At 68.7% G+C, this 109,117-nt stretch carries 116 protein-coding genes (1 of these 116 cut by a window edge); 69 read left to right on the top strand and 47 right to left on the bottom strand.

Annotated features, from left to right (window positions below; genetic code table 11):
* From DT074_RS09745 to DT074_RS09725, 5 genes are all read right to left on the bottom strand, one after another.
* On the bottom strand, nucleotides 1-188 hold the 5' portion of the coding sequence (locus tag DT074_RS09745) for a hypothetical protein (protein ID WP_119419641.1). It extends 79 nt beyond the left edge of the window; only the first 188 of its 267 coding nucleotides appear in the window; the start codon lies at nucleotides 186-188; its stop codon lies beyond the left edge, outside the window.
* A 203-nt stretch (nucleotides 189-391) separates the two neighbouring features.
* Entirely contained in the window at nucleotides 392-1,381 is a 990-nt protein-coding gene (acuI, locus tag DT074_RS09740; protein WP_119419640.1) for an acrylyl-CoA reductase (NADPH), read from the bottom strand.
* Between the two features lie 23 nt (nucleotides 1,382-1,404).
* A complete protein-coding gene (locus DT074_RS09735; RefSeq protein WP_119419639.1) occupies nucleotides 1,405-2,208 on the bottom strand; it encodes an SDR family NAD(P)-dependent oxidoreductase in 804 nt (267 codons plus the stop codon).
* 162 nt (nucleotides 2,209-2,370) lie between these two features.
* Entirely contained in the window at nucleotides 2,371-3,537 is a 1,167-nt protein-coding gene (locus DT074_RS09730) for an acetyl-CoA acetyltransferase (RefSeq protein WP_119419638.1), read from the bottom strand.
* 105 nt (nucleotides 3,538-3,642) lie between these two features.
* Nucleotides 3,643-4,929 carry an NAD(P)/FAD-dependent oxidoreductase gene (locus DT074_RS09725; protein ID WP_119419637.1) on the bottom strand — a complete coding sequence of 429 codons (1,287 nt, stop codon included), beginning with the start codon at nucleotides 4,927-4,929 and terminating at the stop codon, nucleotides 3,643-3,645.
* Nucleotides 4,930-5,104: 175 nt separating this feature from the next.
* On the opposite strand from DT074_RS09725, the gene DT074_RS09720 reads away from it, so the two are divergent.
* On the top strand, nucleotides 5,105-5,452 hold the full coding sequence (locus DT074_RS09720) for a DUF4870 family protein (RefSeq protein WP_119419636.1): 348 nt from the start codon (nucleotides 5,105-5,107) through the stop codon (nucleotides 5,450-5,452).
* Between the two features lie 16 nt (nucleotides 5,453-5,468).
* Here the strand turns inward: DT074_RS09720 and DT074_RS09715 are convergent, their stop codons facing one another.
* From DT074_RS09715 to DT074_RS09705, 3 genes are all read right to left on the bottom strand, one after another.
* Nucleotides 5,469-6,308 carry an amidohydrolase family protein gene (locus DT074_RS09715; protein ID WP_119419635.1) on the bottom strand — a complete coding sequence of 280 codons (840 nt, stop codon included), beginning with the start codon at nucleotides 6,306-6,308 and terminating at the stop codon, nucleotides 5,469-5,471.
* Between the two features lie 10 nt (nucleotides 6,309-6,318).
* Nucleotides 6,319-7,317: an NAD(P)-dependent oxidoreductase gene (locus tag DT074_RS09710; protein WP_119419634.1), complete on the bottom strand. Its 999-nt coding sequence runs from the start codon at nucleotides 7,315-7,317 to the stop codon at nucleotides 6,319-6,321.
* Nucleotides 7,318-7,422: 105 nt separating this feature from the next.
* The gene (locus tag DT074_RS09705) at nucleotides 7,423-7,626 is read right to left on the bottom strand and encodes a cold-shock protein (protein ID WP_119419633.1); all 204 of its coding nucleotides are present in this window, start codon (nucleotides 7,624-7,626) and stop codon (nucleotides 7,423-7,425) included.
* A 214-nt stretch (nucleotides 7,627-7,840) separates the two neighbouring features.
* Here DT074_RS09705 and DT074_RS09700 point away from each other — a divergent pair, with 214 nt between their 5' ends.
* The gene (locus DT074_RS09700; protein ID WP_119419632.1) at nucleotides 7,841-8,191 is read left to right on the top strand and encodes a hypothetical protein; all 351 of its coding nucleotides are present in this window, start codon (nucleotides 7,841-7,843) and stop codon (nucleotides 8,189-8,191) included.
* Here DT074_RS09700 and DT074_RS09695 read toward each other — a convergent pair.
* Both DT074_RS09695 and DT074_RS09690 read right to left on the bottom strand, forming a co-directional pair.
* Complete coding sequence (locus tag DT074_RS09695; protein ID WP_119419631.1) at nucleotides 8,158-8,757, bottom strand: alpha-ketoglutarate-dependent dioxygenase AlkB family protein; 600 nt, start codon at nucleotides 8,755-8,757, stop codon at nucleotides 8,158-8,160. The genes DT074_RS09700 and DT074_RS09695 overlap by 34 nt on opposite strands.
* Nucleotides 8,758-8,828: 71 nt before the next feature.
* Nucleotides 8,829-9,473, bottom strand: a complete 645-nt coding sequence (locus DT074_RS09690) for a hypothetical protein (protein ID WP_119419630.1) — start codon at nucleotides 9,471-9,473, stop codon at nucleotides 8,829-8,831.
* 173 nt (nucleotides 9,474-9,646) lie between these two features.
* Here DT074_RS09690 and DT074_RS09685 point away from each other — a divergent pair, with 173 nt between their 5' ends.
* From DT074_RS09685 to DT074_RS09675, 3 genes are all read left to right on the top strand, one after another.
* Complete coding sequence (locus DT074_RS09685) at nucleotides 9,647-9,925, top strand: DUF4212 domain-containing protein (RefSeq protein ID WP_119419629.1); 279 nt, start codon at nucleotides 9,647-9,649, stop codon at nucleotides 9,923-9,925.
* Between the two features lie 21 nt (nucleotides 9,926-9,946).
* Nucleotides 9,947-11,845 carry a sodium:solute symporter family protein gene (locus DT074_RS09680; protein ID WP_162914767.1) on the top strand — a complete coding sequence of 633 codons (1,899 nt, stop codon included), beginning with the start codon at nucleotides 9,947-9,949 and terminating at the stop codon, nucleotides 11,843-11,845.
* 160 nt (nucleotides 11,846-12,005) lie between these two features.
* Nucleotides 12,006-13,748, top strand: a complete 1,743-nt coding sequence (locus DT074_RS09675) for a sodium:solute symporter family transporter (RefSeq protein WP_119419628.1) — start codon at nucleotides 12,006-12,008, stop codon at nucleotides 13,746-13,748.
* Between the two features lie 3 nt (nucleotides 13,749-13,751).
* Here DT074_RS09675 and DT074_RS09670 read toward each other — a convergent pair whose 3' ends face one another.
* The 3 genes from DT074_RS09670 to DT074_RS09660 form a co-directional block, all read right to left on the bottom strand.
* Nucleotides 13,752-14,666, bottom strand: coding sequence for an NAD-dependent epimerase/dehydratase family protein (locus DT074_RS09670; RefSeq protein ID WP_119419627.1), 915 nt, complete (start codon nucleotides 14,664-14,666; stop codon nucleotides 13,752-13,754).
* A 35-nt stretch (nucleotides 14,667-14,701) separates the two neighbouring features.
* The gene (locus DT074_RS09665; protein ID WP_119419626.1) at nucleotides 14,702-16,345 is read right to left on the bottom strand and encodes a patatin-like phospholipase family protein; all 1,644 of its coding nucleotides are present in this window, start codon (nucleotides 16,343-16,345) and stop codon (nucleotides 14,702-14,704) included.
* 201 nt (nucleotides 16,346-16,546) lie between these two features.
* Entirely contained in the window at nucleotides 16,547-16,927 is a 381-nt protein-coding gene (locus DT074_RS09660) for a DUF1499 domain-containing protein (protein ID WP_119419625.1), read from the bottom strand.
* 439 nt (nucleotides 16,928-17,366) lie between these two features.
* Between DT074_RS09660 and DT074_RS09655 the strand changes: the two genes are divergently transcribed.
* Complete coding sequence (locus tag DT074_RS09655) at nucleotides 17,367-18,092, top strand: YcbK family protein (RefSeq protein ID WP_119419624.1); 726 nt, start codon at nucleotides 17,367-17,369, stop codon at nucleotides 18,090-18,092.
* Here DT074_RS09655 and DT074_RS09650 read toward each other — a convergent pair.
* On the bottom strand, nucleotides 18,052-19,179 hold the full coding sequence (locus DT074_RS09650; RefSeq protein ID WP_119419623.1) for a CobW family GTP-binding protein: 1,128 nt from the start codon (nucleotides 19,177-19,179) through the stop codon (nucleotides 18,052-18,054). The genes DT074_RS09655 and DT074_RS09650 overlap by 41 nt on opposite strands.
* A gap of 124 nt (nucleotides 19,180-19,303) precedes the next feature.
* Between DT074_RS09650 and DT074_RS09645 the strand changes: the two genes are divergently transcribed.
* Entirely contained in the window at nucleotides 19,304-20,233 is a 930-nt protein-coding gene (locus tag DT074_RS09645) for a diacylglycerol/lipid kinase family protein (protein ID WP_119419622.1), read from the top strand.
* On the opposite strand, the gene DT074_RS09640 is transcribed toward DT074_RS09645, so the two are convergent.
* The 7 genes from DT074_RS09640 to DT074_RS09615 all read right to left on the bottom strand — a co-directional run bounded on the left by DT074_RS09640 (nucleotide 20,230) and on the right by DT074_RS09615 (nucleotide 26,718).
* Nucleotides 20,230-20,778, bottom strand: coding sequence for a tetratricopeptide repeat protein (locus DT074_RS09640; protein WP_119419621.1), 549 nt, complete (start codon nucleotides 20,776-20,778; stop codon nucleotides 20,230-20,232). The genes DT074_RS09645 and DT074_RS09640 overlap by 4 nt on opposite strands.
* A gap of 69 nt (nucleotides 20,779-20,847) precedes the next feature.
* Entirely contained in the window at nucleotides 20,848-22,164 is a 1,317-nt protein-coding gene (glcF, locus tag DT074_RS09635) for a glycolate oxidase subunit GlcF (protein ID WP_119419657.1), read from the bottom strand.
* The gene (glcE, locus tag DT074_RS09630) at nucleotides 22,164-23,375 is read right to left on the bottom strand and encodes a glycolate oxidase subunit GlcE (RefSeq protein WP_119419620.1); all 1,212 of its coding nucleotides are present in this window, start codon (nucleotides 23,373-23,375) and stop codon (nucleotides 22,164-22,166) included. Before glcE ends, glcF begins: the two co-directional genes overlap by 1 nt.
* A 4-nt stretch (nucleotides 23,376-23,379) precedes the next feature.
* Nucleotides 23,380-24,873 (bottom strand): FAD-linked oxidase C-terminal domain-containing protein, encoded by a 1,494-nt coding sequence (locus DT074_RS09625; RefSeq protein ID WP_119419619.1) that lies wholly within the window; start codon nucleotides 24,871-24,873, stop codon nucleotides 23,380-23,382.
* Between the two features lie 26 nt (nucleotides 24,874-24,899).
* Nucleotides 24,900-25,430 carry a CC0125/CC1285 family lipoprotein gene (locus DT074_RS27980; protein WP_162914766.1) on the bottom strand — a complete coding sequence of 177 codons (531 nt, stop codon included), beginning with the start codon at nucleotides 25,428-25,430 and terminating at the stop codon, nucleotides 24,900-24,902.
* A gap of 154 nt (nucleotides 25,431-25,584) precedes the next feature.
* Complete coding sequence (ykgO, locus tag DT074_RS09620) at nucleotides 25,585-25,710, bottom strand: type B 50S ribosomal protein L36 (protein ID WP_119419656.1); 126 nt, start codon at nucleotides 25,708-25,710, stop codon at nucleotides 25,585-25,587.
* Nucleotides 25,711-25,794: 84 nt separating this feature from the next.
* Nucleotides 25,795-26,718, bottom strand: a complete 924-nt coding sequence (locus DT074_RS09615) for a methyltransferase domain-containing protein (protein WP_119419618.1) — start codon at nucleotides 26,716-26,718, stop codon at nucleotides 25,795-25,797.
* Between the two features lie 207 nt (nucleotides 26,719-26,925).
* On the opposite strand from DT074_RS09615, the gene DT074_RS09610 reads away from it, so the two are divergent.
* The 6 genes from DT074_RS09610 (at nucleotide 26,926) to DT074_RS09585 (ending at nucleotide 32,706) form a co-directional block, all read left to right on the top strand.
* Nucleotides 26,926-27,699: an SDR family NAD(P)-dependent oxidoreductase gene (locus tag DT074_RS09610; RefSeq protein ID WP_119419617.1), complete on the top strand. Its 774-nt coding sequence runs from the start codon at nucleotides 26,926-26,928 to the stop codon at nucleotides 27,697-27,699.
* Between the two features lie 13 nt (nucleotides 27,700-27,712).
* On the top strand, nucleotides 27,713-28,567 hold the full coding sequence (locus tag DT074_RS09605; RefSeq protein ID WP_119419616.1) for a TauD/TfdA dioxygenase family protein: 855 nt from the start codon (nucleotides 27,713-27,715) through the stop codon (nucleotides 28,565-28,567).
* Nucleotides 28,568-28,636: 69 nt separating this feature from the next.
* Nucleotides 28,637-29,611, top strand: a complete 975-nt coding sequence (locus DT074_RS09600; RefSeq protein WP_119419615.1) for an ABC transporter substrate-binding protein — start codon at nucleotides 28,637-28,639, stop codon at nucleotides 29,609-29,611.
* Complete coding sequence (locus DT074_RS09595) at nucleotides 29,608-30,378, top strand: ABC transporter ATP-binding protein (protein ID WP_119419614.1); 771 nt, start codon at nucleotides 29,608-29,610, stop codon at nucleotides 30,376-30,378. Before DT074_RS09600 ends, DT074_RS09595 begins: the two co-directional genes overlap by 4 nt.
* 4 nt (nucleotides 30,379-30,382) lie before the next feature.
* Entirely contained in the window at nucleotides 30,383-31,174 is a 792-nt protein-coding gene (locus tag DT074_RS09590) for an ABC transporter permease (protein ID WP_119419613.1), read from the top strand.
* A gap of 14 nt (nucleotides 31,175-31,188) precedes the next feature.
* On the top strand, nucleotides 31,189-32,706 hold the full coding sequence (locus DT074_RS09585; protein WP_119419612.1) for an amidohydrolase family protein: 1,518 nt from the start codon (nucleotides 31,189-31,191) through the stop codon (nucleotides 32,704-32,706).
* A 9-nt stretch (nucleotides 32,707-32,715) separates the two neighbouring features.
* On the opposite strand, the gene DT074_RS27975 is transcribed toward DT074_RS09585, so the two are convergent.
* The 3 genes from DT074_RS27975 to DT074_RS09575 form a co-directional block, all read right to left on the bottom strand.
* Nucleotides 32,716-33,273, bottom strand: a complete 558-nt coding sequence (locus tag DT074_RS27975; protein WP_162914765.1) for a GNAT family N-acetyltransferase — start codon at nucleotides 33,271-33,273, stop codon at nucleotides 32,716-32,718.
* The gene (locus DT074_RS27970) at nucleotides 33,255-34,016 is read right to left on the bottom strand and encodes a hypothetical protein (protein WP_162914764.1); all 762 of its coding nucleotides are present in this window, start codon (nucleotides 34,014-34,016) and stop codon (nucleotides 33,255-33,257) included. Before DT074_RS27970 ends, DT074_RS27975 begins: the two co-directional genes overlap by 19 nt.
* A gap of 68 nt (nucleotides 34,017-34,084) precedes the next feature.
* Entirely contained in the window at nucleotides 34,085-35,008 is a 924-nt protein-coding gene (locus tag DT074_RS09575; RefSeq protein ID WP_119419611.1) for a LysR family transcriptional regulator, read from the bottom strand.
* A gap of 174 nt (nucleotides 35,009-35,182) precedes the next feature.
* Here DT074_RS09575 and DT074_RS09570 point away from each other — a divergent pair, with 174 nt between their 5' ends.
* From DT074_RS09570 to DT074_RS09555, 4 genes are read left to right on the top strand one after another with little or no spacing between them, the layout of a single operon-like run.
* A complete protein-coding gene (locus DT074_RS09570; protein WP_119419610.1) occupies nucleotides 35,183-36,409 on the top strand; it encodes a hypothetical protein in 1,227 nt (408 codons plus the stop codon).
* Nucleotides 36,402-36,983: a GNAT family N-acetyltransferase gene (locus DT074_RS09565; protein WP_119419609.1), complete on the top strand. Its 582-nt coding sequence runs from the start codon at nucleotides 36,402-36,404 to the stop codon at nucleotides 36,981-36,983. The genes DT074_RS09570 and DT074_RS09565 overlap by 8 nt, the downstream gene beginning before the upstream one ends.
* A gap of 3 nt (nucleotides 36,984-36,986) precedes the next feature.
* On the top strand, nucleotides 36,987-37,574 hold the full coding sequence (locus DT074_RS09560; RefSeq protein WP_119419608.1) for an isochorismatase family protein: 588 nt from the start codon (nucleotides 36,987-36,989) through the stop codon (nucleotides 37,572-37,574).
* Nucleotides 37,540-38,370: a DUF6671 family protein gene (locus DT074_RS09555; RefSeq protein ID WP_162914763.1), complete on the top strand. Its 831-nt coding sequence runs from the start codon at nucleotides 37,540-37,542 to the stop codon at nucleotides 38,368-38,370. The genes DT074_RS09560 and DT074_RS09555 overlap by 35 nt, the downstream gene beginning before the upstream one ends.
* Nucleotides 38,371-38,391: 21 nt before the next feature.
* Here DT074_RS09555 and DT074_RS09550 read toward each other — a convergent pair whose 3' ends face one another.
* The gene (locus DT074_RS09550; protein WP_368744567.1) at nucleotides 38,392-39,054 is read right to left on the bottom strand and encodes an SH3 domain-containing protein; all 663 of its coding nucleotides are present in this window, start codon (nucleotides 39,052-39,054) and stop codon (nucleotides 38,392-38,394) included.
* Between the two features lie 159 nt (nucleotides 39,055-39,213).
* On the opposite strand from DT074_RS09550, the gene DT074_RS09545 reads away from it, so the two are divergent.
* From DT074_RS09545 to DT074_RS09525, 5 genes are all read left to right on the top strand, one after another.
* Nucleotides 39,214-40,116 carry an EamA family transporter gene (locus DT074_RS09545; protein WP_162914762.1) on the top strand — a complete coding sequence of 301 codons (903 nt, stop codon included), beginning with the start codon at nucleotides 39,214-39,216 and terminating at the stop codon, nucleotides 40,114-40,116.
* Between the two features lie 107 nt (nucleotides 40,117-40,223).
* On the top strand, nucleotides 40,224-40,907 hold the full coding sequence (locus DT074_RS09540; RefSeq protein WP_119419605.1) for a hypothetical protein: 684 nt from the start codon (nucleotides 40,224-40,226) through the stop codon (nucleotides 40,905-40,907).
* 24 nt (nucleotides 40,908-40,931) lie between these two features.
* Nucleotides 40,932-41,327 (top strand): Rid family detoxifying hydrolase, encoded by a 396-nt coding sequence (locus tag DT074_RS09535; protein ID WP_119419604.1) that lies wholly within the window; start codon nucleotides 40,932-40,934, stop codon nucleotides 41,325-41,327.
* Between the two features lie 124 nt (nucleotides 41,328-41,451).
* Nucleotides 41,452-42,459, top strand: a complete 1,008-nt coding sequence (locus DT074_RS09530) for a TRAP transporter substrate-binding protein (RefSeq protein ID WP_119419603.1) — start codon at nucleotides 41,452-41,454, stop codon at nucleotides 42,457-42,459.
* Between the two features lie 18 nt (nucleotides 42,460-42,477).
* On the top strand, nucleotides 42,478-44,778 hold the full coding sequence (locus tag DT074_RS09525) for a methyl-accepting chemotaxis protein (RefSeq protein WP_119419602.1): 2,301 nt from the start codon (nucleotides 42,478-42,480) through the stop codon (nucleotides 44,776-44,778).
* Nucleotides 44,779-44,793: 15 nt separating this feature from the next.
* On the opposite strand, the gene DT074_RS09520 is transcribed toward DT074_RS09525, so the two are convergent.
* Nucleotides 44,794-45,351 (bottom strand): carboxymuconolactone decarboxylase family protein, encoded by a 558-nt coding sequence (locus tag DT074_RS09520; protein ID WP_119419601.1) that lies wholly within the window; start codon nucleotides 45,349-45,351, stop codon nucleotides 44,794-44,796.
* Between the two features lie 133 nt (nucleotides 45,352-45,484).
* Here DT074_RS09520 and DT074_RS09515 point away from each other — a divergent pair, with 133 nt between their 5' ends.
* Together DT074_RS09515 and DT074_RS09510 are read left to right on the top strand one after the other, a co-directional pair.
* On the top strand, nucleotides 45,485-46,336 hold the full coding sequence (locus tag DT074_RS09515) for an MBL fold metallo-hydrolase (protein ID WP_162914761.1): 852 nt from the start codon (nucleotides 45,485-45,487) through the stop codon (nucleotides 46,334-46,336).
* Nucleotides 46,337-46,518: 182 nt separating this feature from the next.
* A complete protein-coding gene (locus DT074_RS09510; protein ID WP_368744566.1) occupies nucleotides 46,519-47,199 on the top strand; it encodes a response regulator in 681 nt (226 codons plus the stop codon).
* A gap of 24 nt (nucleotides 47,200-47,223) precedes the next feature.
* Here DT074_RS09510 and DT074_RS09505 read toward each other — a convergent pair whose 3' ends face one another.
* Nucleotides 47,224-48,960 carry an ATP-binding protein gene (locus tag DT074_RS09505; RefSeq protein WP_162914760.1) on the bottom strand — a complete coding sequence of 579 codons (1,737 nt, stop codon included), beginning with the start codon at nucleotides 48,958-48,960 and terminating at the stop codon, nucleotides 47,224-47,226.
* Nucleotides 48,961-49,194: 234 nt separating this feature from the next.
* Between DT074_RS09505 and DT074_RS09500 the strand changes: the two genes are divergently transcribed.
* On the top strand, nucleotides 49,195-49,710 hold the full coding sequence (locus DT074_RS09500) for a hypothetical protein (RefSeq protein ID WP_162914759.1): 516 nt from the start codon (nucleotides 49,195-49,197) through the stop codon (nucleotides 49,708-49,710).
* On the opposite strand, the gene DT074_RS09495 is transcribed toward DT074_RS09500, so the two are convergent.
* Nucleotides 49,707-50,609: a class I SAM-dependent DNA methyltransferase gene (locus tag DT074_RS09495; RefSeq protein ID WP_162914758.1), complete on the bottom strand. Its 903-nt coding sequence runs from the start codon at nucleotides 50,607-50,609 to the stop codon at nucleotides 49,707-49,709. The two genes, DT074_RS09500 and DT074_RS09495, sit on opposite strands and share 4 nt — an antisense overlap.
* A gap of 263 nt (nucleotides 50,610-50,872) precedes the next feature.
* Here DT074_RS09495 and ahcY point away from each other — a divergent pair, with 263 nt between their 5' ends.
* Nucleotides 50,873-52,165: an adenosylhomocysteinase gene (gene ahcY / locus DT074_RS09490; protein ID WP_119419652.1), complete on the top strand. Its 1,293-nt coding sequence runs from the start codon at nucleotides 50,873-50,875 to the stop codon at nucleotides 52,163-52,165.
* A 25-nt stretch (nucleotides 52,166-52,190) separates the two neighbouring features.
* Nucleotides 52,191-52,466, top strand: coding sequence for an MliC family protein (locus DT074_RS09485; protein WP_162914757.1), 276 nt, complete (start codon nucleotides 52,191-52,193; stop codon nucleotides 52,464-52,466).
* 25 nt (nucleotides 52,467-52,491) lie between these two features.
* On the opposite strand, the gene DT074_RS09480 is transcribed toward DT074_RS09485, so the two are convergent.
* A complete protein-coding gene (locus DT074_RS09480; protein WP_368744565.1) occupies nucleotides 52,492-53,109 on the bottom strand; it encodes a TetR/AcrR family transcriptional regulator in 618 nt (205 codons plus the stop codon).
* A gap of 91 nt (nucleotides 53,110-53,200) precedes the next feature.
* Here DT074_RS09480 and DT074_RS09475 point away from each other — a divergent pair, with 91 nt between their 5' ends.
* The gene (locus tag DT074_RS09475) at nucleotides 53,201-53,605 is read left to right on the top strand and encodes a DUF2306 domain-containing protein (protein ID WP_119419595.1); all 405 of its coding nucleotides are present in this window, start codon (nucleotides 53,201-53,203) and stop codon (nucleotides 53,603-53,605) included.
* 2 nt (nucleotides 53,606-53,607) lie between these two features.
* On the opposite strand, the gene urtE is transcribed toward DT074_RS09475, so the two are convergent.
* The 6 genes from urtE to nth form a co-directional block, all read right to left on the bottom strand.
* A complete protein-coding gene (gene urtE / locus DT074_RS09470) occupies nucleotides 53,608-54,303 on the bottom strand; it encodes an urea ABC transporter ATP-binding subunit UrtE (RefSeq protein ID WP_119419594.1) in 696 nt (231 codons plus the stop codon).
* Nucleotides 54,304-54,306: 3 nt separating this feature from the next.
* Complete coding sequence (gene urtD / locus DT074_RS09465; RefSeq protein ID WP_368744564.1) at nucleotides 54,307-55,083, bottom strand: urea ABC transporter ATP-binding protein UrtD; 777 nt, start codon at nucleotides 55,081-55,083, stop codon at nucleotides 54,307-54,309.
* Between the two features lies 1 nt (nucleotide 55,084).
* Nucleotides 55,085-56,218 (bottom strand): urea ABC transporter permease subunit UrtC, encoded by a 1,134-nt coding sequence (gene urtC / locus DT074_RS09460; protein WP_119419649.1) that lies wholly within the window; start codon nucleotides 56,216-56,218, stop codon nucleotides 55,085-55,087.
* Nucleotides 56,211-58,136, bottom strand: a complete 1,926-nt coding sequence (gene urtB, locus DT074_RS09455; RefSeq protein ID WP_368744563.1) for an urea ABC transporter permease subunit UrtB — start codon at nucleotides 58,134-58,136, stop codon at nucleotides 56,211-56,213. Before urtB ends, urtC begins: the two co-directional genes overlap by 8 nt.
* 96 nt (nucleotides 58,137-58,232) lie before the next feature.
* Nucleotides 58,233-59,525 (bottom strand): urea ABC transporter substrate-binding protein, encoded by a 1,293-nt coding sequence (gene urtA, locus DT074_RS09450; RefSeq protein WP_119419592.1) that lies wholly within the window; start codon nucleotides 59,523-59,525, stop codon nucleotides 58,233-58,235.
* A gap of 206 nt (nucleotides 59,526-59,731) precedes the next feature.
* The gene (gene nth / locus DT074_RS09445; RefSeq protein WP_119419591.1) at nucleotides 59,732-60,370 is read right to left on the bottom strand and encodes an endonuclease III; all 639 of its coding nucleotides are present in this window, start codon (nucleotides 60,368-60,370) and stop codon (nucleotides 59,732-59,734) included.
* Nucleotides 60,371-60,453: 83 nt separating this feature from the next.
* Here nth and DT074_RS09440 point away from each other — a divergent pair, with 83 nt between their 5' ends.
* The gene (locus tag DT074_RS09440; RefSeq protein ID WP_162914756.1) at nucleotides 60,454-60,948 is read left to right on the top strand and encodes a DUF2244 domain-containing protein; all 495 of its coding nucleotides are present in this window, start codon (nucleotides 60,454-60,456) and stop codon (nucleotides 60,946-60,948) included.
* A gap of 2 nt (nucleotides 60,949-60,950) precedes the next feature.
* On the opposite strand, the gene dapB is transcribed toward DT074_RS09440, so the two are convergent.
* On the bottom strand, nucleotides 60,951-61,766 hold the full coding sequence (dapB, locus tag DT074_RS09435) for a 4-hydroxy-tetrahydrodipicolinate reductase (protein WP_119419589.1): 816 nt from the start codon (nucleotides 61,764-61,766) through the stop codon (nucleotides 60,951-60,953).
* A 98-nt stretch (nucleotides 61,767-61,864) separates the two neighbouring features.
* Between dapB and DT074_RS09430 the strand changes: the two genes are divergently transcribed.
* From DT074_RS09430 to DT074_RS09410, 5 genes are read left to right on the top strand one after another with little or no spacing between them, the layout of a single operon-like run.
* Nucleotides 61,865-62,662 (top strand): enoyl-CoA hydratase/isomerase family protein, encoded by a 798-nt coding sequence (locus DT074_RS09430; RefSeq protein ID WP_119419588.1) that lies wholly within the window; start codon nucleotides 61,865-61,867, stop codon nucleotides 62,660-62,662.
* A complete protein-coding gene (locus DT074_RS09425) occupies nucleotides 62,662-63,675 on the top strand; it encodes a S1C family serine protease (RefSeq protein ID WP_119419587.1) in 1,014 nt (337 codons plus the stop codon). The genes DT074_RS09430 and DT074_RS09425 overlap by 1 nt, the downstream gene beginning before the upstream one ends.
* 20 nt (nucleotides 63,676-63,695) lie before the next feature.
* Complete coding sequence (locus DT074_RS09420; protein ID WP_119419586.1) at nucleotides 63,696-64,730, top strand: NAD-dependent epimerase/dehydratase family protein; 1,035 nt, start codon at nucleotides 63,696-63,698, stop codon at nucleotides 64,728-64,730.
* Nucleotides 64,730-65,557 carry a GNAT family N-acetyltransferase gene (locus tag DT074_RS09415; protein ID WP_119419585.1) on the top strand — a complete coding sequence of 276 codons (828 nt, stop codon included), beginning with the start codon at nucleotides 64,730-64,732 and terminating at the stop codon, nucleotides 65,555-65,557. The genes DT074_RS09420 and DT074_RS09415 overlap by 1 nt, the downstream gene beginning before the upstream one ends.
* Nucleotides 65,558-65,567: 10 nt before the next feature.
* A complete protein-coding gene (locus DT074_RS09410) occupies nucleotides 65,568-66,629 on the top strand; it encodes a dihydrodipicolinate synthase family protein (protein WP_119419584.1) in 1,062 nt (353 codons plus the stop codon).
* Between the two features lie 108 nt (nucleotides 66,630-66,737).
* Here the strand turns inward: DT074_RS09410 and DT074_RS09405 are convergent, their stop codons facing one another.
* Both DT074_RS09405 and DT074_RS09400 read right to left on the bottom strand, forming a co-directional pair.
* On the bottom strand, nucleotides 66,738-67,775 hold the full coding sequence (locus tag DT074_RS09405) for a cobalamin-independent methionine synthase II family protein (protein WP_119419583.1): 1,038 nt from the start codon (nucleotides 67,773-67,775) through the stop codon (nucleotides 66,738-66,740).
* A gap of 8 nt (nucleotides 67,776-67,783) precedes the next feature.
* Nucleotides 67,784-68,764: an ABC transporter substrate-binding protein gene (locus DT074_RS09400; protein WP_368744562.1), complete on the bottom strand. Its 981-nt coding sequence runs from the start codon at nucleotides 68,762-68,764 to the stop codon at nucleotides 67,784-67,786.
* 111 nt (nucleotides 68,765-68,875) lie between these two features.
* Between DT074_RS09400 and DT074_RS09395 the strand changes: the two genes are divergently transcribed.
* The 7 genes from DT074_RS09395 (at nucleotide 68,876) to DT074_RS09365 (ending at nucleotide 75,099) form a co-directional block, all read left to right on the top strand.
* Nucleotides 68,876-69,553, top strand: a complete 678-nt coding sequence (locus tag DT074_RS09395) for a TetR family transcriptional regulator (protein ID WP_119419581.1) — start codon at nucleotides 68,876-68,878, stop codon at nucleotides 69,551-69,553.
* A gap of 88 nt (nucleotides 69,554-69,641) precedes the next feature.
* Nucleotides 69,642-70,385 (top strand): phytanoyl-CoA dioxygenase family protein, encoded by a 744-nt coding sequence (locus DT074_RS09390; protein ID WP_162914755.1) that lies wholly within the window; start codon nucleotides 69,642-69,644, stop codon nucleotides 70,383-70,385.
* Nucleotides 70,386-70,449: 64 nt separating this feature from the next.
* Complete coding sequence (locus DT074_RS09385) at nucleotides 70,450-71,169, top strand: ABC transporter permease (RefSeq protein ID WP_119419648.1); 720 nt, start codon at nucleotides 70,450-70,452, stop codon at nucleotides 71,167-71,169.
* Complete coding sequence (locus DT074_RS09380; RefSeq protein ID WP_119419579.1) at nucleotides 71,153-71,935, top strand: ABC transporter ATP-binding protein; 783 nt, start codon at nucleotides 71,153-71,155, stop codon at nucleotides 71,933-71,935. Before DT074_RS09385 ends, DT074_RS09380 begins: the two co-directional genes overlap by 17 nt.
* A gap of 17 nt (nucleotides 71,936-71,952) precedes the next feature.
* Nucleotides 71,953-73,107 carry a Gfo/Idh/MocA family protein gene (locus DT074_RS09375; protein ID WP_119419578.1) on the top strand — a complete coding sequence of 385 codons (1,155 nt, stop codon included), beginning with the start codon at nucleotides 71,953-71,955 and terminating at the stop codon, nucleotides 73,105-73,107.
* A gap of 4 nt (nucleotides 73,108-73,111) precedes the next feature.
* Complete coding sequence (locus DT074_RS09370; RefSeq protein WP_119419577.1) at nucleotides 73,112-74,275, top strand: dihydrodipicolinate synthase family protein; 1,164 nt, start codon at nucleotides 73,112-73,114, stop codon at nucleotides 74,273-74,275.
* Between the two features lie 2 nt (nucleotides 74,276-74,277).
* Complete coding sequence (locus DT074_RS09365) at nucleotides 74,278-75,099, top strand: sugar phosphate isomerase/epimerase family protein (protein WP_119419576.1); 822 nt, start codon at nucleotides 74,278-74,280, stop codon at nucleotides 75,097-75,099.
* Here the strand turns inward: DT074_RS09365 and DT074_RS09360 are convergent, their stop codons facing one another.
* Entirely contained in the window at nucleotides 75,100-75,813 is a 714-nt protein-coding gene (locus DT074_RS09360; protein ID WP_162914754.1) for a TIGR02186 family protein, read from the bottom strand.
* Nucleotides 75,814-75,989: 176 nt separating this feature from the next.
* Nucleotides 75,990-76,607, bottom strand: coding sequence for a protein phosphatase CheZ (locus tag DT074_RS09355; protein WP_119419574.1), 618 nt, complete (start codon nucleotides 76,605-76,607; stop codon nucleotides 75,990-75,992).
* A 218-nt stretch (nucleotides 76,608-76,825) separates the two neighbouring features.
* On the opposite strand from DT074_RS09355, the gene DT074_RS09350 reads away from it, so the two are divergent.
* The 10 genes from DT074_RS09350 (at nucleotide 76,826) to DT074_RS09305 (ending at nucleotide 83,784) form a co-directional block, all read left to right on the top strand.
* Nucleotides 76,826-77,278, top strand: coding sequence for a MaoC family dehydratase (locus DT074_RS09350; RefSeq protein WP_119419573.1), 453 nt, complete (start codon nucleotides 76,826-76,828; stop codon nucleotides 77,276-77,278).
* A 99-nt stretch (nucleotides 77,279-77,377) separates the two neighbouring features.
* Nucleotides 77,378-78,319 carry a bifunctional riboflavin kinase/FAD synthetase gene (locus DT074_RS09345; protein WP_119419572.1) on the top strand — a complete coding sequence of 314 codons (942 nt, stop codon included), beginning with the start codon at nucleotides 77,378-77,380 and terminating at the stop codon, nucleotides 78,317-78,319.
* A 145-nt stretch (nucleotides 78,320-78,464) separates the two neighbouring features.
* Nucleotides 78,465-79,031 (top strand): cell wall hydrolase, encoded by a 567-nt coding sequence (locus DT074_RS09340; RefSeq protein ID WP_119419571.1) that lies wholly within the window; start codon nucleotides 78,465-78,467, stop codon nucleotides 79,029-79,031.
* 106 nt (nucleotides 79,032-79,137) lie between these two features.
* A complete protein-coding gene (locus DT074_RS09335) occupies nucleotides 79,138-79,698 on the top strand; it encodes a cell wall hydrolase (RefSeq protein WP_119419570.1) in 561 nt (186 codons plus the stop codon).
* Between the two features lie 97 nt (nucleotides 79,699-79,795).
* Entirely contained in the window at nucleotides 79,796-80,323 is a 528-nt protein-coding gene (locus DT074_RS09330) for a cell wall hydrolase (protein ID WP_119419569.1), read from the top strand.
* 59 nt (nucleotides 80,324-80,382) lie between these two features.
* Nucleotides 80,383-80,874, top strand: a complete 492-nt coding sequence (locus tag DT074_RS09325) for a nucleoside deaminase (RefSeq protein ID WP_119419568.1) — start codon at nucleotides 80,383-80,385, stop codon at nucleotides 80,872-80,874.
* A gap of 36 nt (nucleotides 80,875-80,910) precedes the next feature.
* The gene (msrB, locus tag DT074_RS09320) at nucleotides 80,911-81,381 is read left to right on the top strand and encodes a peptide-methionine (R)-S-oxide reductase MsrB (RefSeq protein ID WP_119419647.1); all 471 of its coding nucleotides are present in this window, start codon (nucleotides 80,911-80,913) and stop codon (nucleotides 81,379-81,381) included.
* A 13-nt stretch (nucleotides 81,382-81,394) separates the two neighbouring features.
* Nucleotides 81,395-82,357, top strand: a complete 963-nt coding sequence (gene coaA / locus DT074_RS09315; protein ID WP_368744560.1) for a type I pantothenate kinase — start codon at nucleotides 81,395-81,397, stop codon at nucleotides 82,355-82,357.
* A 3-nt stretch (nucleotides 82,358-82,360) separates the two neighbouring features.
* Nucleotides 82,361-83,140 carry an enoyl-CoA hydratase/isomerase family protein gene (locus tag DT074_RS09310; protein ID WP_119419567.1) on the top strand — a complete coding sequence of 260 codons (780 nt, stop codon included), beginning with the start codon at nucleotides 82,361-82,363 and terminating at the stop codon, nucleotides 83,138-83,140.
* A 245-nt stretch (nucleotides 83,141-83,385) separates the two neighbouring features.
* Nucleotides 83,386-83,784: an HPF/RaiA family ribosome-associated protein gene (locus tag DT074_RS09305; RefSeq protein ID WP_119419566.1), complete on the top strand. Its 399-nt coding sequence runs from the start codon at nucleotides 83,386-83,388 to the stop codon at nucleotides 83,782-83,784.
* A gap of 24 nt (nucleotides 83,785-83,808) precedes the next feature.
* Here the strand turns inward: DT074_RS09305 and DT074_RS09300 are convergent, their stop codons facing one another.
* Nucleotides 83,809-84,546 carry an enoyl-CoA hydratase/isomerase family protein gene (locus DT074_RS09300; protein WP_119419565.1) on the bottom strand — a complete coding sequence of 246 codons (738 nt, stop codon included), beginning with the start codon at nucleotides 84,544-84,546 and terminating at the stop codon, nucleotides 83,809-83,811.
* A 77-nt stretch (nucleotides 84,547-84,623) separates the two neighbouring features.
* On the opposite strand from DT074_RS09300, the gene DT074_RS09295 reads away from it, so the two are divergent.
* Both DT074_RS09295 and hemF read left to right on the top strand, forming a co-directional pair.
* Nucleotides 84,624-85,124, top strand: a complete 501-nt coding sequence (locus tag DT074_RS09295) for a tRNA (cytidine(34)-2'-O)-methyltransferase (RefSeq protein WP_119419564.1) — start codon at nucleotides 84,624-84,626, stop codon at nucleotides 85,122-85,124.
* On the top strand, nucleotides 85,121-85,972 hold the full coding sequence (gene hemF / locus DT074_RS09290; RefSeq protein WP_119419563.1) for an oxygen-dependent coproporphyrinogen oxidase: 852 nt from the start codon (nucleotides 85,121-85,123) through the stop codon (nucleotides 85,970-85,972). The genes DT074_RS09295 and hemF overlap by 4 nt, the downstream gene beginning before the upstream one ends.
* Nucleotides 85,973-85,982: 10 nt before the next feature.
* On the opposite strand, the gene DT074_RS09285 is transcribed toward hemF, so the two are convergent.
* A complete protein-coding gene (locus DT074_RS09285; RefSeq protein ID WP_119419562.1) occupies nucleotides 85,983-89,867 on the bottom strand; it encodes an nSTAND1 domain-containing NTPase in 3,885 nt (1,294 codons plus the stop codon).
* Between the two features lie 155 nt (nucleotides 89,868-90,022).
* Between DT074_RS09285 and DT074_RS09280 the strand changes: the two genes are divergently transcribed.
* The 7 genes from DT074_RS09280 (at nucleotide 90,023) to DT074_RS09250 (ending at nucleotide 98,445) form a co-directional block, all read left to right on the top strand.
* Nucleotides 90,023-91,771, top strand: a complete 1,749-nt coding sequence (locus DT074_RS09280; protein ID WP_119419561.1) for a TRAFs-binding domain-containing protein — start codon at nucleotides 90,023-90,025, stop codon at nucleotides 91,769-91,771.
* A 94-nt stretch (nucleotides 91,772-91,865) separates the two neighbouring features.
* Entirely contained in the window at nucleotides 91,866-92,807 is a 942-nt protein-coding gene (gene fabD / locus DT074_RS09275; RefSeq protein WP_119419560.1) for an ACP S-malonyltransferase, read from the top strand.
* Between the two features lie 51 nt (nucleotides 92,808-92,858).
* Complete coding sequence (gene fabG / locus DT074_RS09270; RefSeq protein ID WP_119419559.1) at nucleotides 92,859-93,596, top strand: 3-oxoacyl-[acyl-carrier-protein] reductase; 738 nt, start codon at nucleotides 92,859-92,861, stop codon at nucleotides 93,594-93,596.
* Nucleotides 93,597-93,617: 21 nt separating this feature from the next.
* Nucleotides 93,618-94,256, top strand: a complete 639-nt coding sequence (locus DT074_RS09265) for a TetR/AcrR family transcriptional regulator (RefSeq protein ID WP_119419558.1) — start codon at nucleotides 93,618-93,620, stop codon at nucleotides 94,254-94,256.
* An 86-nt stretch (nucleotides 94,257-94,342) separates the two neighbouring features.
* Entirely contained in the window at nucleotides 94,343-94,807 is a 465-nt protein-coding gene (locus DT074_RS09260) for a (2Fe-2S)-binding protein (RefSeq protein ID WP_438503676.1), read from the top strand.
* 13 nt (nucleotides 94,808-94,820) lie between these two features.
* Nucleotides 94,821-97,022: a xanthine dehydrogenase family protein molybdopterin-binding subunit gene (locus DT074_RS09255; RefSeq protein ID WP_119419556.1), complete on the top strand. Its 2,202-nt coding sequence runs from the start codon at nucleotides 94,821-94,823 to the stop codon at nucleotides 97,020-97,022.
* A gap of 91 nt (nucleotides 97,023-97,113) precedes the next feature.
* On the top strand, nucleotides 97,114-98,445 hold the full coding sequence (locus DT074_RS09250; RefSeq protein ID WP_119419555.1) for an adenylate/guanylate cyclase domain-containing protein: 1,332 nt from the start codon (nucleotides 97,114-97,116) through the stop codon (nucleotides 98,443-98,445).
* A 19-nt stretch (nucleotides 98,446-98,464) separates the two neighbouring features.
* Here DT074_RS09250 and DT074_RS09245 read toward each other — a convergent pair whose 3' ends face one another.
* On the bottom strand, nucleotides 98,465-99,382 hold the full coding sequence (locus tag DT074_RS09245; protein WP_368744559.1) for a LysR family transcriptional regulator: 918 nt from the start codon (nucleotides 99,380-99,382) through the stop codon (nucleotides 98,465-98,467).
* Between the two features lie 113 nt (nucleotides 99,383-99,495).
* Between DT074_RS09245 and DT074_RS27965 the strand changes: the two genes are divergently transcribed.
* Nucleotides 99,496-99,669, top strand: a complete 174-nt coding sequence (locus DT074_RS27965) for a hypothetical protein (RefSeq protein WP_162914753.1) — start codon at nucleotides 99,496-99,498, stop codon at nucleotides 99,667-99,669.
* 6 nt (nucleotides 99,670-99,675) lie between these two features.
* Here DT074_RS27965 and DT074_RS09240 read toward each other — a convergent pair whose 3' ends face one another.
* Both DT074_RS09240 and DT074_RS09235 read right to left on the bottom strand, forming a co-directional pair.
* Complete coding sequence (locus DT074_RS09240) at nucleotides 99,676-100,479, bottom strand: enoyl-CoA hydratase (protein ID WP_119419553.1); 804 nt, start codon at nucleotides 100,477-100,479, stop codon at nucleotides 99,676-99,678.
* 26 nt (nucleotides 100,480-100,505) lie between these two features.
* A complete protein-coding gene (locus tag DT074_RS09235) occupies nucleotides 100,506-101,279 on the bottom strand; it encodes a VOC family protein (RefSeq protein WP_162914752.1) in 774 nt (257 codons plus the stop codon).
* Between the two features lie 265 nt (nucleotides 101,280-101,544).
* Here DT074_RS09235 and DT074_RS09230 point away from each other — a divergent pair, with 265 nt between their 5' ends.
* From DT074_RS09230 to gmk, 7 genes are all read left to right on the top strand, one after another.
* Nucleotides 101,545-101,784, top strand: a complete 240-nt coding sequence (locus DT074_RS09230) for an acyl carrier protein (protein WP_119419551.1) — start codon at nucleotides 101,545-101,547, stop codon at nucleotides 101,782-101,784.
* 48 nt (nucleotides 101,785-101,832) lie between these two features.
* Nucleotides 101,833-103,098 (top strand): beta-ketoacyl-ACP synthase II, encoded by a 1,266-nt coding sequence (gene fabF / locus DT074_RS09225; protein WP_119419550.1) that lies wholly within the window; start codon nucleotides 101,833-101,835, stop codon nucleotides 103,096-103,098.
* Nucleotides 103,099-103,114: 16 nt separating this feature from the next.
* Entirely contained in the window at nucleotides 103,115-104,101 is a 987-nt protein-coding gene (mltG, locus tag DT074_RS09220) for an endolytic transglycosylase MltG (protein ID WP_368744558.1), read from the top strand.
* A complete protein-coding gene (locus DT074_RS09215) occupies nucleotides 104,098-104,487 on the top strand; it encodes a DUF3574 domain-containing protein (protein WP_119419549.1) in 390 nt (129 codons plus the stop codon). Before mltG ends, DT074_RS09215 begins: the two co-directional genes overlap by 4 nt.
* A gap of 140 nt (nucleotides 104,488-104,627) precedes the next feature.
* Nucleotides 104,628-104,924: a cupin domain-containing protein gene (locus DT074_RS09210; protein WP_162914751.1), complete on the top strand. Its 297-nt coding sequence runs from the start codon at nucleotides 104,628-104,630 to the stop codon at nucleotides 104,922-104,924.
* A 101-nt stretch (nucleotides 104,925-105,025) separates the two neighbouring features.
* A complete protein-coding gene (locus DT074_RS09205; protein ID WP_368744557.1) occupies nucleotides 105,026-105,904 on the top strand; it encodes a YicC/YloC family endoribonuclease in 879 nt (292 codons plus the stop codon).
* A gap of 7 nt (nucleotides 105,905-105,911) precedes the next feature.
* Nucleotides 105,912-106,562, top strand: a complete 651-nt coding sequence (gmk, locus tag DT074_RS09200) for a guanylate kinase (RefSeq protein WP_119419547.1) — start codon at nucleotides 105,912-105,914, stop codon at nucleotides 106,560-106,562.
* A gap of 9 nt (nucleotides 106,563-106,571) precedes the next feature.
* On the opposite strand, the gene DT074_RS09195 is transcribed toward gmk, so the two are convergent.
* Together DT074_RS09195 and DT074_RS09190 are read right to left on the bottom strand one after the other, a co-directional pair.
* A complete protein-coding gene (locus DT074_RS09195) occupies nucleotides 106,572-107,102 on the bottom strand; it encodes a hypothetical protein (RefSeq protein WP_119419546.1) in 531 nt (176 codons plus the stop codon).
* A 70-nt stretch (nucleotides 107,103-107,172) separates the two neighbouring features.
* On the bottom strand, nucleotides 107,173-108,339 hold the full coding sequence (locus DT074_RS09190) for an NAD(P)/FAD-dependent oxidoreductase (protein ID WP_119419545.1): 1,167 nt from the start codon (nucleotides 108,337-108,339) through the stop codon (nucleotides 107,173-107,175).
* A 187-nt stretch (nucleotides 108,340-108,526) separates the two neighbouring features.
* Between DT074_RS09190 and DT074_RS09185 the strand changes: the two genes are divergently transcribed.
* Nucleotides 108,527-109,117, top strand: a 591-nt coding sequence (locus tag DT074_RS09185; RefSeq protein ID WP_162914750.1) for a sigma-70 family RNA polymerase sigma factor, incomplete at its 3' end; no start/stop codon positions are given.

The following is a 109,117-nucleotide window of genomic DNA, read 5'->3' as shown; positions in this document are numbered from 1 at the left end:
CGTGCGCCGATGAAGCGGGCGGCCTTGCTGTAGAGCGGCACAGCCGCCTGCGGACCGCGGCGCCGCATGTCGTGGCCGTAGGTATCCTTCTCCGGATCGCCGGTGACCTCGCCGATATAGCCGAGCGGCGCCGGCAGCGGCTCGCTCAGGATGGCGCCGACGGCGAGAGCGGCCACGGCCACCGGCACGACTGCGAGTATCCTGCGTCCTCTGGCCATGGCGGGGCTCCCTCTGCCGGACGGCGGCGCCGAATGGCGCTGCCGCTACACCCCGCAATGGTGACCCTCTGCCGTGTTCCGAGCGTGAACCTCCCGCCGCTTCGCGTGAACCGGCCGTGAATGTGCTGGCGCCGGGCTATCCGGCGGCTGTACGCCGAACTGTCACCCAACCGTTATGCGTTCACATCGACGACGATCCGTCCCTTGACCTGGCCGGCCAGGATTTTCGGCGCCAGCTCGATCGCCTTGGCGAGGGGGACGATTTCGGTCATCGCATCGAGCTTCTTCGCATCGAGGTCCTTGGCGAGCCGGTCCCAGGCGCGCTGGCGCTTCTGCATCGGTGCGTTGACCGAATCGACGCCGAGCAGGGCGACGCCGCGCAAGATGAAGGGCAGCACGGTCGCCGGCAGGTCGGCGCCGGCGGCCAGGCCGCAGGCCGCGACCGCGCCGCCATAGGCGACCTGGCCCAGCACGGTGGCGAGGGTCTGGCTGCCGACCGAATCGACCGCGCCGGCCCAGCGCTCCTTGGCGAGCGGCGCGCCCTTCTCCGACAAGGTCGCCCGGTCGATGCATTCGGCGGCGCCGAGGCCCTTCAGGTAGTCATGCGTCTCCGGCCGGCCGGTCGAGGCGACGACCTTGTAGCCGAGCTTGGCGAGCAGCGCGATGGCGACCGAGCCGACGCCGCCGGCCGCGCCGGTGACCAGGATTTCGCGCCCGTCCGGCTTGATCCCGTAATCCTCGAGCGCCAGCACGCAGAGCATGGCGGTGTAGCCCGCGGTGCCGACCGCCATTGCCTGCCGGGCCGAGAAGGCCGCCGGCAGGCGCACCAGCCATTCCGACTTCACGCGCTGCTTCTGCGTGTAGCCGCCCCAATGCGCTTCCGAAAGGCCGTAGCCGTTGACCAGCACCTTGTCGCCCGGCTTGAAGGCGGGGCTCTTCGATTCCGCCACCGTGCCGGCGAGATCGATGCCGCCGACCATCGGCAGCTTGCGCGCGATCTTGCTCTTGTTGCCGGCGAGCGCGAGGCCGTCCTTGAAGTTGATCGTCGAATAGGCGATGTCGACCAGCACATCGTTGTCGGGCAGGTCCTTGACCTCGAGCTGTTTCACGCTCGCGCGGGCCTTGCCCTCAACCTCTTCGATGACGATGGCATTGAACGACATGACGCTGGTTCCCTCTGCTCGAATCAGTCGGTGCGGCCGACCTGGGCGGTGAGCCCGCCATCGACGACGAGCTCGGCCGCGGTGATGTATTTCGCCTCGTCGGAGGCGAGGAAGAGCGCCGCCCGCGCCACGTCCCAGGCATCGCCCATATGCCCCATCGGCACCATGCGGTTGCGCGTGGCGATCATCTTCTCGGTGCCGCCATAGCTGCCGGCGAGCGGCGCGTAGATCATCGGCGTGTCCATCAGGCCGGGCAGGATCACGTTGGCGCGGATCTTCTGCGGCGCATATTGCAGGGCGATCGCCTTGGTGAACTGCACGACCGCGGCTTTCGACGCGCTGTAGGAGATGTAGGGGATACCGAGATAGCGGATGCCGGCGATCGAGGCGATGTTGACGATCGCACCGCCGCCCTGCTGCACCATCTGCGGCAGCACCTGCTTGCAGGTGAGGAACATCGACTTCACGTTGACGTCCATCACCCGGTCCCAATCGGCCTCCGACTGCTCCACCGGGCCGCCGGTCACGGCGATGCCGACGTTGTTGTGCAGCACGTCGATGCGGCCATAGGCCTTGAGGCAGGCCTGGACCATCGCCTCGACCTCGGATGCCTTGGTCACGTCGGCCTGGAAGGTGGTGCAATCGCCCTTTTCCTGGGCGATCGCCTGCGCGGTCTCCTCGGCGGCGCTCAGCACGCGGTCGACCGCGAAGATTCTCGCCCCTTCGCGCGCGAACAGCACCGATGTCGCCTTCCCGTTGCCCCAGCCGGGGCCGGACGATCCGGCGCCGATGACCAGCGCGACTTTGTTGGCGAGCCTGCCGGGCATTGTGGTTCCTCCCCTTTTTACTCCTCCCTCGCGCCGCGCAGCGGCGTGGGGGAGGCGGGGTGGGGGTTTTTGTGTTTTTGCTGGTCGTCGCGCGACGGCGCCGAAAAACACAAAAACCCCCACCCAACCCTCCCCCGGCCTTCGGCCGAGGGAGGGCTATGACTAGCGCAGCGGCTCGAGGATCGAGACGTAGTTGGCGACCGCGGCGCCGCCCATGTTGAACACGCCGGCGAGTTTCGGCGCCTTCACCTGCATGCCGCCGGCCGTGCCGGAGAGCTGCATCGAGGCCATCACGTGCATGGAGACGCCGGTGGCGCCGATCGGATGACCCTTCGACTTGAGGCCGCCCGAAGGATTGACCGGCAGCCTGCCGTCCTTCTCGGTCCAGCCTTCCAGGATGGCACGCGCACCCTGGCCCTTCGGCGTCAGGCCCATTGCCTCGTACTCGATCAGCTCGGCCATGGTGAAGCAGTCATGCGTCTCGACCAGGCCGAGGTCATCCAGCCTCACGCCGGATTGCGCGAAGGCGCGGCGCCAGGCCTCGGCCGGGCCGTCGAAATCGACGATGTCGCGCTTCGACATCGGCAGGTAGTCGTTGACCTGCTGGGTGGCGCGGAAGGCGATCGCCTTCTGCATGCCGAGCGCGTTCGACACGTCGGTCAGCACCACGGCGGCGGCGCCGTCGGAAACCAGCGAGCAATCGGTCCGCTTCAGCGGCCCTGCCACCAGAGGGTTCTTGTCGGAGACCTGGCGGCAGAACTCGTAGCCGAAATCCTTCTGCATATGGGCGAGCGGGTTGGCGACGCCGTTCTTATGGTTCTTGGCGGCGATACGGGCCAGCGCATCCGACTGGTCGCCATAGCGCTGGAAATACATCTGCGCGATGCGGCCGAACACGCCGGCGAAACCGGCCGGCTCGTCGCCGTCCTCCTTCAGATAGCTCGCCTTGATCAGGCAGTCGCCGACATCCTTGCTGGACAGCGTCGTCATCTTCTCGACGCCGATGGCGAGCACGAAGCGGGCCTGCTTCGCCGCCAGCGCCGCGATGCCCTGGTGGATCGCGGCCGAGCCGGTGGCGCAGGCATTCTCGACCCGGGTCGCCGGGGTGAAACGAAGCTCCGGCGCCGCCTGCAGCACGAGCGAGGACACGAATTCCTGCCGCTCCATGCCGGCATTGAAGGTGCCGATGAAGATGCGGTCGATATCCTTCGGCGCGAGGCCGGCATCGGCGATGGCGCCGGTCGCCACCTCGACGATCAGGCTCTCGATGTCGCGGCCATCCAGCTTGCCGAACTTGCTGTGCGCCCAGCCGACGATGCAGGCGGTCATGGCTTTCCTCCGGTCGGATCCCAGTTGGGAGCTATATAGCGGAGGTGACCGGCGAAACCCACCCGCACAGGGCATTCCATCCGGGCGCGTGCCGCATGACCGGGGTCAGGCGGCGGGGTGGATCTCCTTCAACTTGCGGATGCCGAGCAGGTCGAGGGTCAGGCGCTCGTAGAAGGGCTCGCTCTCGCCGCGGCGGATCTTGCCGATGAAATACTTCTCGAAGCCGATCTTGGCAAAGTGGACCCACTTGCCTTCCTTGGCCCAGTTGATGTTCCGCGGCGGAATCTGCGGCTGGGCGATGAAGGCGACGCCGCGGTCGCCGAAATCGGCCAGGCAGACGGCGTTCCAGGTCGCCTGGTACCTGGCTTCCTGCCCGCGCAGCAGCAGCCCGATATTCTCCGCCACCGCCGTCACCATGGATTCGATCATGAAGCCGGTCTTCGGCACGCCGACCGGCACCGGGCTCTTGCCCACCGGCGGGATGGCGACGCAGACGCCGACGGCGAAGATGTTCGGATGCGTCGGGTTGCGCTGGAACTTGTCGACGATGACGAAGCCGCGCGGATTGGTCAGGCCCTCATTGCCGGCGAGCGCCTTCACGCCGCGGAAGGCCGGCAGGATCATCGAATAGGCGAAGGGCAGGTCGTCGCTGCCGGCGACGGTGCCCGAATCGTCGACGTGCTCGACCGCCATCTGGCCGTCCGTCACCGCGCGGATCCGGCTCGACGTCATCCACTTGATATGGGCGCCGCGCATCTCGCCTTCGAGCAGGCCCTTGGTATCGCCGACGCCGTCAAGCCCGAGATGGCCGATATAGGGCTCCGCCGTCACGAAGGTCATCGGCACCCGGTCGCGGATGCGCCGCCGGCGCAGCTCGGTGTCGAGGATGAAGGCGAACTCGTAGGCCGGGCCGAAGCAGGAGGCGCCCTGCGCGGCGCCGATGATGATCGGGCCTGGCTTCTCGGCGAATTTGCGGAACGCTTCCGCGGCCCCGACCGCGTGGTCGACATGGCAGATCGATTGCGTGAAGCCGGCCGGTCCGAGGCCCTGGATCTCGTCGAAGGCGAGATCGGGTCCGGTGGCGACGACCAGGAAGTCGTACGGCACCCGCTCGCCGTTCTCGAGCACGATGGCGTTCTCCGACGCCACCACCCGTTCCGCAGGCGTGGTGATCAGGCCGATGCCGAGGCGGGCGAAAATCGGCCGCAGGTCGACCTCGATCGAATCGCGGGTCCGCCAGTCGACCGCTACCCAGGGATTGGACGGGACGAAATGGAAGGTCGAACCCTTGCTGACGACCGTCAGGCGGTCGCCCTTGCCGAGCTTCGCCTTCAGCTCATAGGCCTGCAGCACGCCGCCGAGGCCGGCACCGAGGACCACGACTTCGGCCATGAACCTGTTCCTCCACCTGTTCGGGCTTATGCAGGGGAGGTTGGCCGGTAGACGAGGTTGCCGCCTTGATCTGCCTCAAGCGAGGCATTCATGCGCGGTTCGACAACGATCTGCGCACTGTCTAGCATTTGTATGCGATTCGCCGGGGGGCGACGCAGATGCGGGGGCGTAGAACATGGTCAGCACGGAGTCGACGGCCGCCAAGTTCGACACTGTCAAACTCGTCTACATCCTATATTTCATCGGCTTCGTCGTCGGTATTACGACCCTCGCGGGTGTGATCGTCGCTTATCTGAAGCGCGGCGAGGCATCGCCGGACGCGGCCACGCACTTCACCTGGCAGATCCGCACCTTCTGGATCGGCATCCTGTTCTCGGTGATCGGCGCCGTCACCACCTTCATCCTGATCGGTTTCCTGATCATGCTGGCGACGGTGGTCTGGATGCTGATTCGGCTGATCAAGGGCTTCATGCTGGCCGGCGAGGGCAAGCCGATCCCGAACCCGACGACCTGGATGTGGTGAGGCGGCGCACCGGCGCTCAGAAGCCGTAGAGCGCCGCCGGGTTGTCGACCAGTATCCGCTTGCGCAGGCCCGCATCCGGCGCCCAGTCGGCCAAGAGGTCGAGCAGCATGGCCTCGTCGGTGCGGCCGTCCTTCGGCTGGCCCGGATGCGGCCAGTTGGTCGCCCACAGCATCCGTTCCGGCGCATGCGCGATCAGGCCGCGGGCGATGGCGCTGACATCGGCGAATTTGGGGTGGCCGGTCTTCGAGGTCTCGTAGGGTGCCGAGCACTTGACCCAGACCCGGCCGGTATCGAGCAGCGCGTAGAGCGCCTGCATGCCGGGGTGGTCGCGGCCCACCGGCTCCAGGAACTTGCCGTTGTGATCGATCACCACCTGGCCGGGAAAGCCGCGCACGAGGTCGAGCCGCTCGTGCAGCAGGCGGCCGTCCATCTGCAGCTGCACATGCCAGCCGAAGTTCTGTACGCGCGCGCCGGTCTCGGCGAGGTGCTCCCAGGGCAGCGCACCGCCCGGCAGCATGAAGAAGCGGGCGCCGCGGATGCCGGCCTTGGTCAGGCGGTCCAGCTCGGCGTCGCTGGTCTGCGGGCCGACCACGGCGACGCCGCGCGTGCCGGGCGCGAGGTCGCGCATGGCGCGCAAGGTCGGCTCGTTGTCGAAGCCATAGGCCGAAGGCTGCACCACCACGACGCGCTCAAGGCCGAGCCGGCGCTGTACGGCGCGATAGGCCTCGGGCGGGCCGTCGGGCGGTGGCGCGGCGGCGGTCGGCGCGGCCGGATGGCCGGCATAGTAGACATGCATATGCGTGTCGCAGGCGCCGGGCGGCACCTCGATGGTGGGCTTTCCCGCTTCGCTCGCCATGTTCCCTCCCTTATTGCCTCAGCCGCTGCAGGCGATGCGCGGCCTCGGCATTGACGGCGCCGGGTGGCGCCTCGCCCTGCGCGATGGCGGCGACCTGGCGCGTCGTCTCCATCGCCTGGTGCTGCACGGCTTCCGGCGTCAGGCCGCCGATATGCGGCGTGGCGATCACATTGGGCAGGCGCGCGAGCGCCGGCGAGGGCATCTGGTCGGCGGCGCGGCCGACATCGAGCGCGGCGCCAGCGATCCGGCCATCCCCCAGAACCGCGTGCAGCGCCGTCTCGTCGATCAGGTTGCCGCGCGAGGCATTGACCAGAAACGCCGTCGGCTTCATGCGCGCGAGCGCGGCTGCGTCGATCAGGTTCTCCGTCGCCTCAGTCGCGACCGCGAGACAGATGACGAAATCGGCGCGGGTCAGCAGATCGGGCAGCGCCACCTGTTCCGTCCCGGCCTCGGGCGGGACGGCGACATGCGGGTCGGTGACCAGCACGCGCATGCCGATCGCCTTGAGAATGCCGACCACATGGCGCCCGATGGCGCCGTAGCCGATCACGCCGGCCGTGGCGCCGGCGAGCTGCACGCCCATCTCGGCCGGCGGTTGCCGCCCGGCGCGATACTCCGCGACAGCCTCGGGCAGGCGGCGCGCCAGCGCCACCATGGCGCCGAGGATCCATTCGCTGACCGCCGGCACGAAGCCGGGGCTTGCCCGCGTCACCAGCACGCCGGCCGCGCTGGCCGCCGCGACGTCGATATTGCGGATGTCCACTGCGCAGCGCACGAAGGCGGCCAGGTCCGGAAGCTGGCCGAACACCGCCGCTTCGCCGGGCGTCTGCCGGTCGGAAACGATGATCCGGCAGTCGCGGGCGAGCGCGATCAGTTCGGCTGTCGCCAGCGGGCGGTCGGCATGCGGGTTCCGCACCACGGTGCCGACGGCCTGCAGCGCCGCCAGCGCGGCGTCGCCGTAATAGCCGCGGAACATCGCCTCGGAATGGGTCAGCAGGATGCGGGGCATCGGCCGACTATCGCACGGCCCCGACGCCGACAAAACGAGGGGCAAACAAAAACGGCGGCCCCGGGGGAGGGACCGCCGTTCAGGTCGGCCGAAGCCGTAAGGTCGTCAGAGCGCCTTGAGGTTGCCGGCCGCGGCCTTGCCGCGCTCCATGGCAACGTCGTAGGACACCCGCTGGCCTTCCACCAGTCCGCGGAGGCCGGCGCGCTCGACCGCACTGATGTGCACGAACACGTCCTTCGAGCCGTCCTCAGGCTGGATGAAGCCGTAGCCCTTGGTATTGTTGAACCACTTCACGGTTCCGGTAGCCATGTAGTCTCTCCAAACCCGCGCTCGCACGCGGTCGCTCAGCCGTGCGACCATCGCACAGCCTTCGTGTAGCCTGGATTTTGGTAGCTGGTTGGTTCGCCCACCTGGGAGCGAAGAGCCGGCAGTGTAGCCAAAACGTCAGGTGCCCAACCACTAGGCACAGAGGCCCCTTGGAGTGTCAAGTGAATTCGTGGCCGGGTCATGGTAGGGATTCGGGATGGTTTACGATTCGCCGACGCGGGACGGAATCCTGCATCTCCTGCACCGGCTGGACCGGCCGGAGGACGACGCGGTGCTGGCCGCCGCACGTGAGCTCGCGGCCAAGGTGAGGTCGCTGGACGCCGATTGGAGCGAGCTTCTGGTCGAGGCGCAGCGGTCCGCCGCGCCGCCGGCGCCGGTCAGCGGCGACACGGCGGCGGTGCTGCGGGCGCTGCTCGGCCGCGCCGACCTGATGCAGGATACGCGGGAGGATCTCGAAGGGTTTCTCGCCGATCTCGAGGCCGGCCGTCTCGGTGAGGACGACCGCCGCTACGTTCACGCCTTGCAGGAGCGGCTCGCCCGGCGTTGATCGCCGGCGCCGCAGATTTGCCGGAAGGTGAGATTGATCCGCGGGCCGACCGGCGCCCGGGTCTTGGCGATGCGGTGCTGCCACCCGATCTGGCAGCCGCGCCCCATCAGCAGCAGCGAGCCGTGCTGCAGGTCGAATGACGCGCGCCGGCCGTGATCGCCGCGGCGGCGCAGGTCGAAGCGGCGGGTGGCGCCGAGGCTGACCGACGCGATCACCGGATCGGGCCCCAATTCAGGCTCATCGTCGCTGTGCCAGGAGACGCCGTCGGCGCCGTCGCGATAGTGGTTGAGCAGGACGCTGTTGAAGCCGCTGCCGGCGATCGCTTCGGCCGCATCCCTGATTCGCGCCAGCAGAGGCGTGAAGGGCAGCGGCGCGAGGGTCAGGCCGGAATAGGTGTAGGTGGCGCCCGCCTCGCCGTACCAGGCGGTCAATCGCGGCTGCGCGATCTCCCGGCCCATGATGCGGATCTTGTCCTGGCGCCACGGCGTCGCGCGCAGCAGCTCGGCGAAGGCGGCGTCGGCATCGGCCAGGAAATTCGGCAGGTAGCGTGCGTTCGGTTCCGGCATGCCGGCAAGATGTGGCACGGCTTGCGTTTGGAAACGCCCCGGGAATGAAAAGGCAAGCGCCGGCAGGGTCGTCACGCGACCTTGTCGGCATGGGCCGCGACCAGCGCGGCGCCAACCGCCGCGGCATCCAGGCGCCGGCTCAGCTGATCGGTGACGGAGATGAGGCAGAACAGCATGGCGCGGTCGATCCCCTCGCGATCGGCCGCCTCGTTGCCGGAATAGATCGGCAGGACGTCGTAGACGCGGCGCGCGCCGGTATGGGCGATGTCGCGCACCGGTCGCGGCTCGATCTCGGCGACCCGATCCAGACGATGGGCGAAGCTGTCCACCAGATCGGCGAATCCGTCGGCGCGGTGCACCGGCTCCGGTTGTGCCGCCAGCCCGTCGGCATAGAGGGTGATCAGCCCGGCGCGCAACGCCGAGAGCGGCGCCGGCGCGGCCGGGCGCAGCAGGCCCTCGGCCAGCACCAGCCCGTCGGCCAGCACGGCGGCAAAGCCCTCCCAGCGGCACAGGCGCTCCTGCGCCTGGAATCGCAGATCGGCGAACATGTGCTGGCCGAAATAGCCAAGCGTGTTGCGGCAGAACTCGTAGGTGACGCGCTGCGTCACGTAGTTCGCCTGGCCGACAAGGAAGCCGCCCAATGCGTCCGGCGTGCGGATCGGAGGTGGGAAGAACCGGGTGACGAGGCGGCGCATGGCGCGGGCATGCTCCGTCATTCACCCCCGTCCCCGCAATAGCCAAGACGTCGGATATTGCACTGCAGCAATAGATTGCAGATGCGAACGACATTCGACTTTGGTCGGATTGTGACGCTGGAAGTCGTCGTGGTAGCGGTTCAGATAGCAGGCCCATATCCGATTCGGCCGCGGGGCTAGGGGAGGTCACCGACATGGCTGCGACGCCACATCAACCGCTTTCGCGCGAGAGGGCGCAGGAATACTGGGGGCGCACATCGAAGCTGATGTGGACGATCCTGGTGATCTGGTTCGTGTTCGGCTTCCTGATCCACATGTTCGCGCCGCAACTGAACTCGATCCGCATCCTGGGCTTCCCGTTCGGCTTCTACATGGCCGCACAAGGCTCGCTGATCGTCTTCGTCTTTCTCTGCTTCTGGAACGCGAAAGCGCAGAACAAGATCGACGAGGAATTCGGCGTCTCCGACGAATAGCGCCCGGGGGAGGGCAATCACATGCTGAAGGGCGGCTTCCTTGCCAATCTGGGTAAGGTCTACGGGATCTATACCGGCGGCTTCATCGGCTTCACGATCTTGATCGGGCTGATGGAGCTGGCCGGGGTGCCGAACTACATCCTCGGCTATTTCTTCATCTTCCTGACCATCGGCATCTACGCGCTGATCGGCGTGCTGTCGCGCACCGCCGAAGTCAGCGAGTACTACGTCGCCGGACGCACCGTGCCAGCGTTCTACAACGGCATGGCAACCGGCGCCGACTGGATGAGCGCGGCCTCGTTCATCGGCATGGCGGGCTCGCTCTATTTCGGCGGCTATGACGGCCTGGCCTTCGTGCTCGGCTGGACCGGCGGCTACGTGCTGGTCGCCATCCTGATGGCGCCCTATCTGCGCAAGTTCGGCCAGTTCACCGTGCCGGACTTCTTCAGCGCGCGGTACGGCGGCAACCTGCCGCGCGGCCTGGCGGTGATCGTCCTGGTCTGCGCCTCGCTCACCTATGTGGTGGCGCAGATCGGCGGCGTCGGCATCATCACGTCGCGCTTCCTGGGGATTCCCTTCCAGGCCGCCTGCTTCGTCGGCCTGATCGGCATCCTGGTCTGCTCGCTGCTCGGCGGCATGAAGGCGGTCACCTGGACCCAGGTGGCGCAGTACATCATCCTGATCATCGCCTATCTGGTGCCGGTGGTGATCCTGTCGGCGCAGGTCACCGGCATTCCGGTGCCGCAGATCACCTATGGCGGCGTGCTGGAGAAGATCGAGGCGCTGGAGAAGACGCTCGGCGTGGCCAAGAGCCATGTCGCGCCCTTCGCCAACGCCAAGGGCGAGTACAGCGCGCTGGCGATGTGGAACTTCCTGGCGCTGATCCTGTGTCTCATGGTCGGCACGGCGTCGTTGCCGCACATTCTGATGCGGTACTTCACGACGCCAAGCGTGCGGCAGGCGCGTGATTCGGTGGGCTGGAGCCTGTTCTTCATCTTCCTGCTCTACTTCACGGCGCCGGCCTATGCCGCCTTCGCGAAGTACGAGGTCTATTCCAGCCTGATCGGCCAGCCGATCGCCAGCCTGCCACCCTGGGTCGCGAACTGGGGCCGCGAGGGCCTGGCGCTCGTCGGCGCCTGCGACGCGGCGAATGCCGTGGCGCAGTTCCCGCTCTGCAAGGGGGTCGTCGGCAACGCCGACGGCATTCTCCAGCTGAGCGAGTTCCGCATCGCGGCGGACGCGGTCGTGCTGGCGACGCCGGAAATCGCCGGTCTGCCCTATGTGGTATCGGGGCTGGTGGCGGCCGGCGGTCTTGCCGCGGCGCTGTCGACGGCGGACGGGCTGTTGCTCGCCATCGCCAATGCCTTGAGCCACGACATCTACTACAAGATGATCGACCCCAAGGCCGATACGAAGCGGCGGCTGATCACTTCGCGGATCTTGCTGTTGATCGTGGCCGTGATCGCCGCCTGGATCGCGGGCACGATCGGGAACAGCATCCTGTTCCTGGTGTCCTGGGCGTTCTCCATCGCTGCCGCCGGTCTGTTCGCCGGTCTGGTGCTGGGGATCTGGTGGAAGCGCTGCGGCAATGCCGCCGGTGTCTGGGGCATCATCGCCGGCTTCGGCGCCTGCATGTTCTTCCTGGTCACGACCGAGTTCCAGGGCCCGTGGCTGAAGAGCGTGATGGGCGACTGGGTCACGCTGTCCAAGCTCACCCGCGGCACCGTGGTGCGCGAAGTGGCGTATCCGTTCGGCATCAACAACATCTCGGTCGGCATCTTCGGCATCCCGACGGCCTTCATTGTCCAGCTTCTGGTCGGCTATTTCGGCCGCCCGGCAAGCCAGGACATGCAGGACTTCATCGAGTCGATCCGCGTGCCGGCCGGCGAGGTCAAGATGGCCGGATTGGAAAAGGCGTAGCGATAAGGCAATACGAAACCTTGTGACGGCGGGGCCTTCGGGCCCCGCCTTTCTTTTGAGCGCGGCTGACCGGTTGTGGCCGCCGACCGGCGCGTCTACAACCGGCCCCGATCGATGACTGCTTTCCCCTGCTCCTCCCGCCTCGCGGATTGACCGGCCGTTGAGCGATCCCCCCGCTGCCAATCCGCATCGCTTCTACGGCATGGCGGCCGGCTTGCTCGGCGCGCTGGCGATTGCCATCGGCATCGCCGAGCTTGCGGGTCTGGCCGCATCGCGGGTCGCCGCCGCGACGCTGGCGGGCAGCATCGGCATGGCGATCCTCGTCGCCTGGCGCGCGCGTCATGGCCGCGCGGTCGAGCTCCATCTGGGCGGCCGCGGCCTGACGCCGTTCTATCTCGGCCTCGCCGGCAGCGCCGACTGGTTGGGCGCCGTGTTCCTGATCGGTATCCCGGCAACGCTCTACGCGCAGGGCGCGATCGGGCTGGCAGTGGTGGTCGGCGGCGCGGCCGGCTATGTGCTGGCGGCAGTGTTGCTGGCGCCGGGCCTGGCACGGTCCAGTGCGCTGACCGTGCCCGACTTTCTCGCTCGCCGCTATCAGTCCGAAGCCGTCCGGCGGCTGGCCGCGATCATGCTTGCGGGCACCGCGATCGGTCTGGCGCTGGCCCAGGCGGCGGCCCTGGCCGTGCTTGGCACCCGGCTGTTCGGTCTCGATCCCCGCTTCGTGTTCGGCGCGCTGCTGGCCGCCGTGCTCGCCTGCGCCCTGCCCGGCGGCGCAGCCGGCGGCCAGCGGGCGCAGGTGGTGCTGGCGCTGGTCGCGCTGGCGGGCTTTCTGGTCCCGCTGACGGTGCTTGCCGCCCGCTTCACCGGCGTGCCGCTGCCCCAGGTGATGTACGGCCCGGTGGTGGAGCGTGTCGAGGCGATGGAGGCATCGGCCGGCGTGCCGGCGGGCCTTGCCGCGCTCCCGGATGCATGGACGTTCGCCGGCATCGCGGCCTGCCTCGCCTTCGGCGTCGTCATGCTGCCGCAGCTTGCGGCCCGCCATCTGGCGGCGTCGAGCGCCCGCGCGGCGCGCGGCGCGACGGGATGGAGCCTGCTGTTCGTCGTGCTGGCCCTGACGACCGCCCCGGCTTACGCGGCCTTCGTCAAATCCGAGGTGCTGGCGAACCTGCTGGGCCAGCCGATCAGCGCGCTGCCGAACTGGGTCAATGCCTGGAGCACCGGCGGCTTCGCGGCTCTTGGGATCTGCGACGCGACGGAGGCGGCATTGCGCGTCCCGCTCTGCGCCGGTCTGTCAGGGGACGGCAACGGCGTGCTGGAAGCCGCCGAGCTCCGCCTGCTGCCTTCCGCCATCGTGTTGCTCGCGCCGGCGATCGCCGATCTGCCCTTCGTCGTCACCGCGATGGCGGCCGCCGGTCTCGCTGCGGCGGCCCTCGCGGCGATCGGCGGCGGCATCGTCGCCGCCGCCAGCGTGGTGGCGGTCGACCTCGCGCGCCGGCCGCAGAGCGTCGTCGTGCCGAGGATCGCCGCCGCCATCATGTCTGCGGTTGCCATCGGCCTGGCGGCTGCATTGGAGGTCGATGGCCTGCGCGTTGCGCTCTGCGTGCTGGCGCTCGCCGCCTGCGGGCTGTCGCCGGCGTTGGTGCTCGGCATCTGGTCGCGGCGCGGCGGCGGTGCGGCGGCCATCGTTGGCATGCTGGCGGGCCTGCTGCTCTGCTTCACCGTGCTGTTGACCGGGATGCCCGGGCCGCGGACGGGCGGCCTGACGCTCGAGCGGATCGCCGCGTCGATGCTGGGCCTCCCGGCAGGCTTTCTCGCGCATTGGCTGCTCGCATGGATCACCGATCCGCCCGGCGGCGGTGCACAGGCAATGATCGACCGCATCCGGCAGCCGCGCCGGCGCTGAGGCTCAGCCGGGGATCAGGCCGGCGAGGCCTTGTTCGAGCGGGATCGTCGGGCGCCAGCCTGGCATCGTCTCGCCGCCCCAGGGGACCATGACCTCACGCCGGCGATATTGCCTGCCGCCCCACGCGACGGTCAGCCGGCGGCCGGCCGCCTGCTCGACCAGGCCGACCAGTTCGCGCAGTGTGACGGCGCGGCCGGACCGCACGGCATAGGCCTCGCTGCCCGCGACGGCGCCATCGAGAAGCCGCATCGCCGCCGCGAGATACGCGGCCACCACGTCGTCGATATGCACGAAGTCGAGACGGTTCTCACCCGGCGTCATCTGCAGCGGCGTGCCGTCTCGCGCCGCGCGCAGCAGTGCCGGGATCAGCTTCGGCCGCTCGTCGTCCGGCCCATAGGTCTCGAACAGCTTGAGGGTGATGGCGGCGAGCCCGTGCGCCTCGACATAGAAGCGGAGGATCGCCTCGAAGGCCTGCTTGGTCGCGGCGTAGAGGGAGGAGGGATTGTAGCCGCCAGCGTCGAAATGCTGCCACGCCGTGCCGGTATTGACCAGGCGCGCGGCGCCGGTCGCCGCCATCGCCTCCAACAGCCGGGTGCCGAAGCCGAGATTGCTGTCGATCAGCGGTGCGACCTGTTCCGGCTTGTGCTCGGCGATGAACAGCGATGCGAGGTGGAACACGATATTCGGCTTGGCCGCGCCGAGCGCCGCAACCAGCGTGCCGGTCGCGCCATCGTCGCGATGCACGCGCACCCGGCCGGCCCATTGCGCGGGAATCGCACGGGACGAGTCGGCGCGCACGATCGTTTCGACCGTCCACCCGTCGGCAAGCAGCCGGGCGACGAGGTGGCGGCCGACATAGCCGCCAGCCCCGGTGACCAGCGCGCGCGGCGGCACGCCCTCTGCCTGTTCGATCGTCATCGTGGTTCCGCTTGTAAAGCGCTTCGCGGCGCGCGTCAGCCGCCGCTCTCGGGCAGCGGGCGCGGCGTCCGTTCCAGGAGGCGCATGGTATGGGCATAGCCCGCCTCGATCGCCCGGTCGAACGCCTTCCAGTCCAGCATGTCGATGCTTTCGAGCGGCGGCTGGATCAGAAGATCGGTCTGCTCGGACACGGCGCGCAGCGCGGCCCCGGAATTCACCGTTCCGGCGCGCCACAATATCTGCATGATGTTGGGCACGCCGCGCCGCCGGCGCCCCAGGACGCGCTGCCAGAGCGGAATCTCCGCCTCGGCGTCGGAGGCCGCGGTGAAGGTGTCGTCGGTGCTGACATCGACGCCGATCACCGGCCCGCGGCCCAGCCCACGCATGACGTCGACCGGCAGGTTGTTGATCACCCCGCCATCGACATTCACCTCGCCGTGGTCGAAGACCGGCCGGATTATGCCGGGAATGGCGACGCTGGCGCGCAGCCAGCGGGCCAGCGGCCCGCGGTCATGCACATCGGAGCGCCCACGCGTCAGGTTGGCGGTGACGCAGAAGAAGGGCTGCGGCAGGTCCTCGATCAGCGTCGTCTCGCCGAACTCGCGGCGCAGCAGCGCGCTGACCTTGGCGCCCTTGAACAGCGACACAATCGGAATGGTGACATCGGCGAGCGGATTGGTGTCGACGAAGCAGCGCCGGTTGCGCGCCACCACCTCGTAATCGTCCCAGCCGCTGGCAATGCTCGCCGCCACCACGGCACCCATGCTGGTGCCGCCCAGCAGGTCGATCGGGATGCCGGATTGGCGGAGCGCCCGTGCCACCCCGATATGGGCGAAGCCGCGCGCGCCCCCGCCCGACAGCACCAGTCCGACCGCGCGCCCGGTCAGCGCGCGCACCATGCGGGCAAGGTCGGCCGGCGTCTCCACGTGATGGGCGAGGGCGGCGCCGGTCTCGGCCAGCCAGCCGGCGGTGCCGGACGGGCGCTCGCCCGCCTGGCGCAGCAGCACCAGCTCGCGCCGCGGTCCCTCGCTGGCGCCGGTCGGGTCGGGCGCCAGCGCCGGCCAGGCGGAGGCCATGGCGGAGGTGCGCGCCACCAGCACGGCGCAATCGACCTGCCGCAGGCAAAGCCGGGTCCAGGCGGTCGGCTGCTGATCGGCAACATAGACGAGATAGTCGCAGGCGCATTCCAGCCGGTGGAACCAGTCCGGCGTGCGGCTGGCCGCATTCTCGGCCAGCAGAATCTCGGTGGCACCGTGGTGCCGCAGTGCCTCGGCGAAGGCCTTGGCGACATCCATCAGCGGCACGCCGGCATCGTGCGGCACGAGCGCGAAGGTCTTCGGCCTGAGCGCATAGCGCGGCCGCGTATGGGCGCGCGCCAGGCGCTCGGTCACGAAGCAGGCGATCGGCATCACTGCGCGCGGATGCCGCTCGATCAGGGCCTCGAAGCCGGCGCGCGACAGGCGGATCAGCTCACTGTCGCGCAGGCATTTCACCGTGGCGGTGCGCGTGCCGCCGGTCAGCAGTGCCATTTCGCCGACGGTTTCGCCGGCCCCGATCTCGCCGATCCGCGTCAGCCGGCCGTGCTCGGCCTCGCGGAAGGCGCCGAGCGCGCCCGACACCACGATGTAGAGCGCATCTGGCGGATCACCCTGGCGGCACAAGGTGGTGCCGCCCGGCATGACGAACCAGTCGATCTCGCCGGCGAGATCGGTGATCGCCTCCGGCGGCAGATCGGCAAATATCGGCGTCTCGCGCAGGATCTCGGTCAGCTCCGCGCGTTCGGGCAGCCCTTCGATCTCCGTCGCCTTCGACTCAGTGCCGATGGCTTGTCCTCCCCAAGCCCTGCACCGCCGCCCTGTCCCCGCAAAGGGCTGGCGCCGTCAGTGCAATCGCGCGAGCCAGCGCTCGACGCGCTCCCGGTTGACCCCGAAATCGCGGATACCGTAGCGGGCGCGGCTGTAGATCGCGAGAGCCGAGCCGCCATCACCCGCCGGCAGGATGCGCAGGTCGATCAGGTCGGGAAAACGGAACACGCGTGAGCGCTGGACCAATCTTCCGCCAAGGCCGTCGCTGTCGCGCGCAAGCCAGGTCAGTCGCGGCTCATCTGCCAAGGCGGCTTCGAGGCGGCGGGCCAGCTCGGCCGGCGGTGTCGCGAAGTGCGGGCTTTCCCGGTGCGGCTTGGCATGGCGGCAAAGGCCCGCAGGCGCCACCAGATATTGGTTCGGCCGCCAGGTCAGGGTTAATCCCGCAAAATCCAACATGCCCGCAGGATAGCTCCGACACGGCGCCACCGCCACGTGGCGCAAAGGCCGGCGCAGCGTTCAGGCATGCCCTGCACGCCACTACGGTCCTGCGAAGAAGTTCAGGGTTAATTTTGAGACGTTGTCGACGCGCACGCCGCACAACACCCATATCATGCCGCCTGAGACAAAACCGCATTCGTGATCCTGCGCGGGATTACCAGAATAACCCAAATTTCTTATTGGGCCTGGTCTTCGTAATTCTCTATCGAAGGCGTCGGGAAATCCGAAGCGGCCGATACAATTTGCTTCAGTGTGGTTGAGGAGATTCGAAAGCGCGAAAGCATCGATTAACGACTTGCATCCCAAGCTGCGTTGGATTCACGCAGCTGTTTCAGATTGCAAATGGAATGATCATGGTTAATCTTTCGGCAACCAACAAAGCACTCAAGGGGTAGAGATGGGGGCGAACGAGAAGCGCGGCGGGACCGCGCTCCACCGGACCGTCGTTGCGCGACGTGCCTTTCTGACCGGAGCCTTGGGCCTTCTCGGCTATGCGGCGACCAGCCATCCGGTGCTGGCGGCGGTGGTCGGGCTGGGCGAACGGCGCATCCACCTGACCCGGGCGCAGTTTGGCGAGAGCTTTTCCGGCATCTACTGGCAGGACGGCCAGTACGTGCCTGAGGCGCTTTCGGAAATCAGCCGGCTGTTCCGCGAGCCGAAGAACGGCGCGGTCAAGGATATCGACCCGCAGCTGCTCGACGGCCTGCTGGTGCTGCAGCGCAAGCTCGGCACCGCCGATCATTTCGATGTGACGTCCGGCTTTCGCCAGCCCCGCGCCGGCGAGGGCGCGGCGCAGGCGCAGCGCACCAGCTACCATCATGTCGGCCGGGCGGCGGATATCCGCCTGCAGGCACGCAGCCCGCAGCAGGTCTTCGAGGCGGCGCGCGAGCTGCGCATCGGCGGGGTCGGCCGCTATGCCGGCAAGAGCTTCGTGCATGTCGATACCGGCGACGTGCGCGCCTGGGCCTGGGGCTACGGCAATCGCAACGTCACGGTATCCGGCCCGGCCGCCGGGCGCGGCGAGTTGACGGCGCCGGTTCAGCCCGGCTTGCGCAAGCCGCCGGCGCCACGTGCAGCCACGGCTATGGCAGCGCCGCCCGCTCCGCTTCCTCGTCCACGCTGACGATCGCTTCCAGGGTCTTCTCGATCGTCGCCCGGTCGATATCGCGGGTGATGAAGACGATGCGCGAGCGCCGATCGTCGTCGGGCCAGGCATCCAGCATGGCCGGCGGATGGAACAGGTGCTGCACCGCGTGGATCACCACAGGGCGGTCGTGGCCCTTGACGTTGATCAGCCCCTTCATGCGCAGCAGGTCCTCGCCGCGATGCGCGGCGAGCAGGTCGAGCCAGTAGGCCAGCCTGCTCCACTCCACAGGCTCGTCGAGATGCAGGCAGAACGAGCCGATGCGCTCGTCGTGGCGGTTCACATCGGGCTTGCCGTGATCGTGCCCGTGCCCTTGCCCGTGATTGTGGTCGCCGTGATGGTCGTGCCCGTGGTCGTGATGGGCGTGGCCGTGATCATGCGGCTCGGCATAAGCCTCTTCGTTCAGCCAGCGCTGCACATCGGCGGTCTTGGTGCGCGGGTCGTACAGGCCGGCGTTGAACAGCTGCTCGGCGGCGACAGTGCCGTGGCTCGCCTGAATCTGGGGAGCCGCGGGGTTGAGCTTCTTCAGGCGCGCCGCGATCATTTCCATTACCTGCGGTGAGGCGAGGTCGGCCTTGGTGACGACCAACCGGTCGGCGACGGCGGCCTGCTTCACCGATTCCATGTGGTTGTCGAGCGTGCTGGCGCCGTTCACCGCATCGACCGTGGTGATCACGCCGTCGAGGCGGAAGCGGGAGGCGACCAGCGGATCGGTCATCAAGGTGTGCAGTACGGGCGCCGGATCGGCGAGGCCGGTCGTCTCCACCACGACGCGCTGGAATTCCGGCACCTCGCCCTTCACGCGCTTCAGGAACAGGTCGCGGAAGGTGTTCACCAGGTCGCCGCGCACGGTGCAGCACAGACAGCCGGAACTCAGCAGCACGGTCGAATCGTCGGATTTCTCGACCAGGGCGTGATCCAGCCCCACTTCGCCGAACTCGTTGATGATCACCGCGGTGTCGGCCATGTCGGGCTGGCGGATCAGCTTGGACAGCAATGTGGTCTTGCCGCTGCCGAGGAAACCGGTCAGCACGGATACGGGAATGCGCTCGGGGGCGTCGGACATGGGATCCTCACTTCTTGCCCCACAAGATGCGCGCCGGGGGCGGGAAATCAACCGCCAAGCTGCCGTTGGCGGCGCCGCGCGGGACGTTTAACCTTGCGGCCAAGAAAGCGGGGAGGGTGGTCGGTTGGGGGAGGCCCTGGTCGTGGTCAATCCGGCGGCGGGGCGTGGCCGCGCCGGCCGGCGCTGGCCGGAGATCGAGCCGGCGATCCGCCGCTTCCTGCCGGACGCTGCCGTCGTCTTCACCGAAGGTCCCGGCGATGCGACGGAGTTCGCCCGCGGCGGACTCGCCCGCGGCGCGCGGCATATCGTGGCGGTCGGCGGCGACGGCACGGTGAACGAGGCGCTGAACGGCCTGGTCGAGGCGGACGAGGTGCACCCCGAAGCGGTGCTGTCGCCGATTCCGGCCGGCACCGCCAATGAGCTCTGCCGCGCGCTCGGCCTGCTCGCCACGCCGGACGGTCCCTATCGCGTGCTGGGCCGCGAGGGGCGCCGGCGGATGATCGACATGGTCAGGGTCGAATGCGTCGGCCTCGATGGCCGGCCGGTCTGCCGCTACGGCTATCTCACCGCCGTGTTCGGTGCCGCGGCGGAGATCAGCTACCGCACCTCGACGTCGCGCTACCTCAAGAAGCTCGGCGGCCGGTTCAGCTACTTCGCCGAGACGCTGATCGTGACGCTGACCTACAAGCACCGTCCGGTGCGCATCGCGATCGACGGCGGGCCGCGACAATCCTTCACGCTCTATGCCGGCCTCTGCTGCAATGCGGAGAATGGCGGCGGCGGCATGAAGCTCGCCCCCGGCGCCAGCCTCGACGACGGCGTGCTCGATCTCGTGCTGTTTCACGACATCAAGCGGCGCGACATCCTGCTGCAGAAGCCGTCCTGGCTGTTCGAAGGCCGCCATGTCGAGCACCCGAAGGTCTCGGTGCATCGCGGCCAGCGCTTCTATGTGGAAAGCGAGGTCGACACGCTGGTCGATCTGGACGGCGAGACGATCGGGCGGCTGCCCGCCACCATCACAGTGTTGCCCAAGGCGCTGCCGGTGAAAGCTTAGATCGGGTCACCCTTGGCGCGGCGCTGCAGCTGGCGCAGCTTGTCCTTGCCGCCCTGGATATGCGGATTGGCGGCGACGGCGCGGCGCATCGCCTGAAATGCGGCTTCCCAATCCTTCTCGTTCTCGCGGATGGTGGCGAGGCCGGACAGGGCGCCGAAATGGCGCGGTTCCAGCGCCAGGGTCTTCTCGATATCGGCGATCGAGGCGCGGGTATTGCCCATCAGGAAATGCAGGGTCGCCCGCTTGTTCCAGCCCTCTGCATAGTTCGGCGCGAACTCCACCACGACATCGAAGAAGGACAGCGCCTTGCCGAATTCCTCGGCCTGCATCGCCTGCATTCCGCCGCCGACCAGAAGGTCCACGGTCGGGCTGCCGCTCTCCAGCCAGATGGTCCAGATCGCCTGTTCCGCCGCCTTGACCTCGATCGGATCCTCGGCTGCGTAGAGCTTGTCGAACAGCGGGTCCAGCCGCTCGTCGTCCTGCGCCGCCCGGACGGCGCCGAAACTGCCGAGAAGCAGCACCAGGGCGAGCACAATGCGCTTCATGCTGCACATGCTAAGACGAATCCGCGTCCGTCGCCAAGCCACGATCGGGCGAGGATAGAACGTCTTTGTTTACGGCTGGTTCCTGGGCCCCAGACCGGCCGGCCCCAGATTGCCAGGCCGGGGCCCGCCGGTCGCCCAGTCCAGCAGCTCGACCGTATGCACCACGGGCAGAGCCGTGCCGCCGGCGATCTGGGTAATGCAGCCGATATTGCCCGCGGCCACCACGTCGGGCGCGGTGCGCTCGATATTGGCGACCTTGCGGTCGCGCAGGCGGCCGGCGAGCTCCGGCTGCAGCAGGTTGTAGGTGCCGGCGGAGCCGCAGCAGAGATGCCCTTCCGGCGGCTCCAGCACGGTGAAGCCGGCTTCCGCCAGTAGCTGCTTCGGGGCCGCGGTGATCTTCTGGCCGTGCTGCAGCGAGCAGGCGGCGTGATAGGCGACCTTGAGCGGCTCGGGCGCGCGTGCCTGCCCAAGCCCGAGTTCGAGCAGAAGCTCGCTCACGTCGCGGGTGATCGCCGAGACCTTGGCCGCCCGCTCGGCCCAGCCGGGCTCCAGCCGCAGCATGAAGCCGTAATCCTTCACCGTGGTGCCGCAGCCCGATGCGTTGATCACGATGGCGTCGAGCCCGCCGCGCTCGATCTCGCGCGACCAGGCCTCGACATTGGCGCGGGCGAGGGCGAAGGCCGGTTCCTCCTGGCCCATATGGTGCGGCAGCGCCCCGCAGCAGCCGACACCCTCGCTCACCACCACCTCGCAGCCGAGGCGGGTGAGCAGGCGGATCGTCGCCTCGTTGATCTCGGGCGCCAGCACGCGCTGGGCGCAGCCGGTGAGCAGGGCGACGCGCTTGCGGCGCCTGCCTTGCGCCGGGAAGCTCTGCGGCCGGTCGCTGGCCGACGGTCCGGGCAACCGGCGCGGCGCCAGGTCGAGCATGGCGCGGAGTCGGCCGCGGAACAGCTTGCGCAGCGGCCAGGCCAGCATGGCCCCGACCAGCGCGGCGCGGAACAGCGCCGGCCGCACAAGCAGGATGGCGAGCAGGCGGCGCAGCCAGCGCTCGGCCGCCGGCCGCTCGTACTGTTCCTCGATCCGCGCCCGCGCGTGGTCGACCAGGTGCATGTAGTGCACGCCCGACGGGCAGGTGGTCATGCAGGAAAGGCAGGAGAGGCAGCGGTCGATATGCGTGACCTCGGTCGCGCTCGGCACGAGATCCTGCTCCAGCATCTCCTTGATCAGATAGATGCGCCCGCGCGGGCTGTCGCGCTCGTCGCCGAGCAGCACGAAGGTCGGGCAGGTGGCGGTGCAGAAGCCGCAATGCACGCAGGCGCGCAGGATCTTGTCGGCGACCTGGATGCCGGGATCTTCGAGCTGCGCGGGCGTGAAATGCGTCTGCATCAGATGCCGGCCCACATGCGGCCGGGATTGAGGATGGCTTTCGGATCGAAGGCGCCCTTCACGCGGCGGGTCAGCGCGACGAGCGCCGGCGGCTCCGGCTGGAACACGGCCGCGGCCGCGCGCAGTGCGTCCGGCGCGCGGATCAGGGTCGCGTGGCCATCGCCGCGCGGCAGCTCGCGGCGCAGCTTGTCCGCCGCGGCATCGCTGCCGTCGAGGCCGAGCCAGATCTGGCCGCCGGCCTGGTCGTACAGCCAGCCGGTGACCGGCGCGCCGGTGCTGCGCATCCTCGCGACTGTCGCGGCGCCTTCGCTCGGCGGTACCGAGAGGCGCCATACAAGGGGCGCGTCGAGCAGCGCGGCGACGTCGCGGATCTCGGTCCAGAGCCGGCCGGAATTCATGCCGTGCAGCTCCTCCTGGGCGATGCCGGGAAACATGCCGCGCAGCGCCTCCAGGCGCGCGGCGACCGAGATCGCCGTGCCTTCCAGCCGCATCGCGGTGACCGGCTTGCCGGCATCGCGCACATAGCCGACCTGGCTCAGCGCCGCGGCCGCGGCCGGCAGGTGGGCGAGGCCGGAAACTTCATGCGGTGCGCCGCCGGCGCGCGCCATCGCCGCGATCGCCGCCGGCTCGTCGAGGCCGAAAAGCAGCAGGGTGCGGGTCTTCTCCGCCGCCGGCAGTACCTTGAAGGTGATCTCGGTGAAGCAGGCGAGCGTGCCGAACGAGCCGCAGGCGAGCTTGGAAAGATCGTAGCCGGTGACGTTCTTCACGACAGTGCCACCCGACTTGAAGCTCTCGCCGCGCCCGGAGACCGCCTTGAAGCCGAGCAAGTGGTCGCGCGCGGCCCCCGCCTTGAAGCGGCGCGGCCCGGCGAGATTGGCGGCGAAGATGCCGCCGATGCTGCCGCCGCCCGCGCCGTAGAGCGGGGCGAGATCGATCGGCTCGAACGGCAGCATCTGGCCGCGCGCCGCCAGCGCCGCCTCGATCTCCGCCCGCGGCGTGCCGGGCCGCGCGGTCATGAACAGCTCGGCCGGTTCGTAGGACAGGATGCCGCTGAGCGCCGAGAGATCGAGCGTGTGCTCCGCCTGCACCGGCCGGCCGAGGCCGCGCTTGCTGCCATGCCCCAGCACTTCCAGCGGCTGGCCTTCCGCCGCGGCCCAGGCCACCGCCTCGGCGACATCCCGGGTGTCGCGCGGCTTCAGGGTCGAGGCCATCGCGTCAGAAGCGCGGCAGGTCGGGGAAGGGCAGCTGGCCGCGATGCACATGCATGCGGCCGAGCTCGGCGCAGCGGTGTAGCACCGGAAACACCTTGCCGGGATTAAGCCGGTGATTCGGATCGAAGGCGCATTTCAGGCGCTCCTGATGCGCGAGATCGATTTCGTCGAACATGGTGCCCATCAGGTCGCGCTTCTCGATGCCTACGCCGTGCTCGCCGGTCAGCACGCCGCCGACCTCGACGCAGAGGCGCAGGATGTCGGCGCCGAAGGCCTCGGCGCGGTCGAGCTCGCCCGGCAGGTTGGCGTCGTACAGGATCAGCGGATGCAGGTTGCCGTCGCCGGCATGGAACACGTTGGCGACGCGCAGGCCGTGCTTGCCCGACAGCCGCGTGATGCCGGTCAGCACCTCGGCCAGCCGGTGGCGCGGGATGGTGCCGTCCATGCAGAGATAATCGGGCGACAATCGGCCGACGGCGGGAAAGGCCGCCTTGCGCCCGGCCCAGAAGGCGAGCCGCTCGTCTTCCGAGTTGCTGGCGCGGATCGAGACGGCGCCGCAATCGCGCGCGATCTCGCTGACTCGCTGCATCAGGTCGTCCACCTCGGCCGGCGGACCGTCCAGCTCGACGATGGAAAGAGCCTCGACATCGAGCGGATAGCCGGCATTGCAGAAGGCTTCCGCCGCGTGGATCGCCGGCCGGTCCATCATCTCCATGCCGGCCGGGATGATGCCGGCGGCGATGGTCTTCGCCACCGCGTCGCCCGCGCTCTCGACGCTCGGAAAGCCGATCAGCAGCGCGCGCGCCGTGCTCGGCTTCGGCAGGATGCGCACCGTCACTTCCGTGACAACCCCGAGCAGGCCTTCGGAGCCGGTGAGCACGCCCATCAGGTCGTAGCCGGCGGCGTCGAGATGCTTGCCGCCGAGGCGGATCACGCTGCCGTCGATCAGCACCACTTCCAGGCCCAGCAGGTTGTTGGTGGTGAGGCCGTATTTCAGGCAGTGCACGCCGCCGGAATTTTCCGCCACATTGCCGCCGATCGAGCAGGCGATCTGGCTGGAGGGATCCGGCGCGTAGTAGAAGCCCAGATGCTCGACCGCCTTGGAGATGGCGAGGTTGGTGACGCCGGGCTGCACCCGGGCGCAGCGGTTCTCGATATCGACCTCCAGCACGCGGTTGAACTTGCCCATGGCGAGCAGCACGCCGTCGGCGAGCGGGAACGAGCCGCCGGAGAGCGAGGTACCGCCGCCGCGCGGCACCACCTTGATGCCGAGCGCGTCGCAAGCGGTCAGGATCGCCGCCACCTGCGCCACCGTCTCCGGCAGGAAGACGGCGAGCGGCGGCTGGCGATAGGCGGTCAGCGCGTCGCACTCATAGGGCTTGAGGCCGCGCGGATCGACGATGACGTTGTCGGCGGGCAGGACGCCCTTCAGGCGCGTCAGCAGGTCCGGCAGGCGTGCCATCGCCTCGGCATCCGGCTTGGGCATGGCAAGCGTCATTTACCCTCCCTCGTACTCAAACCTCGCTATCTGCTGGCCGAGGCTACACGAGGACCAAGCTGATCGAGTACAGCCTGTGCATTGTAGGCGTTCTGCGTACGACCTGTCGGCTCACTTTTGAACAGTTGGATCGTCCCGGACTTCACCTTGAAGTCGAGCGGTACAGGATCCGGCACCAACACATAGAATGGCCCCCGCGCAGTCTGCACCGGATACGGCGACATGCGCGGGGCCTGCCGCGCGCTCGCGCCGATCGGTTCCCGGGCGATGGAGGGCAATTCGATAAAGTGGCTGAACCCGCGTGACTTCGTCACTTCGGCGCTTCGGAAAAGCCAAAACGCGAGAACGTCTTCGGTTTGCGAGAAATGTCCGCCTTGATAGAGCACCCAATGCTGATCAGGGCCCATGCTTTCATCAGCGTATCCCTGAATTGCGTCGAGGGGCTGATAGGGCAATGACGTGCTGCATCCGCCTGCCCCAACCATCAGCGTGCCCAGCGCTATTGCAAAGGTTCTCCAGCGCGTGGCGCGACTGGACAAATTTGGCTGTTTCGCCACGAGTCCCCCTCGATGGCTGGTTGTCCCGATGGACGACGCTTTATAGTTGCTTCTCTGTAATGCGCGACCAGGACGCGGCGCCTGCCCGAACTCCATCCCCGGAATTCGGAGATCGATATGCAATCTCAAGCAGTTAGGGGGATGGCGGCCGGAATCAGCCCTGGCGGGCCTTGAACCGCGGATTCGACTTGTTGATGACGTAGACCCGCCCCTTGCGGCGGATCACGCGGCAGTCGCGATGGCGCTTCTTGGCCGATTTCAACGAGTTGAGGATCTTCATGGCAGCTTCTTCGGTCTGGCGCCCGCGAATGGAGGCGGCTTCGTAGCGGGGCATCCCCGGCCTGTCAACGGCGAAGGGCGGCGCTCAGGTCGGCTTGAAGGCCAGCATGCGGTAGAGGGTGACCTTGCCGGTCTGCATCAGGCCGACCCGGGTGGCCCACAGCTCGCCTTCCTTCAACACGGCGTCGCGCAGGGTGTCGGGCGGCGGGTCGGTCTTGATCCGCTTGGCGAAAGCCTCGAAGGCTTCGAGGATCGACTTGACGTGCTCGGCGGTGCGGTCCTCGAAAACCCGCACGTCGAAGCCGGCGCTCTCCAACAGGGCGCGCTGGTCCTTGGCCTGCAGCATATGGGCCAGCGGGAAGGCCGCCTGTACCAGCCCCTCCTGGCCGGCCGGCGACATGTAGTCGGACAGCGAGACGATGCCACCCGGCTTCAGCGCGGTGAAGATACGCTTGAACAAGGACTCCTTGTCGGCGATGCGCCAGAACGCCTCTTTGGCGATGATCGCGTCCTGGCTCTTGGCGCGGATCTCGAACTTCTCGACCTCGGTGTGCTCGATCGGGCACTTGTTGGCGAGGCCCTTGCGGGTGGAGAGGTCCATGCCGGCGGCGGCCAGCTCGCCATTGGCCTCGAAGGCCTTGAAATAGGTGCCGGCGTCGCCGTTCGCCCAGCGGCAGAGGCCGCCCAAAGCGGCGCCGAGCTCCAGCGCCGACTTGGTGTTGTTGAGGGTGCAGGGCCGGACCAGGGCGATCAGCGCGGCCTCGCCGCCCGGCGTGGTCATGCCCTCGCCGAACAAGGTTTGCACCGCGCTGAGGCGGAGCGGCGACCACAGCGTATCGGGATGCGCCTCCTCGGGCTCGACGCTCTCGGGCTCGTCGGCCTCTTCCTCGCGCGGACGCGGTCCCGAGCCGAGCGAATAGCCCCACCAGATGGCGTGCAGGCGCCGCCGCCACGGCGAAGCGTCGGGCGGGAGCGGGCTCGGTTCCCCATTCAACAGCGGAAGCAGCAAGTTGGCCTCGGCCTTGGGCGCATTTCCTCTATCGGCGCGTATGCCTATACCTAAGGGCGTAGAATGAAGAATTTCTTGTCAGATGTGCCTCGATTCCGTGCGCCTTCCGCCGGGGTCGAGGAACTTCCGCTGTTTCCGGCGGTTGTTGCGGCCCGCCGCTTCCGGTGAAACGATGGCCGGCGCGCACAAGTCCCCGGGGAAACGCTCATGAGCCTTAAGGATACCGTTACGATAGTTACCGGATCGGCAACCGGTGTGGGCTCAGCCTGTGCCCGGCGCATCGCCGCCAAGGGCGGCCGGGTGGTGGTCAACTTTACCAAGAGCGAGGCCGAGGCGAAGGAGACGCTCGCCGCCTGCGAGAAGGCGGGCGGGCAGGGCATCCTGGTCCGCGCCGACGTGTCCGACGATGCCGATTGCCGCAAGCTGGCGGCGGCGGCGCTCGACAAATGGGGCCGCATCGACAACCTGATCAACAATGCGGGCTACACCAAGTTCGTGCCGCAGAGCGAGCTCGACGGCCTCACGCCGGAGGATTTCCAGAAAATCTTCTCGGTCAACGTGACCGGCATCTACCTGATGACGCGCGCCTGCGTGCCGGCGATGCGGAAGGCGGGGCGCGGCTCGGTGGTCAACATCTCCTCGGTGGCGAGCCTGCTCGGCTCCGGCTCCTCCATCGCCTATGCGGCGTCGAAGGGGGCGGTGAACTCGCTGACCAAAGCGCTGGCGCGGGCGCTCGGGCCGGAAATCAAGGTCAATGCCGTGCTGCCGGGCTTCATCGAGGGCCGCTGGCTGCTGCAGGGCTATGGCCAGCAGGCCTATGACAACCTGAAGCGGCGCTACCAGAACTCCTCGGCGCTCGGCAAGACGGCGACGCCCGAGGATGTGGCCGATGCCTGCGTCTGGCTGATCGAGGGCGCCCCGCTCACCACCGGCGAGCTGATCAGCGTGGACAGCGGCATGCATATGGGTCCGGTCCGCTAACAGGGGCGTGGTCATGGAGCTGGTGGCACTCTCGCCGGTTTTCGGCTTCGAGGTTCGCGGGCTCGATCTCGGCTTCCCGCTGCCGCCGGACGAAGCGCAAGGCCTGCGCCGGGCCTGGAGCCGCGGATCGCTTCTGGTGTTCCGCGGGCAGAAGATGGACGACGCGGCGCTGGTGCGTTTCAGCCGGCATTTCGGCGAGCTGGAACTGCCGCCGGCCTCCAGCACGCGCCGCGCCGGCGATGGCGGGATCACGACCCAGCCCGAGATCTGGGTGATCTCCAACGTGGTGGAGAACGGCAAGCCGATCGGCGCGCTCGGCTATGGCGAGGCCGAGTGGCACACCGACATGTCCTATATCGACACGCCGCCGACCGCGAGCGTGCTTTACGGACTCGAGGTTCCGCCGGTCGGCGCCGATACCTGGTTCGCCAGCCAGCACGCGGCCTTCGAAGGCCTCCCGGCCGAGCTGAAGGAGAAGCTGGCTGGCCGGCGGGTCAATCACGATTCCTCCTACACCTCGGCAGGAGAGTTGCGGTCCGGCGCTTCGGCGCCGGTGACGCCCGATCGCGCGCCGGGTGCCCGCCATCCGATCGTGCGCACGCATCCGGAGACGGGGCGCCCGGCGCTCTATCTCGGCCGCCGCCGCAACGGCTGGATCGAGGGGCTGAAGATCGAGGAAAGCGAGGCGCTGCTCGATCGCCTATGGGCCGAATGCGTGCGCGACGACTACGTCTACAAGCACAAGTGGCAGCAAGGCGACCTGCTGATCTGGGACAACCGCGCCGTTGTGCATCGCCGCGACGCGTTCGACAACGCGCATCGCCGCGTTCTGCTGCGCACGCAGGTTCGAGGCAACAAGCCGTTCTGACCGGTCTGTCGCTGGCATAGCAGTTGCTTGGTGTGTCAGTATTCGCTGGCAGCCAAGGGAGCATCCGCCATGCGCCAGAGCATCGCCATTGCCACGCTTCTGCTGTTCGCGGGCCAAGCGGCAGAGGCCGCCGACAAGGTCCGCTTCCAGACCGATTGGATCCCTTCCGGCGAACACGCCATGTACTATGGCGGCTGGGTGAAGGGCATCTATGCCGAGGAAGGCATCGACATCACCGTCACCCGCGGCTACGGCTCCGGCGACACGGTGACCAAGCTCGCCGCCGGCGCCTTCGAGTTCGGCGTCGCGGATCTCGGCGCCGTCCTCACTGCCAGGGCGCGCCAGAACGTGCCGGTCAAGACGGTCGCCACGCTCTACACCCATTCGCCGCATTCGCTGTTCGTGCTGAAGAGCTCCGGCATCAAGGACTTCAAAGGCCTGGAAGGCAAGAAGATCGGCATCACCCCGGGCAACAGCCACAAGCTCTATTTCCCCAAAGTGGCGGAGAGGGCCGGCACCGATCCGAACAAGATTGTCTGGGTGAACATGGACGGCGCGGCGATGGCGGCGCAGCTGATCGCCCGCAACATCGATGCCGCGCCATTCTATTCGATCCACCACTACTACCAGAACAAAGCGGCGAAGGCGGCCGGGCAGGAGATCGTGGTGCTGCCCTTCGTTGAGGCAGGTTTCGCAATCTATGCCGCGTCGATCATCACCACCGACAAGATCATCGCCGAGAAGCCGGATCTGGTGAAACGTTTCCTGAAGGCGAACAAGCGCGCCTTCGAGTGGGCGCGCGACAATCCGGAGGAAGCCTGCAAGGCGCACCTCCAGAAGGTGCCTGAGGTGAAGCTCGACGATTGCATGGGCAGCCTCAAGGCCGTGGCAACCTTCGTCTTTACCGACCATGTCAAGAAGTTCGGGTGGGGCAAGTATGATCCCGAGCGGCTCGGCTTCACCTGGTCGGTCGTCGCGTCCTCGCAGGACCTCGACGCCAAGTGGGATCCGAAGCAGGCGCTCGACGTCTCACTGGTGCCATGATCGCCATCGAGGGCGTCGGCAAGACCTTCCAGTCGCGCGACGGCGATGCGGTGGAGGCGCTGCGCGGCGTCAGCCTGCAGATCCGACGGAACGAGTTCGTCTGTCTCGTCGGCCCGTCCGGTTGCGGCAAATCCACCCTGCTGCGCCTGGTCGGCGGGTTGACCTTGCCGAGCAGCGGACGCGTCAGCATCGACGGCACGACGGTCGCCGAACCGCGCAGCGATACCGGATTCGTGTTCCAGGCGGCCACTCTGCTGCCCTGGGCGACCATCCTGGACAATGTGCTGTTCCCGGCGCGGATGATGGGCGTGCTGACGGGCGCGCATGTCGAACGCGCGCGCGAGCTGCTGACGATGGTCGGGCTCGCGGGCTTCGAGGGCAAGCATCCGCGCGAGCTCTCCGGCGGTATGCAGCAGCGCGCCGGCATCTGCCGGGCCCTGGTCAACGATCCCGATATCCTGCTGATGGACGAGCCGTTCGGCGCGCTCGACGCGCTGACGCGGGAGGAGCTGACGCTCGAGCTGATGCGCATCGCGGCGGAGCGGCCGAAGACGATCCTGTTCGTCACGCATTCGATTCCGGAGGCGGTGCTGCTGGCCGACCGCGTCGTCGTGATGTCGCCCCGGCCCGGCCGTATCGCCGAAATCATCGACATCGATTTGCCGCGACCGCGCGATTTCGACATGGAGGCCCGGCATGAGTTCCAGGACGCCACAAGGCGTATCCGCGATCTCATCTTCGGCAGCCGCGCCCGCCGCGCCGCCTGAGACGATGCGCGGCAAGAGCGCTGCGCTCCGCCATGCGCGTGAAGTGTTCGTGCCGCTGGCGACCATCGCCGTCCTGTTCGCCGCCTGGGAGGCGGCGTGCCGCTTCTTCGCCATACCGGCCTACCTGGTGCCGGCGCCGTCGGCGATCTGGGTGGATACCGGCAAGCTCGCCGGGCCGGTCTTCCATCACACCGTCGCCACCACGGTGACGGTGCTGCTCGGCTTCCTGGCCTCGTTCGTGATCAGCCTGCCCTTGGCCATACTGCTCACCACCTCGCCGACCATCGCCGGCGTGATCTATCCGCTGCTGGTTCTGACCCAGTCGATCCCCAAGGTCGCGCTGGCGCCGATCCTGGTCGTCATCCTCGGCGCGAACGAGCTGCCGCGCATCGTCGTCACCTTCCTCGTGGCCTTCTTCCCGCTGGTCCTGTCGGTCGCGGCGGGCTTGGTCGCCGTGCCGCCGGAACTGATCGAGCTCGGCCGGTCGTGCCGGGCCAGCCGCTGGAAGGAGATCTGGCGCATCCGGCTCCCCTATGCGGTGCCCTTCGTCTTCTCCGGGCTGAAGGCGGCGATCACGCTGTCGGTGGTCGGCGCCGTGGTGGCCGAGTTCGTCAATGCCGATCGCGGCCTCGGCTATCTCATCGTGACTTCCACGGCGTTCTTTCAGGTGCCGGTCGCCTGGGGGGCCTTGATCATCCTGTCGCTGATGGGAATCGTGCTGTTCCAGATCGTCGTGATCGTGGAGCGCGTATTCTTCCCGTGGTCGTTATCGTCGGATCGGCCGGGAGCGTCCTAGCAGGAGAAGCCGGAATGGCGCGCAAGAAAATGGTTGTGGTGCGCGGGGGACGCCTCGTGGATATCGCCAAGCACGCCGCACCTCCGGCCGACATTCTGATCGAAGGCGACACGGTCAAGGAGATCGGCCGTCCCGGCCTTGCCGCGCCCGCCGATGCCGAAGTGATCGATGCCAAGGGCATGCTGATGCATCCGGGCCTGGTCAACGGCCACACCCATGGCCATGGCGTGCTGGCCAAGGGCATGGGCGACAAGTGGACCTTGGAGCTGCTGCTGACCGCGGCGCCCTGGATCGGCGGCAACCGCACGGCGGAGGACAAGTATCTCTCCACCTTCCTCGGCGCCGCCGAGATGCTGCTCAAGGGCTGTACCGCGGCCTATGACCTGACCTTCGAATTTCCGGCGCCGACGCCGGAGGGCATCGCCGCCTGCGGCCAGGCCTATGCCGATGCCGGCATGCGCGCCGTGCTGGCGCCGATGGTGGCGGATTTCAGCTTCTTCGAGGTGATACCCGGCCTCGTCGACGCGATGCCGGCGGCCTTGCGCGCCGATACCGAGCGCTATCGCCTGGCACCCAGGCAGCAGACCTTGAGCGCGATCCGCAAGGCGCTGAAGGCGTGGAAGTTCGACCAGGACCTGATCAAGCCGGCGGTGGCGCCGACCATTCCGCATCATTGCAGCGATCCCTTCCTCACCGGCTGCTTCCGGCTGGCGCGCGAATTCGGCGCGCCGATCCAGAGCCATGTCCAGGAATCGAAAGTGCAGGTCGTGGTCGGGCAGAAGCTGTGGGGCCTGACGCAGACCGGCCATCTCGACAAGCTCGGCATGCTGGGGCCCGATTTCTCGGTCGCGCATGGTGTATGGCTGGACCGCGACGACATGCGAAGGCTTGCCGATCACGGCTCCTCGGTCGTGCACAATCCCGGCAGCAACATGCGGCTCGGTAACGGCATCGCCGATACGCGGGGCATGCTCGATCTCGGCGTCAATCTCGGCGTCGGCACCGACGGCGCCAGCTGTTCCGACAACCAGAACATGTACGAGGCGATGCGCCTCGCCTCCTTCGCCTCCAAGGTGCGCGGCCCCGACACGGACCGCTGGCTCTCGACCGATGAGGTGCTGATCGCGGCGACGGAAGGCAGCGCCAAGGCGCTCGGCTTCGGCGACAAGGTCGGCCGCATCGCGCCGGGCTACAAGGCGGACATCGTCTTCCTCGATCTCGCCGCCATCAACTGGCTGCCGCTGAACGACGCGACCAACCAGATCGTGCATACCGAGGACGGGACCTCGGTCCACTCCGTGATGGTCGGCGGCCGCATGGTGGTGCGCGACCGCAAGCTGGTCGGCGTCGATCTGGCATCGCTGGTGGGCAAGGTCGAGGCCGCACGAGCCCGCCTCGCCAAGGCCAATGCCGAGAACAAGAAGATGTTCGAGCGACTGGAAGGCGTGGTCAACCGGTTCTGTCCCGGCCTCGCGCGCACGCCCTATCACATCGATCATTTCGCCGGCGGCCATCACGACCACCAGCATTGAGCGGCGCCGCTAGTTCAGATCGATCGCCAGCAGTTCCTCGTCGATGTCGCGGCTATCGACGCGTAGCGCGCGCGGCTCACGGCCGTAGCTCTTGAATCCGGCGCGGCGATAGAGCGCGGCGGCGGCGATATTGTCGACCGCGACGGCCGCCTGCAGAACCGCGACCTGCTGGCGGGCATGCCGGATCACGCGGCCGACCAACGCGGCGCCGATGCCGCGCCCGCGCAGGCCCGGCCGGAGATAGACGCCCCACATCACGCCCTTGTGGCGGAGGTGGGCTAAAGTCTGCACCGCGAATCCGGCGCAGCCGACAAGCTGTCCATGATCGAATACGCCGAAAATGGCGTTGGCGGCGCCCGGCGTCGGCATGCGGTCGCGGAACCAGGCGAGATCGCGCTGCGCCGCCTCCTCGAAGCTCTCCGCAAAGGCGGCGGGATGCATTTGCAGCGCCTCCAGCCGCAACGCGCGCCAAGCGGCCGCATCGGCCGGCGCGAGCTTGCGGATCTCGACGCTTGGCGGCAGGTCCCCGGAGGCAGGCGAATCCTGCGTCAGCGTACTACCAGCCATTTGCCGTTCTTCTTGACCCAGAAGCGGGCGATCTCGGACTTGCCGGGAACGTTCGGGGTGGCGAGCAAAATCGGCGCGGTGCCGTCGCCGCGGCTCACCGCGATCAGCCGGCCGTCGTAGTAGCTGGTGACGGAAAGATCGTCGCCCAGCGGATCGAGCGCCGCCGTCTCGATGAACTTCTTCTCTTGATCCAGCTCGTCGGCCGTCGCCGGCCCCATCGCGGCATCGAAATCGGCATCCAGCGCGGCCCGCGTCGCGATCACGCGGGCCTGGTCCTTGGCGGCATAGGCGGCGTGCAGCTGGCGCACCGCCGCCAGCACCTCCGTCTTGTCGCCTTGCCATTTCTCGGCGTCGAGCCAAGCCCAGCGATGCACCTTGTCGACCGTCACCTTGTGCTCCGCCCTGCCGGCGCCCTCGATCACCGCCTCGAAGATCGGCGGCTCCATGATCGAGCGCAGGATCACCACGCGGGTGACCGGCCGGGCGCCGGCCGGCTTTGCCTCGACGACGATGCTGTTCTCGCCTTCGACCAGCCACATGCCGGTCGGGGCGGCGAGGCCCATGCCGGGAAAGCCGCCGCTGTCGCCGCCGAACGACTTGATCGGCACGCCATTGACCAGGACATGGCCGGCGGAATCCTCAGGATCGACATTGACGGTGAAATTGACCGGCCGGTCCTGTGCCTGCGCGGAAACCGCGAACAGACAGAGAAGCAATTTCAGAAACGAGAGCGTCGCCCGCATGACCGCACCTCCGGCACCACGGCAATGCCGTACTCGGCGGAACCTAGCATTTCATGCGACGCGGCGCCTCAGGTGCCGAACCAGGTCTTGCGGTCGCGCTGGAAGGTCTCGTGGATGTACTCGTAGGCGGCGGCGATGCGCGGAATGCGGCGCTTGCTCTCATGCGTCACCAGCCACACATCGACGGTCGCCAGCGAGGGGATGGCGAGCTGTTCGAGCTCGGGGTGGATCAGGCTGGTATAGGCGGGCCCAAGGCCGATACCGAAGCCGGCAATGACGGCGGAGGCGAAGGCGGCCGACGAGGTCGAACGGAACACCACGCCGGGATGGCCGTCGACATAGCGTGTCCAGGATTTCAGCACCGGGTTCTCGGTGAATCCCTCATGCACGCAGAGGCGATGGGTCGCCAGCTGTTCCATGCTCTCCGGCCGCCCGAAGGTGTTGATATAGCCGCGCGCGGCGAACAGCAGGAAGCCGAGCCGGCCGACCCGGGCCGCCACCGCGGCCGGCTGGGTCGGCCGGACGAAGCGGATGGCGATGTCGGCTTCCGTGCTGCTCAGGTCGGTGAGCTCGCTGCCGGCATCCACCTCGATGGCGATCAGCGGGTTCTCGCGCTGGAAGCGGACCATGCGGGGGATCAGCCAGTTGGTGGCAAAACCCTCGCTCGTCGTGATGCGGACCGGTCCGGCCAAGCGGTCGTCGATGCCGGCGAAGGTCTTCTCGATCTCCAGCGTCAGCTGATCGATGTTGCTTAGGGTTTCGATGATACGAGAGGCCGGCTCGGTCAGGCGCAGCAGATTTTGCGAGCGCTCGAACAGGCGCACGCCGAGCGCCCGTTGCGCCGCCTCGATGCGGCGCCGGACAGTCGAATGCTCACGGCGCAGCATGCGAGCTGCGGCCGAATAGCTGCCGCACTGCGCCACGGTGAGGATGTAACGAAGATCCTCCCAGTTGCGGATGCCGGAGCGGCGCTGTCGTTGTAATCCTGCCATCGAACCCCTTGGGCATTTTTGCCCAACTCAATGGGAAAGAATAGCCGTCGTGCCGGGTTCCGCGTAGCGGCAGCATGGTCTCCAGGCAGAGGAGATCAGGCCGTGCTTCGCGACAATGCAATCATACATCGTATATATGCTTGGTGGTGCAGTCGCAGCAATAGATTCGCCGCGTTGATCGCACTTTTCGCGCTGTTGTCCTATGGCGCGGGACACAATGCCTGGTCGTCTCCCTGGCTCTGGGCAGCCGCCCTTTTCGTCGCCCTGGCCCTGCCCCGCTACTCGCGGTTTTCCAATCAGGTCGATGAGCGATTTTGCCGACTGACTGCCTGGGTTACGGCCGGGCGCGGTGCCCGCTTCGCCCTGCAATTCGCCTTCAACCTGGCGATGCTGGGTGCGATGGCCTGGGGCGGGGCGCTCGATCCGGACAAGCTGGCGATCGTCGGCGGCGTTCTGGCCTTGGCCGCGCTCACCACCGCCGCCTCGCAAGGGGCGCAGTACGTCGGTCTTTTGCTGGCGCGCTATGGCGTCGGCGAGCCGATGACCAATGTCCAGGTCGGCCTCTCGGCCAATATCGTCGCGACGGCGCTGGCCAGCATCGGCCTCGCCCCGGCTGCCGAGGCCTACACTGTTCTTGCGCTCGCGCTCGGCCTGCTCGGCTTCGGCAGCGGGCTGGTTTCCGACCTGCGCGGCGTGTTGGCGCCGCGCGGCGGTGTCGGCCTCTTCTTCGGCACCTTCAACCCGGTGCATCGCACGCACCTTGCGCTGATCGAGCGCGCGATCACCGAGCGGCGCCTCGCCAAGGTGATCGTGCATCCGACGCTGCTCACCGCCGGACACCGGCGGGCGATGGAGCAGGGCGAGATCCGCATCGGCCGCGTCGAGAACGGCTACGAGGTGTTCGAAAAGACGCCGCATGCCGATCCGAATGTCGATTACTTCCCGACCGGCGACCGCTTCCTGCCGCCCGCGACCCGTCGCGACCTGATCCAGGCGGCGGTGCGCGAACGCGGCCTCGCGGGCCGGGTCGAGGTCTGGTTCCTGCCGGAGGTCTACGCGGCGCGCGGCTTCCTCGGCATCTATCGCGAAGCGCGCCGGCGCTTCCCGGGCCAGGCGCTGCACGTGATCCACGGCAGCGACTGGGGCGGCATGCAGGTCCGCGCCATCGCCGATGACAGCGGCTGGCACTACCCCTTCGCAGTGCGCCGCCGCGACGACGTATCCGCCACCGCAATCCGGCGCGGCGCCAAGGGACTCGCCCCCGTCTGCGTCGAGCTTGCGCTCGAGCGCCTGGCCAATGGCGAGCCGGCGATCGTCGAGCCGGCCGTCGTGACGGCCCGCGAAACAACCGGTGACATTCCGCAACAAGACAAACAGGAGAAGGTGCACGCCCATGCCTGACGATCAAGCTGCCGTCGCCGCTTCGGGCGACAACAACCCGCCAGTGCTCGAAGTCCGCGTTGCCCGTTCGCTCGACGATCTGATGATGGTCGTGGCGGTCCGCGCGCTGGTCTATATGGGCGAGCAGAACTGCCCCTATGCCGAGGAGTTCGACGGCAACGACCTCGTCGCCACCAATCTGATCGGCTTCGTCAACGGCGAGCCGGCGGCGACCGTGCGCATGCGCTATTTCGGCGGCTTCGCCAAGCACGAGCGGACCACGGTGCGGCCGGAGTTCCGCGGCACCGGCATCGGCAAGGCGATCGTCGACTACTCGCTGGAATACCTGCGCAAGAAGGGCTTCCAGACGATGTACGGCCATGCGCGCGCCGACCTGCGCGAATACTGGGAACGCCGCGGCTTCACCGTCTACGCACAGCCGTTCCGCTTCTCGGAGCACGAATACCTGCCGATGGCGGGACCGCTCGGCAGCCATTCCGATCCGCTGACGGTCGAGACCGATCCGCTCGTGCTGAACCGGCCGGAAGGCGAGTGGGACCGCCCTGGCGTGCTCGACGCCTCGGCGGCGCGCTGAGCCATGCGGCGATCCAGCTACGCCCTGCGTGCGGAGTCGTTCACCGCGCCGATCCTGGTGGCGCTCGGCATCCAGCGCGAATACACGATGGCGGGCCGTCCGTTCTCCATCCCGGGCATCGAGCAGAGCCTCGGCAATTGCCGGCGCCTGCTCGAGCATGCCCGGGCCCGCCGCTGGATCGTCGCGCATGTCCGGCACGTGCAGGACGGCCCTCTGTTCAGCGACCGCAATGAATATGCCGCCTGCGTACCGGGCTTCGAGCCGCTGCCCGGCGAGCCGGTCTTCGAGAAGTCGCGGCTGTCCTGCCTCACCTCGCCCGGCTTCAGCGCATTGATGGACGCCGCGGCGAATGCCGGCAACGACGTCTACATCATGGGCTATGCGGGTGAGATGTGCTGCCTCGCCACCCTGGTCGGGCTGTTCGACCTCGGCATCCAGGCGAACTACGTGATCGATGCGTCGCTGTCGCGGCCGGGCCCACGCATGTCGGCCCAGGCGACGCATGCCTATCTCGCCGAAATTCTCGTCAACTATGCGAATATCTTGGAGACATTCGATGTCGTCAGTGAACGAGCCCTCCGCGCCGTATAGTCGCGGCCCCGGCACGATCGACCTGGCCGCCGAGCGGCTGGCGCGAGGCATTCCCGGCCGCGTCGCCGCCGTAGCCCGGCCGATGCGGACGGTGGATATCGCCACCGAGCTTGAGGGCGCGATGGTGGCGCTGGCGACGCGGCACGGCAAGGAGCTGGCGATCGCGCCGGCCTTCCGCACCCATCTCGACGCCAATATCCGTATCGCCGATGTCGATACCGACGAGCTCGGCACGTTCACCGGCGAAGTCGCGCGGCCGTTCGGGCCGGTCGAGACGGCGGTGGAGAAGGCGCGCCGCGGCCTCGAGGTTAGCGGTCTCTCCTTTGCGATCGCCAGCGAGGGCAGCTACCGCCCGGATGGACCGATGTTCACCGGCGCGCGCAATGTCGAGATCCTCACCCTGGTCGGCCGCCGCTGGGCGATGCCGATCACCGAGGTGGCGATCAACGTCGAGAGCAATTTCGATCACTTCACCGTCGGCGCCGCCGGCTATCGCTCGGCCGCGTTCTGGGACTTCCTCGAGACGGTCGGCTTCCCTGCGCATGCGCTGGTGGTGGTGCCGCACGGGCCGGTCGGGCGCCCGCCGATCTTCCGCGGCATCAAGACGCTCGACGATCTGGGCGCTGCCATCGAACAGGCGATGGCGGCGTCCGGCATCGGGCTCGCGCATGTGGAGACCGACATGCGGGCGCATATGAACCCGACGCGGATGCGGGCGATCTCGCAGCTCGCCGACCGGTTGGCGCTGATCGTGGCGAGCGGCGGCTCGACGCCGTTCTACGGCGACGACGAATAGGGGGCGCCGGGTGCCCCCCACTCACTCGACCGTCTCGTCCGCGTAGACGCCCCACAGATAGCCGCGCGGCACGTAGCCCTTGTTTCCCTTGATGTCGACCTGGCACCAGGCGTCCTTGCACGAGAGCAGGCGGCCCTGCACGCCGCCCTCGGCCATCAGCGCCACGGCGGCGTCCTCCTCCGGCCGCTCGCGCAGCATGCGGGTGCCGCCGGTGATCAGGATGTAGCGGCGGCCGCTCAGCAGGTTCTTGTGCACCCAGCTCTCGGTGCCTTCGGAATCGCGGATCTTGCGGAACAGCTCGTACTCGGCGACTACCTCGACCGGCAGGTTGCGGCGATTGTAGACCCAACTGATCGGATAGTTGGTGCCGGGCCCGACCCGGGCATTGACCTTGTCGGCGGCGAGCGAGACGAAGCGCGGCACCGGCAGGCCGGTGACGCCGCCGGTCTTGGCGCCGGGCGGGGCTTCGACGACCGCCATCTCGCCGCCCCGCGGCTTCGCCAGCGGGGCGGGCGGCGGCGCGTCGTGCAACAGCGATTCGGCGGCGGGCGAGCTGTCGGCGCGGCCCGTCTCGGCTCCCGGCTTCGGCAGCGGCGGCGGCGGTGCTGCCGGCTGAGCGGCTGCCGCGCCGCAGATCAGGAGGGCCGACAGTAGGGCGCCGATCCGGCGCAGTGCTCGTCGCATGATGCTGCCGCTTATCCTGCCATTCGCCTGCCGGTCAACCGGCTTGTCTCGCGCGGGCCCGATGCGGGCCTGGCCGGCGCATGGCTGCCGGGCCTTATCATGTTGGCGCAAAGCGGTGTCGGAGCGCTAGGCTGCGCACCCCGCCCTTGGATTCCCGTCGTGCTCTGGATTCCCATCACCGTCGCCGCGGCGTTCCTGCAATGCATGCGGACCGCCCTGCAGAAGCGCCTTGTCGGCACGGTCGGCACCGATGCGGCCAATTTCGTGCGCTACCTCTACGGCGCCCCGCTGGCCGCCATCGTGCTGGCCGGGCTTGCGTTGTTCGGCACCGAAGCCATTCCGCAGCCCGGCCTTCGGTTCTTTGCCCTCGCGATGCTGGGCGGCATGGCGCAGATCGTCGCCACCACCTGCCTGATCCTGGCCTTCACGCTGCGCAACTTCGCCGTCGGCACCACGCTGTCGAAGACCGAGACGGTGCAGACCGCGGTGATGGCGACGGTGTTCCTGGCCGAGCCGCTCGGCCTGGTCGCCTGGATCGCCATCCTGATCAGTCTGGTCGGCGTGCTGCTGCTATCGCTGCCGGCCAAGGCAGGCGGGCTGCGCGACATCTGGCGCGGTATCGGCGAGCGGGCGGCGCTGTTCGGTCTGGCATCCGGCGGGCTGTTCGGGCTGTCGGCAATCGGCATCCGCGGTGCCTCTCTGTCGCTGCCGGAGGGCAGCTTCGTGGTCCGCGCCTTCCTGACGCTCGCCTTCATCACCGCGTTCCAATCGGTGGTGATGGGCGGCTGGCTGCTCTGGCGCGACCCCGCCGCTTTGGTGCGCACCATCCGCCTGTGGCGCGATGCGGCGCCGGTCGGCATCCTCTCGGTGATCGGCTCGGCCGGCTGGTTCACGGCGATGACCCTGCAGAACGCGGCCTATGTCCGCGCGGTCGGGCAGGTCGAGCTGATCTTCACCCTGATCGTGTCGCGCTATGGTTTCGGCGAGCGGCCGACGCTCCGCGAGCTCGGCGGGATCGCGCTGGTGGCCGGCGGTGTGATCGTGCTGCTGGTCGGGCGGTGACGCCGGTCACGGAGGCGCTAGACTGGTCGCTCCGGGGCCACGGACCGGTGATCCAGGCGACATCAACCGGCCGTAAGCCGTAGCGGCGGAGACGGGACGGACCCACCATGCGCAGCCTCAGCTTCATCGCTCTCATCTTTCTCGGCCTCGCCGGCACGGCCGGAGCCGGCGAGCTCGTCGTCACCAAGTCGACCGTGCCGGGTCTCGATCCCGGCACGATCATCGATGGCGCCGACAAGCTCAGTCTCAAGGCCGGGCATCGGCTGAGCCTGATCGCCCCGACAGGCAAGGTGATCAACCTCGTCGGCCCCTATCAGGGCATCCCGGACGCCTCCGCCGGCGGCCCGCGGGAAGAGAAACTGGTCACCACCCTCGCCACGCTGATGACCGGCCACGGGCGCGATGCGAGCCAGCTCGGCGCGACGCGCAACGCGGCGGAACGACGCGGTCGGCAGGTCTGGGCCGTCGAGGTGGGCGCCAGCGGTGCGCAATGCATACAGAAGGGACAGGCGCCGGTGCTGTGGCAGCCGGGCGCCACGCAGCCCCGGCCGGTCGAGTTGGCCAAGACCGGTGGCGAGCGGGTCCGTATTGCGTGGCCCAAAGGGGAGGCGATGGCGCCCTGGCCGAAGAAGGTGCCGGTGGCCGACGGCGCCACCTATCTCATCGGCGGCGTCTCGGTAGTTTTGCATTTTGTAGCAACTCCCTCCGGCAATCCGGCGGAACTTGCGGCGGCGCTGACCGAGAAGGGCTGCGATGCCCAGGCCTTGGCCGTGCTCGGCACCGCCGAGTAGCGCTGGCCGGAGAGAGGAAGAGCCATGGCGGAAAAACGTGTCATTCAAGTGCCGGCCCTGGAACGGGCCGCAGCGGGCCGCAAGCCGCCGCTCTCCTGGGCCGTCGAGGCGGGCGGCTTCGTCTTCGTCTCCGGCATTCCGCCGATCGATCCCGATCACGGCGGGTTTCTGAAAGGGACGATCGAGCAGCAGACCGAGCGGGCTCTGGAAAACGTCAAGCTGGTGTTGACGGCCGCCGGTACCTCGCTCGATAAAGTTGTAAAGGTCACGATTTATTCGGTGAACTCAGCAAATTTCGGCCGGATAAACTCTGTCTACGAGAAATATTTCACGCAGAATCCCCCGGCGAGGACCTTCGTTACGGTCGCGTCATGGCCGCTCGAATTCGACATGGAGATCGAATGTGTCGCGATTCTCTAATAGATCGTTACGAAGTGCTGGCCAGACTTACGTGAATTAACACGGCCTCAAGAGTCCTGCGTTAGACCGGCAACCAAGACTTGGTTCTTGTTGTCAGGGAATTCTAGCGGAAGGGCTTCGGGAAATGCCGCGTCATCTCTTCGCGACGGTTTCGCTCGCGATCGGGGCAACTTTACTGGTGGCGGCCCAGCCGGCCCCCGCGCAGACCCTGATCTACGCTACGCAGACGACGAAGAATGCCACCGACTACCGGCGCGAAATTCCGGCGATCACGGCTGAAGAGCTGAAGAGGGCCAATGCCGGGATCGAGCTGAAAGTCCATTTTGAAGGCGAGCTCGTGACGGCGAGCGAGCTGTGGCGGGCGGTTACCGGCGGCAGCGCCGATATCGTCAGCGCCTTCCTCCCGACGACGTCCGGCAGTCCGGCCGAAGTGCTGTTCACCGGCCTGCCGGCCCTGCTCGGCGGATCGGCGGATATCGAGAAGCTGGCTGCCTCGGAGGCTCTCAAGCTGTTCGACGGTGCGCTGCGTACGCATGGCGCCGTCCTGGTCGGCGGCTATTGGGACCTGCTGGCGATCGGCTCGACTGGGGAATGCATCACCAATCCGCAGCAGCTCGACAAGCTCGCGGTGCGCGGGCCGGGCAAGGCCTACGACATGCTGTACGCCTCGCAGGGCGGCATCACCGTGCCGCTGCCGTCGCCGGAGATCCCGCGCGCGCTGAAAACCGGCGCCGTCGATTCGGTGACGACGACGCTGTCGTCCATGACCGTCGGCAACGGCCACAAATATCTCAAGTGCATCACCGACCCGACAGTCGCCGTGCCCGGCATGGTGTTCGTGGCGACGCTGATGTCCGCCAAATCCTTCGATGCCTTGCCGCCGGAGCGCCAGAAGGCGGTGCTGGAGGCCGGCAGGCAGATGAGCGTGCGCGTCCAGGCCGAGGCGAACAAGGCGACCAGCGCGACCTTGGACCGCATCCGGGCCGACGGCGTCAAGATCGTGGGCATTTCGCCGGCAGATGTCGCCGCATGGCGCGCGGCTGCGGAGCGTTCCGCCTGGGCGCAGTTCCGCAAGGCGAGCCCCGCCGCTGACCAGATGATCACGGCCGCCGCGGCCGCAATCGCCCGCTAAGCGCCCGGAGAGCCGAGCATGTCGTTCCTGAACCGCTTCAATCTCGGGCTGCGCGGCGGTCTCTACGCCACGCTGGCGGGCCTGGCCCTGTTGCCGGCGCTGGCCGCCGGCCTGTTCTGGCTGTCCTCCAAGACGCTCGACGCCACCATCACCGACATCGCCGAGCGCAAGATGCTGGCGCTATCGACCGCATCGCTGCTGGAACGGCAGGCGCGCGACGCGCAGCTCGCGCAGGCGCGCATGCAGGCGATCGCCAGCAAGGCGGAGCTGGAGAACGCCGCCAGCAGCACGCGGCTCCGGCTGAAGGATGCCGCCGCGCAGGTCGGTACCTTGGCCGAGCTCGGCCTGCATGCCGATACCGTCAAGATGATCGGCGACGGCCTGGCATCGATGGAAGGCACCATCGACAAGATGGCCAAGGAAGTCGGCGCGCGCATCGCCGTGCTGGACGATCGGCGCGCGGCCATTGCCAAACTCAACGGCGCCGCCGAGGAATTCGCCCGCAACCTGGCGCCCTCGATCCTGCGCTGGCGGGCCACCGCCAACCAGGTGCGCGCGCGGCTCGCCGGCGGCGGCCTCGAGGGCGAGGCGCTGGCCGGCCAGATCGAGCTGCTCGGCAAGGCGCTTGGGATGCTGGACCCGCTGAACGACCTGGCGCTGCGCGGGCGCAATCTGGAGACGTTGCTCGCCCAGGTGCCGTCGACCGATCAGCCCGACCGGCTGCCGGTGATCGAGCTGCGCGTGAAGGAGGAGATCGGCCGTATCCAGGCCGGCCTCGAGAAGGTCGACCCGCGCCTCAAGGCCGCGGTGGAGGAACAGGTGACGACGCTGCTGGCGCTCGGCAGCGGCGATGCCAGCCTGCTCGCACTGCAGCAGCAGCTGATCAAGCTCGACCGCAGCACCCGCGACCTCATCACCATCGCCGAGGCGGTCAGCGGCGAGGTGACCGGCGGCGTCGCCAGCACCTTCGCCTCGACCGAGGGCCAGGTACGCGAGAGCGTGGGCCAGGCCGGGGAGGCGATGGTCAGTCTCGAGATCACGCAGATGCTGGCGGCCGGTTCGGCGCTCGCCATCGCCATCCTGGCCGCCCTGTTCTACGTACGGCCGCGCATCGTCAACCGCCTGATCGCGCTGGCCGGCACCATGCGCTCGATCGCCGACGGCGATCTCACGGCCGAGGTCCCGGAAGGCGGACGCGACGAGATCACCGAGATGGCCTCCGCCGTCCGTGTGTTCCGCGCCAACGCGATCGAGAACGAGCGGCTCGCCCGCGAGGCGGAGGAGAACCGCCGCCGCGAGGAAGAGGCACGTCGGCGCGAGGCCGAGCGCGAGGAGGCGGAACGCCGTGCCGCCGAGGAGCGCCGCCTGCAGCAGGAGGCCGAAAAGCGCGAGGCCGAGAAGCGCGAGCGCGAGGCGGAAGAGCGCCGACGGGCCGAGCGCGAGCAGGAGCGCGTGGCGGCGGAAGCCCGCCGCAAGCAGGATCTGGAGCGCCTGGCCGCGGAATTCGAGCAGGCAGTCGGCCAGGTCGTGTCCGGCGTGGCTACCGCGTCCAACGAGATGCAGTCGCTGGCCCGGCGCCTGACCGGCGTCGTGGGCGATACGCGGCAGCGCACCACCGAGGTCGCCTCGGCCTCGCGCCAGTCCTCGGAAAGCATCAGCGCGGTCGCCGCGGCAACCGAGGAGGTCGCCGTCTCGATCCGCGAGATCTCGCGCCAGGTCAGCGATTCGAGCCAGATGACTTCCAATGCGGCGCGTCAGGCCGACCGCACCAACAGCGACATCAATGGCCTGGCCGAGGCGGCCAACCGCATCGGCGCCATCGTCGAGGTGATCAACGGCATCGCCGGCCAGACCAACCTGCTGGCGCTGAATGCGACCATTGAAGCCGCCCGTGCGGGCGAAGCGGGCAAGGGCTTCGCCGTGGTGGCGAGCGAGGTGAAGAGCCTCGCCACACAGACCGCCAAGGCGACCGGCGAGGTCGGTCAGCAGATCGACGCGATCCAGAGCCTGGTGCGCCAATCGGTCGACGCCATTCGCGCCATCGGCGGCACCGTCACCCGCATCAACGAAGCCACGACGTCGATCGCCGGCGCGGTCGAGCAACAGGGCGCGGCGATGGGCGAGATCTCGCGCAGCGTGCAGGAGGCGGCCCAGGGATCCAACCTGGTCACCGGCAACATGGACGCTGTGCAGGGTGCCGCGGAAGATACCGGCGGCGTGGCCGATGCGGTGTCGAGGGCGGCGCAGGAGCTGTCCAGCAACGCCGAGGCGCTCCGCGTGCAGGTCGACGGCTTCCTCGGCAAGGTGCGGGCGGCCTGATCGCCGCCGCCGCGCTCAAGGCGCGGCGGAAGGCAGCGGGAACTTGTCGAGATAGGGCTGGTATTCCGGCTCGACATCGATGGCAAGGCTCGCCAGCACGCGCACGACCGCCGCATAGAACGCCGCCACGATCACCAGTTCCACGGTGTTCTGCCGGCCGATCGCCGCCTCGATCGCGCTGAAAGTTTCCGCGCGCATGCCGCCTTCGTCGGCGATCTCGCGCGCGCCGCGCAGCACCAGGCGCGCCAGCGGCTCCAGATCGTTCGGCCGGCCTTCGCTTTCCGCCATCAAGGCCCGGACATCGGCCTCGCTGACACCGAAATCGAAACCGATCTTGACGTGGTGGCTCCACTCATAGGGGCTGCGGGCGAGATAGCCGACCTGCAGGATGGCGAGCTCGCGCAGGCGCGGATCGAGCCCGCTGTCATAGCGTATCCAATGGCCCACGCCATGGAAGGCGCGCGCCGCGCCCGGCGCATTGGCCAGAGCACGGGCCAGCGCGATCGGCCGCGCCAGCAGGTCGCGGTCCTCGGGCTTCAGGTCGTCGGGGGTGAGATAGGGGACGCGCGCCATCGGTCGTTTCCTCGAACAGTCTTGCTGCCGCCGGCGCGACGATAGCAGCCCGTCTCACGCGGATGTGACAGAACCGGCGCCGCGCCGGTCGCCAGAGTCGGGCCGGGAGATGCATTCTCGGGGGAGGCACGACATGCGCGCGTTGTGGCTGGTGTTGCTCGCAATCGTGATGGCGGGCGCGGAGGCGGCGGCGCAGGCAACGCCGCCGGTGCGCGAGATCAGCAAGATCGCCGGCGAGATCTACCGGTTCCGCAACAACAACCACTACTCGGTCTTCGCCGTCACGCCGGACGGCATCATCGCGACCGATCCGATCAACGCCGATGCGGCGACCTGGCTCAAGGCGGAGCTGAAATCGCGCTTCGACAAGCCGGTCAAGTATCTGATCTACAGCCACGACCATGCCGACCACAGCTCCGGCGGCCATGTCTTCGCCGACACCGCCATCGTGGTGGCGCATGCCAAAGCCAAGGCGGCGATCCTGGGCGAGAAGCGGCCGACCGCGGTGCCGCAGGTGACCTTCACCGAGCGGATGACGATCGTGCTCGGCGGCACCGAGCTCGAGCTCACCCATGTCGGGCGCAATCACTCCGACAATTCGATCGTCATGCGCTTCCCGAAGGAGCGGCTGCTGTTCGCCGTCGATTTCATCCCGGTGAACGCGGTGGCGTTCCGCGACTTCCCCGACGCCTATGTGCCGGACTGGATCGAATCCCTCCGGCGGGTCGAGGCGATGGATTTCGACATCCTGGCGCCCGGGCACGGCCCGCTCGGCCGCAAGGAGCACGTGAACCAGTTCCGCGAATATCTGGAAGACCTGCGCCAGGCCGTGCTGTCACTCGCCCGGGAAGGCAAGTCGCTCGACGAGATGAAGCAGACGATCAAGCTGCCGAAATACGAGGGCTGGGCCGGCTATCAGCAGATGTTCCAGCTGAACATCGAAGGCATGTATCGTCTGGTCCAGGCCAACCGGCGCGGCAACTGACCGCCTCTGTCGCGGATGTGTGATGGCGGTTGCGGCGTTTCGGCCCGGGCATGGCTACCTGGGCTTGCACAGCGCATTGGAAAGGCTAGCATTTCGGCAACCGGTGTCAGGTCCGGCGCCGAGCGAGGGGGAGTGGTAACGCGTTCGACCGCGGAACCGGGTGTTCCGTACGGGGGTGGTGCATGGCGACCAATGGTCAGCGGAAATCGGTGTCGATCGTGATTGCGGACGACCATCAGATGTTCCGGCAGGGCCTGCGGCTCCTGCTGGAAGACGAGTTGAAGGTCGCCGAGATCGTCGAGGCGGAAGATTTCGATACCGCGCTCGACCGTGCCGCGTCGATGAAGCAGGTCGATCTCATCCTGGTCGATCTCAAGATGCCGGGCATGGCGGGCGGGGCCAGCATCCGCTCGGTCCGGCAGGCCTATCCGACCGCCAAGGTCGTGGTCGTCTCGGGCTTTACCGGCCGCGACGAGATCCTGGACGCGCTGGGCGCCGGGGCGCATGGCTATGTGCCCAAGCGGCTGTCGATCGAGGAGCTGACGGCGGCGCTGCGCCTGGTGATGAGCGGCGGCGTCTACGTGCCGCCCGATATCGCGACCGTGCCGCCCGAAGGCGGCGACGACCTGGTCGATCTGCCGATGCCGTCCAGACCGCCGGGCGACACCGATCTCAGCCGCCTGACGCCGCGCCAGCGCGACGTGCTGCGCGAGCTGTCACAGGGCCGCTCCACCAAGGAGATCGCCCGCTCGCTCGATCTCGCCGAAGGCACGGTGAAGATCCATCTGGCGGCGATCTTCCGCCTGCTCGGCGTGCGCAACCGCACCGAAGCGGCGATCGCCGCCGCCAAGTTCGGCATCTGAGATCCGGCGGCTGCGGCCGCGAGGTCATTCGGCGGCGGCGCGATACATCGCGGCACCGATGCGCGCCTTGAGCGTCGCAGGCTCGAGAGGCTTGGTCGCCCAGGGAATGCCGCTCGCCTTCAGCGTGACCAGCGTTTCCGGCCCGGTCGCGCCGGTGACCACCAGCGCCGGCACCCGCCGGCCGACCTGCCGCTCGATCCGCCGCACCACGTCGAGGCCGTTCGGCCCGCTGCCCAGGTTGTAGTCGGCCAGGACGAGGTCGGGAGGTGTCCCCTTCGACAGTGCCGCCGCGGCGCCGTCGGCGTCACCGGCCTCGCTGACCCGCATACCCCAATCGCCGAGCAGGCGGGCCAGCGCCGCCCGCACTTCCGGCTCGTCCTCCACCACCAGCACGTGGCGGCCGGCAAGATCGACCGCCCCGGCCGGATCGGGGCCGGCCGGCGCCGCGTCGGCCGGCCTGGCGTCGACCGGGGCGGCCATCGGCACGGCAACGGTGAAGGTGGCGCCGCGGCCCGGCATCGAGCGGGCCGCCACTTCATGACCCAGCAGGCGCGCCAGCCGCTGCACGATGGCGAGGCCGAGGCCGAGCCCGGTCTCGCCGCTCAGCTTCTGGGTCTGGCCTTGCGCGAATTCCTGGAACAGGCGCGGCATCTGCTCCGGCGGAATGCCGGGCCCGCTATCATGCACCTCGATGCGCAGCCGCGTGCCGGCGCGGCGGCAGCCGAGCAGGACGCGGCCGCTCGCCGTGAACTTGACCGCATTGGAGAGCAGGTTGCGCAGGATGCTTTCGAGCAGCTCCGGGTCACTCCGCACCGGCACGGCCGACGGCACGAAGCGGAACGCGAGGCCGCGGGCCTCGGCGCGGCCGCGGAACTCCGCCTCCAGCTTGCGCAATACCTCCGCCGCCGGAAAGGTCGTGACGCGCGGCATGGTCACGCCGGCATCGAGCTTGGAGATGTCGAGCAGCGAGTTGAACATCGACTGCATGCTGCGGGCCGCCTGCTGGATGTTGCGCACCAGGTCGGCGGCGTCGGCCTGCTTCAGCCGGCGTTCCAGGGCGCTGGCGAACAGCGTCAGCGCATAGAGCGGCTGGCGCAGGTCGTGGCTGGCGGCGGCGAGGAAGCGCGACTTGGCGCGCGAGGCCTCGACCGCCTGGTCGCGCGCCTCCTCCAGCGCGCGCATCGTCTCGTGCTCGCGGGTGACGTCGATGGTGAGCGAGACGACGCCGCGCACCCGGCCGTTGCCGTCGCGATCCGGCACGAGATAGCAACGCACCGGCCGCGGCGGCCCGCGCTCGAACGGCGCCACGTTCTCGGTGCTGACCGGCTCGCCGGTCAGGGCCGTGGTGACCCAGCCGCGGAACAGGGCGCCCGCGGCGGGACCCGCCACCTCCTCCGGCGTCCTGCCCAGGAAGTCATCCGGATCGATGTCGAACCAGTCGCGGTAGCGGCTGTTCATGAACCGGTAGCGCACCTCGGTATCCAGATAGGAGACGAGGCCCGGCAGCGTGTCGGCCAACAGCCGCAGCCGCGCGTTGATCTCTTCCGCTTCCCGCTCGCCCACGCGCGCCCGGCGATGCGACCGGATCAGCAGGACGATGGCCATGATCGAGAGAGCCATGCCGGCGCCCGCCAGCCCCATTGCCACGAGATCGCGCGCGCGGTGGGCGGCGTCGCCCTCATCCAGCAGCGTGTGGGCTGCGAGCACGGCGATGACCACGGCGACAAGGCACATTGCCGCGGCGATCAGCGCGGTGGGCATGCGTAGGCTCGGCAAGCGCGAACCGATATCCGTTGTCGGGCTCTTCGGCATTCTCCGGCCTGTCGGTCCCGCCCCGGAAGCAGGCCGCACAGCCTAGGCCATCCGACCTAGGTTGGCCACGCAGCCAGCCGAGCCGATCTGGCCGAATTTCCAAGCCGATCGGAAAGGCGCATGGTTGCCCGCACATTCACCCTATCGGCGTGAATACGGCCAGCGGCCGGAGGTTCGACCCACATGGCAAGCCTTCCTTTGCCCTCACAGGCTCTGCGGCCCCGCGGCAGCGATCTGCCCTGCCTGGAATACCTGCTGCGGCGGTTCGACCGCGCCGGCGTGCCACGCCCGAATATCACCTGGGATCCCGCGATCGACAGCCTGCCCAGCGCCGCGCTGCGCGCCGTGCAGGCGCGCTGGTCGGCGGGGGGCAGGCCCGACAGCGCACCACCGGTGCCGCCGAGCGGCGAACTGGTCTTCATCGATCCGAGCTTTCGCCTGGTCGGCTATCCGCGCCGCGACGGTGGCCAGATCGTCGCGGTCGGTGACGGTGCGGATGGCGCAGGGGCCCTCGACATCGCCGACCTGCCGATCGAGGTCGATCTGCTGCGCGCCGTCTATGCCGTCGCCGCCGCCTACGGGCATTGCGCCCTGATCAGCCTCGAGCGTCCGACCACGCTGGAGCGTGCCATCGTCGATCGTGTGGTGCTGCCCACCGGCCGCCGCGGCCTGCTGGTCGCCCGGGCGCCGCGGCTCTAGCGTCGGCCGGCGGCGAGCGCCACCGCATAGCCCTCGACCGCCGCGCCGTTCTCGGTGCGCAACGACACCGCTTCCAGTTCGCACACGCCGAGATGGGCGCCCGCGGCGGCGCGGCGCAGATAGCCTTCCGTATGCGTGTAGCGGCCCGAGGCGGCGAGGGACCAGCCGTCGCCGGCCTTCATTTCGACGGTGAAGAGCAGCAACCCGCCGGGCTTCAGGGCGCTCGCCACGGCCGCCAGCACGGCGTCCAGCTCGCCGAAATAGCAGAACACGTCGGCCGCGACGGCCAGATCGAAAGCAGTGGGGTGAGCGCCGAGCCAGGTGCCGATCTCCGCCTGGTGCAGGGCGTCATAGCTGCCGCGCGCGGCGGCGCGCTTCAGCATCTCGCCGGAAAGGTCGATGCCGACAAGCTGTCGCGCGCGCGGCCGGAGATACGGCGCCATCAGGCCGGTGCCGCAGCCGAGATCGACGATGTCGAGCATGCGGCGGTCGCCGAGCCGGCGCTTTGCGAGTTCGGCCAGAAGCATCGGCGCGCGATAGTCGAGGAAGGTGACCAGCGTCTCGTCGAACCGCTCGGCCATGCCGTCGAACACGTTGGCGACATAGGCGTCGGAGGCCCGTGCCGGCGCCGCGCCGCCGCCCAACGCGGCAATCAGATGCCGCACCTCGTCGCGCTCCGGCGCGAGGGCGAGGCAGCGGTGGAAGGCCTCCAGCGCTGCCGCCTTGCGTCCGGCCCTGGCCAACAAGGTGCCGAGCTTGAGCCAGGCGCCGGCATCCTGCGGCGCGGCCTTCGCCCGCTGCTCGGCCGCTGCGATCCCTGCCGATTGCGCCTCGTCGCGTTTGAGCCGGGCGAAGGCAGCGGCCACGGGGTCGCCGGCGGCCAGATGTGCCGGCGTCACGGACAGCGGCGACGGCGCGGCCCTGGGCAGCAGCAGATCGGCTACCGAGCGAGGGGCCGCCGGGCCGGGCCGGCCGCCGCCGTCGGTTTTTCTGCCACCGCGTCGCTCTTTCCGATTCATGCGCGGACCTTACCGCCCCCAGCCGCGAAGCGCGACGAGCCTGCTTCTCTCAAAATGCAATATAAAGATATGCTTATATTTAGCATTGCGGATTAATGCTGTCGCTGATAAAAGTTTGCCATCCCGATTTCAAGGAGCCCGCCATGGCTGCGCAGGACTACAAGGTCAAGGACATCTCGCTCGCCGATTGGGGCCGCAAGGAGATCGCCATCGCCGAGACCGAGATGCCCGGCCTGATGGCCCTGCGCGAGGAATTCGGCAAGTCGAAGCCGCTGAAGGGCGCCCGCATCGCCGGCTGCCTGCACATGACGATCCAGACCGCGGTGCTGATCGAGACCTTGACCGCGCTCGGCGCCACCGTGCGCTGGTCGTCCTGCAACATCTTCTCGACCCAGGACCAGGCGGCCTCGGCAGTCGCCGCGGCGGGCATTCCCGTGTTCGCCTGGAAGGGCGAGAGCGAGGAAGAGTTCTGGTGGTGCATCGACCAGACCGTCAAGGGCCCGGACGGCTGGATCCCGAACATGATCCTGGATGATGGCGGCGACCTCACCCAGGTGATGCACGAGAAGCATGCCGACCTGATGAAGGACGTGCGCGGCATCTCGGAGGAGACCACGACCGGCGTGCACCGGCTCTACGAGATGGCGCGCGACGGCAAGCTCCTGGTGCCGGCGATCAACGTCAACGACAGCGTCACCAAGTCGAAATTCGACAACCTCTATGGCTGCCGCGAGAGCCTGGTCGACGGCATCAAGCGCGCGACCGACGTGATGATGGCGGGCAAGGTCGCCGTCGTCGCCGGCTATGGCGATGTCGGCAAGGGTTCGGCCGCCTCGCTGCGCAGCCAGGGCGCCCGCGTGATGGTGACCGAGATCGATCCGATCTGCGCCCTGCAGGCGGCGATGGAAGGCTATCAGGTGACGACGATGGAAGAGGCGGCGCCGATCGGCGACATCTTCGTCACTGCCACCGGCAATGTCGACGTCATCACCATCGACCATCTGCGCGCCATGAAGCACCGCGCCATCGTCTGCAATATCGGCCACTTCGATTCCGAGATCCAGATCGCGGCGATGCGGAACTACCGCTGGCACAACGTCAAGCCGCAGGTCGACGAGGTCGAGTTCCCGGACGGCAAGCGGCTGATCGTGCTGGCCGAGGGCCGGCTGGTGAATCTCGGCTGCGGCACCGGCCACCCGTCCTTCGTGATGAGCGCCTCGTTCACCAACCAGACGCTCGCCCAGATCGAGCTGTGGAACAATCACAAGGCCTATGAGCGCAAGGTCTACACGCTCCCGAAGCAGCTCGACGAGAAGGTCGCGGCGCTGCATCTCGACAAGCTCGGCGTCAAGCTGACCAAGCTGACCGAGAAGCAGGCGAGCTATATCGGCGTGGCGCCGGCCGGTCCCTACAAGCCCGAACCCTATCGCTACTAGACGCCGGTCGTCGGGGGGGCGGCCGGTGCGGCGGGGGGGCGCGCTGATCCTCTTCGCCCTCGCCGGCTGTGCCGGCGGGGGCGTCGGCTATCAATGCGAAGACGGACGCAAGCCTGTGGCTCGCTTCGGCACCGACCGCATGACGCTCGACCTCGACGGCAAGCGCGCGACCCTGATCCAGGTTCGCGCCGCATCGGGGGCGAAATATGCCGATGCCGCGACCGTGTTCTGGGTGCGCAGCAGCGACGCGATGCTGGAAACCCCCGGCACGATGACGCGCTGCATCCGCGCCGAACGCTGATCCCGCCCGCGGCCGACACCGCGCGCTACGGCTTCCTTCCGAAGGCGCGCAGCACCAGGCGCGCCACTTCTACCTTGCTCCGCCCCGCCGACAGGGCCGCGGGAATCTGGTCGTCGAGCAGCAGCAGCGACAGGCCGTGCACCAGCGCCCAGGCGCTCACCGCCGCCGCGGCGGCCCGTTCCGGTCCCACGGCCCGTTCCATCGCGCCGCGCAGGCCGTCGAAACTGGCGCGCGACGCGGCCTGCAGGTCGGGGAACGCTGCCTTGTCGATGGCGTCCGAGAACATCAGGCGATAGACGGCAGGCTCGTCCAGCGCGAAGCCGATATAGGCGAGACCCATCGCCTCCGGGTCGCCGCTGCCTCCCGTGGCTTCGCGGCTGCGCGTCCCCAATGCCTTGAAACCCTCCGCCGCCAACGCCGCCAGCAGAGCTTCGCGCGTCGCAAAATGCTTGTACGGCGCGTTGTGCGATACGCCGAGACGGCGCGCGAGCTCGCGCAGGCTGAGCGCCGACGGGCCTGTCTCGGCCAGCATGGCGCGCCCGGCGGCGAGCAGGGCGCTGCGCAGATCGCCGTGGTGATACCGGGCCGGCGGTTTGCCACCCCGCGGCCTTCGCGGGCTCCCGGCGCGGCTGGAAGTTGGCATTGACAACTTTGTTTCACCCTCTATGTTGTCAGTGTCAACATAGAGTCGCTTCCGGTCGCGTGCAACCAGCCGGGCGGCGAGGAGGGCAGCGATGTCGCTGGCGCCTTATCTGGCCGAAACGACGGCCGTGCAGCTCCACCTGGCGGTCGTGCTGCTGGCCTTCGTGCTCGGCGCCTGGGTGCTGTTCCGGGCCAAAGGCACGCCGGTGCACAAGCGGCTCGGGCGCATCTGGATGGGCCTCATGGCGGCCGCCTCGATCAGCTCGTTCTTCATCCCGGCGACCCTGGTGCCGCTCTATGGCGGCTTCGGCGTCATCCACCTGCTGTCGGTGTGGGTGCTGATCAATATCGGCATCGCCGTCTGGGCGGCGCGCACCGGGCGCATCCGCCAGCACCGCATCTGGGTCACCGCCACTTATGTCGGCGCGCTGATCGGCGCCGGTGCCGGCGCCATGGTGCCGGGCCGCCTGATCTCGCAGATGCTGGGCTATGGCTGAAATCAGACGGTGAGATAGCGCCGCACCTCTTCCTCGTCGACCGCGCCGCTGTCGCCGGCCAGCACCACTTCGCCGCGCTCCATCACCACGAACTTGTCGGCGAGCGCACTGGCGAAATCGAAATACTGCTCGACCAGCAGGATCGCCATGTCGCCGCGCTCCGCAAGCTTGCGGATAACCCGCTCGATATCCTTGATGATCGACGGCTGGATGCCCTCGGTCGGCTCGTCCAGGATCAACAGCTTCGGCCGCGTGATCAGCGCGCGGGCGATGGCAAGCTGCTGCTGCTGCCCGCCCGACAGATCGCCGCCGCGCCGGCCCAGCATGCTCTTCAGCACCGGAAACAGCTCGTAGATCTCGTCCTCGATGGTCTGCAACGATCGCGGCAGCGGCGCGAAGCCGGTCTTCAGATTTTCCAGCACCGAGAGGCGCGGGAAGATCTCGCGGCCCTGCGGCACCAGGGCGAAGCCGCGCCGGGCGCGCTCATGCGGCGCGAGGCGCGACACTTCGGTCTCGCCCCAGGCGATGCGGCCGCGCTGGATGTCCTTCAGGCCCATGATGGCTCGCAGCAGCGAGGTCTTGCCGACGCCGTTGCGGCCCAGCACGCAGGTGATCTTGCCGGGCTCCGCGTTCAGCGACACGTTGCGAAGCGTATGGCTCGCGCCGTAATAGAGGTGGATGCCTTCGACGTTCAGCATGCCTCAGCGCCCCAGATAGACTTCGATGACGCGCTGGTTCGCCTGCACCTGGTCGATCGAGCCTTCGGCCAGCACCGATCCCTCGTGCAGCACCGTCACCTTGGCGCCCAAGTTGCGCACGAATTCCATGTCGTGCTCCACCACCACCAGGGTGCGCTCCTGGGCGAGGCGCAGGATCAGCTCGGCCGTTGCCGCCGTCTCATGATCGGTCATGCCGGCGACGGGTTCGTCGAGCAGCAGCAATTGCGCGTCCTGGCCCAGCAGCATGCCGATCTCCAGCCACTGTTTCTGGCCGTGGCTCAGCGCACCGGCCAGCTCGTGCCGCCGGTCGCTGAGACCGATGGTCTCGAACAGGCGATCGATGGTGTCGCGCATCTCGCCGGTCACCAGCCCGCGCAGGGTCGCGAAGGTGCTGCGGTCGGCCTTCACCGCAAGCTCGAGATTCTCGTAGACGGTCAGGTTCTCGAACACGGTCGGGCGCTGGAACTTCCGGCCGATGCCGAGATTGGCGATGGTCGCCTCGTCCAGCTTGCTCAGGTCGTGATCGCCGTCGTAGAACACCTCCCCCTGGTCGGGCCGCGTCTTGCCGGTGATCACATCCATCATGGTGGTCTTGCCGGCGCCGTTCGGCCCGATGATGGTGCGGAGCTCCCCCTTCTCGATGATCAGCGAGAGCGAATTGAGCGCCCGGAAGCCGTCGAAGGAGACGGTGACGCCGGAGAGATAGAGATGCGGATCGGGCTCGCCGGGCAGGCGGCCGGGCATTTCGGGTCGCACCATGTCAGTCGCCCTCCGCCGGCTTGGCCACCGCCCGAGGGGCCTCGCGGCGCAGCCGGATCTGCTGCGCCAGGCCGACGATGCCCTTGGGGAAGATCAGGGTGACGGCGACGAACAGGCCGCCCAGCACGAACAGCCAGGCATCCGGCGCGGCGCCGGTCAGCCAGGTCTTGCCCCAGTTGACCACGAAGGCGCCGAGCACGGCGCCGACCAGGGTACCGCGGCCGCCGACCGCGACCCAGATCGCGACCTCGATCGAATTGGCCGGCGAGAACTCGCTCGGGTTGATGATGCCGACCTGCGGCACGTAGAGCGCGCCGGCAATGCCGGCCAGCACCGCCGACAGCGTGAACACGAACAGCTTGGCGCCGGTCGCCGAATAGCCGAGGAAGCGCACCCGGCTCTCGGCGTCGCGGATGGCGAGGCAGACGCGGCCGAGCTTCGAGGTCACGATCCAGCGGCAGAGCAGGAACGTCGCCGCGAGCCCGATGACCGAAGCCAGGTAGAGCCCGATCCGTGTTTCCGGCGCCTGCACGTTGAAGCCGAGGATCTCCTTGAAATCGGTCAGGCCGTTATTGCCGCCGAAGCCCATATCGTTGCGGAAGAAGGCGAGGAGCAGGGCGAAGGTCATCGCCTGGGTGATGATCGACAGGTAGACGCCGGTGACGCGGGATCTGAACGTGAGCCAGCCGAGCACGAAGGCGAGAATGCCGGGCACCAGGACGACCATGATCGCGGCGAACCAGAACATGTCGAAGCCCTGCCAGTACCAGGGCAGCTCCTTCCAGTTCAGGAACACCATGAAATCCGGCAGCTCGGCATTGCCGTAGACGCCGCGGGCGCCGATCTGCCGCATCAGGTACATGCCCATGCAGTACCCGCCGAGCGCGAAGAAGGCGCCGTGGCCGAGCGACAGGATGCCGGCATAGCCCCAGATCAGGTCGAGCGCGAGCGCCAGCATGGCGTAGGTGCAGTACTTGCCGATCAGCGGCACCAGATAGTCGGGCATGTGCAGCGCCGATCCGGGCGGCACGAACAGGTTGGCGATCGGCACCAGCAGCAGCAGCACGCCGACGCCGGCGAAGCCGAGCCAGCCTACGGCGCTGAGCAGCGGATAGGTGGGATAGCGCTCACGCATCGGCAGCACGCCCCTTGAGCGCGAACAGCCCGCGCGGCCGCCGCTGGATGAACAAAATGATGGCGACCAGGATGGCGACCTTGCCGAGCACGGCGCCGGCCACCGGCTCCAGTAGCTTGTTGACGATGCCGAGCGACATGGCGCCGACCAAGGTGCCGGCCAGGCTGCCGACGCCGCCGAACACCACGACCAGGAAACTGTCGACGATGTAGATCTGCCCCAGATTGGGGCTGACATTGCCGATCTGCGACAGCGCTACGCCGGCCATGCCGGCGACGCCGGAGCCGAGGCCAAAGGTCATGGCGTCGATCCGCGCCGTCGGGATGCCCATCGCCGCCGCCATGTCGCGGTTCTGCGTCACCGCGCGCATGTGCAGGCCGAACGAGGTGCGGCGCAGGATCAGTGCGATGGCGCCGAGCACCAGGAAGCAGAACAGGATGATGACCAGCCGGTTCCAGGTGACGGTGAAGCCGCCGACCAGGTCGAAGCCGCCGGTCATCCACGACGGGTTGGACACTTCCTTGTTCGGCGCGCCGAAGACGGTGCGCACCAGCTGCTGCAGGATCAGGCTGATGCCCCAGGTGGCGAGCAGGGTCTCGAGGGCGCGGCCGTAGAGGAAGCGGATCACGCCGCGCTCCAGCGCGATGCCGGCCAGCGCCGCAACCGCGAAGCCGGCCGGCACCGCGCAGAGCAGGTAGAGATCGAAATAGGCCTGCGGGATAAAGGCTCGGAACACCTCCTGCGTCACGTAGGTGGTGTAGGCGCCGAGCATGATCATCTCGCCATGCGCCATGTTGATCACGCCCATCACGCCGAAGGTGATGGCAAGCCCGATCGCGGCCAGCAGCAAAACCGAGCCGAGGCTGATGCCCTGGAACAGGTTGGCCGCCCAGCCGATCACCTGCAGCTTGCGCTGCACGCTGTCGAAGGCGATCTGCACCGCGGCGCGCACGTTCGGATCGGTCTCGGCGGCGAGCCGCGCCTGCAGCAGCGAGCGCACGCGGAGGTCGGTCGACCCCGCCAGCACATCGACCGCCGCGAGGCGGGCGCCCTTGTCTTCGGCCGCGACTTCCGCTGACGCGATGGCGAGCGCCATTGCCGAGCGCACGTCGCCGTTGCGCTCCTCCGCGAAGGCCTTCCGCAGCAATCCGACGGCGTCGGGCGTCGCGTTGCCGATCAGGGCGTCGGCGGCGCGGCGGCGCTGCCCGGCATCCGGGCTCAGCAGGCCGAGCTTGCCGACCGCCTCGCTCACCACGTTGCGCAGGTTGTTGTTGATGAAGACCGGGTCCAGATCGCCGGCATCGCCGATGCCGACGACCTTCAAGGTCGAGGCATCGGTCAGGCGCAGCCGGTTGCCGTCGGGATCGCCGATCACGATCAGGCCGTCGCTCTTGCGGCTGAACAAGCGGCCATCGGCCAGCGCCTGCAGCACGGGAATGGCGCGGCCGTCACCGAGCGCGGTCAGCTGGTCGATCGCGGTGCGCTTGGTATCGAAGGAATCGGCATTCAACCCCTTTACGGCGCCGGCGAAATCGAGCGGCACGGCCGCCTTGGCGCCGCCGATGCCGGCCTGCTCCAGCAGGCCCTTGGCGGCGGCGTCGAGGGCGATGACCTCGATCTTGTCGGGCTCCAGCATGTCCTCGACATCGCCGGTCTCGGCATTGGTGATGGCGAACATCTTGCCGTCGGGATCGCCGATGACGACGGCGCCGTCCTCGAGCCGACGAAACAGCAGGCCCTTGGCGAGCGCCTCCAGCGCCGCCTTGGCCTTCGGATCGTCCTGTTTGGCGAGCGCCTCGATCGCCGGCTTCGGATCGCTCTCGCCGAGCTGGCGGATAAGTTCGGAGACATCCTGCGCCGCGGCCGGGACCGACCAGAAAGCGACGATGAGAAGGATCGCAAGGCGCAGGCAGGACACGTTATCAAGCTCCGGCAGGCGGGCTGCCTCCCTCCGCCGATACAGGGCGGAGGGAGGTCTCACTCGGTTGTCGTATTCGGATGGAAAAGCCTGCGCTTACTCGTACTTGCCGAACTTCGGCTTTTCGCAGTTGCCGCAGACCCAGGGATAGGTCCAGTCGGCGGTCAGCTTGGCGCTTTCCGGGATGAACTTCGACCAGGCATCGGCCTTGACCGGGCCCTTGGTCTTCCACACCACGTTGAACTGGCCGTCGGGGCGGATCTCGCCGATATAGACCGGCTTGGACAGGTGGTGGTTGGTGTTCATCACCGAGTTGAAGCCGCCCGGCGCCTTCACCTTCTGGCCGTACATCGCCTGGCGCACCGCGTCGACATCGGCGGTGCCGGCCTGCATCACGGCCTGGGCCCACATCTTGAAGCCGATATAGGTGGCCTCCATCGGGTCGTTGGTGACGCGCTTGTCGCTCTTGATGAACGTCTTCCACTGCTTGATGAAGCCGTCGTTCACCGGGTTCTTCACCGACTGGAAGTAGTTCCAGGCGGCGAGGTGGCCGACCAGGTTCTTGGTGTCGATGCCGGCGAGCTCTTCCTCACCGACCGAGAAGGCCACCACGGGGATGTCCTTCGCGCTGATGCCGGCGTTGGCAAGCTCCTTGTAGAACGGCACATTGGCGTCGCCGTTGATGGTGGAGACCACCGCCGTCTTCTTGCCGGCCGAGGCGAATTTCTTGATGTCGGCCACGATGGTCTGCCAGTCGGAATGACCGAACGGCGTGTAGTTGATCATGATGTCCTCGGCCGGCACGCCCTTCGACTTCAGGAAGGCCTCGAGGATCTTGTTGGTGGTGCGCGGATAGACATAGTCGGTGCCGGCCAGCACCCAGCGCTTGGCCGCGCCGCCCTCGGCGCTCATCAGATACTCGACCGCCGGGATCGCCTGCTGGTTCGGCGCCGCGCCGGTATAGAACACGTTCTTCGAGCTCTCCTCGCCCTCGTATTGCACCGGATAGAACAGCAGGCCGTTCAGCTCCTCGAACACCGGCAGCACCGACTTGCGGCTGACCGAGGTCCAGCAGCCGAACACCACCGAGACCTTCTCCTTGGTGATCAGTTCGCGCGCCTTCTCGGCGAAGAGCGGCCAGTTGGAGGCCGGGTCGACCACCACCGCCTCGACCTTGCGGCCGAGCAGGCCGCCCTTCTTGTTGATGTCGTCCACCATCATCAGGACTGTGTCCTTCAGCGTGGTCTCGCTGATCGCCATGGTGCCCGACAGAGAGTGCAGCACGCCGACCTTGATCGGCGCCTGCGCCGATGCGGCGGCGGACCACATGAGTGCGCCAAGGCCCGCGCCGAGCGCGAGTGTCTTGGCCAAAGTGATTGGGCTATGCATGACCCCCGATATCCTCCGTTGACGTCTCCAGATCGCGCCCGCCTGGGCACGTGTCGCGGTGCAGCAAGGGACATGCCAAGGGATTCACCCAATTGAATCAGTGCCCAAGAAGCAGGCATACGCCTGTTGTGGCGACAAAACAGGCAGACAGGGGCATTTGCTGAAATTTTAGGCCGCCGAAGCCCGCTATATGGAACTACATTGTTTTAGAGCGGCTCGGTCTTGGCCTTGAACTCGCAGAGGTCGACGATCGGGCAGGCGGCGCAGCGCGGCTTGCGGGCGAGGCAGGTATAGCGCCCGTGCAGGATCAGCCAGTGATGCGCGTGCAGGCGATAGGCCGCCGGCACCGCCTTCAACAGCTTCAGCTCGACCGCGAGCGGCGTCTTGCCGGGTGCGAGGCCGGTGCGGTTGCCGACCCGGAAGATGTGGGTGTCGACGGCGATGGTCGGCTCGCCGAAAGCGATGTTGCGCACTACGTTGGCGGTCTTGCGGCCGACGCCGGGCAGGCGCTCCAGCGCCTCGGCATCGTTCGGCACCACCCCGCCGTGGTCGCGGAGCAGCAGCTCCGACAGGGCGATGACGTTCTTCGCCTTGGTGTTGAACAGGCCAATGGTCTTGATGTGGTCCCGCAGCCGCGCCTCGCCGAGCTTCAGCATCTTCTCGGGCGTATCGGCGACCTGGAACAGCTTCGCGGTCGCCTTGTTCACCCCGGCATCGGTCGCCTGGGCCGACAGCACCACCGCGACCAGCAGCGTGTACGGGTTCTTGTAGTGCAGCTCGCCGCGCGGATCCGGCTCGCGCGCCGCGAAGCGGCGGAACATCTCTTCGATCTTGTCTTTTTTCATCGCGACCTTATCCCCCGCGCCGCGGCACAATGCCGGCGCCCGGCCCGTTGCTGCAAGAAGGACCCCGGCCTATCCTCGGCCGCATGCAGGCGTCTCTGCCCCTCGATCCCGTGCTGTTCGAAGCGTGCCTCAAGCCGCATCGCTCGCTCGGGCGACGCGGCCTGCTGATTCTACTCTCGGTCGCGGGCGGCGTTTCGCTGTTTGCCGGGCTGCGCTTCGCCTATCTCGGCGCCTGGCCGGTATTGGTCGTATTCCTGCTCGACCTTGGCCTGCTCTGGGGCGCGTTCAAGCTGAACAACTGGGCGGCGCGCCGGTTCGAGGCGGTGGAGCTGCGCGAGGGCGAGCTGCTGATCCGCCAGGTCGATCCGCGCGGGCGCGAGCGCGCCATCCGCTTTCAGCCCTATTGGGTGCGGCTCGACAAGCCGGATCCGGAGCAGGTCGATTCCCAGCTTGTCCTGCGCTCGCATGGCCGCGCGGTCGCGGTCGGCAGCTTCCTGCCGCATGCGGAGCGGCTTGCCTTCGCCGATGCCTTGGGCGACGCGCTGCGGCGGATCCGCTCCGGCCTCGCGCTGAACTAGCCTCAGCCCTTCAGGCCGAGCACGTCCACCATGGAATAGAGGCCGGGCGGGCGGCCCTGCAGCCATTGCGCGGCCTTCAGCGCGCCGCGGGCGAAGATGGCGCGGCTGGTCGCCTTGTGGGTGATCTCGATGCGCTCGTCATCGGCGGCGAAGACGACGGTGTGCTCGCCCGCCACGTTGCCGCCGCGCAAGGCCGCGAAGCCGATGGCGCCGCGCTTGCGGGCACCAGTAATGCCGTCGCGGCCGCGCTCGGCCACCTCGGCAAGCTTCACCTTGCGGCCCGTCGCTGCCGCCTCGCCGAGCGCCAGCGCCGTGCCCGAGGGCGCATCGATCTTCATGCGGTGGTGCATCTCGACCACCTCGATGTCGAAATCGGCGTCCAGCGCGGCGGCGACCTGCTGCACGATGGAGAGGAGCAAGGTCACGCCCTGGCTGGTGTTGGCGGCGCGGAACACCGGCGTGTGGCGTGCCGCGCGCTCGATCGCCGCCAGGTCCTCGGCCTCCAGCCCGGTGGTGCCGATCACGATCGGGCACTTGGCCTGGGCGGCGATCTCGGCGTGCCGGCGGGTCGCCACCGGCACGGTGAAGTCCAGCACCGCGTCGGCATTGGCGAAGAGCGGCAGCGGATCGTCGGCGATCTTGGCGCCGAGCGGGCCGAGCCCGGCCAGATCGCCGATATCCTTGCCCAGATTGGGCGAGCCCGGCGCCTCGGTGCCGCCGACCAGACGGAAGCCCGCGGCATGGGCCTCGCGCGCCAGCATCTGCCCCATGCGCCCGCCGGCGCCCACGATCCCGATCCCGATCCCGATGCCGCTCATACCGTTTCCTCGCCGCTATTGTCAGGGGCTATCATCGTCGCCGGCCCCAGCTCGGGCCCCACCATAGTCAGGCCAAAAAGGAACCGGAAGGAACGCCCATGAGCGATACGGTGCTGTGCGAGATCCGCGAGGGCGTCGCCCTCGTCACCCTGAACCGGCCGGAGGCGCGCAACGCGCTCTCCATGGAGCTCCGGCTTGCGCTGGGCGAGATCCTCGGCCGGGTCGAGCTCGACGACAGGGTGCGCTGCGTCGTGCTGCGCGGGGCCGGCGGGCATTTCATGGCCGGCGGCGACGTCAAGGCGATGCACCAGCGGATGTCGATGGACCGGGCCGAGCGCTACCGCGCCATCCTGGAAGGCATCCACGCGCTGCACCTGCCGATCTTCGCCATCCGCCGTATGGGCAAGCCGGTGATCGCGAGCGTCGAGGGCGCCTCGGCCGGCTTCGGCCTCGGCCTGGTCGCCGCCTGCGACCTCGCGGTCGCGGCTGACGATGCTTTCTTCACGCTCGCCTATTGCCATATCGGGGCGAGCCCGGATGGCGGCACGTCCTATTTTGTCGCCCGCACCATGGGCATGAAGCAGGCTCTGGAACTCGCCTTCCTCGGTGATCGTTTCGATGCCGCGCGGGCCAAGGATTTGGGCCTCGTCAACTGGGTGGTTCCGAAGGCAGAATTGCAGGCTGAGACCTGGAAGCTGGCGGCGCGTTTGGCCCAGGGCCCGACCCGGGCCTATGCCAATGCCAAGGCGCTGTTCAACGCGGCGCTGAACCAGACCATGGAGACGCAGCTGCAGATGGAGGCGGAGCGCATGGCCGACAGCATGATGACCGAGGACCATGCCGAGGGCGTCGCCGCCTTCGTCGACAAGCGCAAGCCGCGCTTCAAAGGTCGGTAATGGCGCGCGAGTCCGAGGGCAAATACGTCAACGGTCACCGGCCCTTCGGGGCCGCCGACCTGTTCCGCCCCGGTGTCGTGCCGGAAGCACGGCCGAAGCCGGGCGACTACGCCTTCGATGTCGAGCGCACGGTCAGCCGCGTCTACGGCCTGCGCTCGGAAGTGCCGGAGGACGCCTTCACCGCGCGCACGCTCGGCACCGAGCGCGAAGGCAATGCCATCCCGATCAGCCGCGACGGGCTCGTCCTCACCATCGGCTATCTGGTCTCGGAGGCGAGCCGCGTCATCCTGGCCGCCTCCAACGGCGGCATCGCCGAGGCGCATGTCGTCGCCTACGATTTCGAGACCGGCTTCGGCCTCGTCCGCACCGCGACGCCGCTCGGCCTCGAACCGTTCGAGTTCGGCACCGCCGCGACACTGCTGCCCGGCGATCCGGTCATCGTCGCCGGCAATGGCGGCATGAAGCAAGCCTTGGCGGCGCGCGTCCGCGCCAAGCACGAATTCGCCGGCTACTGGGAATACCTGCTGGAAGAAGCGATCTTCACCGAGCCGGCGCATCCGAATTGGGGCGGCACCGCGCTGATCGACAAGAACGGCAAGCTGGTCGGCGTCGGCTCGCTGCATCTGGCGGAGAGCGACAAGCCCGGCAACATGTTCGTGCCGATCGACCTGCTGCCGCCGATCCTGCCGGCGCTGACGCGCCACGGCGATGCAGGACGCCAGTCGCGGCCCTGGCTCGGCCTTTACCTCACCGAAGCGGAAAAGCATCTCGTGGTCGCCGGCGTCGCGCCGGCCGGCCCCGCCACCACGGCGGAGATCAAGGTCGGCGACGTGATCGTGGCGCTGGACGGCGTGCCGGTGCAGGGCCTGGCGCCGTTCTACCGCCTGCTCTGGGGGCGCGGCCGCGCCGGCATCTCGGTCCGGCTCGCCGTGTTCCGCGAAGGCAAGCTGCGCGAGATTTCGGTCGAGACGGCGGATCGCAGCTGGTTCATGAAGCGCCCACAGGCGCAGTAATCAGGTATCGAGGAGGAGTTATGTCGGGGCGCGATCTTCCCGAGCGCTTTCGCGACGAGGCGCATCTCGAAGAGGTGATGACGACGCCGGACGCGGATCTGGTCGCCGATCTGGCCAAGGTGGCGGGCGACATCGTCATCCTCGGCGTCGGCGGCAAGATGGGGCCGACCTTGGCACGGCTCGCCAAGCGCGCCGCCCCGAAGAAGCGCATCGTCGCTGTGGCGCGGTTCAGCGAGCCCGGCGTGCGGGAAGGGCTCAAGTCCCACGGCATCGACTGCATCGAGGCCGACCTGCTCGACCGCGCGGCGCTGGCCCGCCTGCCGGACATGCCGAACGTGATCTACATGGCGGGGCGCAAGTTCGGCTCGGCCGGCGCGGAAGACCTGACCTGGGCGATGAACGCGCTGGCGCCGGCGCTGGTAGCGGAGCGCTTCCACGCCGCGCGCATCGTCGCCTTCTCCACCGGCTGCGTCTATCCCTATGCCGATGTCACCTCGGGCGGCGCGACGGAAGCGACGCCGATCATCCCGCCGCCCGGCGAATATGCGGCGAGCTGCGTCGCCCGCGAGCGGCTGTTCCAGTACGGCTCGCGCCAGCACGGCACCAAGGGCTGCCTGTTCCGTCTCAACTACGCGATCGACATGCGCTACGGCGTGCTGCACGACGTGGCACAGAAAGTGGCAGCGGGCGAGGCGATCGATCTCACCGCCGGCCATGTCAACGTGATCTGGCAGGGCGATGCCAATGCCTTCGCGCTGCGCGCCCTCGTCCATTGTGCGGCGCCGCCGCTCGCGCTCAACGTCACCGGGCCGGAAACGATCAGCGTGCGCTGGCTGGCCGCCGAGTTCGGCCGCCGGCTCGGCAAGCCGCCGGTCTTCACCGGCGCCGAGGCCTCGATCGGATGGCTCGCCAATGCACAGAAATCCTTCGACCTGTTCGGCTACCCGACCGTGCCGCTCGGCCGCCTGATCGACTGGACGGCGGATTGGATTGCGCGTGGCATGTCGAGCCTCGGCAAGCCGACGCGCTACGAGGTCCGCACCGGCACGTTCTGATGGCGAGCGAACCCGACATCCGCAGCGTCGGCGCGGGCGAGATCGATGCCTGCTATCGGCTCTCGTCGCTGATCGGCTGGAATCAGACGGAGGCCGACTGGCGCTGGATGCTGGAAGCGGGGCGCGTCTACGGCATCGATGGCGATGGCCGGCTGATCGCGACCGCGCTGACCTTGCCCTATGGCGGCCGTTTCGCCTGGATCAGCATGGTGCTGGTCGATCCGGCCTTCCGCGGCATAGGCCTCGCGACGGCGCTGATGCAGCGCGCCGTCGCCGATCTCGAGGCGGAAGGCCTGGTGCCGCTGCTCGACGCCACCCCGGCGGGGCGCGAGGTCTATCGGCGCATCGGCTTCCGTGACACCTGGTCGATGCGGCGATGGCGCGTGCCCTGCGGCACGGCGGAGGGCGGCGCGCGCCCGCTGGAGGCGGACGACTGGCCGATGGTCGAGACGCTGGACCGCGCCGCCTTCGGCGCCGAACGCGGAGATCTGCTGCGCCATCTGGCGGCGCGGCTGCCGGCCGCGGCGCGCGTTTCCGATGCCGGCTTCTGCCTCGGCCGCGAGGGGCGCACCGCGGACCAGATCGGGCCCGTCGTGGCAGCCGACGAGGCGGCGGCGATCGCGCTCATCGGTGCCGCGCTCGCGGCCTTGCCCGCGGGCCGCGCGGCCTATATCGACTTGGCCGACCGCTGCGGCATGGTGGCCGGCTGGCTCGAGCGCCTCGGCGCCGCGGTGGAGCGGCCCTATACCCGCATGGTGTACGGGCGCGATGCGGGTTTCGATGATCCCGGCCTGCTGATCGCGGCGGCGGGGCCGGAGCTCGGCTGAGGAGCAGAAGATGAGCTACGCATGGACCGACTGGCCGGCCGAGGTGCTGGCGACCTTGCGACGCGGCACGGTGATTCCGGCGCATCCGCTGGCGCTGGACGCGAACCGCAAGCTCGACACGCGCCGGCAGAAGGCGCTGAGCCGCTACTACATCGATGCTGGCGCCGGCGGGCTCGCCGTCGGCGTGCACACCACCCAGTTCGCGATCCGCGAGACCGGCCTGTACGAGCCGGTGCTGAAGCTCGCCATGGAACAGGCGACGGGCTGGACGAAGCGCCCGCTGGTCATGGTCGCGGGCCTCGTCGGCAAGACCGCGCAGGCGCGGCGCGAAGCCGAGATCGCCCGCGGGCTCGGCTACCATGCCGGCCTGCTCTCGCTCGCGGCGATGAAGGGCGTGAGCGAGGATGAGATCGTCGCCCATTGCCGAAGCGTCGCCGAGGTGATGCCGCTGGTCGGATTCTACCTGCAGCCGGCGGTCGGCGGCATCCACCTGCCGCCCAGCTTCTGGCGCCGCTTTGCCGAGATCGAGAACCTAGTCGCCATCAAGATGGCGCCGTTCAACCGCTACCGCACGCTCGACGTCATCCGCGGCGTGGTGATGGCCGGTGCGCAGGATCGCGTCACGCTCTATACCGGCAATGACGACCACATTGTACTCGACCTGGTGACGCCGTTCGTCGTGCGCCATGCGGGCAAGGAGACGACCGTGCGCATCAAGGGCGGTCTGCTCGGGCATTGGAGCGTCTGGGTCGCCGGCGTGGTCCGTCTGCTCGAGCGCCTGCAGAAGGCGGTTGCGGCCGGCCCGATCGCGCCGGAATTGCTGGCGCTCGATTCCATGGTCACCGATTGCAACGCCGCCTTCTTCGACGTGGCGAACGATTTCCACGGCTGCATCGCCGGCTGCCACGAAGTGCTGCGCCGCCAGGGCCTGCTCGAAGGCACCTGGTGCCTGGACCCGAAGGAAGGGCTCAGCCCTGGCCAGATGCAGGAGATCGACCGCGTGCTGGCGAGCTATCCGGAGCTCAACGACGACCTCTTCGTGCGCGAGAACCTGGAGCGGTGGCTGTCCTGAGGCAGTAAGCAAAGGCCTGCCTGACGGCTTCGCCACGCACCGACAACACGTCTTGCCCGGGCTTGACCCGGGCAAGACGAAACCCATTGACGGAATCGCTTCCGCGCCTCACGCCACCTTCCGCACCGGCCGTCCCTCGTAGAGGTCGCGGCCCTTCACCAGCGCGGCGATCTTGGCGTCGGCGATCGGGCGCTTCAGCATCCAGAAGCCGCAATCGGGATGGATGTAGCGGACGCGACCGGCGCCCATGACCGTCTCCGCCCGCTCGATCGCCCGGGCGATGTCGTCGGCGCTCTCCACCTCCGTGCGCTTGATGTCGACCACGCCGAGGCCCATGCCGATCTCGGGACGCAGATCGCGGAACACCGCCAGCTCCTCGGCCGGGCGATGCGCGTTCTCCATCACGATATGGTCGACGTGGAGTGCGTTGAGATAGCCGATCAGCTTGCCCCAGGTGCCCTTCTGGATCGACTGGCCGCCGTAATTGCCGAAGCAGAGATGCACCGCGGCCTTGGTCTTCACCCGGTCGAGCACGCGGTTGATCGCCGCCGCCGCCCAGGACCATTCGTCGGGGGAGCCCGGCAGGTTGGCCTCGTCGAGCTGCACCACCTCGGCATCGATATGCGCGACCTGCGCCGCCAGCACGTCGGCGATCGCGTCGGCCAGTGCCGCCGTGCTCTTGTAGTGCCGGTCGACCAGGGTCTTGGCCAGCATGTGCGGGCCGGTCAAAGTGAACTTGAGCGGGCGTTTGGTCAGCCGCTGGGCCCGCATGCAGGCGACCGGCAGGTCCAAGGTGCCGGCGGTGACCGCGCCGTCCACCACGCCGGGCGGCCGGGTGCGGAAGCGCATGCCGGGCTGCGCCCGGTACGCCACCGCCTCCTCGAAGGTGATGGCGGTGCGGATGCCCGCCATCGGCCGCACGAAGTACTCGATCATCCCGTTGGTCTCGGGATGGTTCGGATCGAAGCGGTAGAGCTCGCCGTCGCAGACGAGGTCGATCCCGGCCTCCTCCTGCACGGCGAGCACCACGCGGGTCGCGTCGACCACCGCCTGTTCCGACGGCAAGGCAAGCAGCCAGTCCGGGGCGGGATAGGAACCGACGACGGTGGTCTGGATACGCGGTCTCGAACTGGACGCCCCGGACATCGCTGGACCTACTTCTTCATCTTGATCGACTTGTCGAGGAAGTCGTTGGTGTAGGCGTTCTTGATGTCGAACGGCTTGTCGAGGCCGATATATTCCTTCACCAGCGCATAATCGGCGGCCATGCGGCCCGGATCGTGGATGCCGAGGGCGACGTCGCGGCTGAACTTGTCGCTCATCAGCACCTCGACCAGCTTCCAGTTGGTCATCTCGTTGTCGAATTTCAGCGCGCCGTTGGCGTCGACCAGCGCCTGCACGCAGGGCTCCGGCTTCGCCACGCAGGCGGCGAAGGCCTTCTGCGTCACCTTGACGAACTTCTCGGCCGCCGCCTTGTTCGCCTTGAACCAGGCGCCGTTGACGATGATCGAATTGCCGTAGGGGTTCAGCCCCGCATCGCGCCAGGCGAGGAAGCCCATATCGTCGCCCAGCTCGCGCTGGAACACGTGATGGATGTTGTAGAACGAGGTGGTGGCGTCGATCGTCTTCGACTTCACCGCGGCGAGCTTGGCATTGGCGTCGATATTGACCCAGATCACGCTCTTCGGGTCGATGCCGTTGGCCTTGGCCAGCGCCGGCCACATGATGCGCGCGCCGTCGCCCGGCGGATTGCCGATGCGCTTGCCGGCCAGGTCCTTCACCGACTTGATGCCGGAGCTCTTCAGCCAGTACAGGCCCTGCGGCGAGTTGGCATAGACGTTGTAGACGGCGACGAGGTCGGCGCCTTTGCCGATGCCGACCAGCACGCCGGCCATGTCGGCGAGGCCGACCGGGTTGGCGCCGGCGCCGGTCTTCTGGATGGCGAGCGCGGAGCCCTTGCCCTGCTCGATCTCCAGGTCGATGCCCTGCTTGGCGTACCAGCCTTCCTTCTTGGCGTAGTAGTAGGGGGCGTGGTCGCCGCCGGCGATCCAGTTCAGGATGAAGTTGATCTTGGTCTGCGCCGCGGCCGGCGCCGCGAGCAGCGCGATGCCGCCCGCCAACGACAGAAGTCGCATGCTATGTCTCATGTCGTGATCCTCCCCTGGCACTCTGCCGCACCCGGTTCTGCAGGCTTGACGGCAGGCGACGACAAGTAACTAGATGGTTACCGACGATAAGGGTCCGGCATGACCAGAGTCAACCAGACGGCAGCCGCGCGCAATGGGGCGGCAGGCGGGACCGCGCGGGTCCGCCGGCGCGAGCCGGAGCGCTCCAAGCGCGACATCCTGGCCGCCGCCACCGCCGAATTCGCCGCCAAGGGCCTGGCCGGCGCCCGGGTCGACCAGATCGCCAAGCGCGCCCGCATCAACAAGCGCATGCTGTACCAGTATTTCGGCGACAAGGAGGCGCTCTGGCTCGCGGCGCTCGAGGCGGCCTACGAGAACATGCGCCGCGAGGAGCGCCTGCTCGACGTCGCCACGATGAGCCCGCGCGAGGGCATGGCCGCCCTGATGCGGTTCAATTTCGAGTATTGCTCGGGCCACCCGGAATTCATCTCGCTGCTCAACAACGAGAATCTGCACAAGGCGAAGTACCTCAAGAAGTCGAAGCGCGTGCGCGAGCTCTATTCGCCGCTCTTGAGCCTGATCTCCGACCTGCTCGGCCGGGGCCAGAAGAGCGGCGTGTTCCGACCCGGCGTCGACCCGGTCGACCTCTACCTCACCATCGCCTCGCTCGGCTATTTCTACTTCTCCAACATCCACACGCTCTCGACCATTTTCGGCCGCGACCTTGGCGCCCGCGCCTCGCGCTCGCACCAGGCCGAGCTCTTCGTCGACGTGATCCTGCGCTTCCTGGCGCCGTAGAACGACACGGGAGCGCCGGATTGACGCGCCCTCCGCGTCGTGCGATAAGTAACCAACTGGTTACTTATAAGCCGTGCAGGAGGAGGCGATGAGGCTGACCGGAGCGGCGATCGCCCGCTATCGCGCCGTCGGCCATGTGACGGTCGAGGACGTGTTCCAGCCCACCGAGATGGATGTCGCCGCCGCCGATATCGAGCGCTGGGGCGAGGAGTTCCTGGCCGACCTGCCGGAAAAGGAACGCGCCTGGTATATCGATGGTGGGGTCAAGGCGCGCACCGTGCTGCGCAAGCTCGACGATCCTGCCTTCCACCGGCCGATGATCCGTGGGCTGGCCTCCGACCGGCGCCTGGTCGGCATGGTGGAGCAATTGATCGGCCCCGGCGTCAGCGTCTGCTTCAGCCAGATCTTTTTCAAGGCGCCGGAAGGCGGCGGGCCCAAGCCGGTGCACCAGGACAATTATTATTTCGGTCCCAACGACCGCGACGGCGTGGTCACCGCCTGGATCGCTTTCGACGATGCGAATGTGGAGAACGGCTGTCTCTATTTCGGAGAGGGCAGCAATCTAGGGCCCATCTACGACCACGTGGCGCCGGAAGCGGAGCCCTACAACCTGCAGATCCCCACGGCGATCGCCGATCGCCAGCCGATGACCCCGGCCCCGGTGCCCAAGGGCGGCGTCTCCTTCCACCACGGCAATACCTTCCACCGTTCCGGCCCCAATCTCTCGACCCGCTGGCGCCGGGCCTGCGCCGTGCATTACGTCAATCACTCGACGGTTTTCGCCACCCCCGCTCTGCCCTACGATTCGAGCCGGATCGTGCGGGTGAGCTGAAAGGGGGGCGGACGTGAAAACCGACAAGGGCGGCGAGGCCCGCCGCTTCGGCCTCGCCGTGCTGATGCACCTGCTGCTAGTGGCGGCCTGGCACTTCTTCGTCGTGCTGGGCGAGGTGCCGTCCTTTGTGATGCCCACGCCGGTCGACACCGTGAAGGCCCTCTTCGCCGGCGATTACCGCTGGGGCGAGAACCTCCTGACCACGGCGGGCGAGATCTTCGGCGGCTATGCCCTGGCGGTGGTGATCGGCATCGGCTCCGCGCTGATCTTCTCCTGGTCCCGGCTGACCGAGGAAGTGGTGATGCCGCTCCTGGTCAGCCTCAACATGATCCCCAAGGTGGCGCTCGGGCCGCTCATCATCGTCTGGTTCTCCTATGGCTTCCTGCCCAACACGGTGATCGCCTTCTCGATCGCCTATTTCCCCATCGTGCTGACCACCGCGCGCGGCCTGCGCGAGGTCGAGCCGGAGCTGATCGACCTGGTGCGCTCGATCCGCGGCTCGCGCTGGCAGATCTTCACCAAGATCCAGTTCCCGGGCGCGCTGCCCTACATCTTCTCCGGCATGAAGGTCGCCGCCGTGCTCGCTGTCGCCGGCGCCATCGTCGGCGAGTTTCTGGGCTCGGAGCGCGGGCTCGGCTATCTCATGCTGCAGGTGCAGGTGACGCTCGACACCGCGGCGATGTTCATGGCGGTGATCCTGATCACCATGATCGGCGTCGTGCTCTACGGTCTCGTCCTCGCGCTCGAGCGCGCGATGGTGGTGCGGGATGCTCGTGTCTCCTGACGCGCCCGCGCCCTTTATTCGCCTGCAGGGCGTCTCCAAGGTCTATCGCGGCCGGGGGCAGGACTTCCTCGCCGTATCGGATGCGACCTTCGACGTCGCGCCGGGCTCGCTGGTCTCGCTGGTCGGACCCTCCGGCTGCGGCAAGTCCACCCTGCTCAAGATCCTGGCCGGCCTGCACGGCCATGACGACGGCCAGGTGACGATCGGCAGCCCGCAGCATCCCTTCGACCCGGGACGCGATGTCGGCATGGTGTTCCAGGCGCCGCTGCTGCTGAAATGGCGCCGCATCCTCGAGAACGTGCTGCTGCCGGCGGAGATCCTCGGCCTGCCGATGGCCGCGGCGCGCGAGCGGGCACGGGCCCTGCTCGCCATGGTCGGCCTCGCGGGCTTCGAGGACAAATACCCCTACGAGCTTTCCGGCGGCATGCAGCAGCGCGCCTCCATCGCCCGCGCCCTGGTGCACGACCCGAAGCTGCTCTTGATGGACGAGCCGTTCGGTGCGCTCGACGCGCTGACCCGCGACCGCATGAACATCGAGCTGCTGCGCATCTGGCAAGAGAGCGGCAAGACCATCATCTTCGTCACGCATGGCGTGCAGGAGGCGGTGCTGCTCGGTACCCAGGTCGTGGTGCTGACCGCGGGCCCGGCGCGCATGGCCGACCATTTCAATGTCGACCTGCCGCATCCGCGCCGCCTCGCCCTGCGCAACGACCCGAAATTCGGCGAGTACACGCAGCGCATCTATCACCTGCTCGGACTCGATTAGACAGAAGGACGCGATCGATGGCCAAGGTAAAGCGGCTCGGCATCATCATGAACGGCGTGACCGGCCGCATGGGCATGAACCAGCACCTGATCCGCTCCATCGTGGCGATCCGCAAGGATGGCGGCGTGGCGCTGAAGAACGGCGCGCGGGTGATGCCGGACCCGATCCTGATCGGCCGCGATGCCGGCAAGCTCGAAGCGCTGGCCAAGGCGCATGGCATCGAGCGCTGGAGCACCGATCTCGACGCGGCGCTGAAGAACAAGGACGACGAGCTGTTCTTCGACGCCGCCACCACGGCGATGCGGGCCGGCCTGCTCAAGAAGGCGATCGCCGCCGGCAAGCATGTCTATTGCGAGAAGCCGGTGGCGGAGAATGTGAAGGATGCGCTCGACGTGGCGCGTCTGGCCAAGAAGGCCGGCATCAAGCACGGCGTGGTGCAGGACAAGCTGTTCCTGCCGGGCCTGCGCAAGCTGAAAATGGTGATCGACTCGGGCTTCATGGGCAAACTGCTCTCGGTGCGCGGCGAGTTCGGCTACTGGGTGTTCGAAGGCGACCTGCAGCCGATCCAGCGTCCGTCCTGGAACTACCGCCTGAAGGATGGCGGCGGCATCATCCTCGACATGCTGTGCCACTGGCGCTACGTGCTCGACAATATCTTCGGCGAGGTGCAGTCGGTCTCCTGCCTCGGCGCCACGCATATCCCGAAGCGTTGGGACGAGGACGGCAAGCCCTACAAGGCCGATGCCGACGATGCCGCCTATGCGACCTTCCAGCTGGCGGGCGGCGTGATCGCGCAGATCAACTCCTCCTGGGTCACCCGCGTACGGCGCGACGACCTCGTCACCTTCCATGTCGACGGCACGCACGGCTCGGCCGTCGCTGGCCTGCAGAAATGCTGGACCCAGGCGCGCGTCAACACGCCGAAGCCGGTCTGGAATCCCGACATCCCGCAGCCGATCGATTTCATGCAGACCTGGGAGGAAGTGCCCGATACCCAGGTCTATGACAACGGCTTCCGGGTGCAGTGGGAGGCCTTCATCCGCCACCTCTACGATGGCGGCCCGTTCAAATGGGACCTGCTCGCCGGCGCCAAGGGCGTGCAGCTCGCCGAAGCCGGCCTGAAGAGCTGGAAGGAACGCCGCTGGATCGACATCGAACCGCTGAAGGTGTGATGCCATGCCGACCCTGAACCTGCCGACCGCGCCGGGCCGCATCGAGGCCTATACGACGCGCGCGCCGAAGGCCTTCCCCAAGGCCGATCTGCCGTTCAACCGCGTCGCCTATGCCGCCGCGCATGTCGTGGTCGATCCGCTCGCCGATTTCGATCCCTGGCTCGAACCCGCGATCGACTGGGACCGCACCATCGCCTTCCGCCGCTATCTCTGGTCGCTCGGCCTTGGCGTGGCGGAGGCCATGGACACGGCGCAGCGCGGCATGGGGCTCGACCTCAAGGCCTCGCTCGAGCTGATCCGCCGCTCGCTGGAAGCCGCGAAGGACGTGCCGGGTGCCGTCATCGCCTCCGGCGCCGGCACCGATCACTTGGCCCCCGGCCCCGACGTCACCGTCGACGACGTGATCCGCGCCTATGAGGAACAGTGCGAGACGGTGGAGAAGCTCGGCGGCCGCATCATCCTGATGGCCTCGCGCGCGCTGACCAAGGCGGCCAAGGGACCGGACGACTATGCCCGCGTCTACGCCCGCATCCTCGGCCAGGTGAAGCAGCCGGTCATCATCCACTGGCTCGGCGAGATGTTCGATCCGGCGCTCGAAGGCTATTGGGGCAAGGCCGACCATTACGACGCGATGGAGGTCTGCCTCGGCATGCTGCAGGCGAATGCGGCGAAGATTGACGGCATCAAGATTTCGCTGCTCGACAAGGAGAAGGAGATCCGCATGCGCCGCCGTCTGCCGGCGGGCGTGCGCATGTATACCGGCGACGACTTCAATTACGCGGAGCTGATCGCCGGCGACGATCAGGGCCATTCCGACGCGCTGCTCGGCATCTTCGATGCCATCGCGCCGGCCGCGGCGGCGGCGCTCGGCTCGCTCCGCCGCAACGACCTCTCCACCTTCCACGACATCCTGGCGCCGACAGTCCCGCTGTCGCGCCACATCTTCAAGGCGCCGACCCGGTTCTACAAAACGGGTGTCGTGTTCATGGCCTATCTGAACGGCCACCAGGACCATTTCACCATGGTCGGCGGGCAGGAGAGCGCGCGCTCGGCGCTCCATCTTGCGGAGCTGTTCCGTCTCGCCGATGCGGCCGGCCTGCTCGCCGACCCGGATCGCGCGAGCGCCCGCATGCGGGCGGTGCTGGCGACCCGCGGCGTGGTGCACTGACCATGGGAAAGCCGGGACCGCTGTCGCTCAACACTATGACGGTGCGCGACCAGTTCTCGCTCGCCCAATGCGTCGAAGCCTGCCAGCGGCACGGCATCACCGGCATCTCGCCCTGGCGCGACAAGCTCGCCGAATGCGGCGTGCCGCGGGCGGCCAAGCTGATCCGCGATGCCGGGCTCACCGTCACCGGCCTCTGCCGCGGCGGCATGTTCCCGGCTGCCGATGCCGCCGGCCGCCAGGCCGCGATCGCCGACAACAAGCGCGCGGTCGACGAGGCGGCGGCGATCGGCGCGCAATGCCTGGTGCTGGTGGTCGGCGGCCTGCCGAGGGGCTCCAAGGACATCGCCGGCGCGCGCCGGCAGGTGCAGGACGGCATCGCCGCGGTGCTGGAACATGGACGCGCCTCGAACGTGCCGCTGGCGATCGAGCCGCTGCACCCGATGTACGCCGCCGACCGCGCCTGCGTGAACACCATCGACCAGGCGATCGACCTCTGCGACAGGCTGGGGGAGGGCGTCGGCATCGCGGTCGACGTCTATCACGTCTGGTGGGATCCGAATCTGGCCGCCGCCATCGCCCGCGCGCGCGGCCGCATCCTGGCCTTCCATATCTGCGACTGGCTGGTGCCGACCGCCGACATGCTGCAGGACCGCGGCATGATGGGCGACGGCGTGATCGACATCCCGGCGATCCGCGGCCTGGTCGAAGCCGCCGGCTATCGCGGCTTCTGCGAGGTCGAGATCATGTCGGCGAACAACTGGTGGAAGCGCCCCGGCGACGAGGTGCTGCAGACCTGCCTCGAGCGCCACGCGACAGTGGTCTGATCAACCCCGCCGCATCACGAAGTTGGCGATCCACCCGGCGGCGAGCGACAGCACGATGGCAAGCAGTCCGTACAGCGCCGGGCGGCGGCGCGACAGCTCGAACATGTCCTGCTCCAGGCCGCTCTTGTTGACGAAGAGCGGCGAGGATTGCGCGCTGGTCACCTGGCCGTCGCGGAACAGATAGACCTCGGCCTGATAGGTGCCGACCGAGACGCTGGCCGGCAGGTCGACGCTGACGCGGAACAGCTTGGGCCCCAGGAAGACCACCGGCTCCGGCTGGTTCTGGAACAGGCCGGCGCGCAGCCTGCCCTGGATCAGCGCGTCGCGGAACTCCCTGACCGTGCTGTCGGCCAGGCCCGCCTCCGGCTCGAAGCGCAGATGCTCCATGCCGAGCTGCAGCCGGCCCAGCACGCCGGGCGAGGTCACCTGCTCCAGCGGCTGGTTTGCCGCGACGGCGTAGTACACCGGCACCTTGCCGAACTGCACCGCATCGCGGTTGGCCCAGACGCCGAGCACGCGCTCCTTGCGGCGCACCACGGCCGGCTCGCGGGGCCCTCGCACCACCACCACCACGTCGCCCGGCTGGTCCACCGCGCCGTAGATCAGCAACTCGGTGCCGGTGAAGCTCGAATTGATCGAAATCAGATGGCTGGAGAGATCGGTGACGAGGGGCGTATCCTTCGGCGCAATCTGGCCCAAGGCGCCGGATGCCATACCCGCCGCCGCAAGCAGAAAAATCACTACGCCGGCGGGGGCCTTTCGCATCCGCCGTGACCAATGGGCCATGTGCGGCCTCGTTGTCTCGTGCGCCGAGAGGTACGCCGGCAGGCGGTAAGCGGCAAGGAAAATTGGCGCGTGCCCGCGCGCCCGGCTGTCGCTGAAGCTGCCGCTCAGTCGAACAGGGCGTCGACGTCCGCCTGGGCGGCGTTTGACTTGCCGCCGCCGGCTGCCTTGGCGGTTGGCGGCGGCATCGCCGCGCCCTTTGCGATCGGCGCCTTGGTGGCGTCGACCATCATGGCGTCCACCTCGGCCTGGTCGATGCCCTGGCCGGCCAGCTGCGGCCCGTTCAGCAGGGCCTTGTCGCCGCTCGGCCGGTCCTCGCGCGTCTCGCCCATTTCCGGGCCGAGCACCTGCACCAGCTTCTCCAGCCGCTCCTCGATATGATGGATGGTGCCGACCACCTTGCGTACGCGCTGGCCGGTGATGTCCTGGAAGGCGCAGGCCTCGTAGATCTTCAGGCAGGCCTGCTCGATGGCGGGCGCCAGGTCGGCGACATTGCCCTGCCAGGCCATCAGGCTCTCGGCCGCCGCCATGATGCTGTGGGTCGCTTCCTCGGTCTCCTTGACGACGGCGTCCAGCTCCATGCCGGCACGGGGCAGCTGCTCCACCTTCAGCTGGCGGGGGCGCAGCGTCGCGATCTCGGCGCGGGTGCGGGCGATATAGCGGGCCAGGTCCTGGCAGTCCTGATACAGGGCGGCGATGCGGGGATCGGCGGCAGACTCGGCCATTGAGGTAACACTTCCGTCGTTGACATCCGCCTCCGCCCGGCTCCGACGAGCCGGTCCGGACTCGGCCTAACCTCCGCAATTTGCGGTGGGATGATTAAGGAAGCCTGAAGCGGCAGGGCGGCGGCGGGCCGCCTTGCGGCTGGTTAGGGATTCCTTATATTGCATTGCACAAAATGGGGACCGGGGCAGGTCGCGGACGGAAAGGTGTGAGCAGTTCCATGCAAGAGCTCCACGGCTACTACCTGGAAGACCTCGCGGTCGGCATGACGGCGGTGCACGCCAAGACCATCACCGACGCCGATGTGGTGATGTTCGCCGGCGTCTCCGGCGACACCAATCCCGTGCATCTGAACGAGCAGTTCGGCGCCACCACCATGTTCAAGGGCCGCATCGCCCACGGCATGCTGTCGGCCAGCCTGCTCTCCACCGTGTTCGGCACCAAGCTGCCGGGGCCGGGTGCGATCTACGTCGCCCAGAACCTGCGCTTCAAGGCGCCGGTCCGGGTGGGCGACACGGTGGTCGCCCGCTGCACCATCCGCGAGATCGTCGCCGACAAGCGCCGGGTCGTGTTCGACTGCGTCTGCACCGTGGACGGCAAGCCGGTGATCGAGGGCGACGCGACCCTGATGGTCAGCCGCAAGGCGGAGCAGAAGCCGGCCGTCGCCGCCTGATTTGCCGAGCGCCTTGATCCGGCAACGTCCGACGCCATAATCGCGGCCCCGCGGCTCCCCTGCGGGGGCTTGGTCGACCACGCGGCGTTTCGGGGCGCAATGCAGCTTCATCTCGGCTACGAAGGCGTGCCGCCGGCAGGGCGCGGCGCCGCCGTGGCGCTCGGCAATTTCGACGGCGTGCATCTGGGCCACCGGGCCGTGCTGGACGCCGCGCGGACCGAGGCAGCGCGGCTCGGCGCGCCGCTCGGCGTGCTCACCTTCGAGCCGCATCCGCGCAGCTTCTTCCAGCCGGACGCGCCGCCCTTCCGCCTGACCTCGCCACGCACCAAGGCCGATCTGCTCGCCGCCGCCGGCGTCGACTGGCTCTACCAGGCGAGCTTCGACCGCGCCTTCGCCGCGCACGACCCGGAAGCCTTCGCCACCGAGGTGCTGCGGGACGGGCTCGGCGCCAGCGCGGTGATCTGCGGCTACGACTTCGTGTTCGGCAAGGGCCGGCTCGGCAACACCAAGGTGCTGGAGGCGCTCGGCAAGCGGCTCGGCTTCGCCGTCACCGTGGTGGCGCCGGCCAGGAACGGCGACGCCGCCTATTCCTCCACCGTGATCCGCGGCCTGCTGCAGGACGGCAAACCCCGCGAGGCGGCCGAGATGCTCGGCCATCGCTGGACCATCGAGGGCGAGGTGCGGACCGGCGATGCGCGCGGCCGCACCATCGGCTTCCCCACCGCCAATATCGAGCTCGGGCCGTTCCTGGTCCCGGCGCTCGGCGTCTATGCGGTGCGCGCCGGCCTGGAGGCGGCGGATGGCAGCCACGCCTGGCGGCCGGCGGTGGCCAATCTCGGCCGCCGGCCGACCTTCGATAAGCGCGACGTGTTGCTGGAAGTGCACCTGATCGACTTCCAGGGCGACCTCTATGGCCGGCGACTGTGGGTGGAGTTCGTCGAATACATCCGGCCGGAGCGCAAATTCTCAGGGCTCGACGCTCTCAAGGCTCAGATTTCTGCTGATCGAGATAAAGCCAAAGAAATTCTCACGACGATCTAGGTTAAAACAAGACTCGTTTTACTTGTCGAATAAGCGCTATCTGATTTCGGACGAGCGCGGCCGATTCTTGCCTTTTTGTCGCCAGAATGTGAATGGAACCTCCCGGCCATTCACGAGATTAGACGACGACACAAAGGGGATTTCCATGAAGACCGGGATTGGGAAGAACGGGATTGGCTATCCGCGATGGTCCGCCCTGGCGCTCGGCGCGGCGGCTTTGGCGCTGCTCGGTGCCTCGGTGGTGCCCGCCTCGAGCCGCGAGCATCCGACCGAGGAACCGGCGCGGGCCCTGGCCGAACGCTGGATCGATCCGGCGGAGCGCGACTGTCTCGCCGAAGCGGTCTATTTCGAGGCGCGCAGCGAGCCGGTGGCCGGCCGCATCGCGGTCGCCCATGTGGTGCTGAACCGTGCTGCCAGCGACGGTCACCCGAACCGGGTCTGCGAGGTGATCCGCGAAGGCGAGACGCGGGGCCGGGGCCGCTGCCAGTTCTCCTGGCGCTGTGACGGCTTGGCCGACATCCCGCGCGACAAGCAGGCCTGGACCGAGGCGCAGGAAATCGCGATCGAGGTCATGCTGGGCCATCACCCCGACCCGACCCGCGGCGCGCTGTTCTACCACGCCGTCAGCGTCAAGCCGGCCTGGGCGCCGAAACTGCAGCGCGTGGCCCGGATCGGCACCCACGTGTTTTATCTGAGTGACCGAAAAGTCTAATAAAATCCGAGGGATAAATTTGATTTCGGGTCACCGATCTTTCCGAAGCCTTTACCGCATCTAGGCGCTACTGGCCGGCAGACCTGCTGTCGGAACGGAGCGCCTGATGCGTCACATCATCGCCGCCACCGCCCTCGCCGCCCTGATGGGTGCCTGTACGCAGACCGCCCGCGTCGCGGCGCCGGTCACCGCCGAGCCGCCGCCCTCGCGCACCGTGACCGCGGTTGCCCTGGCCTCGCCCCAGCCCGCCAAGATCGCGGCGCGCCGGGCGGTCGATCCGGCCGAGCGCGATTGCCTGGCGGAGGCGATCTATTTCGAGAGCCGCGGCGAGCCGCGCGACGGCCAGATCGCGGTGGCCCATGTCGTGCTCAACCGGGTGGCCAGCAAGGCCTATCCGGCCCGCATCTGCTCGGTGATCGGCGAAGGCGAGGAGCTTGGCAAGGGCCGCTGCCAGTTCCACTGGCGCTGCGACGGCAAGCCCGACGTGCCGGGCGAATACGCCGCCTGGCTGGATGCGCAGGCCTTGGCCGAGGAGGTTCTCGCCGGGAACATCCCGGATCCGACCCGCGGCGCGCTGTTCTTCCACGCGGTGCACGTCTCGCCGGAATGGGCGAGCCGGCTGCGACGAACGGCGCTGATCGGCTCGCACATCTACTACGCGAAATAGCTGCCGCCGCCGGCCCGGCGCCCGTACCTGCAACCTTTGCCGTAGCGACGCGTTACGCCCCCGGTTCGGAGTCTCCCACTCACGCCGAGGAGCGAAGATGCGACGCCATGCCGTGGTCGCAGCCGTGCTTGCCATGCTCGCGGGATGCGAGACCGGCGAGAAGCCGCCGCCGAGCTATGACCTTGCCGCCGTTCCGCCGGTACCGCCGCCCAGCTTCGAGCCGGCCCCGGCCGCACCCTCGGAGCGCGATTGCCTGGCCGAGGCGATCTATTTCGAAGGCCGCGGCGAGCCGCGCGAAGGTCAGATCGCCATCGCCCATGTGGTAATGAACCGGGCTGCCGCCAAAGGCTTCCCCGGCCAGGTCTGCGACGTGATCCGCGAAGGGGAGAGCAACGGCACGGGAAAGTGCCAGTTCTCCTGGCGCTGCGACGGCAAGCCCGACACGCCAACCGACGCCGCCGCCTGGAGCACAGCGCAGAAGGTCGCCGACAGCGTGATGCAAGGCGATGCGACGGATCCGACCCATGGCGCGCTCTACTTCCACAACGCGAAGGTCCAGCCCGACTGGTCGGCCAAGTTCCGCCGCACCGCCGAGATCGGCGCCCACATCTACTACGCCAAGTAACCAGCACGTTGACCCGCCATCCACGTTGACCCAGGCGGGCGGAGCGGCAATCGTGGCGCATGGCCGCGAACCGCCGCCCCCATGACGAGGCCCTGATGCGCCGCGCGATCGAGATCGCGCGGCGCGCCGTGGCGCATGGCAACCACCCTTTCGGCGCGCTGCTTGCGACGCCGGAAGGCGAGGTGCTGCTGGAGGCGGAGAATACCTGCCGCACCGCGCGCGACGCGACCGGCCATGCCGAACGCAACCTGATGACCGAGGCGTCGCAGCGCCTCGCGCCGGAGGTGCTGGCCCGGGCCACGCTCTACACTTCGACCGAGCCCTGCGCGATGTGCGCCGGTGCCGCCTATTGGGTCGGCATCGCCCGCGTGGTCTACGGCCTGTCGGAACGCCGGCTGGGGCGGATCATCGGGGCGCATCCGGAGAACCTGACGCTCGACCTCGATTGCCGGAAGATCCTCGGCAGCGGCCAGCGTCGCATCGAAGTGATCGGCCCGCTCTTGGAAGACGAGGCGGCCGCCGTACATGAAGGGTTCTGGACCGCCGGTTGACGCATACCGGATGACCGGCAGCCGATGGAGGAAGACATGGCGGAGAGGAAGAGTGGCATCGGCAGCTGGTTTTCCGGCCGCGGCGAGGCCGAGACGGCGGCGGAGAGCTTTCCCGTGCAGCACAGCGAGGCGGAATGGCGCCAGCGTCTGACGCCGGAGCAGTTCGCCGTGCTGCGCCAGCACGCGACCGAGCGCCCGGGGACCAGCCCGCTGAACAACGAGAAGCGCCCGGGCACCTTCGCCTGCGCCGGTTGCGGCCAGCCTCTGTTCGCCGCCGAGACCAAGTTCGAGAGCGGCACCGGCTGGCCGAGCTTCTTCCAGCCGCTCGAAGGCGGCGTGGCGACGACGACCGACCGCAGCTTCTTCATGACCCGCACCGAGGTCCATTGCGCCCGCTGCGGCGGCCATCTCGGCCATGTCTTCGAGGACGGGCCGGCGCCGACGGGCTTGCGCTACTGCATGAACGGCGCGGCGATGGGCTTCGCGCCCAAGGACGAGAGCGAATAGGCGGAGGGAATCCGTGATCATCCCGCTGCCGTCGCATCCGCGGGCCGCCGCAACGGACGCGGCCTCCTCCTACCTCGCCTTCGACCGCCGCGACTGGGCGAAGCTGCGCTCGGCGACACCGCTCACGCTCTCCGCCGCGGAGCTCGCCCGGCTGCAGGGCCTGAACGAGAAGATGTCGCTCGCCGATGTTACCGACATCTTCCTGCCGCTCTCCCGCCTGCTCAACCTGCATGTCGCCGCCGCGCGCGGCCTGACCCAGGTGCAGGACGCCTTCCTCGGCCGCCCGGCGGCGCGCGCGCCTTACGTGATCGGCATTGCCGGCAGCGTCGCCGTGGGCAAGAGCACCTTCGCCCGCGTGCTGCGCGCGGTGCTGGCGCATTGGCCGGACCATCCGCATGTCGAGCTGGTCACCACCGACGGCTTCCTCTATCCGCGCGACGTGCTGGAGCAGCGCAATCTGATGGGCCGCAAGGGCTTCCCGGAAAGCTACGACCTGCGCCGCATGATCGGCTTCCTGGCCGAGCTGAAGGCCGGCGCGGAAGCGGTGGCGGCGCCGGTCTATTCGCACCAGACCTACGACATCGTGCCCGGCGAGACGCAGGTGGTGCGCCGGCCCGACATCCTGATCTTCGAAGGCCTCAACGTGCTGCAGCCGACCTCCGGATCGTCGGTCTTCGCCTCCGACTTCTTCGACTTCTCGATCTATCTGGATGCCGACGAGAAGGTGATCGAGGGCTGGTATATCGACCGTTTCCTGCTGCTGCAGCGCACCGCGTTCCAGAAGCCGAGCTCCTACTTCCATCACTACAAGGACCTGGACGAGGCGGCGGCGCGCGACGCCGCGCGCGGCATCTGGTCGGCGATCAACCTGGTGAACCTGCAGGAGAACATCCGCCCGACCCGCCAGCGCGCGCGCCTGGTGATGCACAAGGCGCCGGACCATGCGGTCGACGCCATCTATCTGCGGAAGATGTGAGCCGTGGCGGCCTACCAGTTCCTCGCCGTCCAGACCAGGAACCGCGTCGGCTGGCTCGCCTATAACCGCCCGCCGGTCAACGCCTTCAACCGGCCGATGGTGGAAGAGGTGGTGGCGGCCTTCGAGGCGCTGCACGGCGATCCCGAGGTGCGGGTCATCGTGCTGGCCAGCGTGCTGCCGAAATATTTCTCCACCGGCGCCGACCTCAAGGTATTCCGCTCGATGCAGCCGGAAGATTTCCGCTCCTGGGTGGCGCTCTGCCACGGTCTCGCCCGCAAGCTGCGCGCCTCCGAGAAGCCGCTGCTCGCCGCCATCGCCGGCACCGCGGTCGGCGGCGGGCTGGAGATGACCTTGCATTGCGATCTCCGCTTCGCAGCCGCCGATGCCAGGCTCGGCCAGCCCGAGATCGCCATCAACTTCATCCCGCCGATCGCCGCGACCCAGGCGCTGGCCCGCCTGATCGGCCGGCCGCAGGCGATCCGCTATCTCTACGACGGCGCGCTGCTGCCGGCGCAAACGGCGCTGCAGATCGGTCTGGTCGACCAGCTCTGTCCGCCGGAGACCCTGCGGGACGAGGTGCAGGCCTATGCCGAGGGCCTCGCCGCCAAGCCGCGCGAGGCGCTGGCGGCGATCCGACAATGCGTGACATTGGGCGGCGGCATGACTTTCGAGGATGGCCTCGCGCTCGAAGCGGCCTGGGCCGGGCGGCTCGCTGAGAGCGCCGATTTCACCGAAGGCATCGCCGCCTTCCTGGACAAGCGCCCGCCGCGCTGGTCCGGCTGAGTTAGGCCATTCGGCCCCATTGATCTTAACCAGCGGATGGGTACAGGCTGGTCCCCGGGTGAGGCCGGGAGATGACCGATGGGCCAGCTCCGCCACGATCTGCACTGCCCTGGCCGTTCGGCCGGCCGCCTCCCTGCATTGTCTCCGATCAAAGCCTTCTCCCCGCCGCCGCGATCTGCTGTGCCCGCCAGGGCAGGGCGATCGTCACGGCTGCCCCTTGGCCAACTCAGCGAAGGAGCCTGTTCATGCAGCTTCCCCTCCAGGTGACGTTCCGCAATCTCGAGCCCTCCGAGGCCGTGCGCGCCGATATCGAAACGCACGCGGCGAAGCTGCACCAGTTCTTCGACCGCATCGTCAGCTGCCGCGTGGCGGTGGAGGCGACCACGCGGCGTGGGCAGAAGGGCAAGCTGTTCAACGTGCGCGTCGATCTCGGCGTGCCGGGCCGCGAGATCGTCACCAACGGCAAGGGCTTCAAGAGCCAGGTGCACGAGGATGTGCGCATGGCGGTGAAGGGCGCCTTCACCGTCGCCGCCCGTGCGCTGGAGGACTATTCGCGCAAGCTGCGCGGCGATGTGAAGAGCTCCAACATGCCGCCCAAGGCGATCCGGCCGAAGAAGCAGGCGGAGGAGCCGGAGGCTGAGTAGGCCGGCGGACGCCGCGCGCCGGCCTCAGCGGCCGGGGAAGTTGGGCTTGCGCTTCTCCTTGAAGGCGCTGGTGCCCTCGGCCGCGTCCGCGCTGTCGCGCACCACGTTCAGCTCGCGGATGGCATAGGCCATCAGCTCGGACGGGCCCTTGGGCAGCACCGTCTCGGTGACGAAGCGCTTGATCGTCTTCAGCACCACCGGCGAGAACTCGGCCAGCTCCTTGCCCCAGGCCACCGCCTCGTCGATGTGCTGGCCGGCGGGGACCAGCTTGTTCACCAGCCCCACCTCGTAGGCGCGCTTCGCTTCCATGGTGCGGCACATCATGATCAGCTCCATCGCCACCTTGTGCGGGATGCGGGCGGCAAGCCCGGCGATGATACCGCCGGTGAAGCCGATCTTGGCCTCGGGGTAGGAGAACTTGGCCGTCTCCGTGGCGATGCAGAGATCGGCCATCATGACAGCGACCAGCGCGCCGCCGACCACCCAGCCGGTGCAGGCCGCGATCACCGGCTTCTCGGTGGTGATGCCGAGCGTGGGGATGCAGCGCCACAGCTCCGGCAGGTCGGTCACGTCGGCGCCGACCGAGAAGGCCTTGTCGCCTTCCGAGGTCAGCACGGCCACGCGCTGCCCGGACCGGTCGAACTCGGCGAAGGCCGATTGCAGGTCCAGCGCCACCTGGCGGCTGATCGCGTTGCCTTTTTCCGGCCGGTTGATGGCGATGATCGAAACCGGGCCGTCCTGGCGCACACTCACCACGCTCATGTCGCTTCCTCCACATGCCATTCTTTGGCCTATGGATTACCTCGCGCCGGTGCCCGTGTCGCCGCTAAATTCGCCCCATGCGCCTTGCCCTGTACCAGCCGGACATCCCGCCCAATGTCGGCACCATGCTGCGCCTCTGCGCCTGCCTCCGCGTGCCGGTGGATATCATCGAGCCCTGCGGCTTCCCGTTCTCCGACAAGCGGCTCAAGCGGGCCGGGCTCGACTATCTCGACGCCGCCGAGATGACGCGCCATGTCACCTTTGATGCCTTCCTGGAGACCATCGCCGGCCGCAGGTTGGTGCTCATGTCGACCAGGGGCGATATTGTGCATCACGCCTTCCGCTTCACGCCTTCCGACGTGGTGATGATGGGGCGCGAGCAGTCCGGCGTGCCCGATACGGTGCATGCCCGCGCCGATGCCAGGCTGCGGGTGCCGATGGCGAGCGGTTTGCGCTCGCTCAACATCGCCGTCACCGCCGGCATCGCGATCACCGAGGCGCTGCGCCAGATCGCCGGCTTCCCCGGCGAGGCGGGCGAGGCGCATGAGCCGCGGCCAGTAGAACGGAGAAGCGCATGAGCACGCCGCCAACCAATGTCGGTGACCTGGAGCAGCAGGCCCGCAGCTATTTCGAGAACCTGCGTGACCGCATCTGCGCCGCCTTCGAGGCGCTCGAGGATGCCGAGGGCGGTACCGCCCCGGCCGGCCGCTTCACCCGCAAGGCCTGGGACCGGCCGGGCGGCGGCGGCGGCGTCATGTCGGTAATGACGGGCCGGGTGTTCGAGAAGGTCGGCGTCAACTGCTCCACCGTGTTCGGCGAGTTCAGTCCCGAATTCCGCCAGCAGATCACCGGCGCCGGCGACGATGGCCGGTTCTGGGCCTCCGGCATCTCGCTGGTCGCGCATATGTGCTCGCCCAAAGTGCCGGCGGTGCACATGAACCTGCGCCGCATCGTCACCACCAAATCGTGGTTCGGCGGCGGCGCCGATCTCACGCCGATGCGACCCGACGAACAGGCGGCAACGATGTTCCACGCCGCGCTGAAGGCGGCCTGCGACGCGCACGATGCGGGCTACTACCCGCGCTTCAAGCAATGGTGCGACGAATATTTCTTCCTGCCGCACAGAGGCGAGCCGCGCGGCGCCGGCGGAATCTTCTTCGACAACCACGCAACCGGCGACGTGGTGGCGGACTTCGCCTTCGTGCAGAGCGTCGGCGAGGCCTTCCTCGACATCTATCCGAAGATCGTGCGGCTGCGCATCGCCGAGCCGTGGACCGAGGAGGACCGCGAGCACCAGTTGCTGCGCCGCGGCCGCTATGTCGAGTTCAACCTGCTCTACGACCGCGGCACCACCTTCGGCCTGAAGACCGGCGGCAACACCGAAGCCATCCTGATGTCGCTGCCGCCGGTGGTGAAGTGGGGGTGAGGTGCGGCGCTCAGCCGGGCTGCCAGGCCTCCACCTCGCGGTAGATCCGGGCCAGCTCTTCCGGCGCGATCTTGTGCAGCAGCATGCTGGCGCGCTGCGACGGCAGCGAACCTTCGCCAAGGATGCCGCGGTCGCGCAGCAGGCGGAAGGCCAGCAGGTAGTGCCGCACGGCGGCGACAAGGTCGCCCTCCTTCTCCTTGTCCTCGGCGATGCGGAAGGCAGCGAGCGGCATGCCGGCCTTGAGCGCCCGGTCGAACTCGCCAAGGTCGTAGAGGGCGGAGCCGTCGCCGGCCGCCGCTGCCTTGGCGCGCAGGGCCGCGGCATCGGGCGGGTTGAGCCGCGCCAGCATGCTCATGGCGATCGGATAGCCCTTCTCGGCGGCGGCGCGATAGGCGCGGGCGGCGCCCTCGCGGTCGCCGGCACGCTCGAGCGTGCGGCCGTACTGGAAGACCAGCCGGGGCTCGCCGCCCGCCGCCGCCTTCTCGCAGGCCGGCTGCGCCCGCCGCGCGTTGATCGTGTCCAGCAGCATGGCGCGGCCGACGCGGCCGGGATCGTAGGGGTGTCCCGCCAGGCGGTCGCAGGGCTCCGCCGCCTCGGCCGTCGCGGCAAGCTCCGGCAGCAGATTGGCGCGGCGCTGCTCCGGCCCGATATTGCGTCCGATGAGGAGCGACATCATCCCGGCCATGTCGAGACGGGTCTGGCGCGAGGCCTGGTCGGGAAACGCCGTCCAGGCCTTGACGTAGCCGAAATCGCCGCCGGTGAAGACGCGCCTGCCGTCGGCGCTCGGCACCGCCGTGCCGACGCCGCCCTCGCGATAGGCGGCGAGCAGCTCGCCCGGATCGACCAGCCAGATGCGCGCCTGGGCATCGTCATGCGTGGTCACCAGGCGCCGGCCGTCGGCGGTGAAGGCGACGCTCATCACGGCGACGCGCGGCGGCGCGTTCAACGTCGCCACCAGTTCGCCGTCGCGCCACAGTTTCGCGGTGCTGTCGGATCCGCCCGCGGTGGCGATCGTCTTGCCGTCCGGGCTGACCGCGATGCCGATGATCGGCCCGTCATGCGCCGCGATCCCGATCGGGCGCAGCACGCCGTCCTGCCCGCCGATCAGCAGTTCCCTGCCCATCAGGGCGATCGAGCGGGCACCCCGCGCGACCTCGCCGCCGCCCTCGCCGAGTCTGAGCACCACGCCGTCGCGGGTGACGGCGTGCAGCGGCTCCGCCCAGAGCAGCTGCACCACGGGCGCGCCGACCTCGTGGCTGCGCAGCATCTCTCCGTTGGCGCCGAAGATGCGCACGGTGCCGTCCTCGCCGGCCAGCGCCACCTCGCCGCCCTTGGGCGCGAAGGCGGCAGCGGTCGACCGGCTCTCCGCCGCCAGCGCAGCGCCGGATCGCATCGCCTCGACATCGAACAATCGCCCGCCCTTCGGCCCGGCCACCACCAGCCACTTGCCGTCGGAGCTCGCCGCCATGCCATAGGCGCGCTCGCGCTCGCCGGCGAAGACGTAGGCGCGCTCGAATTTCTGCAGCACGTCGTAGAGCGCGGCGAAGGCCTCGCCGACGAAGGGCCGCTCCGGCTTGTCGAGATCGCGCGGCAAGGCCTCGCGCAGCAGCAGGAACGGCATGCCGGTCTCGGTCGCCCGCTCGGCGGCGCGCACCAGGAACAGCGATTGCTGGCGCAGCACGCGCTGGCGCTCGGCCTCGGCGGCGCCGCGCTGCTTCTCCGCCTCGGCGGCATTCGCCACCGCCGTGGCCCGCTGCGTCTCGGCTTCGGAGGCGCTCGCCACCGCGGCGCCGCGCTGGCGTTCCGCCTCGCCGGCCTGGTTGACGGCGTAGATGGCGGCGCCGCCGGCCGCCACCGCCAGCACGGCGAACACCGCGGCGGCCGTCTGCAGCCGCCGCCGGCCGCGCCGTTCCGCCTCGTGCCGCGCTTTGGACGAGCGTTCGACGAAATCGACGACCTCGCCGCCCAGCTCGCCGCGCCGTCGCGCCAGCAGGTCCTCCGCCTCGGAGAGCGGCAGGCCGGCCGGCAGCAAGAGGCTCGGATCCGGCCGCGCGGCGTGGCGCTTCGCCGCCTGCTCCACCCGCGCCCGCGCGGCGAGATCGGCGCGGTCCTCCTCGATCTGGCGGGTGAGCCTGGGCCAGTGCCGGATCAGCGCTTCATGCGCGATGCGCACCACCGCGCCATCGGCGATCAGCAGCCGGGCGGCGACCAGCGCGTCGACCAGCGGCCGCACGGCGGTCAGATCGGCGGTGCGCGCGCTGCGCGCCGTCGCCGTGCCGTCCTCGCCCACGGTGACCAGCGCGCGGGCCAATGCCGGCAGTTGCGCCTGCGTCGCCGGGGCGAGTTCGACGAAGACTTCCTCCGCCCGGTGCGCCAGCGCGCCGGCGAGGCCGCCCAACGCGCGATAGGCGGCGAAGGTGAGCGTGCCGTCGGCGGCCCGCCGTTCCCACAGCTCGTCGAGGGTGAATTCCAGCAGCGGCAGCGCGCCCTTGTCGGCGCTCGCCGCGGCGATCAGCTCGGAATCGAGCGAGGTGCCGCTCTCCGCCTCCACCTCGAAGCGCAGGCCCGCCTCGCGCGCCGGCCGGCGCACGATCTCGGCGATTTCCGCCGCCTCGACCGGCAGCAGCTGGTACTGCCCTTCGCCGGCGGCCAGCTCGGCCAGAAGCGGCACGCCTTCCAGGCGGTGGAAGAAATCGCTCCGCATGGTGGCGATCACCCAGGTGGCGCCGCTCCGCGCCAGCGCGGCGGCGAGGCGGGCGAAGGTGTCGGGTGCGATGTCGCCGGCGGTGAACAGCTCCTCCAGCTGGTCGACCACCAGGCAGAGCCGCGTCTCCGCCTGCTCGGTCAGCTGCGCCGCCCGGCCGGCATTGGCCAGCGCCTGGCGCAGCGGCACCAGCAGGGTCTCCGGGTTGTCGGCCAGCAGCGGCTTCAATGTTTCCGCGCTCCAGCCGAGCGGACCGAGCTCCGGCAGCGCTTCCAGCAACGCCTGAGCGAGGCGATCGATACCCTGCGCCGGCGTCCAGATCGCATGCCGCACCAGGGCGACGCGGCCGATCATGCCGGGCAGCAGCAGGTCGGCGAGCAGGCCGGCCTTGACCAGCGAGCTCTTGCCGCTGCCGCTGGCGCCGAACACCAGCAGGAAGCCTTCGCGCGCCAGGTCGCGCCGCTGCACCATCTCGCGCAGCCGGTTGCGGGCGCGGGTGCGGCCGAAGAAGACCGGCGCATGCTCCAGCTCGAAGGCCTGCAGGCCGCGGAAGGGCGAGCCCTTGAACCAGTGGATGCCGCCGCCTTCCTCCGGCGCCAGCGCGCCGCCGGAAGCCTCGCGCACCTTCTCCTCGATCAGACCGCGCAGATGCGTCTCGATCTGGGCCTCGAACTGCTCAGCCGCGTCGAAGCTGTGCGACGCCGCCTTGATGCCGCCGGCCCGATCCTCGAACCAGCGGCGCCAGAACTGCTCCAGGATCTTCTTCTGCTCCCGGCTCCGCTCCAGCTCCTCCTCATCGTCGAGGAAGGTCTGGATGCGGGTGCGCTTGCGGTAGACCAGCAGATCGGGCGCGCCGCGCTCGCGATAGCCGCGCACCGCGTCCTCGAATTCCCATTCCGTGCCGGTGACGCCGGCCGAGCCGTCGAGCCGGCGGAACTTTTCCGCCGGCAGCGGCGTGCCGAGCTTCGACCACAGGATGACGACGACGATGTCGGTCTCCGATGGCGGCTGGATCATGGTCTGGAAATGCTCGGTCGCGATCAGCGGCTCGCGCTCCCACAGCACCGGCTCGATGCGGAAGTGATAGGCGAACTCGCGCGCAAGCCGCGCGACCACCCGTTCGGCGATCAGCCGTTCCGGGCGCACGTCCGATGGCGAGGAGATGAAGATCCGAAGCGGACGCTGATTCATCGCGCGATCATGCCCTGCCGGTGGCGGCTTCGTTTCGATTCCGCAGATGATAGCCGAACTCCGCTCGGAATTGCGGTAGCCGCCGTCACGCGGGCGCCATCGATTGCTTGCCTGCGGCATCGGATCGGCGTCTATCCTCTTGCGATGGGGGCGGCATGACCACCGAAGCGGAAGTCCGGGCGGCGATGAATGCAGGCGATCTGTTCCGCGCCTGCGATCTGGCCAATGCGGCGCTGGCCGCCGCGCCGGGCGATCGGGCGCTACAATACCTGGTCGTGCTGGCGCTGGCCCGGGCCGGCGCGACCGAGCAGGCCCTGGAGCGCTATCGCGATTTCGGCCTCAGGGCGGAGCGGTTCGATACCCAGCTCGACATCGACATTGCCAGCATTTCCGGGCGGTTGCTGAAGGACCGGGCCTTGCTGGCGGCGGCGGCCGATCGGCCCGGCCTGCTGGCCGCCGCCGCGGCCGAATACGAACGTGTCTACGCATCGAGCGGCAAGCCGTTTCCGGGCGTCAACGCGGCGACTCTGCACCGGCTGGCGGGCAACGCCGCCGCAGCGGGACGAATCGCGGGTGCCGTGGTGGCAACGCTCGGCCAGGCACAGGATTACTGGGGCGAGGCCAGTCTGGCGGAGGCGAAGGCCGTGCTCGGCGACCAGGCCGGGGCGAGCGCCGCGCTGACCCGCGCCGCCCGCTTCCTCCCGGATGAAGGCGCTCGCGCCAGCACCCTGCGCCAGCTTCGCCTGCTCGGCGCGGCGTTGGGTTGGGATGCCGCCTGGCTCGCGCCGATCAAGCCGCGCACCGCGATCCATTTCAGCGGGCACATCATCGGCCCGCGCTTTCCGCCGGAGGCCGTGCCCGTGGTGGCGACGGCGATCGAGGCGGCGCTCGCTGCGCACGATGTCGGCTTCGCCTACGGCTCGCTCGCCGCCGGGGCCGACATCCTGTTTGCCGAGGCGGTGCTGGCACGCGGCGGCGAGCTGCATGTCGTCCTGCCGTTCGACGCGGTGGAGTTCCGCGCCACCTCGGTCGCCCCGGCCGGCGGCGATTGGCTTGCTCGATTCGAGGCCTGCCTCGCCCGCGCGACCAGTATCAACTTCGCCACGACAGATGCCTTCCTCGCCGATGACGGCCTCTACGCCTATGCCAGCCGCATGGCCATGGGGCTGGCGCGGCTGCGCGCCGGCTTCCTGCAAGGCGAGGCAATGCAGATCGCCGTCTGGGACGGCCAGCCGGGCAACGGCGTCGCCGGCGCCGCCGCCGACATTGCCGCCTGGGCCGCGGTCGGCGGTCCGGCGCAGATCATCCGGGTACAGGGCGCGCCGGGCCATGCTGCCGCGCCGGCGCGCCAGCGGCGCGAAGTGCATGCCATGTTGTTCGGCGATGTGCGCGGCTTCTCCAAATTGACCGAGGCCGAGTTGCCGCGTTTCGTCGGCCTGGTGCTGGGCGGCTTCGCGCGTGTCGCCGAGCGCTACGACGCGCGCATATTGCTGCGCAACACCTGGGGCGACGGCCTGTTCATCGTGGTCGAGGATGCTTCGACGGCGGCGGCGCTGGCGCTCGAACTGCAGGGGGCCATGCGGGGCATCGATCTCGCCGCGGCGGGCCTGCCGGACTATCTGGCGCTCCGGCTCGGCGGCCATGTCGGCCCGGTCTTCCGCCTGACCGATCCGGTGCTCGGGCGCGACAATTTCTTCGGCGTGCATGTCAGCCGCACCGCGCGGATCGAGCCGGTGACGCCGCCCGGCGCCGTCTATGTCACAGAGCAGTTCGCGGCCGACCTCGCCGCCCGCGGCGAGACGCGGTTCCAATGCGACTATGTCGGCCTCGCCCCCGCCGCCAAGGGCTACGGCGACATGCGCTTCTATGCGCTCAAGTCACGCGGTGCCGTGGCGGCGGCGTGACGGGCGAGCACGTGCGATTTCCGCTTCCCGGCCGGGCCGGGCGCCGCTATGTGTCCGCCCCGTTGCATTCCTATGAAGAATTCGGGGAGGGCCGATGAGCCGCGCATTCGTGTTTCCGGGCCAGGGGTCGCAGGCGGTCGGCATGGGCCGCGAGCTGGCCGAAGCCTTCCCGGTCGCCCGGCAGGTCTTCGAGGAGATCGACGAGGCGCTGAAACAGAAGCTGTCCAAGCTGATGTTCGAGGGGCCGGAGGCCGACCTCACCCTGACCGAGAATGCGCAGGCCGCCCTGATGGCGGTCAGCGTGGCCGTGGTCCGCACCCTCGAAGCGGAGGGCAAGTTCAAGCTGGCCGACAAGGCCGCCTACGCCGCCGGTCACTCGCTGGGTGAGTATTCGGCGCTGGCGGCGGCCGGCGCCTTCTCGCTGGCCGACACGGCGCGGCTGCTCAAACTGCGCGGTCAGGCGATGCAGAAGGCGGTGCCGGTCGGCACCGGCGCCATGGCGGCTTTGCTCGGCGTCGAGCTCGCCCAGGCCGAGGAGATCGCGAAAGAGGCCGCCGCCGGCGAGGTCTGCGACTGCGCCAACGACAACGGCCCGGGCCAGGTCGTCCTCTCGGGCGCCAAGGCGGCAATCGACCGCGCCGTCGAGCTGGCCAAGTCGAAGGGCAAGAAGGCGATGCTGCTCACCGTCAGCGCGCCGTTCCATTGCGCGCTGATGCAGCCGGCCGCCGACGCCATGGCCGAGGCGCTCTCCAAGGTCACCATCGCCCCGCCGACCGTGCCGCTGGTGCCGAACGTCACGGCCACCGAGACCAGCGACCCCGAAACCATCCGCGACCTGCTGGTCAGGCAGGTGACCGGCCTGGTGCGCTGGCGCGAGACGGTGCTCTATCTCAAGTCGAAGGGCGTCGACGGCATGGTCGAGGTCGGCGCCGGCAAGATCCTGTCGGGCCTGGTCAAGCGCATCGACAAGGAGATCGCGCCGCTCAATGCCCATACACCCGCCGAGATCGAGGCGGTGCTGAAGACGCTCGCCTAGAAGCCCTCCCCCGGCTTGCGCCGGGGGAGGGAGCAGGAAGGAGACAGATCGATGTTTAATCTCACCGGCAAGGTGGCGCTGGTCACCGGCGCCTCCGGCGGCATCGGCGGCGCCATCGCCCGCGCGCTGGCGCAGGCGGGCGCCAAGGTCGCGCTGTCGGGCACCAAGGTCGAGGCGCTGGAGAAGCTGAAGGCGGAGATCGGCGCAAGCGCCGAGATCTTTCCCTGCAACCTCGCCGATGCGGCGGCGGTGGATGCGCTGCCCGGCCAGGTGGAGGCGAAGCTCGGTAGCCTCGACATCCTGGTCAACAATGCGGGCCTGACGCGCGACCAGCTGGCGCTGCGCATGAAGGACGAGGATTTCCGCGCCGTGCTCGACGTCAACCTGCTGGCGGCGTTCAAGCTCGCCCGCGCCGCCTTTCGCGGCATGATGAAGCGGCGCTGTGGCCGCGTCATATCCATCACCTCGATCGTCGGCGTCACCGGCAATCCGGGCCAGGCCAACTATGCCGCGTCGAAGGCCGGGCTGATCGGCATGTCGAAGAGCCTGGCGCAGGAAGTCGCCTCGCGGAACATCACCGTCAACTGCGTGGCGCCGGGCTTCATCCAGACGGCGATGACCGACGGGCTGCCGGAGGAGCAGAAGCAGAAGCTGCTCGGTGCCATCCCGCTCGGCCGGCTCGGCGCCGGCGCCGATATCGCGGCCGCCGTACTCTATCTCGCCAGCGACGAGGCCGGCTACGTGACCGGGCAGACGCTGCACGTCAACGGCGGCATGGCGATGATCTGAGCGCCACGATCTGAGATTCGGATGTCCGAAACACGCACCCGCAAGCCGCGTGGCCAGGGCCACGAGCGGCGGACCGAGATCCTGGCCGCCGCCAAGGCGATGTTCGTCGCCGAAGGCTATGCGACGGTCACGACGCGCAAGCTCGCCGAGCGGGTCGGCATCTCGCAGACCGGGCTCTACGTATATTTCCAGAGCAAGGAGGGGATCCTCTTCGCGCTCAGCCAGGAAACCTTCGCCAAGCTCGGCGAGGCGCTGCGCGCAGCGACCGAAGGTGTCGAGCCGGGTCCGGAGCTGCTGCGGCGGCTCGCCCGCGCCTATATCGAGTTCGGCCTCGCCAACCGCGACGAGTACGAGCTGACCTTCATGGCGAGCGACGCACCGCTGAAGCCGTTCCATGCCGACAAGGACCTGACCCGCCCGTTCGACCAGCAGGGCGTCGGCCTGCAGGCCTATCTGTTCGTGGCGGAACAGGTGAAGCGCCTGCAGGCGGTGGGCGCCATCGAGGAGCGCGACCCGGTCGTTGCGACGCAGACCTTCTGGGTCGCCCTGCACGGGCTGGTCGCGCTGGTGATCGCCCGGGCCGGCTTCCCCTGGGCCGATATGCGGCGGCTGACCGACCACCTGATCGAGACCCTGGTGAGAGGCCTCGCCGCTCGCTGACCATATGCCTGCTCGTAATATGTTCGTTGATTAGTGTTCATTGAACAGTTATCCTGCCCACCGCAGACAGCCGGGAGGCAGCGATGATCACCCTCACCGTCAACGGGCAGCCCCGCCAGATCGAAGCCGAGGCCGATACCCCGCTGCTCTGGGTCCTGCGCGACGAGCTCGGCCTGACCGGCACCCGGTTCGGCTGCGGTGTCGCCGCCTGCGGCGCCTGCACGGTGCATGTCGACGGCGTACCGATGCGGGCCTGCAGCTTGCCGGTCGAGGCCCTGGCCGGCGCCAGCGTCACCACCATCGAAGGCCTGCCCGCCAGCGCCGGCCTGGCGCCGGAAGCGCTGCACCCGGTGCAGCAGGCCTGGATCGACCTGCAGGTGCCGCAATGCGGCTATTGCCAGTCCGGCATGATCATGGCCGCCGCCGCGCTGTTGCAGGCGAACCCGAAGCCGAGCGATCCGGAGATCGACGCCGCCATCACCAATCTCTGCCGCTGCGGCACCTATCCGCGCGTCCGTACCGCCATCCGCCGCCTCGGCGGCGCAGCCTGAAGGGAGAGGTGCGATGAAGCGCAGAACCTTCCTGCTCGGCGCCGCGGCTATCGGCACCGGCGGCCTCGTGCTCGGCTACCGCGCCTGGTCCGATCGTTTCGAGGCCCAGGCCGCCCAGCTCACCGCGGGCGACGGCGGCAAGCTGATCGCCGGTTGGGTCCGGATCGGCAGCGACGACAGCGTCACCGTCTACGTGCCGCATATCGATATGGGCCAGGGGACGGCGACGGCGCTCGCCATGATGCTGGCGGAGGAGCTCGATGCCGACTGGTCCAAGGTCAGGCCGGAGCGCGCGCCGGGCGAGAAGGCCTTCGCCAACCGCTTCCTGGCCGAGGGCTGGATCCTGCAGGGGCTGAAGGTGCCCCGCTTCCTCGACGGCGCGGTGGATGTGGGCTTCGCCGAGGCGGCCCGCTTCGTCAACCTGCAGATCACCGGCGGCTCGACCGCCGTGCGCTTCACCGGCCAGGTCGGCATGCGCATCGTCGGCGCCGCCGCGCGCAGCATGCTGGTCGAGGCGGCGGCGAAGCGATGGGGTGTCAGCGCGGCCGAGCTCGCCACCGCCGACAGCGTCGTCACCCATGCCAAGAGCGGCCGCGCGGCGCGCTATGGCGAACTCGCCGCCGCGGCGGCCGAGCTGTCGGTGCCGTCGAGTCCGCCGCTGAAGGCCCGCGAGACGTACCGCATCATCGGCACCTCGCCGGCGCGCTTCGACATCCCGGCCAAGGTTAAGGGCGCGCCGCTCTACGCGATCGACCTCCGCCTGCCGGAGATGCGCTATGCCGCCGTCATGTCGGCCCCGGTGCATGGCGGCGCGCTCCAGTCGCTAGATCCCGCGCCGGCCCAGGCGGTGAAGGGCGTCGAGCAGGTGGTGAAGTTCCCGCACGGCATCGGCGTGATCGCCCGCAATTGGTGGCAGGCGCAGAAGGGCCTCGCCGCGCTGAAGCCGGTGTTCAGCGATGGCGGCAACGGCAATGTCTCGAGTGCCAGCCTCGCCGCAACGCAGGAAAGCGCGCTCGGCGCGGCGGATGGCAAGTCGATGGTGAAGCTCGGCGATGCCGAGGCGGCGCTGCAGCAGCCAGGCGCCCGCATCGTCGAAGCGACCTATCACGTGCCGTTCCTGCACCACGCGGCGATGGAGCCGATCAACGCCACCGCGCAGGTGAAGGACGGCCGGCTCACCGTGTGGGGCGGCGAGCAGGACGCACTCGGCGCCAAGATGAAGCTGGTCCAGTTAAGCGGCTTCGCCGCCGACAAGGTCACGCTCCACCCGCTGCCGGTCGGCGGCTCGTTCGGCCGCCGCGTCACCGTCACCACGCGCCATCTGGAGCAGGTGGTCGAGCTCGCCAAAGCGGCCTCGCCCAATCCAGTGCAGATGATCTGGAGCCGGGAGGAGGATTTCGCGCAAGGGACCTACCGCCCGCAGGTCGCCTCGCGCATCCGCGCCGCGCTCGGGCCCGACGGCAAGCCGACCGCCTGGTCGCAGAGTTTCGTCGAAACGCCGGGCATCAACGAGGCCATCGGCCTGCCCTATCCGATTCCGAACCAGTCGATCCGCGCCGTGCCGGTGCCGGTGCATGTGACGCAGGGATCGTGGCGCTCGGTCGCGCATACCCAGCACGGCTTCTACACCGAGACCTTCATCGACGAATTGGCGCAGGCGGCCGGGCGCGACCCGTTCGAATATCGCCGCGACCTGCTGCCGGCTGGCTCGCGGCAACGCCGTGTGCTGGAGATCGCGGCGGAGAAAGCGGGCTGGGGAAAGCCGCTGCCGGAAGGCCGCGGGCTCGGCATCGCGCTGGTGGAAAGCTTCGGCACTGTCGTGGCCCAGGTGATCGAGGCATCGCAGGGGCGGAACGGCGTTCCGGTGGTGCAACGCGTCGTCGCCGCAGTCGATTGCGGCGACGTCTGCCATCCCGACACCGCCACGCAGCAGGTCGAGGGCGCCATCGTGATGGGCCTCGGCGCCGCCATTGCCGAGCGCATCACCATCGAGAACGGGGCGGTGCGGCAGCGCAACTTCCCCGACTACCCGATCAGTACCATGGCCAGTACGCCACCGGTGATCGAAGTGCATTTCGTGCCGAGCGACGGCGCCTGGGGCGGCCTCGGCGAGCCCGGCATGCCCCCGGTGGCGCCGGCGCTGGCCAATGCGCTGTTCGCCGCCACCGGCCGGCGCGCTCGCAGCCTGCCGCTGAAGCTCGCCGCCGCGGCCTAGTCTGTCTTCGGACCTATGCGGGGAATGGCCTTCCCCACCGGGTTTGGCGCATACTGTTCGTCACGTCAGGGCGACGGAGCGGACAGGCTCGATGGCGGATCAGAACGCGCTGCCGGACACGCGATTTGCGCGCTCGGGCCCGGTCAACATCGCCTATCAGGTGATGGGCGAGGGGCCGATCGATCTCGTCATCGTGCCCGGGATGGTCTCGCATATCGAGATGATGCACGAGGTGCCGGGATACACGGCCTTCCTCCGGCGCCTCGCTCAGTTTGCCCGCGTCACCACCTTCGACAAGCGCGGCCAGGGGCTGTCGGACCGGATGGAGGGCGCACCCACGCTGGACGAGCGCGCCGACGACGTGCGCGCCGTGATGGACGCCGTCGGCATCGAGCGCGCCGCGCTGATGGGCATTTCCGAAGGCACCATGATGTCGGTGTTCTTCGCCGCGGCACACCCCGACCGCGTGTCGCATCTGCTGCTCTATGGCGGCATGCCGCGGCAGGCCTATTCGGAGGATTTTCCGATCGGCTTTCCGCCCGAGACGGCGCGCATGTTCAAGGGCTGGGGCACCGGCTCGTTCATCGTCAATTTCGCCGCGCCGTCCTGGAAGGGGAATGCGGAGCTGGAGAAGATCGCCGCCCGGTTCGAGCGCATGTCGTGCAGCCCCGGCAACCTGCGCGCCTTCGTGACGATGAACTACGAGCTGGATGTCCGGCACATCCTGCCCACGCTCTGGATGCCGACGCTGGTGCTGCATCGCGAGCATGACACGCTCTGTCCGCTCCCGCTCGGCCGTTACTACGCGGAGCATATCCCTGGCGCGCGCCTGATCGTCTATCCCGGCGGCGGTCACTGGCCGCCTTCCATTCATGAGGACTGGGAGACGATCTGCGACGATATCGGCGAGTTCGTCACCGGCCATCGGCCGACGCACGAGCCTGACCGCGTGCTCGCGACCGTCCTGTTCACCGACATCGTCGGCTCCACCGACAAGGCGGCGGCGCTGGGCGACCGCCGCTGGCACGCGCTGCTGGACAGCCACAACGCGGCGGTGCGGCAAGTCATCGCGCGGTTCCGCGGGCGCGAGGTCGACACGCTCGGCGACGGCTTCCTCGCCACCTTCGACGGGCCGGCGCGCGGCGTGCAATGCGCCCGCGCCATCGTCGAGGCGGTGCGGCCGCTCGGCCTGGAAGTGCGCTGCGGGCTGCATACCGGTGAGTGCGAGGTGATGGGCGACCGCGTCGGCGGCATCGCCGTGCATATCGGCGCGCGTGTCGCGGCGTTGGCGGGAGCCGGTGAAGTTCTAGTCTCCAGCACAGTCCGGGACCTGGTGGCCGGATCCGGCCTCGGTTTTGCCGATTGCGGCTCCCAGGCGCTCAAGGGCGTGCCGGGCGAGTGGCGCCTGTTCCGCGTGGCCTGAGCAACCAAAGCCGCGGCAGCTAGCGCTGGCGCGGAATGCGCCATGGCGCGTGGCGGAACTGCTCGATCAGGAAATCCGCGAAGACGCGCACCTTGGGCGAGCGGTGCCGGCCGCCCGGATAGACCGCGGCGATCGGGACCGGCTCGACCACGTTGAACTCGTCGAGCAGCGGCACCAGCGTGCCGCTCTGAATCGCCTCGGCAACGATCATGTCGCCGAGCCGCACGATGCCGGCCCCGGCGATGGCGAGCTTCACCAGCGCATCCGCCGCGGCGACGGTGGCCTGGCCTTTCACCTCGACGGTGGTGATGCCGCTTTCGGTGCGGAACGGCCAGCGGCCGAGCTGCGGCTGGTCGGCGACCAGCAGGCAGCTGTGATGCGCCAGGTCTTCCGGCCGCCGCGGCGTGCCGTGCCGCGCGAGATAGGACGGCGCGGCGCAGATCACCCGCTCGATATCGGCGATCTTGCGCACCACCAGCGAGGTGTCGCCGACTGGGCCGGCGCGAATCGCGAGATCGGCGCGCTCGCTCTGCAGGTCGACGATCCGGTCGGTGATGTCGACCGAAACGCTGACATCGGGATAGCGGTCGAGGAAGATCGGCAGCTTCTGCATAAGTTGCGTCGTCGCGAACACGCTGCCCGAATTGACCCTGAGCAGCCCCTTCGGATGCGTGCTCGAGGCGCCGACCGCGGCCTCCATCTCGTCGATCTCGGCCAGGATGAACTTGGCGCCGGCGAAATAGCTCTCGCCCTCCGGCGTCAGTCCGATCCGCCGGGTGGTGCGCTTGAGCAGGCGGACGCCGAGCCGCTCCTCCAGCCGCGCCACGATCTTGGAGACGGCGGAAGGCGTCAGCTCCAGCCGCTCGGCCGCCGCGGTGAAGCCGCCCAGCTCCACCGCGGCCACCAGCACCCGCATGGGATCAGTGGAATCGGTCATTTGTGAAAATATTTCATCAATCTCGGTCTTGAGACAGAGATTATCCCGCCAGCGGCTCGCAATACATATCCTTCAGCGGCGCTCGAAGCGCCCATGAACCAAGGTGACCGAACATGCTGGCCTTCCCCGAATCCATCGATCTGTCGCCCGAAGTGATCGAGCGCCACCGCCGGCGCGCTCATGAATTGCGCGCCGCCTCGGTCCGGCAGTGGTTCCGGCAGCTTTGCCACGCCCTGCGCCACCTGGTCGGGGCGCCGGGCGCGGGCCGGCCCGCGGCGGTCGGCTGACGCCGGCTACCGCCCTTTGAACACCGGCGCGCGCTTCTCGACGAAGGCGCGCGCCGCTTCCTTGTGGTCCTCGGTCTGGCCGGTGCGGCTCTGGAACATGGCCTCCATGTCGAAGCACTCGGCCAGGCCATGGCTCTCGGCGGCGTTGAAGGTCTTCTTCATGTAGCCGAGCGCGACGCGCGGCCCGTTGGCGAGCCGCTTCGCGAGCTCCATCGTCTCGGCCTTCAGCTTGTCGTCGGCAATGACGCGGTTGACGATGCCCAGCCGGCCGGCGTCTTCCGCGCCGATCACGTCGGCGAGATAGTAGAGTTCGCGCGCCTTGGCGGTGCCGACCAGCTTGGAGAGGAAATAGGTGCCGCCATAATCGCCGGAATAGCCGACCTTGGCGAAGGCGGTGGTCAGTCGCGCCGAGGCGGCGCAGGTGCGCAGGTCGCAGGCCAGCGCCATCGATAGGCCGGCGCCCGCCGCGGCGCCGTTGATCATGGCGATGGTCGGCTTCGGCATCTCGTGCAGCCAGCGCGAAGCCTCCATGCCGGCGCGCAGATTGTGCATGCGGCTTTCAAAGGTTTCGGGCTCGCCGGCATTGCGCTCGTTCATCGCCTTGACGTCGCCGCCGGCGCAGAAGCCGCGCCCTGCGCCGGTCAGCACCACGCAGCCGACGTCGCGGTCGGCGGCGAGCCGCGGCAGCGCCTCGCCGAGATAGGCCGTCATCGGCCGCGACAGCGCGTTTATGCGGTCCGGCCGGTTGAGCGTCAGGACGACGACGCCCTCCTCGCGGGTTTCGATCACATCGGTGGTTTCGACAGGCATTGGGCCTTCCTCCAGTGGTCTTCGTTTCAGGTGAGCAGGAAATCGACACCGCAGATGGTGACGCTGTCCGATCCGGCCGGCACGCCCGCCGCGGCGGCGCGCTTCAGCACCTCGGCCTTGTCGGCGGCCTTCAGGTGCACGGCGGCGATGCCGGCGGTGCGGCCGGGCACGAAGGCGATGACGCCGCCGCAGGCGAGATCCATTTCCGGCCCGCGGGCGCCCTGACGCAGCGGCAGGTCGAGCAGCCGCGACCACAGCTCCGCCAGCGCCTTCGGGTCCGGCGCCGACAGATCGCAGCCGGTCATCGCCGCGACGGGCGTCTTTTTCACTTGCGACAGCCAGTCCGGCCCTGCGGGCTGCCAGGGGCCGAGCGTCTCGGTCACCTCGGCACCGGGCAGGGTTGAATCGACCGAGAGCAGGAAGCCGCCGGTATCGGCGGGATGGAAATGCGTCGCCTTGTAGGTCGGCCGGTCGATCTTCCAGACCGACCGCACCTTGTGCGTCTCGATCCGCTCGCGCTCGGCATTGGCGTCGTCGGTCTGCACGATCACCATATAGCCGCCCGGACCGCCGCGCCGGGCGAGGAACCGCCCGGCCGAGGTGTTGCCCTTGACCGGTGCCACGATCTCCAGGAAATCGCCGCCGACCGGCAGCACCACGTTCTCCAGGCCGAACACGCCGACATTGCCGTCGCGGAACGGCTCGCCCAGGCCCAGCACCTGGATCAGGTGGCCGGCATGCGGCTCCAGCTTGTCGGCGACCAGCGCGATCTGGCGCAGCCGCACCTTGCGTTGGCTCATGGCCGTTCCCTCCTTGCGTTTCCCCGGATTTCTTGTTCTGCGGGCGGGATTATGGGCTGATCCCGGGCCGCCGGGAACCGCCTGCCGGCCCGGGAGTTCGCAATAGCACGAGGGTGATCCCCGCTTGCTTTGCATCCCGCCGGAAACGTGTTAAGCACCCCGCCCGTCGCCGGGCCGGAAGCTGTTCACAGCGCCGCCCAGCGTGCCTTATTTTACGCCAGCGGTGGCCGACTCGGGTGGAGCGGCCGGAAACAAGGGACCCTCAATGAGCGATATCGCCGATCGGGTTAAGAAGATCGTCGTCGAGCATCTCGGCGCCGAAGCGGACAAGGTGACCGAGAACGCCAGCTTCATCGACGATCTCGGCGCCGACAGCCTCGACCAGGTCGAGCTGGTGATGGCCTTCGAGGAGGAGTTCGGCTGCGAGATCCCGGACGATGCCGCCGAGAAGATCCAGACCGTGAAGGACGCGATCGACTTCATCACCCAGCACCAGACCAAGTAGGTCGGTTCAGCAGGCCGCGCCGTCCTCAAGTACCAGGGGAGATCCAGCATGCGCCGCGTCGTCGTCACCGGCCTCGGCATGGTCACCCCGCTCGCCAGCGGGGTGAAGCCCACCTGGGATCGCCTGATCGCCGGCGAATCGGGCATCGGGCCGATCACGCGGTTCGATGCCGGCGCCATGGGATTGAGCGCGCGCATCGCCGGCCAGGTGCCGATCGGTAACGAGCAGGCGAATGCCTTCAATGCCGATCTGTACATGGAGCCGAAGGAGCAGCGGAAGGTCGACGATTTCATCATCTACGCCGTCGGCGCCGCCTCGCAGGCCTGGGAAGATGCCGGCATCGAGTTCCGCTCCGAGCAGGAGAAGGAGCGAGCGGGCGTCCTGATCGGTTCCGGCATCGGCGGCCTCCCCGGCATCGAGGAGGCGGCGATCACCCTGAAGGAGAAGGGGCCGCGCCGGCTCAGCCCGTTCTTCATCCCCGGCCGCCTGATCAACCTTGCCTCCGGCCACGTCTCGATCAAATACGGCCTGAAGGGTCCCAATCATGCCGTGGTCACCGCCTGCTCGACCGGCGCGCATGCGATCGGCGACGCGGCCCGGCTGATCTCGCTCGACGATGCCGATGTGATGCTGGCCGGCGGCACCGAGGCGGCGATCAGCCCGCTCGGCATCGCCGGCTTCGCGGTGATGCGGGCGCTGTCGACCGGCTTCAACGACGAGCCGCACCGTGCCTCGCGCCCGTGGGACAAGCGGCGCGACGGCTTCGTGATGGGCGAGGGCGCCGGCGTCGTCGTGCTGGAGGAGTACGAGCACGCCAAGAAGCGCGGCGCCAAGATCTATGGCGAGGTGAAGGGCTACGGCCTCTCCGGCGATGCCCACCACATCACCGCGCCCGCGGACGACGGCGATGGCGGCTTCCGTTCCATGCGCATGGCGCTGAAGCGGGCCGGCCTCAATCCCGATCAGATCGACTACGTCAACGCGCACGGCACCTCGACGCCGCTCGGCGACGAGATCGAGCTCGGCGCGGTGAAGCGGCTGTTCGGCGATGCCGCCTACAAGATCTCGATGTCGTCGACCAAGTCCTCGGTCGGCCACCTGCTCGGCGCCGCCGGCGCGGTAGAGGCGATCTTCTGCATCCTTGCCATGCGCGACCAGATCGCGCCGCCGACGCTCAACCTGGAAGATCCGTCGGAAGGCTGCGACATCGACCTGGTGCCGAACAAGGCGAAGCCCCGCAAGATCGACGCCATACTGTCGAACTCCTTCGGCTTCGGCGGCACCAACGCCTCCCTGGTGCTGACGCGGGTGTGAGCGTCGTTTCGCGGAGGTGACGAGGCTGCGCCGCCTTCTCGCCTGGCTGTTCGCTGTCGTCGTCCTGATCGGCCTCACGCTGGCCGGCGGCTTTCTGTGGCTCCGGCACGAGATCGCGGCGCCGGGGCCGCTGGCCGAGGAGGCCATCGTCCTCGTCCCGCGCGGTCAGGGCATCGAGGCGACGGCGGCGACGCTCGCCGCTTCCGGCGCGATCAGGCATCCCTGGCTGCTGCTCGCCGCCAGCCGGCTCGAGCCCGGCGGCTCGATCAAGGCGGGCGAGTATGCGCTGGCGCCGCATGTCAGCGTGCTCGACCTGCTGGCGCAGCTGCGCGCAGGGCGTGTGGTGGTCCGCCGCCTGACCGTCCCCGAAGGACTGACCGTGCGCGAGGTGCTCGACCTCGTCGCGGCGGCGCCGGCGCTGGAGGGCGAAGTCCCCGCGCCGCCGCCGGAAGGCAGCCTGCTGCCGGAGACCTATTTCTATGTCCGCAGCGACACCCGCGCCGCGCTGGTGCAGCGCATGCGCGAGGCGATGGACAAGGCCCTGGCCGAGGCCTGGGCCAAACGCAAGGACGGCCTGCCGCTGAAGACCCCGCAGGAGGTTCTGACGCTCGCCTCCATCGTGGAGAAGGAGACCGGCAAGCCGGAGGAGCGCAGCCGCGTCGCCGCCGTCTACATCAACCGGCTGCGCATCGGCATGCGTCTGCAGGCGGATCCAACGGTGATCCATGCCCTGACCGAAGGCCGGCAGGAGCTCGGCCGCGAACTGAGCCGCGCCGATCTCGACACCGATTCGCCCTACAACACCTATCGCAATGTGGGGCTGCCGCCGGGCCCGATCGCCAATCCGGGATTCGCCTCGCTGCTCGCCGCGACCAGCCCCATCGACAGCCGCGAGATCTACTTCGTCGCCGACGGCACCGGCGGCCACCTCTTCGCCGAGACCCTGGCCGAGCACAACCGCAACGTCGCCCGCTTCCGCCGCCTGCGCTCGGGGGCGCCATGACGGCCCGCCTGCTGCTCGCCCTCGCGCCGCTGCTGCTGGCCGCCTGCACGGTGGGCCCGCCCTGTCGCACCCACACGGCGCTGTTCCTCGGCACCGCCATCGGCGAGCAGGGCCGCGTGGTGAGCGAGGCCGACTGGCAGCGTTTCGTCGCGGAGGAGGTGGCCGTGCGCTTTCCCCACGGCTTCAGCGTGACGGATGCGACCGGCCAGTACCGCTCGCCCGTCACCGGCAACGTGGTGGCGGAAAAGACCCGCATCCTGACCCTGGTGCATGCCGATGCCCCTGCCGTGCATCAGGCGATCGACGCCATCGCCGCCGCCTACAAGGCGCGCTTTGCCCAGGAATCGGTGCTGCGCCTCGACCAGTGCGCCGCCTTCGCCTTCTGACGGCGCGAGGCCGCGAAAGATCGTGAAACAGGTTTTTATGTACCGCCGCGACACGGGGCGGCTAGGTTCGTCGCATGCCGCATCGACACATCACCGAGCGGGCCGCGCGTGCCCGCAGCACTGCCGAGCCTTGGGGGTCCATGTCGTGGCTGATCGATGCCGAGATCGCGCCGGGCGCGGCGATGTCGGTGGCGCGCATGGAGGTGGCGCCGGGCGCCACCAGCCAACCGCACCATCACCCGAACTGTGACGAGGCGATCAGCCTGATGACCGGCTGCGTCACCGCGCTGGTCGAAGGCCGCGAGATCGCCATGCGCCCGGGCGATGTCTGCTGGGTCCCGAGCCACAGCACCCACGCGGTGCGCAACGAGGGGGCGACGGCGGCGGTCCTGTTGCTCACCTATTCCGAGGGCCGCCGCGAGTATCGGCCGGACTGACCGGCAGTGGCGACTTCACCCCGACTTATCCCCAATATATAGTGGCGGCCGTACTCCCGCCGCCCAAGCCGAAGTGGTTCGAATTCATGGCGCTTGCCAGCATGACCGGATTTGCCCGCGCCACGGGCCAGCTCGACGGCCTCGCCTGGGCCTGGGAGGTGAAGAGCGTCAATGGCCGGGCGCTCGACCTGCGCTTCCGCTTGCCGCCGGGCTTCGACGCGCTGGAAGCGGCGGCGCGCCAGGCGCTCGGCGCCAAGCTGAAGCGCGGCAGCGTCACCTGCGCGCTGCAGATCTCGGAGACCCAGAGCCGGGTCAGCTATCGCTTGAACGAGGCGCTGCTCGACCAGGTCAACGGCATCATCGGCCGGGTCGCCGAGAAGATCGAGACGGCGGCGCCGCGGCTCGACGGCATCCTGGGGCTGCGCGGCGTCATCGAGGTGGTCGAGCCCGAAGTCGACGAGGCGGCGCGCGAGGCGCGCGAGGCGGCATTGACGCAGGGGCTCAAGGCCGCTGTCGAGCGCCTGGCCGAGAACCGCGCCGCCGAAGGCAAGCATCTCGAAGCGATCCTGACCGGGCTGCTGGACGACATGGCGGCGCTGGCTGCCGAGGCGCGCCGCGTGGCCGCCGCGCGGCCGGATGCCTGGCGCACGCGTCTCGAAGAGCAGGTGGCGGCGGTGCTGGACAAGGCGCCGGCAGTGTCGGAGGAGCGCCTGACGCAGGAGCTTGCGCTGATCATCGCCCGCGGCGATATCCGCGAGGAACTCGACCGCCTCGCCGCGCATCTCGCCGCCGCCCGCGCGGCCATCGCCAAGGAGGATCCCGGCGGCACCGGGCGCCGGCTCGACTTCCTGGCGCAGGAGCTGAACCGTGAGGCCAACACGCTCTGCTCCAAATCCGGCGACGCGGAACTCACCAGGATCGGCCTCGACCTCAAGCTCGCGATCGACCGCTTCCGCGAGCAGGCCGCCAACGTCGAGTGACCCGGCCATGAGCGAGCCGCATCGACCGGTCGAGACCGCCCGCAAGGGGCTGATGCTCGTGCTGTCTTCGCCCTCCGGCGCCGGCAAGACGACGATCTCCCGCCGCCTGCTCGAGGCCGACGACAACCTCGTCATGTCGATCTCGGTGACCACGCGGCCGAAGCGGCCGGGCGAGGTCGACGGCGTGGACTACCACTTCATCGACCCGGTGTCGTTCAACCTGATGGTCAACCGGCAGGAGCTGCTGGAGCACGCCAAGGTGTTCGACCACTATTACGGCACGCCGAAGGGGCCGGTCTTCGACTACCTGGCGCAGGGCCGCGACGTGCTGTTCGACATCGACTGGCAGGGCACGCAGCAGCTCGCGCAAGGAGCGCGCGACGATGTCGCCTCGGTTTTCATCCTGCCGCCCTCGATGGCCGAGCTGCGGCGCCGGCTCGAGCGCCGCGCCCAGGACAGCGCCGCCGTGGTGGCCAAGCGCATGTCGAAGGCGGCTGAGGAGATCAGCCACTGGGCGGAGTACGACTACATCGTCGTCAACGACGATTCCGACCGCTGCCTGGAAGACATCTATGCCGTGCTGCGCGCCGAGCGCATCCGCCGCCAGCGCCAGACCGGCCTGCTCGACTTCGTGAAGATGCTGCGCGAGGGGCGGTAGTCAGCGCCGTCACGTCGTGATGCGCGGCAGGTCCTTCGGGATGGTGCGCGCCGGCCAGTCGAGCTCGACCAGGATCTTCGGGCGCGAGAGACGCTTGATCCGGTCGGCGAAGTTCGGGCCCCAGCCGCGCAGGCATTCCGCGGCGCGCGTCTCCTCCCAGGCCGACTTCACCCGGAACAGGTCGACCGCATTGGTCTGGATCGGCCGGCCGGCCTCGGCGGCCAGGTTTCCCGGCTGCTTCGCCGCACGGATAAAGGCCTTGTCCGCCTTGGCCAGCGCATCGAAATAATTGGCGAGTGCGGTGTACTTGTCGATCGTCGGGTCGATGAACGCCGCCAGGAAGCGCCGCTGCAGGCGGTCATAGGCGATGTCGTGCGGCTTCGACACGTTCTCGTCGAAGGCGTCGACACCAGGCACCAGAAGATCCTCTTCCGTGAGGGCATCGCCCGGCGGGCTCAGCCGCCCGGCCGACCATCCAGGGCCGGTCCAGTTGCCGTACCGGGTCAGTTTCTTGAGGAAACTCGGCGTGACGAAGGCCATGGCTTCCCCCCGTTCGCAATCCCAGAACCCAGCATAGGGCCGGACGCCGCCGCTGCGGAAGGTGCGTTTGCTACCGCGTCATCCAGCGCTCCGGCGCGGCGGCGGCGAGCAGCGCCGCGCGGCCGCCTTCCACCGGCGGCACGATCAGCTGGCGGTTGATCGAGGTCTTCAGCGCCTTGGCCTCGGCGCCCCGCATCGCCACCTCGCGCTCGAAGCCGCGGGTCAGGAGCGCGCCGGCGGGCCCGAGATCGAGACAGGTGACATAGGGCCGCGGCGTATAGGCGAGCGGCGCCTCGCCGAGCAGCAGCCGGGCCGCGTTGTTGCCGGCGAAGGCGCCGGAGGACAGTGCGTGCTGGCACGACATGGTGGTGCTGTTGCCGCCCTCGACGCCGGCGGCAGCGACATCGCCGGCGGCGAGCCAGCCATCGAGGCCGTCGACGCGTAGGGCAGCGTCGACCTTGAGCCGCCCGATCGCATTCTTCGGCGCGTCGATCAGCCGGTTGAGCGGGCTCGGCTCCAGCCCGCCGGTCCACACCGCGACGTCGCAGCCGAGCCGGTCGCCATCGGCGAAACGGAGGCCGCCCGCTTCGACCGCCGCCACCGCGCTGCCGGCGCGCGTCCGCACGCCGAGGCTCGACAGCGCATCCCCGATGACGCCGCGCGCCGCGCCAGCATAGCCGGCCGCGATCGGCCCCTGGTCGATCAGCACGATGCGCGCGCCCGGCGCCTTGGCGTCGCGCCAGCCGGCGAGCTCGGTCGCGAGTTCGATCCCGGTGAAGCCGCCGCCGATCACGGCAACCGCCGGCGCCTTGCCCTCGAAGGCGGCGAGCCGCCGCCACAGCCGGGCCGACTGGTCGGCATCGTCGATCCCTTCGGCATGTTCGGCGAGGCCGGGGATGGCGGGCAGCGCGGCCCGGCTGCCGGCGGCCAGCACGATCACCCGGGCGGTCAAGCTGCGGCCATCGGCGAGCGTCACCCGCCGCGCCGGCGCGTCGATGCCGGTCACCTCGCCCACCACCAGCTCGGCCCCGATCGTCTGCAGCATCGGCGCGAGCGGCAGCCGCGCCTCGCCGGGCGCCAGGTCGCGCTCGTACAGCCGGGGCCGTGCCGTCAGATAGGGCTCGCGGGTGACCAGGGCGATCTCCGCCTCGCGTCCTGCGAGGTCGAGCTGGCGGGCCGCGCCGAACGCGGCCCACAGGCCCGCATAACCGCCGCCGATGATCAGGATGTCGTGCATGGCTTGCTCCGGTTGTACGGCCTGAAGACGGCGGCGGGCCGGACTTTGTGACAGCGGGCTCCAGCCGGCAAGCCGGGCGGATCACGCCCCTTCGGCGACCTGTCACAGCCGGCCCCGCTGCCTCGTCTTGCCCTTGCCGGCGCCGCTGGCGGCGGCAAGGATCGAGAGGTTCTGCATGGACGGACAAGTGACGATCGCAACCGAGGGCTTTTCCCCGACCGGCACGCCACGGCCAGGCCAGCCGCCCCCGGCGCAGGGCTTCGAGCCCAACCGGGCCGCCCTGCGCGGGCTCGCCTACCGCATGCTGGGCGATGTCGCGGCGGCGGAGGACGCCGTGCAGGATACCTATCTGCGCTGGCACAATGCCGACCGCGCCGGCGTGGCCGTGCCGCGCGCTTGGCTGCTGACCGCCTGCGCCCGGCTCTGCATCGACGAGCTGCGCTCCGCCCGGGCCCGGCGCGAGAGCTATGTCGGCCCCTGGCTGCCCGAGCCCCTGATCGAGCCGGAAGCGCCGCACGACCCGGTGGAGCGGGAGGAGAGCCTTTCCATCGCCTACCTGCTGCTGCTCGACCGCCTGAAGCCGGTGGAGCGCGCCGCCTATGTCCTGCGCGAGGTGTTCGAGCTCGGCTATGACGAGATCGCGCCGATGTTGGGCAAGACTGCCGTCGCCTGCCGGCAGATCGTCAGCCGCGCCGCGAAGCGTCTCGCCGGCGCGCCGGAAGCCGGCGCCAGGCCGGCCGACCGTGCGCTCGCCGGCGCCTTCGCGGCCGCGCTGCGC

The sequence above is a fragment of the Desertibaculum subflavum genome, from assembly GCA_003576705.1.
Lineage (GTDB): Bacteria > Pseudomonadota > Alphaproteobacteria > Ferrovibrionales > Ferrovibrionaceae > Desertibaculum > Desertibaculum subflavum.
Note: the sequence above shows the minus strand (reverse complement) of the source record. Positions and strands in the feature narration are given on the sequence as shown.

Coding starts and splice junctions, on each gene's coding strand:
- DT074_RS09695 (WP_119419631.1), bottom strand. CDS start 8,757: ATGCCGGAACCGAACGCACGCTACCTGCCGAATTTCCTGGCCGATGCC.
- DT074_RS09725 (WP_119419637.1), bottom strand. CDS start 4,929: ATGGCCGAAGTCGTGGTCCTCGGTGCCGGCCTCGGCGGCGTGCTGCAG.
- DT074_RS09670 (WP_119419627.1), bottom strand. CDS start 14,666: ATGACGATCGAACAGGCAGAGGGCGTGCCGCCGCGCGCGCTGGTCACC.
- DT074_RS09335 (WP_119419570.1), top strand. CDS start 79,138: ATGCGTCACATCATCGCCGCCACCGCCCTCGCCGCCCTGATGGGTGCC.
- DT074_RS09500 (WP_162914759.1), top strand. CDS start 49,195: ATGGCAAGCCTTCCTTTGCCCTCACAGGCTCTGCGGCCCCGCGGCAGC.
- DT074_RS09710 (WP_119419634.1), bottom strand. CDS start 7,317: ATGCCCCGCATCCTGCTGACCCATTCCGAGGCGATGTTCCGCGGCTAT.
- DT074_RS09525 (WP_119419602.1), top strand. CDS start 42,478: ATGTCGTTCCTGAACCGCTTCAATCTCGGGCTGCGCGGCGGTCTCTAC.
- DT074_RS09440 (WP_162914756.1), top strand. CDS start 60,454: ATGCAGGCGTCTCTGCCCCTCGATCCCGTGCTGTTCGAAGCGTGCCTC.
- DT074_RS09425 (WP_119419587.1), top strand. CDS start 62,662: ATGGCGCGCGAGTCCGAGGGCAAATACGTCAACGGTCACCGGCCCTTC.
- DT074_RS09380 (WP_119419579.1), top strand. CDS start 71,153: ATGCTCGTGTCTCCTGACGCGCCCGCGCCCTTTATTCGCCTGCAGGGC.
- ykgO (WP_119419656.1), bottom strand. CDS start 25,710: ATGAAGATCCTCAACTCGTTGAAATCGGCCAAGAAGCGCCATCGCGAC.
- DT074_RS09535 (WP_119419604.1), top strand. CDS start 40,932: ATGGCGGAAAAACGTGTCATTCAAGTGCCGGCCCTGGAACGGGCCGCA.
- msrB (WP_119419647.1), top strand. CDS start 80,911: ATGGCGGAGAGGAAGAGTGGCATCGGCAGCTGGTTTTCCGGCCGCGGC.
- DT074_RS09600 (WP_119419615.1), top strand. CDS start 28,637: ATGCGCCAGAGCATCGCCATTGCCACGCTTCTGCTGTTCGCGGGCCAA.
- DT074_RS09660 (WP_119419625.1), bottom strand. CDS start 16,927: ATGTTGGATTTTGCGGGATTAACCCTGACCTGGCGGCCGAACCAATAT.
- glcE (WP_119419620.1), bottom strand. CDS start 23,375: ATGGCCTCGACCCTGAAGCCGCGCGACACCCGGGATGTCGCCGAGGCG.
- DT074_RS09190 (WP_119419545.1), bottom strand. CDS start 108,339: ATGCACGACATCCTGATCATCGGCGGCGGTTATGCGGGCCTGTGGGCC.
- DT074_RS09280 (WP_119419561.1), top strand. CDS start 90,023: ATGACCACCGAAGCGGAAGTCCGGGCGGCGATGAATGCAGGCGATCTG.
- DT074_RS09640 (WP_119419621.1), bottom strand. CDS start 20,778: ATGAAGCGCATTGTGCTCGCCCTGGTGCTGCTTCTCGGCAGTTTCGGC.
- DT074_RS09385 (WP_119419648.1), top strand. CDS start 70,450: ATGCACCTGCTGCTAGTGGCGGCCTGGCACTTCTTCGTCGTGCTGGGC.
- DT074_RS09550 (WP_368744567.1), bottom strand. CDS start 39,054: ATGCGACGAGCACTGCGCCGGATCGGCGCCCTACTGTCGGCCCTCCTG.
- DT074_RS09245 (WP_368744559.1), bottom strand. CDS start 99,382: ATGACCGATTCCACTGATCCCATGCGGGTGCTGGTGGCCGCGGTGGAG.
- DT074_RS09605 (WP_119419616.1), top strand. CDS start 27,713: ATGGAGCTGGTGGCACTCTCGCCGGTTTTCGGCTTCGAGGTTCGCGGG.
- fabF (WP_119419550.1), top strand. CDS start 101,833: ATGCGCCGCGTCGTCGTCACCGGCCTCGGCATGGTCACCCCGCTCGCC.
- DT074_RS27975 (WP_162914765.1), bottom strand. CDS start 33,273: ATGGCTGGTAGTACGCTGACGCAGGATTCGCCTGCCTCCGGGGACCTG.
- DT074_RS09655 (WP_119419624.1), top strand. CDS start 17,367: ATGGGGGCGAACGAGAAGCGCGGCGGGACCGCGCTCCACCGGACCGTC.
- dapB (WP_119419589.1), bottom strand. CDS start 61,766: ATGAGCGGCATCGGGATCGGGATCGGGATCGTGGGCGCCGGCGGGCGC.
- DT074_RS09350 (WP_119419573.1), top strand. CDS start 76,826: ATGCAAGAGCTCCACGGCTACTACCTGGAAGACCTCGCGGTCGGCATG.
- DT074_RS09540 (WP_119419605.1), top strand. CDS start 40,224: ATGCGCAGCCTCAGCTTCATCGCTCTCATCTTTCTCGGCCTCGCCGGC.
- DT074_RS09235 (WP_162914752.1), bottom strand. CDS start 101,279: ATGAGCCAACGCAAGGTGCGGCTGCGCCAGATCGCGCTGGTCGCCGAC.
- urtA (WP_119419592.1), bottom strand. CDS start 59,525: ATGCATAGCCCAATCACTTTGGCCAAGACACTCGCGCTCGGCGCGGGC.
- DT074_RS09505 (WP_162914760.1), bottom strand. CDS start 48,960: ATGCCCACCGCGCTGATCGCCGCGGCAATGTGCCTTGTCGCCGTGGTC.
- DT074_RS09650 (WP_119419623.1), bottom strand. CDS start 19,179: ATGTCCGACGCCCCCGAGCGCATTCCCGTATCCGTGCTGACCGGTTTC.
- DT074_RS09565 (WP_119419609.1), top strand. CDS start 36,402: ATGCCTGACGATCAAGCTGCCGTCGCCGCTTCGGGCGACAACAACCCG.
- DT074_RS09375 (WP_119419578.1), top strand. CDS start 71,953: ATGGCCAAGGTAAAGCGGCTCGGCATCATCATGAACGGCGTGACCGGC.
- DT074_RS09715 (WP_119419635.1), bottom strand. CDS start 6,308: ATGGCGAGCGAAGCGGGAAAGCCCACCATCGAGGTGCCGCCCGGCGCC.
- DT074_RS09510 (WP_368744566.1), top strand. CDS start 46,519: ATGGCGACCAATGGTCAGCGGAAATCGGTGTCGATCGTGATTGCGGAC.
- DT074_RS09730 (WP_119419638.1), bottom strand. CDS start 3,537: ATGACCGCCTGCATCGTCGGCTGGGCGCACAGCAAGTTCGGCAAGCTG.
- DT074_RS09305 (WP_119419566.1), top strand. CDS start 83,386: ATGCAGCTTCCCCTCCAGGTGACGTTCCGCAATCTCGAGCCCTCCGAG.
- DT074_RS09420 (WP_119419586.1), top strand. CDS start 63,696: ATGTCGGGGCGCGATCTTCCCGAGCGCTTTCGCGACGAGGCGCATCTC.
- DT074_RS09585 (WP_119419612.1), top strand. CDS start 31,189: ATGGCGCGCAAGAAAATGGTTGTGGTGCGCGGGGGACGCCTCGTGGAT.
- DT074_RS09240 (WP_119419553.1), bottom strand. CDS start 100,479: ATGCCTGTCGAAACCACCGATGTGATCGAAACCCGCGAGGAGGGCGTC.
- DT074_RS09355 (WP_119419574.1), bottom strand. CDS start 76,607: ATGGCCGAGTCTGCCGCCGATCCCCGCATCGCCGCCCTGTATCAGGAC.
- DT074_RS09195 (WP_119419546.1), bottom strand. CDS start 107,102: ATGGCCTTCGTCACGCCGAGTTTCCTCAAGAAACTGACCCGGTACGGC.
- DT074_RS09700 (WP_119419632.1), top strand. CDS start 7,841: ATGGTTTACGATTCGCCGACGCGGGACGGAATCCTGCATCTCCTGCAC.
- DT074_RS09555 (WP_162914763.1), top strand. CDS start 37,540: ATGTCGTCAGTGAACGAGCCCTCCGCGCCGTATAGTCGCGGCCCCGGC.
- ahcY (WP_119419652.1), top strand. CDS start 50,873: ATGGCTGCGCAGGACTACAAGGTCAAGGACATCTCGCTCGCCGATTGG.
- DT074_RS09230 (WP_119419551.1), top strand. CDS start 101,545: ATGAGCGATATCGCCGATCGGGTTAAGAAGATCGTCGTCGAGCATCTC.
- DT074_RS09530 (WP_119419603.1), top strand. CDS start 41,452: ATGCCGCGTCATCTCTTCGCGACGGTTTCGCTCGCGATCGGGGCAACT.
- acuI (WP_119419640.1), bottom strand. CDS start 1,381: ATGTCGTTCAATGCCATCGTCATCGAAGAGGTTGAGGGCAAGGCCCGC.
- DT074_RS09665 (WP_119419626.1), bottom strand. CDS start 16,345: ATGCCGGGCGGCACCACCTTGTGCCGCCAGGGTGATCCGCCAGATGCG.
- DT074_RS09360 (WP_162914754.1), bottom strand. CDS start 75,813: ATGGCATCCGGCGCCTTGGGCCAGATTGCGCCGAAGGATACGCCCCTC.
- fabG (WP_119419559.1), top strand. CDS start 92,859: ATGTTTAATCTCACCGGCAAGGTGGCGCTGGTCACCGGCGCCTCCGGC.
- DT074_RS09405 (WP_119419583.1), bottom strand. CDS start 67,775: ATGTCCGGGGCGTCCAGTTCGAGACCGCGTATCCAGACCACCGTCGTC.
- DT074_RS09370 (WP_119419577.1), top strand. CDS start 73,112: ATGCCGACCCTGAACCTGCCGACCGCGCCGGGCCGCATCGAGGCCTAT.
- DT074_RS09205 (WP_368744557.1), top strand. CDS start 105,026: ATGACCGGATTTGCCCGCGCCACGGGCCAGCTCGACGGCCTCGCCTGG.
- DT074_RS09515 (WP_162914761.1), top strand. CDS start 45,485: ATGCGCGCGTTGTGGCTGGTGTTGCTCGCAATCGTGATGGCGGGCGCG.
- DT074_RS09625 (WP_119419619.1), bottom strand. CDS start 24,873: ATGACGCTTGCCATGCCCAAGCCGGATGCCGAGGCGATGGCACGCCTG.
- DT074_RS09680 (WP_162914767.1), top strand. CDS start 9,947: ATGCTGAAGGGCGGCTTCCTTGCCAATCTGGGTAAGGTCTACGGGATC.
- DT074_RS27970 (WP_162914764.1), bottom strand. CDS start 34,016: ATGCGGGCGACGCTCTCGTTTCTGAAATTGCTTCTCTGTCTGTTCGCG.
- DT074_RS27965 (WP_162914753.1), top strand. CDS start 99,496: ATGCTGGCCTTCCCCGAATCCATCGATCTGTCGCCCGAAGTGATCGAG.
- DT074_RS09735 (WP_119419639.1), bottom strand. CDS start 2,208: ATGCCCGGCAGGCTCGCCAACAAAGTCGCGCTGGTCATCGGCGCCGGA.
- DT074_RS09575 (WP_119419611.1), bottom strand. CDS start 35,008: ATGGCAGGATTACAACGACAGCGCCGCTCCGGCATCCGCAACTGGGAG.
- glcF (WP_119419657.1), bottom strand. CDS start 22,164: ATGCAGACGCATTTCACGCCCGCGCAGCTCGAAGATCCCGGCATCCAG.
- DT074_RS09415 (WP_119419585.1), top strand. CDS start 64,730: ATGGCGAGCGAACCCGACATCCGCAGCGTCGGCGCGGGCGAGATCGAT.
- DT074_RS09295 (WP_119419564.1), top strand. CDS start 84,624: ATGCGCCTTGCCCTGTACCAGCCGGACATCCCGCCCAATGTCGGCACC.
- DT074_RS09690 (WP_119419630.1), bottom strand. CDS start 9,473: ATGACGGAGCATGCCCGCGCCATGCGCCGCCTCGTCACCCGGTTCTTC.
- DT074_RS09475 (WP_119419595.1), top strand. CDS start 53,201: ATGTCGCTGGCGCCTTATCTGGCCGAAACGACGGCCGTGCAGCTCCAC.
- DT074_RS09300 (WP_119419565.1), bottom strand. CDS start 84,546: ATGAGCGTGGTGAGTGTGCGCCAGGACGGCCCGGTTTCGATCATCGCC.
- DT074_RS09340 (WP_119419571.1), top strand. CDS start 78,465: ATGAAGACCGGGATTGGGAAGAACGGGATTGGCTATCCGCGATGGTCC.
- DT074_RS09595 (WP_119419614.1), top strand. CDS start 29,608: ATGATCGCCATCGAGGGCGTCGGCAAGACCTTCCAGTCGCGCGACGGC.
- DT074_RS09410 (WP_119419584.1), top strand. CDS start 65,568: ATGAGCTACGCATGGACCGACTGGCCGGCCGAGGTGCTGGCGACCTTG.
- DT074_RS09265 (WP_119419558.1), top strand. CDS start 93,618: ATGTCCGAAACACGCACCCGCAAGCCGCGTGGCCAGGGCCACGAGCGG.
- DT074_RS09325 (WP_119419568.1), top strand. CDS start 80,383: ATGGCCGCGAACCGCCGCCCCCATGACGAGGCCCTGATGCGCCGCGCG.
- DT074_RS09390 (WP_162914755.1), top strand. CDS start 69,642: ATGAGGCTGACCGGAGCGGCGATCGCCCGCTATCGCGCCGTCGGCCAT.
- DT074_RS09330 (WP_119419569.1), top strand. CDS start 79,796: ATGCGACGCCATGCCGTGGTCGCAGCCGTGCTTGCCATGCTCGCGGGA.
- DT074_RS09685 (WP_119419629.1), top strand. CDS start 9,647: ATGGCTGCGACGCCACATCAACCGCTTTCGCGCGAGAGGGCGCAGGAA.
- urtD (WP_368744564.1), bottom strand. CDS start 55,083: ATGGTGCGACCCGAAATGCCCGGCCGCCTGCCCGGCGAGCCCGATCCG.
- DT074_RS09430 (WP_119419588.1), top strand. CDS start 61,865: ATGAGCGATACGGTGCTGTGCGAGATCCGCGAGGGCGTCGCCCTCGTC.
- DT074_RS09345 (WP_119419572.1), top strand. CDS start 77,378: ATGCAGCTTCATCTCGGCTACGAAGGCGTGCCGCCGGCAGGGCGCGGC.
- DT074_RS09395 (WP_119419581.1), top strand. CDS start 68,876: ATGACCAGAGTCAACCAGACGGCAGCCGCGCGCAATGGGGCGGCAGGC.
- DT074_RS09705 (WP_119419633.1), bottom strand. CDS start 7,626: ATGGCTACCGGAACCGTGAAGTGGTTCAACAATACCAAGGGCTACGGC.
- DT074_RS09250 (WP_119419555.1), top strand. CDS start 97,114: ATGGCGGATCAGAACGCGCTGCCGGACACGCGATTTGCGCGCTCGGGC.
- DT074_RS09210 (WP_162914751.1), top strand. CDS start 104,628: ATGTCGTGGCTGATCGATGCCGAGATCGCGCCGGGCGCGGCGATGTCG.
- fabD (WP_119419560.1), top strand. CDS start 91,866: ATGAGCCGCGCATTCGTGTTTCCGGGCCAGGGGTCGCAGGCGGTCGGC.
- nth (WP_119419591.1), bottom strand. CDS start 60,370: ATGAAAAAAGACAAGATCGAAGAGATGTTCCGCCGCTTCGCGGCGCGC.
- DT074_RS09400 (WP_368744562.1), bottom strand. CDS start 68,764: ATGCGACTTCTGTCGTTGGCGGGCGGCATCGCGCTGCTCGCGGCGCCG.
- DT074_RS09365 (WP_119419576.1), top strand. CDS start 74,278: ATGGGAAAGCCGGGACCGCTGTCGCTCAACACTATGACGGTGCGCGAC.
- DT074_RS09480 (WP_368744565.1), bottom strand. CDS start 53,109: ATGCCAACTTCCAGCCGCGCCGGGAGCCCGCGAAGGCCGCGGGGTGGC.
- DT074_RS09255 (WP_119419556.1), top strand. CDS start 94,821: ATGAAGCGCAGAACCTTCCTGCTCGGCGCCGCGGCTATCGGCACCGGC.
- DT074_RS09285 (WP_119419562.1), bottom strand. CDS start 89,867: ATGAATCAGCGTCCGCTTCGGATCTTCATCTCCTCGCCATCGGACGTG.
- DT074_RS09720 (WP_119419636.1), top strand. CDS start 5,105: ATGGTCAGCACGGAGTCGACGGCCGCCAAGTTCGACACTGTCAAACTC.
- gmk (WP_119419547.1), top strand. CDS start 105,912: ATGAGCGAGCCGCATCGACCGGTCGAGACCGCCCGCAAGGGGCTGATG.
- hemF (WP_119419563.1), top strand. CDS start 85,121: ATGAGCACGCCGCCAACCAATGTCGGTGACCTGGAGCAGCAGGCCCGC.
- DT074_RS09610 (WP_119419617.1), top strand. CDS start 26,926: ATGAGCCTTAAGGATACCGTTACGATAGTTACCGGATCGGCAACCGGT.
- DT074_RS09590 (WP_119419613.1), top strand. CDS start 30,383: ATGCGCGGCAAGAGCGCTGCGCTCCGCCATGCGCGTGAAGTGTTCGTG.
- DT074_RS09520 (WP_119419601.1), bottom strand. CDS start 45,351: ATGGCGCGCGTCCCCTATCTCACCCCCGACGACCTGAAGCCCGAGGAC.
- DT074_RS09215 (WP_119419549.1), top strand. CDS start 104,098: ATGACGGCCCGCCTGCTGCTCGCCCTCGCGCCGCTGCTGCTGGCCGCC.
- urtE (WP_119419594.1), bottom strand. CDS start 54,303: ATGCTGAACGTCGAAGGCATCCACCTCTATTACGGCGCGAGCCATACG.
- DT074_RS09560 (WP_119419608.1), top strand. CDS start 36,987: ATGCGGCGATCCAGCTACGCCCTGCGTGCGGAGTCGTTCACCGCGCCG.
- urtC (WP_119419649.1), bottom strand. CDS start 56,218: ATGCGTGAGCGCTATCCCACCTATCCGCTGCTCAGCGCCGTAGGCTGG.